104 protein-coding genes and 4 pseudogenes (1 of these 108 running past the window's edge) are annotated in these 113,244 nt (G+C 70.4%); 42 read left to right on the top strand and 66 right to left on the bottom strand.

Annotation, left to right across the window (positions count from 1 at the left end; genetic code table 11):
* On the top strand, positions 1–888 hold the 3' portion of the coding sequence (gene thpD, locus QFZ67_RS30405) for an ectoine hydroxylase (protein WP_307664256.1). 9 nt of this gene lie to the left of the window's left edge; the window shows 888 of its 897 coding nt (coding positions 10–897); the start codon falls outside the window, past its left edge; the stop codon is at positions 886–888.
* Positions 889–957: 69 nt separating this feature from the next.
* Here the strand turns inward: thpD and QFZ67_RS30400 are convergent, their stop codons facing one another.
* A complete protein-coding gene (locus tag QFZ67_RS30400) occupies positions 958–2,025 on the bottom strand; it encodes an alkene reductase (protein ID WP_307664255.1) in 1,068 nt (355 codons plus the stop codon).
* 136 nt (positions 2,026–2,161) lie between these two features.
* On the opposite strand from QFZ67_RS30400, the gene QFZ67_RS30395 reads away from it, so the two are divergent.
* Entirely contained in the window at positions 2,162–2,665 is a 504-nt protein-coding gene (locus tag QFZ67_RS30395; RefSeq protein ID WP_307664254.1) for a MarR family winged helix-turn-helix transcriptional regulator, read from the top strand.
* A 73-nt stretch (positions 2,666–2,738) separates the two neighbouring features.
* Here the strand turns inward: QFZ67_RS30395 and QFZ67_RS30390 are convergent, their stop codons facing one another.
* The 4 genes from QFZ67_RS30390 to QFZ67_RS30375 form a co-directional block, all read right to left on the bottom strand.
* Complete coding sequence (locus tag QFZ67_RS30390; RefSeq protein WP_307664253.1) at positions 2,739–3,215, bottom strand: GNAT family N-acetyltransferase; 477 nt, start codon at positions 3,213–3,215, stop codon at positions 2,739–2,741.
* Positions 3,216–3,224: 9 nt separating this feature from the next.
* Positions 3,225–4,307, bottom strand: coding sequence for an aminotransferase class V-fold PLP-dependent enzyme (locus QFZ67_RS30385; RefSeq protein WP_307664252.1), 1,083 nt, complete (start codon positions 4,305–4,307; stop codon positions 3,225–3,227).
* 59 nt (positions 4,308–4,366) lie between these two features.
* On the bottom strand, positions 4,367–5,107 hold the full coding sequence (locus tag QFZ67_RS30380) for a DsbA family oxidoreductase (RefSeq protein ID WP_307666020.1): 741 nt from the start codon (positions 5,105–5,107) through the stop codon (positions 4,367–4,369).
* A gap of 74 nt (positions 5,108–5,181) precedes the next feature.
* Complete coding sequence (locus QFZ67_RS30375) at positions 5,182–5,658, bottom strand: GNAT family N-acetyltransferase (protein ID WP_307666019.1); 477 nt, start codon at positions 5,656–5,658, stop codon at positions 5,182–5,184.
* Between the two features lie 271 nt (positions 5,659–5,929).
* Here QFZ67_RS30375 and QFZ67_RS30370 point away from each other — a divergent pair, with 271 nt between their 5' ends.
* Entirely contained in the window at positions 5,930–6,520 is a 591-nt protein-coding gene (locus QFZ67_RS30370; RefSeq protein ID WP_307664251.1) for a hypothetical protein, read from the top strand.
* A 64-nt stretch (positions 6,521–6,584) separates the two neighbouring features.
* Here QFZ67_RS30370 and QFZ67_RS30365 read toward each other — a convergent pair whose 3' ends face one another.
* Positions 6,585–7,517 carry an AraC family transcriptional regulator gene (locus QFZ67_RS30365; protein WP_307666018.1) on the bottom strand — a complete coding sequence of 311 codons (933 nt, stop codon included), beginning with the start codon at positions 7,515–7,517 and terminating at the stop codon, positions 6,585–6,587.
* Positions 7,518–7,612: 95 nt separating this feature from the next.
* Here QFZ67_RS30365 and QFZ67_RS30360 point away from each other — a divergent pair, with 95 nt between their 5' ends.
* Positions 7,613–8,611: a zinc-dependent alcohol dehydrogenase family protein gene (locus tag QFZ67_RS30360; RefSeq protein WP_307664250.1), complete on the top strand. Its 999-nt coding sequence runs from the start codon at positions 7,613–7,615 to the stop codon at positions 8,609–8,611.
* Between the two features lie 51 nt (positions 8,612–8,662).
* Here QFZ67_RS30360 and QFZ67_RS30355 read toward each other — a convergent pair whose 3' ends face one another.
* The gene (locus QFZ67_RS30355) at positions 8,663–9,277 is read right to left on the bottom strand and encodes a DUF1349 domain-containing protein (protein WP_373430145.1); all 615 of its coding nucleotides are present in this window, start codon (positions 9,275–9,277) and stop codon (positions 8,663–8,665) included.
* Between the two features lie 5 nt (positions 9,278–9,282).
* Entirely contained in the window at positions 9,283–10,821 is a 1,539-nt protein-coding gene (locus QFZ67_RS30350) for an aldehyde dehydrogenase (NADP(+)) (protein ID WP_307664249.1), read from the bottom strand.
* Between the two features lie 131 nt (positions 10,822–10,952).
* Here QFZ67_RS30350 and QFZ67_RS30345 point away from each other — a divergent pair, with 131 nt between their 5' ends.
* The 6 genes and pseudogenes from QFZ67_RS30345 to QFZ67_RS30320 form a co-directional block, all read left to right on the top strand.
* Positions 10,953–11,723: an IclR family transcriptional regulator gene (locus tag QFZ67_RS30345; protein WP_307664248.1), complete on the top strand. Its 771-nt coding sequence runs from the start codon at positions 10,953–10,955 to the stop codon at positions 11,721–11,723.
* Positions 11,724–12,200 (top strand): GNAT family N-acetyltransferase, encoded by a 477-nt coding sequence (locus QFZ67_RS30340; RefSeq protein ID WP_307664247.1) that lies wholly within the window; start codon positions 11,724–11,726, stop codon positions 12,198–12,200. It abuts the gene before it with no gap.
* 79 nt (positions 12,201–12,279) lie between these two features.
* Positions 12,280–13,278, top strand: coding sequence for a hypothetical protein (locus QFZ67_RS30335; RefSeq protein WP_307664246.1), 999 nt, complete (start codon positions 12,280–12,282; stop codon positions 13,276–13,278).
* The gene (locus QFZ67_RS30330) at positions 13,275–14,516 is read left to right on the top strand and encodes a sensor histidine kinase (protein ID WP_307664245.1); all 1,242 of its coding nucleotides are present in this window, start codon (positions 13,275–13,277) and stop codon (positions 14,514–14,516) included. The genes QFZ67_RS30335 and QFZ67_RS30330 overlap by 4 nt, the downstream gene beginning before the upstream one ends.
* Entirely contained in the window at positions 14,513–15,169 is a 657-nt protein-coding gene (locus QFZ67_RS30325; RefSeq protein ID WP_307664244.1) for a response regulator transcription factor, read from the top strand. Before QFZ67_RS30330 ends, QFZ67_RS30325 begins: the two co-directional genes overlap by 4 nt.
* Positions 15,170–15,228: 59 nt before the next feature.
* Positions 15,229–15,642 (top strand): annotated as a pseudogene (locus QFZ67_RS30320) (penicillin-binding transpeptidase domain-containing protein); the annotation flags it as partial.
* 10 nt (positions 15,643–15,652) lie between these two features.
* On the opposite strand, the gene QFZ67_RS30315 reads toward QFZ67_RS30320, so the two are convergent.
* The 6 genes from QFZ67_RS30315 to QFZ67_RS30290 all read right to left on the bottom strand — a co-directional run bounded on the left by QFZ67_RS30315 (position 15,653) and on the right by QFZ67_RS30290 (position 22,951).
* On the bottom strand, positions 15,653–17,059 hold the full coding sequence (locus tag QFZ67_RS30315; RefSeq protein ID WP_307664243.1) for an NCS2 family permease: 1,407 nt from the start codon (positions 17,057–17,059) through the stop codon (positions 15,653–15,655).
* Between the two features lie 168 nt (positions 17,060–17,227).
* Complete coding sequence (gene araD / locus QFZ67_RS30310) at positions 17,228–18,952, bottom strand: L-arabinonate dehydratase (protein ID WP_307664242.1); 1,725 nt, start codon at positions 18,950–18,952, stop codon at positions 17,228–17,230.
* The gene (locus QFZ67_RS30305) at positions 18,949–19,860 is read right to left on the bottom strand and encodes a dihydrodipicolinate synthase family protein (RefSeq protein ID WP_307664241.1); all 912 of its coding nucleotides are present in this window, start codon (positions 19,858–19,860) and stop codon (positions 18,949–18,951) included. The genes araD and QFZ67_RS30305 overlap by 4 nt, the downstream gene beginning before the upstream one ends.
* Positions 19,857–20,501, bottom strand: coding sequence for a GntR family transcriptional regulator (locus QFZ67_RS30300; RefSeq protein ID WP_307664240.1), 645 nt, complete (start codon positions 20,499–20,501; stop codon positions 19,857–19,859). The genes QFZ67_RS30305 and QFZ67_RS30300 overlap by 4 nt, the downstream gene beginning before the upstream one ends.
* 345 nt (positions 20,502–20,846) lie before the next feature.
* The gene (locus tag QFZ67_RS30295; protein WP_307664239.1) at positions 20,847–22,010 is read right to left on the bottom strand and encodes a hypothetical protein; all 1,164 of its coding nucleotides are present in this window, start codon (positions 22,008–22,010) and stop codon (positions 20,847–20,849) included.
* Entirely contained in the window at positions 22,007–22,951 is a 945-nt protein-coding gene (locus QFZ67_RS30290) for a 5-dehydro-4-deoxyglucarate dehydratase (RefSeq protein WP_307664238.1), read from the bottom strand. The genes QFZ67_RS30295 and QFZ67_RS30290 overlap by 4 nt, the downstream gene beginning before the upstream one ends.
* Before the next feature lie 239 nt (positions 22,952–23,190).
* On the opposite strand from QFZ67_RS30290, the gene QFZ67_RS30285 reads away from it, so the two are divergent.
* From QFZ67_RS30285 to QFZ67_RS30275, 3 genes are all read left to right on the top strand, one after another.
* Positions 23,191–24,015 (top strand): NAD(P)-dependent oxidoreductase, encoded by an 825-nt coding sequence (locus tag QFZ67_RS30285; RefSeq protein WP_307664237.1) that lies wholly within the window; start codon positions 23,191–23,193, stop codon positions 24,013–24,015.
* Positions 24,016–24,286: 271 nt separating this feature from the next.
* Positions 24,287–24,505 carry a hypothetical protein gene (locus tag QFZ67_RS30280; protein WP_307664236.1) on the top strand — a complete coding sequence of 73 codons (219 nt, stop codon included), beginning with the start codon at positions 24,287–24,289 and terminating at the stop codon, positions 24,503–24,505.
* Between the two features lie 45 nt (positions 24,506–24,550).
* Complete coding sequence (locus QFZ67_RS30275) at positions 24,551–25,780, top strand: TerD family protein (protein WP_307664235.1); 1,230 nt, start codon at positions 24,551–24,553, stop codon at positions 25,778–25,780.
* A gap of 57 nt (positions 25,781–25,837) precedes the next feature.
* Here QFZ67_RS30275 and QFZ67_RS30270 read toward each other — a convergent pair whose 3' ends face one another.
* The 4 genes from QFZ67_RS30270 to QFZ67_RS30255 form a co-directional block, all read right to left on the bottom strand.
* Positions 25,838–26,068 carry a hypothetical protein gene (locus tag QFZ67_RS30270; RefSeq protein WP_266542984.1) on the bottom strand — a complete coding sequence of 77 codons (231 nt, stop codon included), beginning with the start codon at positions 26,066–26,068 and terminating at the stop codon, positions 25,838–25,840.
* Between the two features lie 39 nt (positions 26,069–26,107).
* The gene (locus tag QFZ67_RS30265; RefSeq protein WP_307664234.1) at positions 26,108–27,124 is read right to left on the bottom strand and encodes a 1-aminocyclopropane-1-carboxylate deaminase; all 1,017 of its coding nucleotides are present in this window, start codon (positions 27,122–27,124) and stop codon (positions 26,108–26,110) included.
* A gap of 15 nt (positions 27,125–27,139) precedes the next feature.
* Complete coding sequence (locus tag QFZ67_RS30260) at positions 27,140–27,823, bottom strand: GntR family transcriptional regulator (RefSeq protein WP_307664233.1); 684 nt, start codon at positions 27,821–27,823, stop codon at positions 27,140–27,142.
* A 75-nt stretch (positions 27,824–27,898) separates the two neighbouring features.
* Positions 27,899–29,368 carry an alkaline phosphatase PhoX gene (locus QFZ67_RS30255; protein ID WP_307664232.1) on the bottom strand — a complete coding sequence of 490 codons (1,470 nt, stop codon included), beginning with the start codon at positions 29,366–29,368 and terminating at the stop codon, positions 27,899–27,901.
* Positions 29,369–29,684: 316 nt separating this feature from the next.
* Here QFZ67_RS30255 and QFZ67_RS30250 point away from each other — a divergent pair, with 316 nt between their 5' ends.
* From QFZ67_RS30250 to QFZ67_RS30240, 3 genes are read left to right on the top strand one after another with little or no spacing between them, the layout of a single operon-like run.
* Positions 29,685–29,924, top strand: a complete 240-nt coding sequence (locus QFZ67_RS30250) for a hypothetical protein (RefSeq protein ID WP_307664231.1) — start codon at positions 29,685–29,687, stop codon at positions 29,922–29,924.
* Positions 29,925–29,961: 37 nt separating this feature from the next.
* Complete coding sequence (locus tag QFZ67_RS30245) at positions 29,962–31,122, top strand: hypothetical protein (protein WP_307664230.1); 1,161 nt, start codon at positions 29,962–29,964, stop codon at positions 31,120–31,122.
* Between the two features lie 14 nt (positions 31,123–31,136).
* Positions 31,137–31,592: a hypothetical protein gene (locus tag QFZ67_RS30240; protein ID WP_307664229.1), complete on the top strand. Its 456-nt coding sequence runs from the start codon at positions 31,137–31,139 to the stop codon at positions 31,590–31,592.
* 153 nt (positions 31,593–31,745) lie between these two features.
* Here the strand turns inward: QFZ67_RS30240 and QFZ67_RS30235 are convergent, their stop codons facing one another.
* Entirely contained in the window at positions 31,746–33,194 is a 1,449-nt protein-coding gene (locus QFZ67_RS30235; protein WP_307664228.1) for a hypothetical protein, read from the bottom strand.
* Positions 33,195–33,455: 261 nt separating this feature from the next.
* Here QFZ67_RS30235 and QFZ67_RS30230 point away from each other — a divergent pair, with 261 nt between their 5' ends.
* Positions 33,456–35,300, top strand: coding sequence for an endonuclease/exonuclease/phosphatase family protein (locus QFZ67_RS30230; protein ID WP_307664227.1), 1,845 nt, complete (start codon positions 33,456–33,458; stop codon positions 35,298–35,300).
* Between the two features lie 12 nt (positions 35,301–35,312).
* On the opposite strand, the gene QFZ67_RS30225 is transcribed toward QFZ67_RS30230, so the two are convergent.
* Positions 35,313–36,026 (bottom strand): antibiotic biosynthesis monooxygenase, encoded by a 714-nt coding sequence (locus QFZ67_RS30225; protein WP_307664226.1) that lies wholly within the window; start codon positions 36,024–36,026, stop codon positions 35,313–35,315.
* A gap of 189 nt (positions 36,027–36,215) precedes the next feature.
* Here QFZ67_RS30225 and dapA point away from each other — a divergent pair, with 189 nt between their 5' ends.
* Complete coding sequence (gene dapA / locus QFZ67_RS30220; RefSeq protein ID WP_307664225.1) at positions 36,216–37,109, top strand: 4-hydroxy-tetrahydrodipicolinate synthase; 894 nt, start codon at positions 36,216–36,218, stop codon at positions 37,107–37,109.
* Positions 37,110–37,142: 33 nt separating this feature from the next.
* Here dapA and dapD read toward each other — a convergent pair whose 3' ends face one another.
* The 14 genes and pseudogenes from dapD to QFZ67_RS30150 all read right to left on the bottom strand — a co-directional run bounded on the left by dapD (position 37,143) and on the right by QFZ67_RS30150 (position 51,349).
* Positions 37,143–38,144, bottom strand: coding sequence for a 2,3,4,5-tetrahydropyridine-2,6-dicarboxylate N-succinyltransferase (gene dapD, locus QFZ67_RS30215; RefSeq protein WP_307664224.1), 1,002 nt, complete (start codon positions 38,142–38,144; stop codon positions 37,143–37,145).
* 9 nt (positions 38,145–38,153) lie between these two features.
* A complete protein-coding gene (locus QFZ67_RS30210) occupies positions 38,154–39,365 on the bottom strand; it encodes an MFS transporter (RefSeq protein WP_307664223.1) in 1,212 nt (403 codons plus the stop codon).
* Between the two features lie 298 nt (positions 39,366–39,663).
* Positions 39,664–40,206 carry a TetR/AcrR family transcriptional regulator gene (locus tag QFZ67_RS30205; protein WP_307664222.1) on the bottom strand — a complete coding sequence of 181 codons (543 nt, stop codon included), beginning with the start codon at positions 40,204–40,206 and terminating at the stop codon, positions 39,664–39,666.
* Positions 40,206–40,526, bottom strand: a complete 321-nt coding sequence (locus QFZ67_RS30200; RefSeq protein ID WP_307664221.1) for a multidrug efflux SMR transporter — start codon at positions 40,524–40,526, stop codon at positions 40,206–40,208. Before QFZ67_RS30200 ends, QFZ67_RS30205 begins: the two co-directional genes overlap by 1 nt.
* Before the next feature lie 56 nt (positions 40,527–40,582).
* Positions 40,583–40,983: pseudogene (locus QFZ67_RS30195) on the bottom strand (VOC family protein).
* Between the two features lie 93 nt (positions 40,984–41,076).
* Positions 41,077–41,415, bottom strand: coding sequence for a metal-sulfur cluster assembly factor (locus tag QFZ67_RS30190; RefSeq protein WP_307664220.1), 339 nt, complete (start codon positions 41,413–41,415; stop codon positions 41,077–41,079).
* Positions 41,412–41,876: a Fe-S cluster assembly sulfur transfer protein SufU gene (gene sufU, locus QFZ67_RS30185; protein WP_307664219.1), complete on the bottom strand. Its 465-nt coding sequence runs from the start codon at positions 41,874–41,876 to the stop codon at positions 41,412–41,414. Before sufU ends, QFZ67_RS30190 begins: the two co-directional genes overlap by 4 nt.
* 11 nt (positions 41,877–41,887) lie before the next feature.
* A complete protein-coding gene (locus QFZ67_RS30180) occupies positions 41,888–43,144 on the bottom strand; it encodes a cysteine desulfurase (RefSeq protein WP_307664218.1) in 1,257 nt (418 codons plus the stop codon).
* Complete coding sequence (gene sufC / locus QFZ67_RS30175) at positions 43,141–43,905, bottom strand: Fe-S cluster assembly ATPase SufC (RefSeq protein WP_307664217.1); 765 nt, start codon at positions 43,903–43,905, stop codon at positions 43,141–43,143. Before sufC ends, QFZ67_RS30180 begins: the two co-directional genes overlap by 4 nt.
* Before the next feature lie 7 nt (positions 43,906–43,912).
* A complete protein-coding gene (locus QFZ67_RS30170; protein ID WP_307664216.1) occupies positions 43,913–44,230 on the bottom strand; it encodes a bifunctional 3-phenylpropionate/cinnamic acid dioxygenase ferredoxin subunit in 318 nt (105 codons plus the stop codon).
* On the bottom strand, positions 44,230–45,411 hold the full coding sequence (gene sufD / locus QFZ67_RS30165; RefSeq protein WP_307664215.1) for a Fe-S cluster assembly protein SufD: 1,182 nt from the start codon (positions 45,409–45,411) through the stop codon (positions 44,230–44,232). The genes QFZ67_RS30170 and sufD overlap by 1 nt, the downstream gene beginning before the upstream one ends.
* A 75-nt stretch (positions 45,412–45,486) precedes the next feature.
* Positions 45,487–46,908 (bottom strand): Fe-S cluster assembly protein SufB, encoded by a 1,422-nt coding sequence (sufB, locus tag QFZ67_RS30160; protein WP_307664214.1) that lies wholly within the window; start codon positions 46,906–46,908, stop codon positions 45,487–45,489.
* Complete coding sequence (locus tag QFZ67_RS30155) at positions 46,905–47,633, bottom strand: metalloregulator ArsR/SmtB family transcription factor (RefSeq protein ID WP_307664213.1); 729 nt, start codon at positions 47,631–47,633, stop codon at positions 46,905–46,907. Before QFZ67_RS30155 ends, sufB begins: the two co-directional genes overlap by 4 nt.
* A gap of 143 nt (positions 47,634–47,776) precedes the next feature.
* On the bottom strand, positions 47,777–51,349 hold the full coding sequence (locus tag QFZ67_RS30150) for a S8 family serine peptidase (protein WP_307664212.1): 3,573 nt from the start codon (positions 51,347–51,349) through the stop codon (positions 47,777–47,779).
* Between the two features lie 180 nt (positions 51,350–51,529).
* Between QFZ67_RS30150 and QFZ67_RS30145 the strand changes: the two genes are divergently transcribed.
* From QFZ67_RS30145 to QFZ67_RS30130, 4 genes are all read left to right on the top strand, one after another.
* Positions 51,530–52,456, top strand: a complete 927-nt coding sequence (locus QFZ67_RS30145) for an ABC transporter ATP-binding protein (RefSeq protein ID WP_307664211.1) — start codon at positions 51,530–51,532, stop codon at positions 52,454–52,456.
* A complete protein-coding gene (locus QFZ67_RS30140; protein WP_307664210.1) occupies positions 52,453–53,220 on the top strand; it encodes an ABC transporter permease in 768 nt (255 codons plus the stop codon). The genes QFZ67_RS30145 and QFZ67_RS30140 overlap by 4 nt, the downstream gene beginning before the upstream one ends.
* A gap of 49 nt (positions 53,221–53,269) precedes the next feature.
* Positions 53,270–54,406 carry a hypothetical protein gene (locus QFZ67_RS30135; protein ID WP_307664209.1) on the top strand — a complete coding sequence of 379 codons (1,137 nt, stop codon included), beginning with the start codon at positions 53,270–53,272 and terminating at the stop codon, positions 54,404–54,406.
* Positions 54,407–54,496: 90 nt separating this feature from the next.
* Positions 54,497–55,456, top strand: coding sequence for a heme A synthase (locus tag QFZ67_RS30130; protein ID WP_307664208.1), 960 nt, complete (start codon positions 54,497–54,499; stop codon positions 55,454–55,456).
* Here the strand turns inward: QFZ67_RS30130 and QFZ67_RS30125 are convergent.
* The 3 genes from QFZ67_RS30125 to QFZ67_RS30115 all read right to left on the bottom strand — a co-directional run bounded on the left by QFZ67_RS30125 (position 55,442) and on the right by QFZ67_RS30115 (position 57,906).
* A complete protein-coding gene (locus QFZ67_RS30125; RefSeq protein ID WP_307664206.1) occupies positions 55,442–56,530 on the bottom strand; it encodes an amidohydrolase family protein in 1,089 nt (362 codons plus the stop codon). The two genes, QFZ67_RS30130 and QFZ67_RS30125, sit on opposite strands and share 15 nt — an antisense overlap.
* A 65-nt stretch (positions 56,531–56,595) precedes the next feature.
* The gene (locus tag QFZ67_RS30120) at positions 56,596–56,934 is read right to left on the bottom strand and encodes a hypothetical protein (RefSeq protein ID WP_307664205.1); all 339 of its coding nucleotides are present in this window, start codon (positions 56,932–56,934) and stop codon (positions 56,596–56,598) included.
* Between the two features lie 24 nt (positions 56,935–56,958).
* Entirely contained in the window at positions 56,959–57,906 is a 948-nt protein-coding gene (locus QFZ67_RS30115; protein WP_307664204.1) for a heme o synthase, read from the bottom strand.
* 317 nt (positions 57,907–58,223) lie between these two features.
* Here QFZ67_RS30115 and tkt point away from each other — a divergent pair, with 317 nt between their 5' ends.
* From tkt to pgl, 5 genes are read left to right on the top strand one after another with little or no spacing between them, the layout of a single operon-like run.
* Positions 58,224–60,329 carry a transketolase gene (gene tkt / locus QFZ67_RS30110; RefSeq protein WP_307664203.1) on the top strand — a complete coding sequence of 702 codons (2,106 nt, stop codon included), beginning with the start codon at positions 58,224–58,226 and terminating at the stop codon, positions 60,327–60,329.
* A 34-nt stretch (positions 60,330–60,363) separates the two neighbouring features.
* Positions 60,364–61,482 (top strand): transaldolase, encoded by a 1,119-nt coding sequence (gene tal / locus QFZ67_RS30105; RefSeq protein WP_307664202.1) that lies wholly within the window; start codon positions 60,364–60,366, stop codon positions 61,480–61,482.
* Between the two features lie 5 nt (positions 61,483–61,487).
* Entirely contained in the window at positions 61,488–63,020 is a 1,533-nt protein-coding gene (zwf, locus tag QFZ67_RS30100) for a glucose-6-phosphate dehydrogenase (protein WP_307664201.1), read from the top strand.
* Positions 63,017–64,090 (top strand): glucose-6-phosphate dehydrogenase assembly protein OpcA, encoded by a 1,074-nt coding sequence (gene opcA / locus QFZ67_RS30095; RefSeq protein WP_307664200.1) that lies wholly within the window; start codon positions 63,017–63,019, stop codon positions 64,088–64,090. The genes zwf and opcA overlap by 4 nt, the downstream gene beginning before the upstream one ends.
* A complete protein-coding gene (pgl, locus tag QFZ67_RS30090) occupies positions 64,087–64,869 on the top strand; it encodes a 6-phosphogluconolactonase (protein ID WP_307664199.1) in 783 nt (260 codons plus the stop codon). The genes opcA and pgl overlap by 4 nt, the downstream gene beginning before the upstream one ends.
* A 90-nt stretch (positions 64,870–64,959) precedes the next feature.
* Here the strand turns inward: pgl and QFZ67_RS30085 are convergent, their stop codons facing one another.
* From QFZ67_RS30085 to QFZ67_RS30010, 16 genes and pseudogenes are all read right to left on the bottom strand, one after another.
* Positions 64,960–66,546: a PH domain-containing protein gene (locus QFZ67_RS30085; RefSeq protein ID WP_307664198.1), complete on the bottom strand. Its 1,587-nt coding sequence runs from the start codon at positions 66,544–66,546 to the stop codon at positions 64,960–64,962.
* Positions 66,543–67,040: a PH domain-containing protein gene (locus QFZ67_RS30080; RefSeq protein WP_307664197.1), complete on the bottom strand. Its 498-nt coding sequence runs from the start codon at positions 67,038–67,040 to the stop codon at positions 66,543–66,545. Before QFZ67_RS30080 ends, QFZ67_RS30085 begins: the two co-directional genes overlap by 4 nt.
* 4 nt (positions 67,041–67,044) lie before the next feature.
* The gene (gene pgi / locus QFZ67_RS30075) at positions 67,045–68,697 is read right to left on the bottom strand and encodes a glucose-6-phosphate isomerase (protein WP_307664196.1); all 1,653 of its coding nucleotides are present in this window, start codon (positions 68,695–68,697) and stop codon (positions 67,045–67,047) included.
* A 150-nt stretch (positions 68,698–68,847) separates the two neighbouring features.
* On the bottom strand, positions 68,848–70,059 hold the full coding sequence (locus QFZ67_RS30070) for an MFS transporter (protein ID WP_307664195.1): 1,212 nt from the start codon (positions 70,057–70,059) through the stop codon (positions 68,848–68,850).
* A gap of 109 nt (positions 70,060–70,168) precedes the next feature.
* A complete protein-coding gene (locus QFZ67_RS30065) occupies positions 70,169–70,504 on the bottom strand; it encodes an RNA polymerase-binding protein RbpA (RefSeq protein ID WP_003957010.1) in 336 nt (111 codons plus the stop codon).
* A gap of 112 nt (positions 70,505–70,616) precedes the next feature.
* Positions 70,617–70,847 carry a preprotein translocase subunit SecG gene (gene secG, locus QFZ67_RS30060; RefSeq protein ID WP_307664194.1) on the bottom strand — a complete coding sequence of 77 codons (231 nt, stop codon included), beginning with the start codon at positions 70,845–70,847 and terminating at the stop codon, positions 70,617–70,619.
* Between the two features lie 106 nt (positions 70,848–70,953).
* Positions 70,954–71,742, bottom strand: coding sequence for a triose-phosphate isomerase (tpiA, locus tag QFZ67_RS30055; RefSeq protein ID WP_307664193.1), 789 nt, complete (start codon positions 71,740–71,742; stop codon positions 70,954–70,956).
* 6 nt (positions 71,743–71,748) lie between these two features.
* A pseudogene (gene pgk / locus QFZ67_RS30050) lies at positions 71,749–72,961 on the bottom strand (phosphoglycerate kinase).
* Positions 72,962–73,063: 102 nt separating this feature from the next.
* Complete coding sequence (gap, locus tag QFZ67_RS30045) at positions 73,064–74,068, bottom strand: type I glyceraldehyde-3-phosphate dehydrogenase (protein WP_307664192.1); 1,005 nt, start codon at positions 74,066–74,068, stop codon at positions 73,064–73,066.
* A 180-nt stretch (positions 74,069–74,248) separates the two neighbouring features.
* Positions 74,249–77,194 carry a M14 family metallopeptidase gene (locus QFZ67_RS30040; protein ID WP_307664191.1) on the bottom strand — a complete coding sequence of 982 codons (2,946 nt, stop codon included), beginning with the start codon at positions 77,192–77,194 and terminating at the stop codon, positions 74,249–74,251.
* 218 nt (positions 77,195–77,412) lie between these two features.
* Positions 77,413–78,402 carry a DNA-binding protein WhiA gene (gene whiA, locus QFZ67_RS30035; RefSeq protein WP_215093490.1) on the bottom strand — a complete coding sequence of 330 codons (990 nt, stop codon included), beginning with the start codon at positions 78,400–78,402 and terminating at the stop codon, positions 77,413–77,415.
* Positions 78,393–79,427 carry a uridine diphosphate-N-acetylglucosamine-binding protein YvcK gene (gene yvcK / locus QFZ67_RS30030; RefSeq protein ID WP_307664190.1) on the bottom strand — a complete coding sequence of 345 codons (1,035 nt, stop codon included), beginning with the start codon at positions 79,425–79,427 and terminating at the stop codon, positions 78,393–78,395. The genes whiA and yvcK overlap by 10 nt, the downstream gene beginning before the upstream one ends.
* Complete coding sequence (gene rapZ, locus QFZ67_RS30025; protein ID WP_307664189.1) at positions 79,424–80,362, bottom strand: RNase adapter RapZ; 939 nt, start codon at positions 80,360–80,362, stop codon at positions 79,424–79,426. Before rapZ ends, yvcK begins: the two co-directional genes overlap by 4 nt.
* Complete coding sequence (gene uvrC / locus QFZ67_RS30020) at positions 80,359–82,329, bottom strand: excinuclease ABC subunit UvrC (RefSeq protein ID WP_307664188.1); 1,971 nt, start codon at positions 82,327–82,329, stop codon at positions 80,359–80,361. Before uvrC ends, rapZ begins: the two co-directional genes overlap by 4 nt.
* Before the next feature lie 208 nt (positions 82,330–82,537).
* Positions 82,538–83,362 (bottom strand): hypothetical protein, encoded by an 825-nt coding sequence (locus QFZ67_RS30015; protein WP_307666016.1) that lies wholly within the window; start codon positions 83,360–83,362, stop codon positions 82,538–82,540.
* Positions 83,363–83,367: 5 nt separating this feature from the next.
* The gene (locus QFZ67_RS30010) at positions 83,368–83,988 is read right to left on the bottom strand and encodes a papain-like cysteine protease family protein (protein WP_307664187.1); all 621 of its coding nucleotides are present in this window, start codon (positions 83,986–83,988) and stop codon (positions 83,368–83,370) included.
* Positions 83,989–84,228: 240 nt separating this feature from the next.
* Here QFZ67_RS30010 and QFZ67_RS30005 point away from each other — a divergent pair, with 240 nt between their 5' ends.
* Entirely contained in the window at positions 84,229–85,161 is a 933-nt protein-coding gene (locus QFZ67_RS30005) for a hypothetical protein (protein WP_307664186.1), read from the top strand.
* Between the two features lie 16 nt (positions 85,162–85,177).
* On the opposite strand, the gene QFZ67_RS30000 is transcribed toward QFZ67_RS30005, so the two are convergent.
* Entirely contained in the window at positions 85,178–85,606 is a 429-nt protein-coding gene (locus QFZ67_RS30000; protein WP_307664185.1) for a Rieske (2Fe-2S) protein, read from the bottom strand.
* Positions 85,607–85,720: 114 nt separating this feature from the next.
* On the opposite strand from QFZ67_RS30000, the gene QFZ67_RS29995 reads away from it, so the two are divergent.
* Positions 85,721–86,617 (top strand): carbohydrate kinase, encoded by an 897-nt coding sequence (locus tag QFZ67_RS29995; protein WP_307664184.1) that lies wholly within the window; start codon positions 85,721–85,723, stop codon positions 86,615–86,617.
* A gap of 108 nt (positions 86,618–86,725) precedes the next feature.
* Here QFZ67_RS29995 and uvrA read toward each other — a convergent pair whose 3' ends face one another.
* Positions 86,726–89,722: an excinuclease ABC subunit UvrA gene (gene uvrA / locus QFZ67_RS29990; protein WP_307664183.1), complete on the bottom strand. Its 2,997-nt coding sequence runs from the start codon at positions 89,720–89,722 to the stop codon at positions 86,726–86,728.
* Between the two features lie 201 nt (positions 89,723–89,923).
* Between uvrA and QFZ67_RS29985 the strand changes: the two genes are divergently transcribed.
* Both QFZ67_RS29985 and QFZ67_RS29980 read left to right on the top strand, forming a co-directional pair.
* Positions 89,924–90,616, top strand: coding sequence for a maleylpyruvate isomerase family mycothiol-dependent enzyme (locus tag QFZ67_RS29985; RefSeq protein WP_307664182.1), 693 nt, complete (start codon positions 89,924–89,926; stop codon positions 90,614–90,616).
* Positions 90,617–90,625: 9 nt separating this feature from the next.
* Positions 90,626–91,282 (top strand): MBL fold metallo-hydrolase, encoded by a 657-nt coding sequence (locus QFZ67_RS29980; RefSeq protein WP_307664181.1) that lies wholly within the window; start codon positions 90,626–90,628, stop codon positions 91,280–91,282.
* A 59-nt stretch (positions 91,283–91,341) separates the two neighbouring features.
* Here QFZ67_RS29980 and QFZ67_RS29975 read toward each other — a convergent pair whose 3' ends face one another.
* Positions 91,342–92,079, bottom strand: a complete 738-nt coding sequence (locus QFZ67_RS29975; RefSeq protein ID WP_307664180.1) for an alpha/beta hydrolase — start codon at positions 92,077–92,079, stop codon at positions 91,342–91,344.
* A gap of 124 nt (positions 92,080–92,203) precedes the next feature.
* Between QFZ67_RS29975 and QFZ67_RS29970 the strand changes: the two are divergent.
* A pseudogene (locus QFZ67_RS29970) lies at positions 92,204–93,160 on the top strand (ABC transporter permease); the annotation flags it as partial.
* 91 nt (positions 93,161–93,251) lie between these two features.
* Here the strand turns inward: QFZ67_RS29970 and QFZ67_RS29965 are convergent.
* The 5 genes from QFZ67_RS29965 to QFZ67_RS29945 all read right to left on the bottom strand — a co-directional run bounded on the left by QFZ67_RS29965 (position 93,252) and on the right by QFZ67_RS29945 (position 100,352).
* Positions 93,252–94,259: a TerC/Alx family metal homeostasis membrane protein gene (locus tag QFZ67_RS29965; protein WP_307664178.1), complete on the bottom strand. Its 1,008-nt coding sequence runs from the start codon at positions 94,257–94,259 to the stop codon at positions 93,252–93,254.
* A 223-nt stretch (positions 94,260–94,482) separates the two neighbouring features.
* Positions 94,483–96,489 carry a TerD family protein gene (locus QFZ67_RS29960; RefSeq protein ID WP_307664177.1) on the bottom strand — a complete coding sequence of 669 codons (2,007 nt, stop codon included), beginning with the start codon at positions 96,487–96,489 and terminating at the stop codon, positions 94,483–94,485.
* 97 nt (positions 96,490–96,586) lie between these two features.
* On the bottom strand, positions 96,587–97,165 hold the full coding sequence (locus QFZ67_RS29955) for a TerD family protein (protein ID WP_307664176.1): 579 nt from the start codon (positions 97,163–97,165) through the stop codon (positions 96,587–96,589).
* 137 nt (positions 97,166–97,302) lie between these two features.
* Positions 97,303–99,423: an excinuclease ABC subunit UvrB gene (gene uvrB, locus QFZ67_RS29950; RefSeq protein ID WP_307664175.1), complete on the bottom strand. Its 2,121-nt coding sequence runs from the start codon at positions 99,421–99,423 to the stop codon at positions 97,303–97,305.
* A 59-nt stretch (positions 99,424–99,482) separates the two neighbouring features.
* Positions 99,483–100,352 carry an MHYT domain-containing protein gene (locus QFZ67_RS29945; RefSeq protein WP_307664174.1) on the bottom strand — a complete coding sequence of 290 codons (870 nt, stop codon included), beginning with the start codon at positions 100,350–100,352 and terminating at the stop codon, positions 99,483–99,485.
* Between the two features lie 243 nt (positions 100,353–100,595).
* Between QFZ67_RS29945 and QFZ67_RS29940 the strand changes: the two genes are divergently transcribed.
* The 8 genes from QFZ67_RS29940 (at position 100,596) to QFZ67_RS29905 (ending at position 107,875) form a co-directional block, all read left to right on the top strand.
* Positions 100,596–101,486, top strand: a complete 891-nt coding sequence (locus tag QFZ67_RS29940; protein ID WP_307664172.1) for a glycerophosphodiester phosphodiesterase family protein — start codon at positions 100,596–100,598, stop codon at positions 101,484–101,486.
* 37 nt (positions 101,487–101,523) lie between these two features.
* A complete protein-coding gene (locus QFZ67_RS29935; RefSeq protein WP_307664171.1) occupies positions 101,524–102,054 on the top strand; it encodes a methylated-DNA--[protein]-cysteine S-methyltransferase in 531 nt (176 codons plus the stop codon).
* An 81-nt stretch (positions 102,055–102,135) separates the two neighbouring features.
* Positions 102,136–102,375, top strand: coding sequence for a hypothetical protein (locus QFZ67_RS29930; protein WP_307664170.1), 240 nt, complete (start codon positions 102,136–102,138; stop codon positions 102,373–102,375).
* The gene (locus tag QFZ67_RS29925) at positions 102,372–103,631 is read left to right on the top strand and encodes an MFS transporter (RefSeq protein ID WP_307664169.1); all 1,260 of its coding nucleotides are present in this window, start codon (positions 102,372–102,374) and stop codon (positions 103,629–103,631) included. Before QFZ67_RS29930 ends, QFZ67_RS29925 begins: the two co-directional genes overlap by 4 nt.
* A 196-nt stretch (positions 103,632–103,827) precedes the next feature.
* On the top strand, positions 103,828–104,724 hold the full coding sequence (locus QFZ67_RS29920; protein ID WP_307664168.1) for a hypothetical protein: 897 nt from the start codon (positions 103,828–103,830) through the stop codon (positions 104,722–104,724).
* The gene (locus QFZ67_RS29915; protein ID WP_307664167.1) at positions 104,708–105,937 is read left to right on the top strand and encodes a hypothetical protein; all 1,230 of its coding nucleotides are present in this window, start codon (positions 104,708–104,710) and stop codon (positions 105,935–105,937) included. The genes QFZ67_RS29920 and QFZ67_RS29915 overlap by 17 nt, the downstream gene beginning before the upstream one ends.
* Before the next feature lie 49 nt (positions 105,938–105,986).
* Positions 105,987–106,901 carry a pseudouridine-5'-phosphate glycosidase gene (locus tag QFZ67_RS29910; RefSeq protein ID WP_307664166.1) on the top strand — a complete coding sequence of 305 codons (915 nt, stop codon included), beginning with the start codon at positions 105,987–105,989 and terminating at the stop codon, positions 106,899–106,901.
* Positions 106,898–107,875 carry a carbohydrate kinase family protein gene (locus QFZ67_RS29905; RefSeq protein WP_307664165.1) on the top strand — a complete coding sequence of 326 codons (978 nt, stop codon included), beginning with the start codon at positions 106,898–106,900 and terminating at the stop codon, positions 107,873–107,875. The genes QFZ67_RS29910 and QFZ67_RS29905 overlap by 4 nt, the downstream gene beginning before the upstream one ends.
* Before the next feature lie 3 nt (positions 107,876–107,878).
* Here the strand turns inward: QFZ67_RS29905 and QFZ67_RS29900 are convergent, their stop codons facing one another.
* The 3 genes from QFZ67_RS29900 to QFZ67_RS29890 all read right to left on the bottom strand — a co-directional run bounded on the left by QFZ67_RS29900 (position 107,879) and on the right by QFZ67_RS29890 (position 110,201).
* On the bottom strand, positions 107,879–108,517 hold the full coding sequence (locus QFZ67_RS29900) for a uridine kinase (RefSeq protein ID WP_307664164.1): 639 nt from the start codon (positions 108,515–108,517) through the stop codon (positions 107,879–107,881).
* Between the two features lie 7 nt (positions 108,518–108,524).
* Positions 108,525–108,989 (bottom strand): cupin domain-containing protein, encoded by a 465-nt coding sequence (locus tag QFZ67_RS29895; RefSeq protein ID WP_307664163.1) that lies wholly within the window; start codon positions 108,987–108,989, stop codon positions 108,525–108,527.
* A gap of 480 nt (positions 108,990–109,469) precedes the next feature.
* Positions 109,470–110,201, bottom strand: a complete 732-nt coding sequence (locus tag QFZ67_RS29890; protein WP_307664162.1) for a hypothetical protein — start codon at positions 110,199–110,201, stop codon at positions 109,470–109,472.
* Between the two features lie 134 nt (positions 110,202–110,335).
* Here QFZ67_RS29890 and QFZ67_RS29885 point away from each other — a divergent pair, with 134 nt between their 5' ends.
* Positions 110,336–110,794, top strand: a complete 459-nt coding sequence (locus QFZ67_RS29885) for a hypothetical protein (RefSeq protein ID WP_307664161.1) — start codon at positions 110,336–110,338, stop codon at positions 110,792–110,794.
* Here QFZ67_RS29885 and QFZ67_RS29880 read toward each other — a convergent pair.
* A complete protein-coding gene (locus QFZ67_RS29880; protein ID WP_307664160.1) occupies positions 110,763–111,749 on the bottom strand; it encodes a D-2-hydroxyacid dehydrogenase family protein in 987 nt (328 codons plus the stop codon). The genes QFZ67_RS29885 and QFZ67_RS29880 overlap by 32 nt on opposite strands.
* A 35-nt stretch (positions 111,750–111,784) precedes the next feature.
* Between QFZ67_RS29880 and QFZ67_RS29875 the strand changes: the two genes are divergently transcribed.
* On the top strand, positions 111,785–112,453 hold the full coding sequence (locus QFZ67_RS29875) for a DUF2293 domain-containing protein (RefSeq protein ID WP_307664159.1): 669 nt from the start codon (positions 111,785–111,787) through the stop codon (positions 112,451–112,453).
* Positions 112,454–112,485: 32 nt separating this feature from the next.
* Here the strand turns inward: QFZ67_RS29875 and QFZ67_RS29870 are convergent, their stop codons facing one another.
* On the bottom strand, positions 112,486–113,133 hold the full coding sequence (locus QFZ67_RS29870) for a chaplin (RefSeq protein ID WP_307664158.1): 648 nt from the start codon (positions 113,131–113,133) through the stop codon (positions 112,486–112,488).
* Positions 113,134–113,244: the final 111 nt, after the last annotated feature.

Here is a 113,244-nt window from a genome sequence, read left to right as displayed (position 1 = left end):
GCCGCTGTACGCACCGACCTGTACCCGACTCGTGGCGTGAACGAGGTGACGACCCCGCGCCAGGACCCGGTGGTCTGGTCGGCGCCCGGCGCGCCGGGGCCGATCGCCACCTCCGGGCTGATGGAGTTCGAGCGCGACGGCTTCCTCACCGTCGACGAGCTGATCTCGCAGGACGAAGTCGCGCTCTACCGCGCCGAGCTGGACCGGCTGATCGCCGATCCCGCCGTACGGGCCGACGAGCGCTCGATCATCGAGCCTGAGTCTCAGGACGTGCGCTCGGTCTTCGAGGTGCACAGGCTCAGCGAGATCTTCGCCTCTCTGGTGCGCGACGAGCGGGTGGTGGGCAGGGCCCGGCAGATCCTCGGCTCGGACGTGTACGTCCACCAGTCCCGTATCAATGTGAAGCCGGGCTTCGGCGCCTCGGGCTTCTACTGGCACTCGGACTTCGAGACCTGGCACGCCGAGGACGGTCTGCCGAACATGCGCACCGTCTCGGTCTCGATCGCGCTGACCGAGAACCTCGACACCAACGGCGGGCTGATGATCATGCCCGGGTCGCACAAGACGTTCCTGGGGTGCGCGGGCGAGACGCCGCAGGACAACTACAAGAAGTCGCTGCAGATGCAGGACGCGGGCACGCCCTCGGACGCGGCGCTGACGCGGTTCGCCGACCGGCACGGCATCCGGTTGTTCACCGGCAGGGCGGGGTCCGCGACCTGGTTCGACTGCAACTGTATGCACGGCTCCGGGGACAACATCACCCCGTACCCGCGCAGCAATGTCTTCATCGTCTTCAACAGCGTGGAGAACGCGGCGGTCAAGCCCTTCGCGGCGCCGGTGCCCAGGCCGTCGTTCATCGGGGCGCGGGACTTCACGCCGGTGCGCTAGCCAGTCCTGTTACGAATGGGCCGGGCGCCCCTCACGGAGAGGGGCGCCCGGCCCATTCGTACAACCGCCTTACAGGGTCGGGTAGTCGATGTAGCCCTTGTCGTCACCGCCGAAGAACGTGGCCGTGTCCGGGGTGTTGTACGGGCCTTCGGCCTTGAGCCTGACGGGCAGGTCCGGGTTGGCCAGGAACAGCGAGCCGAAGGCGAGGATGTCGGCGATACCGTCCTCGATCAGCTCCAGCGCCCTGTGGTCGGTCGGCCCCTCGGTCGCCGGGTTGAGGATGAACGTGCCGCTGAACTGCTTGCGCAGCGCGAGCGTCACGTCCCTGAGCCCCGGGACCATCTCGACGATGTGCAGATAGCCGAGGCCCAGCGGCTCCAGCTCCCCGACCAGTGCGGGGTAGACCGTCTCCGGGTCGGTCTCGGCGATGTCGTTGTACGGGTTGCCGGGAGAGATCCGCAGTCCGGTCCGCTCGGCACCGATCGCCGCGGCCACGGCCTGCGTCACCTCGACGGCGAAGCGGATGCGGTTCTCGACGGAGCCGCCCCACTCGTCGGTGCGCAGGTTGGTGTTGGGGGCGAGGAACTGGTGGATGAGGTAGCCGTTGGCGCCGTGCAGCTCGACGCCGTCGAATCCGGCCTCGATGGCGTTGCGGGACGCCTCGACGAACTCGCCGACAACGGCGCGTACTTCGTCACCGGACAGCTCGCGCGGGGCGATGAAGTCCTTGGGACCCTCGTGCGTGAAGAGCTGACCCGCGGCGGCGACGGCGGACGGGGCCACGCTCACCTGGCCGTCCGGGAACAGCACCGGGTGGCCGATGCGTCCGGCGTGCATGATCTGGGCGAAGATCTTCCCGCCCTTGGCGTGCACGGCGTCGGTGACCTTGCGCCAGGCCGCCACCTGCTCGGCGCTGTGCAGGCCCGGGGTGTCCGGGTAGCCCTGGCCGACGACCGAGGGCTGGATGCCCTCGGTGATGATCAGGCCTGCCGAGGCGCGCTGGCCGTAGTACTCGACGGTGGAGTCGGTGACTGTGAGGCCCGCGCCGTGCGCCCTGCTACGGGTCATCGGCGCCATGGCGATCCGGTTGCCGAGCTGTGTGCCGGACAGGTCGATCGGGTCGAATGCGGTGGTCATGAAAGCTCCCCAGAATTTATGTGGTCGGCCAAGTAATCGCGCCGAGTGCCACTGTAGACCATTAATTGGCCGACCAAGGTAAAGTTTTTGGGGACACTGTCCACCAGACAGTCGCCACCCCTCCTGAGGAGGCCCGATGAAGCCCGAGACCGCGGCCGACCCGGTCTGTACCGAGCCGCTGCCGAGCTCCGCGCTGGCCGGGCCCGTCAGCCATGCCGTCTCCCGGGTCGCCCGGCTGCACCGTATGGCGGCGGGCAAGCTGCTCAGGGGAGCCGGCCTCTACCCGGGGCAGGAGTTCGTGATGATGCACCTGTGGGACGCGGGCCCGGTGCGCCAGTCTGAGCTGATCAAGGCCGTCGAGCTCGACCCCTCCACGGTGACGAAGATGCTCCAGCGTCTGGAGCAGGCCGGACACGTCCGCCGCTGCCCCGACCCGGGCGACCGGCGCGCGGTGCTGGTCGAGGCCACGGAGGACAGCTGCGCACTGCACTCCGCGGTGGAGGAGGCGTGGGCGAATCTGGAGGAGCACACGCTCACGGGGCTCGACCCGGACGAGCGAAGGGAGCTGACCCGGCTGCTCGGGAAGGTCGAGGAGAACCTCTGCGTCCAGACGGCGGACTGCCCCGGCCTTCGGGCGTAGGTCATCGATGACTGCCGGGGACTATGCGGCGAGGCTTTCGAGGGCCGCGCCCCTGGCATCCGGTCCGGTGCTCTCAGACCCCGTTCAGGTCCAGCTCGCCGACGACCTGCTCGCCGCTCTTCTCTCCGGTCAGGCGGAACCCGAGCCCCAGATAGAACCGCTCGGGTCCGTGCTCCCCCAGCCTCCAGGTCGTCGTCACACGCGTCTGCCCACGCCTCCGGACTTCCTCGCACACAGACTCCACAGCGAAGCGGCCGTACCCCCGGCCCTGTTGACCGGCAGCGATGTTCAGCCGCCAGAGGCCACTACGGGGCGTGTCGTCCGGGTCGTCCGGGTCGAAACGGACCATGAAGAAGGCCATCACGAAACCGACGAGCAGCTCGCCGTCGAAGATCAATCGGGGCCAGGCGATCTCGGGTTGCACATACGCCTCGGCGAGTGACCGCGCGACCGGGGCCACGAACTCCTCCTGCTCAGGCCGCACTTTCAACCCGCACGCGTCGAGAACGTTGTCCGGTGTGACCTTGTCCAGGCGAAGTGACGAAGACACCCCGACACCCTATCGACCGCCTCCGGGACGGGCGGTTCCGCTCTCGTCGGCGAGGCGGTCCAGCACCCGTTCAACATCGGCTGCGGAGTTGTACAGATGGAACGCGGCACGCAGGTTGCCCGCGCGATCGGACACGACGATCCCCACGCGGGCCAGTTCCGGTACGCGGTCCCCGAGCCCGGGTACCGCGACGATCGCCGAGTCGCCCGGGAGCGGCTCGTACCCCAGATCCGTAAGCCCCGCCCTGAACTGCCGGGCGAGCGCGGTGTCATGGGCGTGCACCGCCTCGATCCCGATCTCCTCCAACAGCGCCAGGGACTGTTCGGCCGCGTGGTAGGCGAGGAAGGACGGGGGCTCGTCGTAGCGGCGGGCCGAGCGTGCGAGCTCCTCGATCGGGCCGTACATCTTCTCGGTCTCGGCGGCGAAGGGGCCGGCATGCAGGGGCGGCACCGACTCCTGCGCCTCCTCCGTCACGGTGAGGAAGGAGACACCGCGCGGGCAGAGCAGAAACTTGAATCCGCCGGTGACCGTGAAGTCCCAGGCGCCCGCTTCCAGCGGCAGCCAGCCCGCGGACTGGCTGGTGTCGAGAAGCGTACGGGCCCCGTGCGCGGCCGCCGCCGCCCGCACCGCCGCCAGATCGGCGACCCGGCCGTCGGCGGACTGCACCGCGGAGAAGGCCACCAGCGCGGTGCCCGGCCGTACCGCGTCGGCGAGCGCGTCCAGCGGCGCGTAGCGCAGCTTGAGGTCGCCGCGCACGGTGAAAGGCGTGATGACGGAGGAGAACTCACCCTCGGGGAACAGGATCTCCGCGCCGGACGGCAGCGAGGCCGCGATCAGCCCCACATGCACCGAGACCGAGCCTCCGGCGGCCACCCGGTCCTCGTCCACGCCGCTGAGCCGGGCGAAAGACCGGCGGGCGGCGTTCATCGCGGAGTAGTCCCCGGCGCCACCGGGTCGCCCGGCGGCCAGCTCGTCGGCGAGCGTCTTCACCGCCTGGACCGCCCGGCGCGGCAGCCGCCCGCAGCTCGCAGTGTTCAGATACGTCGTGCCGGGCACGAACTCGGCGCCGGCCAGCGTGCGAAGGGTCTCCATGGGATCACCCTCCGACGCCCCGCAGCTGTGGTCAATCACGAATTGCCGCGGGGCACCGTTCAGCTGTGCTCAACGGTCGGTGTGCCGTCAGGACGGGTCTGCGGGACCTCGCAGGAACCGTCGGCGTCACAGGCGGCGGCGTCGGTGCCGATCGGGGTGATCGCCCGGCCCTGCCAGGCCTGCTCCAGCGCCTGCGTGAAGACTTCGGCGGGCTGGCCGCCGGAGACCCCGTAGCGGCGGTCGAGTACGAAGAATGGCACCCCGGTCGCGCCGAGCTCGGCGGCCTCGCGCTCGTCGGCCCGCACGTCGTCGGCGTACGCCGTCTCGTCGGCGAGGACCGCCCGGGCCTCGTCCGCGTCCAGACCGGCCTCGACCGCGAGCGTGATCAGCACGTCACGGTCGAAGACGGACCGCTCGTCGGCGAAGTTCGCCCGGTAGGCGAGGTCCAGCAGCTGGTCCTGGCGGCCACGGGCCTTGGCCAGATGCAGCAGCCGGTGGATGTCGAAGGTGTTCCCGTGATCACGGCCCTCCGTCCGGTACTCGAGCCCCTCGGAGCGGGCGTTGGAGGCGACGTGCTCCTCCATGGCCCGGGCCTCGTCGATGGTGCGGCCGTACTTCTTCGCCAGCATCTCGACCACGGGAGCGGTGTCGTGCTTGGCCCGGCTCGGGTCGAGCTCGAAGGAGCGGTGGACCACCTCGATGTCGTCGCGGTGGGCGAAGGCCGCGAGTCCCTTCTCGAAGCGTGCCTTGCCGATGTAGCACCAGGGGCAGGCGATGTCGCTCCAGATCTCGACGCGCATCTTCTTCATCACTCCAGGGTCGTACGGTGCGGAGGCCACCTCCGCCAAGAGGTGAACACGCACCGCGACCGGCTTCATTCCGACGTCGGCGGCACTGTGAGCCGCAGCACCAGGTGGTCCCCCGAGCGCGGCTCGTCAGGGTCCGGGAGCCAGCCCTGGCGGGCGTAGAAGGCCTGGGCGCGGGTGTTGTGTTGGAAGACCTCCAAGCGGGCCGTGTCCACGCCCGCGCGCTGCCAGGCCTCGATGCACGCGGCGTGCAGAGCGGTGCCGATGCCGTCGCGCCAGCGCTTCGGGGCGACGTGGAGCTGGGTGAGGGTCATGACGCCGTCCACCTCGCGGGAGACTGCGACCCCCGCGACCACCCCGTCCCGTACGGCGCACAGCACCGCTCCCCGCTCGATCGCCGTGACCCAGCCTGCGCGGGTGCGGGCGTGCTCGGCGGGGCTGTCGAAGGCCTCGTCGGGGATGTGGCCGCGGTAGTAGCTGGCGCGCGCCTCGGCGTGCAGGGCGGCGATGGCGTCGAGTTCGTCGGGAGTGGCGATTCTGATCATGATCACCGGGACGCGGTGGGGCCGGATCGCGGTTCCAGCCGGTGCGCTGTCCGGGTCCGGGGTTCCGCCCGGGCGCCTGCCCCACCTGCCACCGCGGTGTAACCACCTCGATACCGGCCTGATCGAGTAGCACAGGGCCTGACCGACAGCCACCCAGGTCTGCGGAGGCCCCGCCAACCGGGCGGGGCTTTCCGTCCCGGTCCGGCATGGTGCGGGTCCGACGCCGAGATGTGCCCGGACACTGGTGGCCCCGGAACCAGCAGGAGAGACCGTGGACGACCCCAGCCCTCAAGGACTCAGGAAACCGGCACCCGCCGGCGCGGGCCCTGGCACCGCCGGTCAGCCGGGGGTCATCGGCATCGCGCTCGCCGCCGTGCTGACGGCCTCCCTCGCAAACGGTTCCTGGCAGTGGTTTGCCACATACATCGGAGTGACACTTCTCGCGGTGATCTTCTGCTTTTACCGCCCGCCGGTGTCGACGCCCCGCGGATCTGAAGATGTGCGCAATCTGGCGGCGTATTCGATGGTCGTGGGTCTGTGCGTCGCGATCGCGCTGGCCCCGGCGATGCAGCGCTGGGCGTGGCTGTTTCCGATGCCGGGCACTCGCAGTGAGTGTCGTGATCTTGGCAGGTACGAGGGCCTCCGAGTGGAGGCCACGCTGGCGAACCTGGCTGGTCGCGACAGCGCTGCCTTGGCCCGCGCGCAGGACGTCCAGAGCCATGACGTCGTTGCCGACTGCCTGGCAGCCACGACGACCCTGTGGCTTCCGGTATACGGAGCCGGGGCGGCCGTGCTGGTAGGCCTGGGCGTGTGGTCCTTTGAGCGAGCCCGCGGCAGGAGGAAGCCCGCCGTGGCCACCTGAAGTCCTCGTCGTCAGGGCTGAAGGGGCCGGGCGGGCATCCCGCCCGCTGAGGCTCCGCTCACGGTCAGCCGGACAGAACCTGGTCGGCCCGCCTTCGGTACTGGCCCGGTGCCATCCCGTACTCCCGCTTGAACGCCTTGGCGAAGGCGAACTCCGATGCGTAGCCCGCCCGGTGGGCCACCGTGCGCAGCGGGGCGTCGTCCTCTCGCAGCAGGCGGCCCGCCGTCGTCATGCGCCACCAGGTCATATACGCGAGCGGGGGCTGGCCGACCAGCATGGTGAAGCGGCGGGCGAAGGCGGCCCGCGAGAGTCCGGCGCGGCGGCCCAGTTCCTCGACCGTCCAGGGGCGGGCCGGGTCGCCGTGGATGGCCTGCAGTGCGGCGGTGATGCCCCGGTCGCGCAGCGCCGCCGCCCAGCCGCCCGGGGCGTCGGGGCGCTCCGCCAGCCACCAGGTGCGCAGCAGGTAGAGCAGGAGTGTGTCGAGCAACGCGGGTACGACCGCGTCGGAGCCGGGCTGCGGGTTCTCCAGTTCCGCGCCGAGGAGTTCGACCGCCGCGCGCACCGAGGCGTACTTGCCGATTCGGGCCGGCAGATGAATCACGTCCGGCAGCTCGGTGAGCAGCGGATGGGCTCGCGCCCTGCTCAACTGGTAGGCGCCGCACAGGAGAAGGTTCTCGGGCCGCCCGTCGGCGGGTCCGGGGTGCGGGACGGGCGGCCAGGTGCCGTCCGGTTCGATCGCGACGTCGCGCAGCGGGGTTGCGGGGTCGTCGGCGAGGCCGTGGCCGTAGCCGTGGGCCATGAAGGCCACGTCCCCGGGGCCGAGCAGCACCGGCGGGGCGTCGTCCGGCAGCAGCCAGGCCGAGCCCTGGAGCACCACATGGAATCCTGCGCCCTCACTGGCCGGGAAGCGCACGCCCCAGGGGGCATATCTGACGGAGCGCGCCGAGTGGGGGCGTCCCGTGCGCATGGCGGCGATCGCGTCGCTCAGCACGTCCATGACCGCACCGTACCCGACATCGGCAAGACGATCAGACATGATCGGGAGGCTTTGGGACATGGATCGTCTCGCGGAGCCTGCTTAGCGTCGTACTCATGACAACTACCGTATTGACCAAGGCAGTTCTTTTTCATGAGCTCGGCGGCCCGGACGTCCTGAGCATCGAGGACGTGGAGCTCCACGAGCCCGGCCCGGGCGAACTCCGCTTCCGTATCGAGGCGATCGGCCTCAACCGCGCCGAGGCCCTGTTCCGTTCGGGGACGTACTACTACCAGGCAACCCTCCCCGGCTCCCGGCTCGGCTACGAGGCGGCCGGTGTCGTGGAGGCGGTCGGCGAGGGCGTGAGCGAGTTCGCGCCCGGCGACCCGGTGATGGCCGCGGCCAACTTCGACTTCGGGGTGCACGGCGTGTACGCGGAACGAGCCGTGCTGCCCGTGGAGTCGGTGGTCCACCGCCCCGAGGGCGTGGACGCGGTGACAGCGGCGGCGGTCTGGCTGACGTACTCGACCGCGTACGGCGGCCTGCTGGAGACCGGCGGCCTCCATGCCGGCGACCATGTGGTGATCACCGGCGCGTCCAGCGGTGTGGGGACGGCTGCGATCCAGATCGCCGCCCGGACCGGCGCGATCCCGATCGCCACCACACGCACTGCGGCCAAGCGCAAGCAGCTGCTCGATCTCGGGGCGGCCCATGTGATCGTCACGGACGAGCAGGACCCTGCGGCCGAGGTCAAGCGGATCACCGGTGGGCGCGGCGCGGACCTGGCCTTCGACGCGATCGGCGGGCCCGGCTTCCGGGCCCTTGGTGACGCCGTCGTGCCGGGCGGAGCGATGGTGCTGTACGGATGGCTGGACCCGCGCCCGATCGAGCTGTCGATGAACTGGCCTCTGACCGTGCACACCTACGCCAACGGCGTCCGCGTCCGCACCGCGACCGGCCGCCGCCGCGCCGCGCACTTCATCGGCTCAGGTCTGCGCGACGGGTCGCTGAGCCCGGTGATCGCGGACGTCTTCGACGGGCTGGAGCACGTCGTCGACGGCCACCGGTTGATGGAGTCCAACAGCCACACCGGGAAGATCGTCGTGACGGTCTGAAATCACGGTCTGAACAGTCTGAGCGGTCTGAGCGGTCTGAGCGGTCTGAAATCAGGAGCCGTCGCGCAGACCCGCCGGCCAGTTCGGGCGGTACTCGATCCGGTCGAAGGTGACCACGCACCCCTCTCCCACCGGCGACTGGGCCATGAACCCGACCAGTGCCGCGCCCGCCTTCTCCTCGTCGCCCAGGGCGAAGATCCGTACGAAGGTCCAGTGTTCGCCGTCCGTCGAGGCATGGAAGGCGAATGCCTTGCCGGTGCGGCTGATCCGCAGCCAGGCGCTGTCGCCGTCCACCACGAAGGAGTTGGCGTCGTCTGAGTGGCCGCGGGTGACGACCGTGCAGATGGTGGGCTTGTCCGGGGAGAGCTCCAGGCAGAGCTTGGCCCACTCCCGCTCGCCGACGTGCAGATAGAGCACGCCGGCGTCGAAGGCCGCGGTGAAGCCGACGGTGACCCGCGCGATGAGCTGGAAGTCACCCTCCGGCGCGCCGAGCAGGCGCGGCGCGTCGGAGACGGGGTCCAGGGCTTCGCCCGCGGGCGGCACGAAGAGGTCCTGCCGGGCTCCCGCCCAGCCGGTGAGCGCGCCCTTGTCGTACGACCAGTTGGCCTCGGGGCCGTACGGACGCAGTGGGAAGGGCAGTTCGGTCAGGTCGATCGGGTCGGTCACGTCGCTCAGCTTCCCGGAGTTTCCCGGTGGCCGTCCACCCGGCGCGGCAGACCGAGCGGGTTGTCGTCGCGCAGCTCGGGCGGCAGCAGCGCCTCGGGCGTCGTCTGATACGTGACCGGGCGCAGCCAGCGCTCGATCGCGGTGGCGCCGACCGAGGTGGAGGTGGAGGTGGTGGCCGGGTAGGGGCCGCCGTGGTGCTGGGCGGGGGCGACGGCGACGCCGGTCGGCCAGCCGCCGACGAGTACGCGGCCCGCGAGCGGGGTGAGTTCGGCGAGCAGTTCGGCGCCCCGGCCATCGCCTTCGGCCTCGCCGGAGGAAAGGTGCAGGGTGGCGGTGAGGTTGCCGGGGAGTCGGCCGAGCACCGCGGTGATCTCGGCGTCCGACTCGTAGCGGGCGACGACGGTGACCGGGCCGAAGCACTCTTCGAGCAGCAGGTCGTGCGGCCCTTCGGCGGCCAGCAGCCGTGCCGGTACGGACAGGAAGCCGGCGCTCACGGTGTGCTCGCCGCCCGCGCCGGGGGTGATCGGGGCCTCCACGTCGGGCAGTTCGGCCCGTTCCCGTACGCCCTCGACAAAGGCCGAACGCATCCGGTGGTCGAGCATCACGCCGGGCTCGGTCTCGCTGACCGCCGCCGTCAGGGACTTGAGCAGCCTGTCGCCCGCGTCACCCGCGGGAGCCAGCACGAAGCCGGGCTTGGTGCAGAACTGCCCCTCCCCCAGGGTCATCGAGCCCGCGAGCCCGGCCCCGAGTTGCTCGGCCCCCTCCCCGGCAGCAGCCTCGGTGACGACGACGGGGTTGAGCGAGCCGAGTTCGCCGTGGAAGGGGATGGGGGCGGGCCGGGCGGCCGCGGCGTCGAAGAGCGCGCGCCCGCCGCGTACCGAACCGGTGAAGCCGGCGGCCGCCACCAGCGGGTGCCTGACCAGCTCGATGCCCGCCTCGAAGCCGTGCACGAGAATCACGACATCCTCGGGCAGACCGACTCGCTGGGCGGCCCTGCGCAGGACGGACGCGCAGAGTTCCGAGGTGCCGGGGTGGTCGGGGTGCGCCTTGACGACGACCGGGCAGCCGGCGGCGAGGGCGCTCGCGGTGTCGCCGCCGGGCACGGAGAAGGCGAGCGGGAAGTTGCTCGCGGCGTAGACGGCGACGACGCCTAGGGGGATCTTGAAGCGGCGCAGATCCGGCCAGGGCGGGGTCCTGGAGCCGTCCTCGTGGTCGATGCGGATGTCGAGGAAGGCACCCTCGTCGACGACCTCGGCGAAGGCGCGCAACTGGGCGGTGGTGCGGGCGAGTTCACCGGTGAGGCGGGTGGGGCCGAGCGCAGTCTCGGCGTCGGCGGCCTCGATGACGTACTCGCTCGCCTCGTCGAGCAGGTCGGCGGCGGTACGGAGCAGGAGCGCGCGTACACTCCGGTCGGCGAGAGCGGGGCGGGCGGCGTGTGCGGCGCGGACCGCGTTGTCGATCTCCTCAACCGTGGACTCGACCGCAACCTGCTCACGTGGGTTCCCGGTTCGGGGGTCGACACTCCAGACTGGTGCTGCTGCCACCGCGGCTTCCTTCCCGGTCTACTGCCACCCATCAGGGGTTTTGTTCGGTATTCTGAACAGCGTTCCTGATGGTGAATGTGTGGGGACTCTATTTCCGGGCGTTCTGCGCGGTCAAGAAGGGGCGAAGAGCAATGTCAACTGCGGATTCCGGTGGAGCACAGGTCAAGTCCGCGGTGCGGACGGTGGAATTGCTCGAATACTTCGCCGGGCGCCCCGGCATGCACTCTCTCGCCGCGGTCCAGGAGGCCGTCGGCTACCCCAAGTCCAGCCTCTACATGCTGCTGCGCACCCTGGTCGAGCTCGGCTGGGTGGAGACGGACGCGACGGGCACGCGGTACGGCATCGGCGTAAGGGCCCTGCTGGTGGGCACCTCGTACATCGACGGCGACGAGGTCGTGGCGGCCGCCCGGCCCACTCTGGACCGGCTCTCCGACGACACCACGGAAACCATCCACCTCGCGCGCCTCGACGGCACCAATGTCGTCTATCTCGCCACCCGCCAGTCGCAGCACTATCTGCGCCCCTTCACCCGCGTCGGCCGCCGGCTGCCCGCGCATTCCACCTCACTGGGCAAGGCGCTGCTCGCTACCCACAGCGACGAGCAGGTACGCAAGATGCTGCCGGAGACCCTGGCGTCGCTGACCGAGCACACCATCACCGACCGCGAGAAGCTCATCGAGGAACTGCATCTGATCCGCGAGCAGGGCTATGCCGTGGACCGCGAGGAGAACACCCTCGGGCTGCGCTGCTTCGGCATCGCGATTCCGTACCGCACGCCGGCGCGGGACGCGATCAGCTGCTCGGTGCCGGTGGCTCGGCTCACCCCCGCCCATGAGCAGATGATCAAGGACGCGCTCTTCGACGCGCGTGACCGGCTGACGCTGGCGACCCGGAGGCTCTGAATGTCCCCGCACATCACGCTGCGTGAGGTGATCGACAGCGATCTGCCGGACTTCTTCCGGCACACGAGCGACCCCGAGTCGAGCCGGATGGCCGCCTTCACCTCCAAGGACCCCACCGACCGGGCCTCTTTCGACGCGCACTGGGCGCGGATCCGCGCCTCGGACGCCGTCATACGGACCGTCCTCGCCGACGACGTGGTCGTGGGCCACGCCGCGGTGTACGGACCGCCCGAGGAGCGCGAGGTCACCTACTTCATCGACCGCGCGTACTGGGGCCGCGGCATCGCCACCGCCGCTCTGCGCGCGCTGCTCGCAGTCGTGCCGGAGCGTCCGCTCTTCGCCCATGCCGCAGCAGACAACGCGGGCTCCGTCCGGGTCCTGGAGAAGTGCGGCTTCACCGCCACCGGCAAGGACCGGGGCTTCGCCAACGCCCGCGGTGCGGAGATCGACGAGCTGGTCCTCACCCTCACCGGCTGACCGGTCTCCGCCGTGCGGCGGAGGAGGATCGTCGCCGCGCGTGATTTGGTCACGGCGCCCGCCCGGGAGCGTAGGGGACATGACACGGACACCGCTCGTTCCCGCTCCCCAGCCGCTGGATCCCGTAGGCCCGGGGCGTGCCCGCACGGTGCTGCGCGCCGTCGCGATCGCCTCCTGCGTCCCGTATCTGTCGCTCAAGACCGCCTGGATCGCCGGCAGCCGGATCGGCATCCCGGAGGGCAGTGCGCTGCTCGACGACCGGGCCCTGATGGCCGTCGCGAACAGCGTCACGGTCCTGATGGACGGCGCCGTCATCGTCCTGGCGCTGCTGCTCACCCAGGGCTGGGGCAGGCGGGTGCCCGGCTGGCTGCTGGCCGCCCCCATGTGGATCGCGGGCGGGCTGCTGCTCCCGATCATGGTCGGCTTCCCGGTCCAGCTGCTGGTCGCGGCCTTCACCGGGGCCGAGGCCGACCGCTCCGGGAGCTCCGGGAGTGAGCCCTTCCTCGACGAGTGGGTCTTCGGCGTCGTCTACACCGGCTTCATCGTCCAGGGTCTGGCCCTCGGCACACTCTTCGTGCTGTACGCGAAAGAGCGCTGGGGCCATGTGTGGCGGGGCCGGATCTGGGACCTGCCCACGGCCGCCACCGGGCGGACGCTGAAGGTGACCGCCGTGGCCGCCGCCGTGCTCGCGTTGTTCCCCGCCACGATGCGGCTGATGTGGGCGTGCGGCGCGACGACCGGTCTCTCCGGCCCGCGGATCGAGCAGCGTACGGCCGACTTCTACGTGCTCGAAGGGATCAGCGCCCTTTTCGTGGTCGTCGCGGTGGCCGGACCGCTGCTGCTCGCCTTCCGCCGGGGCCGCGCTCTGTCGCTGAAGACGCCGCTGGCCATGGCCTGGCTGGGCTCGGGCGCGGTGGGCTGCTGGGGCATCTGGCTGCTGATCGCCGCGCTGCTGCCCGGGGCCGAAGAGGGCGAGCGGGCAACGGGGTTGATGGCCCTGACCTACGCTGTGGGCATGATCGTCGGTCTGCTCGTCGTCACCGGCACCGCCTCCTTCCTGCGGCGGCGCGGCGCGTGAAACGAGTGCTCGGGGCGCTGTTCGGGGAGCGGGCGCGGCTTCGCTGGGTCCATCTGATCCTGGGCGGCGCCCTGTTGATGCCGTACTGGCTTCTCGCCACCGTCTTCGTCGGCCCGATCTCCGGCGCCAACAGCATGTTCTCCGACTCGCTGAGGGTGCAGTTCGGCTCGTATGCCCTCGCACTGCCGCTCGCCGCGGTGACCGCGCTCTTCCCGCTGACCCGGCCGATGTCGGTGGCGGCCGCGCGTGCGCTGTGCGGGGTGCCCGCGGACCGGTTCGCGGATGGACCGGCGCGGACGCGGGCGGCGCGGCTGCGGAGCTCGGGCTGGTTCACGCTGCATTTGGGTCTGGGTGGGCTGGTCAGCGGGGCCACCCTGGCGCTTCCGCCGTTCGCGGTGACCGTGATGCTGCTGCCGCTGTCCGCGGGGATACGGGACTGGGTGAGGCTGCCCGGGCATCTCGACCGGGCGTGGTTCCTGGCCCTCGCCCCGTTCGCCGGGGCCGCCATGCTGCTGGGGCTCGCGGTGTGCGCGGCGGGGGCCGGGGCGCTGCTGGCCCGCCAGGCCCCGGTGCTCCTCGGGCCGACGCCCGCGGACCGGCTGGCCGCCGCCGAGCGGCGGGCCACCGAGCTGGCCGAGCGCAACCGCCTCGCCCGCGAGCTGCACGACTCGGTCGGCCATGCGCTGAGCGCCGTCACCCTCCAGGCGGGCGCGGCCCGCAAGGTGCTGGACAGCGATGTGGAGTTCGTACGGGAGGCGCTGGCCGCGATCGAGGAGACCACGCGGCGCACAGTGGGCGAACTCGACTCCGTACTGGGCCTGTTGCGGCAGGACGACGACGCCGCGCCGCTCACTTCCGGGCCCGCCCTGGACGGCCTGGACGGCCTTCTGGCCCGCAGTGGGGTGCCCGTGTCGCTCACCGCCGGCGGCGATCTGGCCGCCGTCCCCGCGGCCGTCTCCCGCGAGGCGTACCGCATCGTCCAGGAGGGGCTGAGCAACGCCCTGCGTCACGCCGGGGCGTCCCCCGTGTCCCTGTGGATCGCCCTGCGCGGCGAGGAGTTGGAGATCACAATGGAGAATCCGCTGCCCGACAGGGCCCCGGCAGTCCGCCCGGGAGGCGGCCGCGGAGTACGGGGCATCGCCGAGCGGGCCGCGCTGCTCGGCGGGCACGCGCAGGCCGGTCCGGAAGGCGCGGTGTGGCGGCTGTCCGCCCGGCTCCCGCTGGCGGGCCGCCGATGAGCGCGATCCGGGTCGTCCTCGCCGACGACGAGCGGATGGTGCGTACGGCGCTGCGCGTCATCCTGGACGCCGAGCCCGACCTGGAGGTCGTCGGCGAGGCGGCGACCGGCGCGGAGGCGGTGTCGGTGGTGCGCGAGCTGCGCCCCGACGTGGTCCTGATGGATGTACGGATGCCGGAGATCGACGGCATCAGGGCCACCGAGCAGATCCTGGGCACGCTCGCCGAGCCCCCGCGCGTCGTGGTGGTGACGACGTTCGAGAACGACTCCTATGTGTACGAGGCGCTGCGCGCCGGAGCCGCCGGCTTTCTGCTCAAGCGGGCAGCGGCGGAGGATCTCGTCCAGGCGGTCCGGCTGGTGGCCCGCAGCGACTCGCTGCTGTTCCCGTCGGCCGTGCGTTCGCTGGCCGCCGAGTACTGCCGCCGGGAGCCGGCCGCTCCCCCGCCGTGGGCGGCGCGGCTGACCGAGCGCGAGAGAGAGGTGCTGCGTCTTATGGCGACGGGGCTGACGAACGCGGAGATCGCCGGGCGGATGGGCGTGGGGCCCGCGACGACGAAGACGCATGTGGCGTCGGTCCTCGCGAAGACGGGCGCCCGGGACCGTACCCAGGCGGTGATCGCGGCGTACGAGTCGGGGTTCATCTCGCCGGGCTGACGCACGGATCGCGGATGAAGATTCCCTGAGAAGCCCCGGCCGGCCGGAACGGCACGACCGTCGCCAACGACGGCGTCATGCGGTCGCCGCACATGGTCTCCAAGGTCGTGGACGCGGACGGCGACACGCTCCAGTCCTACGAGGACGCCGCATCGAAGCGGATCGTCTCCTCCTCGACCGCCGAGCAGTTGCGCAGCGCGATGGTGACCGTCGTCGACGAGGGCACCGGCACCAATGCCAAGGTCGACGGCGCGGAGGTGGGCGGCAAGACGGGCACCGCCCAGCACGGCGAGAACAACAGCAAGACGCCGTACGCCTGGTTCACCTCCTACGCCAAGGACTCGTCCACCGGCAAGGAGGTGGCGGTCGCCGTGCTGATCGAGGACTCGGGAGCGGCCCGCTCGGAGGTCAGCGGCAACGGCCTGGCCGCGCCCATCGCGAAGAAGATGATGGCCGCGGCCCTGAAGTCCTGACGCCTGACGGCTACTTGACGCCGAGGAGCTGCTCGACCGGGTCGATCGCGAAGTAGACCACGAACAGCGCGGCCGTGCCCCACAGCAGCCAGTGCACGTCGCGCGCCTTGCCCAGCACCGTCTTGATGACGACATAGGCGATGAAACCGGCGCCGATGCCGTTGGTGATGGAGTACGTGAACGGCATGACCGCGATCGTCAGGAAGGCCGGGATGGCGATCTCGTACCGCTCCCAGTCGATGTGCCGCACCTGCGCCATCAGCAGGAAGCCGACGGCGACGAGCGCGGGGGCAGCGGCCTGCGCGGGCACGACGGTGGCCAGCGGGGTCAGGAAGAGGGCGAGACCGAAGAGCGCGCCGGTGACCACGGAGGCGAGTCCGGTGCGGGCGCCCTCGCCGACGCCGGCCGCCGATTCGATGTACGAGGTGTTGGAGGAGGCGGATGCCGCGCCGCCCGCCACGGCGGCGGCGCCGTCGACCAGCAGCACCCGGCCGAGGTTGGGGACCTTGCCGTTCTCGTCGAGCAGACCGGCCTCGCTGGAGATGCCGACGACCGTGCCCATGGTGTCGAAGAAGTCGCTCAGGATGAGGGTGAAGACCAGCAGGACGAGCGTGATGACGCCGATCTGCTCGAAGGCGCCGAAGAGGCTGAAGGAGCCGACGAGCCCGAAGTCGGGGGCGGCCACGATGTCGTCGGGCACGGACGGGACGGTCAGGCCCCAGGCGAGCGGGTCGATGTCGGCGATCTCGTTGATGACGATCGCGACGACGGTCATCGTGACGATGGAGATGAGGATCGCGCCCTTCACCTTGCGGGCCATCAGCGCGACGGTGAGCAGTACGCCGAGACAGAAGACCAGGACGGGCCAGCCGGAGAGCTGACCGCTCGCGCCGAGCTGGACGGGCACGGTGCCGGTGTCCCCGGGGATGCGGGTGGCGAAGCCCGCGTCGATGAAGCCGATGAACGCGATGAACAGGCCGATGCCGACGCTGATGGCCACCTTGAGCGAGCCCGGTATGGCGTGCATGACGGCCTCGCGCAGTCCGGTGACGACCAGGACGCAGATGAGGATCCCCTCGAGCACCACCAGGCCCATCGCGTCGGGCCAGCTCATCAGGGGCGCGATCTGGAAGGCGACGACGGCGTTGAGGCCGAGTCCGGCGGCGATGGCGAGCGGCAGATTGCCGCCGAGCCCCATGATCGCGGTCATCACGGCGGCCACCAGGGCGGTCACGGTGACCAGTTGGGGCCCGGAAAGGTGGGCGCCGAACTTGTCCTCGGCGCTGCCGAGGATGATCGGGTTGAGTACGAGAATGTAGGCCATCGTGAAGAACGTGGCGAAGCCGCCACGGATCTCCCGCGCGAAGGTCGAGCCTCGTGCGCTGATGTGGAAGTACCGGTCGACCTGTGCGGACATGGCTCTCCTCGGGGGACGATCCTGCTGGCGGGTAGCTGGATTGTTCTCCCGGGAACAGCGTTCCAGGTTATGGGCGTGTTACGTCACGTCCACCCAGCGCTTGATCGTCAAGGCCGCCTGGGCCCGACGGTCCGGACCGCCTGGGACTGACGGTCCGGACCGGCCCGCTCAACCCGCGTACGGATCGGGGCTGTTGCCCCGGCGGGCGAGAAAGGCGAAGTCGCAACCGGTGTCGGCTTGGGTGATCTGCTCGCTGTACAGGGCGCCGTAGCCCCGTTCGTACCGCTCGGGCGGCGGCGTCCAGGCCGCCCTGCGCCGCGCCAGCTCGTCTTCGGAGATCTCCAGCCGCAGTGTGCGCGCCGCGACGTCCAGCGTGATCAGGTCTCCGCTGCGGACCAGCGCCAGCGGCCCGCCGACGTACGACTCGGGGGCGATGTGCAGCACACAGGTGCCGTAACTCGTACCGCTCATCCGGGCGTCCGAGATCCGCACCATGTCCCGTACGCCCTGCTTGAGGAGGTGGTCGGGCAGCGGCAGCATCCCGTACTCGGGCATGCCGGGGCCGCCCTTGGGGCCCGCGCCCTGGAGCACCAGCACATGGTCGGCGGTGATGCCGAGCTCCGGGTCGTTGATGGTCCGCTGCATCGTCCGGTAGTCGGGGAAGACCACGGCGGGCCCGGTGTGCTTCAGGAGGCGCGGCTCGGCGGCGATGTGCTTGATGACCGCGCCGTCGGGGCAGAGGTTGCCGCGCAGCACCGCCACGCCGCCCTCCTCGGCGAGGGGGTTGTCGCGCGGGCGGATGACATCGGGGTTGTGGACGCGCGCGTCCGCGAGCTGTTCGCGCAAGGTGGGGTGCGCGACGGTGGGCCGGTCCAGATGCAGTACGTCGGTCAACCGGGCCAGAAACGCGGGGAGTCCGCCCGCGAAGTGGAAGTCCTCCATCAGGTAGCGGCCGCCGGGGCGGAGGTTGGCCAGCACCGGGACCCTGCGGGCGATGCGGTCGAAGTCGTCGAGCGTGAGGGGCACGCCCGAGCGGCCCGCCATCGCGATCAGATGGATCACGGCGTTGGTGGAGCCGCCGAGCGCGAGAACGGTGGCGACGGCGTCCTCGTACGCCTCCCGGGTGAGGATCCTCGACACCCTGAGGTCCTGGTGCACCAGGTCGACGATCAGCCTGCCGGACGCCGCGGCCATCCGCTCGTGCCCGGAGTCGACGGCCGGGATGGACGACGCCCCGGGGACCGTGACGCCGAGCGCCTCGGCCGCGGCGGTCAGGGTCGATGCGGTGCCCATGGTCATACAGGTGCCGGGCGAACGGGCCAGGCCGTTCTCCAGCTCGGCCAGTTCCGCGTCGCCGATCAGGCCGGCGCGCTTGTCGTCCCAGTACTTCCACATGTCGGTGCCGGAGCCGAGCACTTCGGCGCGCCAGTGGCCCGGCAGCATCGGGCCCGCCGGTACGAAGACGGCAGGCAGGTCGGCGCTGGCCGCGCCCATCAGCAGCGCGGGCGTGGACTTGTCGCATCCGCCCATCAGCACCGCGCCGTCCACCGGATAGGAGCGCAGCAGCTCCTCCGTCTCCATCGCCAGCATGTTGCGGTAGAGCATGGGGGTCGGCTTCTGGAAGGTCTCGGAGAGTGTGGAGACCGGGAATTCGAGGGGGAAGCCGCCGGCCTGCCAGACCCCGCGCTTGACGGCCTGGGCGCGGTCGCGCAGATGGACATGGCAGGGGTTGATGTCGGACCAGGTGTTGAGGATCGCGACGACCGGCTTGCCGAGGTGTTCCTCGGGGAGGTAGCCGAGCTGCCGGGTGCGGGCGCGGTGGCTGAACGAACGCAGCCCGTCCGTGCCGTACCACTGGTGGCTGCGGAGCTCCTCGGGGCGCTTGGTGGTCATGCGTCCCATCCCGCGACCAGGGCGGCGACCTCGGCGCGCTGTTCGGCGGGCAGGGTTCGGCTGGGCGGTCGTACATCGCGGCGGCACAGGCCGAGCGAGGCCAGCGCCTCCTTGACGACGGTCACGTTGTTGGCGGACTGGTGGGCCGCGCGCAGTTCCTCGAAGGGCCTGATCTGCTCCCAGGTGCGCATGGCGTCCGCGTACCGTCCCGCGCGCAGTGCGTCCCGCATGGTGAGGGAGACGGCCGGGGCGACATTGACGAGGCCGGAGGTGAAGCCGGTGGCGCCGCCCGCCCAGTAGGAGGGCGCGTACAGCTCGGCGAGGCCCGCGATCCAGACGAAGCGGTCCAGGCCCGCGTCGCGCGCGAAGGCCGCGAACCTGGCCGCGTCGGGGACTGCGTACTTCACGCCGATGACATTGGGGCAGAGCGCGCCCAGTTGGGCCAGCGTGCCGCCGCCGAGCAGCGGGTTGCGGATGTACGGGACGACGCCGAGCCCGGGGACCGCGTCGGCGATCGCCCGGTGGTAGTCGATCCAGCCGTCCTGCGAGACGTAGGGATGCACGGGCTGGTGGACCATCACCAGCTGCGCGCCCGCGTCGCGCGCGTGCTGTGCGGCGGCGACGGCGGTGGGCACTTCGTGGCCGACGCCGGCGACGACCGTCGCGGCGCCCGCCGCCTCCTCGGCACTCAGCTCGACGGCGCGGCGGCGCTCCTCGGGCGTGAGGGCGTAGAACTCGCCGGTGTTGCCGTTGGGCGTGAGGGTGACGATGCCGCCGTCGATGAGGCGGCGCAGCAGGGCGCGCTGGGCCTTCTCGTCGACCGTGCCGTCGGCGCCGAACGGCGTCACCGGGATCGCCACGACGTCGGCGAGCGCGGCACGCAGGTCGGGGAGTTGGGGCTCGGTCATGCTTCGTCCTCCTCGGGGAAGGCCCGCCGTACGAATGCAGCGATGTGCTCGTGCAGGGCGCGGGCGGCACCCTGTGCGTCGCCGGTGAGCGCGAGCCGCAGGATCTCCCGGTGCTCGGCCGCCTCGCGCTCCCAGGACGGGTCGGCGGCCCAGGCGACGGTCGAGACGAGGGCGGCCTGGTCGCGTACGTCGTCGAGCATCCGGGTCAGCAGCGGATTGCCGCAGGACAGGTAGAGGGCGCGGTGGAACTCCCGGTTGGCCAGTGAGCGTTCGGCCCGGTCGGCGGAGTCGTCAGCCTTGAGCAGCGCCTCCCGCGCGGCCTCCAGGTCCGCCGCACGCTCGACGGACCTGCGTAGCGCCTCCGGTTCGAGCAGCAGCCGTACGTCGTAGACCTCGCGGGCCATCGCGGCGTCCACGGTGCGGACGGTGGCGCCCTTGTACTGACTCATGACGACGAGGCCGGTGCCCGCGAGGGTCTTCAGGGCTTCCCGCACGGGGGTTTTGGACACCCCGAACTGCGCGGCGAGTTCGGTCTCGACCAGAGCCTGTCCCGGCCGCAGCCGCCCGGTGAGGATGGCGTGCTTGACCGCTTCCAGGACGTACTGGGTGCGGGAGGGGATGGGGGCGGGAGCGAAGGTCATGGCGCTGTCACGCTCTCATGTCTCGCGTCTCATATATGACGTACGAAGTATGACGCGCCTGAAGCTAGGGCGCGGCCGGGTCCGCGTCAAGGGCGGGGGCGTTTCGTAACTGGGGCTCCGCCCCAGACCCCGCGCCTCAATCGCCGACGAGGCTGAATTTCCCGCCGGTCGGCCTGAATCTTCAGGCCGACCGGCGGAAACTCAAGCCCGTTGGGGGTCCCCCCGGACGAAGTCTGGGGGAGATTGAGGACCGGGGGTCTGGGGGCTTGCCCCCAGTTCGGGAAGTGGGGGTCCCCCCACGCCCGCCAGGGCGTAGGGGGAGGGTAGGGGAACAGGCCCCGGCCCTCACCCCACGCGGGACACCGCGTCCGACACCAGCGCCAGGTCCCCGTCCGACGCCAGCCCCGCGTGGTAGAGCCGCAGTTGAGTCGCCCCGAGACCCGCCGCCCGCGCCGCGTCGTCCGCGAGCGTGCCGGGGCTGCCGCCCATCCCGCTGACCACGGTGAAGTTCGCGGCCAGCACAGCCCCGTCCACGCGCTGCTCCGCGAACGGTTCGAGCAGCCGCGGGCCGCCCGTGCACGGCACGACCACGCCGTCCGCGACGGACAGGATGTGCGCCGGGTCGACGCCCGCGTTCGCCCCGCAGTGGTGCGCGACGGGGTCGGCGTGCAGCAGCACCTGGAAGCCCTGCGGCGCGGCGGCCCGCACCGCGGCCACGGCGGCCTCCTGGAGCGTACGGGCGGTCCGCGTCCGGAAGTCCTCAGTCGCGGCGGCGAGTTCGGCACCGAGCAGCTTCTCGATCCCGGCATCGGGGGGCGCGGCGCCCGCCCAGACCGGCTCCAGGGCGCCCCGTACGGCAGCGGCGAGCAGATTCGGCTCCAGCCCCTGTTGTGCGTAGCCGTCGTGGCAGGCGGGGCAGAAGCACAGCGACATCAGATACTGCGCCGCGTCGCCCAGGCCCATGCCGGCGATCTTGTCGTGGGCGTGCAGATGCGCGAGGCCGTACCAGCCGCAGGACTCCAGCTCGGTGCCGCGCGCGCCCGGCCTCGTCGCCGCCTCGGCCGCGAGATCCGTCACCAGGGCGCGTACGGCGGGCTGCGCGATGCAGGGCGCCCAGGGGTAGCGGTCGCCGTAGGCGTTGACGACGGAGGTGTCCGGATGCTCGGCGCCGAGGCGGGAGTTGTGGGCGAGGACCACCCAGCTGTGGACCTCGATGCCGGCGTCGGTCAGGGCGGCGGCGGCCTCGCCGTACGCGTCGCCCACGGCCCAGTCCCCCGCGGTGTACGGGCGCAGCTCGCGGCCCGCCCAGCGCTCCTCGTCGACTTCGTAGAGCACGGCCGCGTGCTGCGCGGTGACGATCCGGTGCCGGGGATGGCGCGGGGTCAGGGCGCGCGTGGAGTGGTAGGCGGCGGCGAGGGTGACCTGCTGGACGCCGAGGTCCGCGATGCGGGCGGCGGCGTCCGGGTCGCCGACGACGTCCCAGGGGTAGAGGAAGGCGGAGGTCTTCACGCGCCGTCCTCCAGCAGGGAGCGGCCGCGCTCGATGAGCGCCGCCAGGGCCTTGATGTGGGCGTCGAGGGGTTCACTCAGCGGTGGCCGCACTTCGCCGACGTCGAGGCCGCCGAGGCGTACGCCCGCCTTGACGAGCGAGACGGCGTAGCCGCGGCCGAGATTGCGCAGTTCGACCAGCGGGACGTAGAAGCCGTCGAGCAGCCGGTTGACGGTCTTGTCGTCGCCGGTCATCAGCGCGCGGTAGAAGGCGAGCGCGATGTCGGGGGCGAAGGCGAACACGGCGGAGGAGTACAGGGTGATACCGATGCCGCGGTAGGCGAGGCCGGTGAGTTCGGCTGTGGGCAGTCCGTTGAAGTAGAGGAAGTCCTGGTCGGGCAGGTCGCGGCGGACGGCGCCGACGATGCGCTGCATCAGGTCGAGGTCGCCGTAGCCGTCCTTGAGGCCGATGATGCCGTCCACCTGGGCGAGTTCGACGACGGTCTCGGGGGTGAAGACGGCGTTGTCGCGCTGGTAGACGATGACGTCGAGGGAGGTCGCCGCGGCGAGCACGGTGTAGTGGCGCAGCAGCCCGGCCTGGTCGGCGACGACGAGGTAGGGCGGCATGGCGAGCAGTCCGTCCGCGCCCGCCGCCTCGGCGATCTTCGCGTACTGGGCGGCGAGCGCGGTGCCGTAGCCCGCGCCGGCCACGACGGGCACCTCGCCGGCTGTCTCCGCGACGGCGGCGGCGATGCAGTCGCCGAACTCCTCGGAGGTCAGGGCGTGGAACTCGCCCGTGCCGCAGCACGCGAAGACCGCGGCCGCGCCGGAGTCGATGCCGCTCCTCACATGGGCGCGGAAGACATTGAGGTCGAGAGCGCCGTCCGGTCCGTATGCGGTGACGGGGAAGAACAGCGGTCCTTGGACCCGGGTGAGCCGGGCGGCGAGCGGGGCTGAGGTCACGGGCGCTCCCTGGGCCGTGCACCGAGCCTGCGGACCCGTGCACAATTCTGATCGATGTCCATATCTCTGAACGCAGCCACGCTATGGCAGCCCCATCGCCCGGGTCAAGACGGAAAACCGCAACTCAGAGGCGGAGTCGGCCCCTCCGCGCGACACTTGACGCTGTCCGGACCACTCCCTAGCGTGTCCATGAATGTGAATGCCGTCTACGGACCTGAGCATTTCAAGGAGATCCCCCCATGCCCGCTCCCCGCACAGTCCTGCTCACCGGCGCCGCCGGCGGCGTCGGCACGCTGATGCGGGGGCTACTGCCCGCGTACGGCTACGAGCTCCGCCTCTTCGACGCCACCCCCATAGAGGGAGTGCCGGACGCGGTCACCGCGGACCTCGCCGACAAGGGGGCGCTGCGCGAGGCGGTACGCGGCGTCGACGCGATCATCCACCTCGCGGGCATCTCCCTGGAAGCCCCATTCGAGAAGATCCTCCGCGCGAACATCGAGGGGACCTACAACCTCTACGAGGCGGCCCGCGAAGAGGGCATCGGCCGGATCGTCTTCGCCTCCAGCAACCACACGGTCGGGTTCACTCCGCGCCCGCAGGGCGAGGCGCCCTTTCCGCCCGGTGCGCTGATCCCCATCGACACCCCGCGCCGCCCCGACACCTACTACGGCCTGTCCAAGTGCTTCGGCGAGGACCTGGCGCAGCTCTACTGGGACCTGCATGGCCTGGAAACCGTCTCCGTGCGCATCGGCTCCTGCTTCATGGAGCCGACGTCGGTGCGGATGCTGTCGGTGTGGATGAGCCCCGGCGACGGCGCCCGCCTCTTCCACGCCGCGCTCACCGCCGAGGGTGTCGGCCACACCGTCGTCTACGGCTCTTCCGCCAACACCCGCCTGTGGTGGGACCTTTCGACGGCGCGGGCACTGGGCTACGAGCCGCAGGACGACTCCGAGCAGTACGCCGAGAAGCTCGTCGCGGAACAGGGCGAACTCGACCCGGACAACCCCGACCACGCGCATCTGGGCGGCCACTTCACCACCAACCCGCCCCGGTGGCCGTACTGATCGGCCGGGGCCCGGCCAAGCACTGTGCGGGGGAGCCGGCCGGGCCCGTCGCGGTGCCGGTGCCCGGCCGCCAGCAACACCCGTTCAGCAGCGTCTCCTGGAGCGGCTTGGACACCAGCGGGTGCCGTACGAGACTGTCGGCCCCGGCCACCCCTTCTCGCCGAGCTCCGCCCGCGCCTCGTCCACATCTCCCGTAGGGAAGGACATCCCAGCCACGCGGTGAAGGATATTCGCGTGCCCTGCGTGTCGTGCACCGGTCAGGATGTCGGCCATGGCCAAGCCCTTCGGATTCAGTTACGCGCAGCACGCCGACGGCAGCGTCGTCATCACCCACCGTGGCCACGCGGCCACGACCCTGCGCGGCTCCCGCGCCGGGAAGTTCCTGACCGAGGTGGAGTCGTCGGACGCCCAGCTGGTGATGGCCCGCTGGACCGGTGCGTACAAGTTCGGCAATGAGCGCACGGCCCGGAACCACCCGCGCAACCGATGAAAAGGGTAAGGGAACGGTAAAGCGGCTCCGCTCGTTACCCCTGGCATGACAGCTATGACCCCCGGCTCGAACATCCCTCTCGCCGTCACCCGCGTGGCGGTGGACGTCACCGCTCCGGTGCGGCTCGACGTATCGGGCCTGCTGCTCACCGCCGACGGCAAGGTGCGCTCCGACGACGACTTCATCTTCTACAACCAGCCGGCGGGCCCCGGCGTCAGCTATCGCTCCGGCGGGGGCAGCGCCCCCGACGCGATCGTGGTGGACACCTCCGCCGTCCCGCCCGGTATCGAGAAGATCGTCGTCACGGCGAGCCCGGACGCCGCAGGGCAGACCTTCCAGGGCATCGAGCCGACCGCCACCATCCGCAGCGCCGACGACGGCAGCGCGCTCGCCACCTTCACCCCGCCGCAGCTCGGCACCGAGACCGCGCTGGTCGTCGTGGAGATCTATCTGCGCAATGGCGCCTGGAAGGCCCGTGCGGTCGGCCAGGGCTATGCGAACGGGCTGGCGGGCATTGCCACGGACTTCGGCGTCTCGGTCGACGAGGAGCCCGCCGCGGCCCCCGCTCCGGTCGCGCCGCCCGCCCCGGTCACGCCGTCGGCGCCGGTCGCGCCGCCCGCACCGGTCGACCCGCGTCTCGCCGCGCCCGTGCCGCCCGCGCCCCCCGCACCGCCGGCCGCTCCCGCCCCCGGCTCAGGGAAGATCAACCTGGACAAGGGCCGGGTCAGCCTGCAGAAGAATCAGACGGTCTCGCTGGTCAAGGGCGGCCGCCCGCTGCTCTCCCAGGTCAAGATGGGCCTCGGCTGGGAGCCCGCCTTCCGCGGCAAGGACATCGACCTCGACGCCTCCGTGATCGCGTACGGCCCCAACCGCAACCACCTGGACAGCTGCTACTTCGGCAAGCTGTCGATTCTGAACGGCGCGATCAAGCACTCCGGCGACAATCTGACGGGCGAGGGCGCGGGCGACGACGAAGTGATCGTCGTGGATCTCGGCCGGCTGCCGGCGGAGGCGACGGGCCTGGTCTTCACCGTCAACTCGTTCTCGGGACAGAAGTTCACCGAGGTCGCGAAGGCCTACTGCCGGCTGATCGACGCGGCGACGGGCGAGGAGCTGGTCCGCTTCGATCTGACCGGTGCCGAGCCGCAGACCGGCGTGATGATGGCCAAGCTGATCAAGCAGTTCTCGGGCGAATGGGACATGACCGCCATGGGCGATTTCGTGAAGTCCCGCACCGTACGCGGCATGGTCAAGCCCGCCGCACAGGCGCTGTGACCGACGCCGCCAGGCCCGCCATCCGTTGAGTGGTGGCGGGCCCGGGGGCCACGGTCCTCAGAGTTTGGCCAGTTTGGAGTATGGGCTCAGGATTCTTCCCTGACGTCCGGAGAAGTCGACGAGCACAGCGGCATTGTCGCCCTCGACTGCGATGACTCTTCCGAGTCCGAATTGGTCGTGCGAGACCCGGTCGCCCACTTCGTACTGCTCAATCGGCGGGGCAGCCGCGGCCGGTTTGTTGAAGGGACTGGAGGGCAGGTGGCGCCGGGATCCGGCTGACTTTGTCATTACCTGGAGTATGCGCCCTCGGGCACCCGCCACGCCACGTCAGAGGAGGGCGCTGTAGGCATTGAGTGCGGGCTGACCGCCGAGATGGGCATAAAGCACCGTCGCCGACGAGCCGATCTCACCGCGTGTGACCAGGTCGATCAGTCCTGCCATCGACTTCCCCTCGTACACCGGATCCGTCACCATCCCCTCCGTACGGGCGGCGAGCCGCATCGCCTCCAGCGTCGTTTCGTCCGGAATGCCATATGTACCCGCGTGGTACCGCGCGTCCAGCTCGATGTCCGCGTCCCGCAGCTCACCCTCCACCCCGATGAGTGAGGCGGTGTTCCGCGCGATCCGCCCGATCTGCTCCCTCGTGCGCTCCGGCGCCGCGGAGGCGTCGATGCCGATCACCCGCCGGGGCCGGGCGCCCGCCTCTTCGAGCGCAGCGAAGCCCGCGACCATCCCGGCCTGCGTGCTTCCGGTCACCGAGCACACCACGACCGTGTCGAAGAACACGCCCAAAGCCTGCTCCTGCGCGGCCACTTCGTACGCCCAGTTCGCGAAGCCCAGCCCGCCCAGCGGATGGTCGGAGGCGCCGGCCGGGATGGCGTAGGGCCGGCCGCCACTCTCCTCGACCTCGCGCAGCGCCTGCTCCCAGCTCTCCTTGACACCGATCCCGAACCCGGCGCGCACCAGCCGGACGTCGGCGCCCGCGAGCCTGCTGATCAGGATGTTGCCGACCTTGTCGTAGACCGCGTCGGGCCACTCGACCCAGCTCTCCTGCACCAGCACACAGCGGAGCCCGGCGCGGGCGGCGACCGCCGCGACCTGGCGGGTGTGGTTCGACTGCACCCCACCGATGGACACCAGGGTGTCGCTGCCCTTGGCGAGGGCGTCGGCGACGAGGTACTCCAGCTTCCGCGTCTTGTTGCCGCCGTAGGCGATGCCGGAGTTGCAGTCCTCGCGCTTGGCCCACAGCTCCGCGCCGCCGAGACGGTGGGTCAGCCGGTCGAGCCGGTGCACCGGGGAGGGGCCGAAAAGCAGCGGGTAGCGTTCGTACGACGTGATCGACATGCGGGCTCCTTCGGGTCAGACCATGCCGGATTCATCCGTTTCATCTGCTTCATTGGTTTCGTCCGCCAGTTCTTCGAGTGCGCGCCAGATCTGTGCGGTGGTACGGGCCGCCTCGTCGGCGTCCTTGGCCGCGCAGGCGTCGATGAGCCGCTCGTGCAGCGCGGCCGACTCCAGCGCGCTCGCCTCGGCAAACTGCCGCCACTCCAGCCGGCGGATCAGCGGGGTGTACCGCGCGATCGTCGCCGCGACGGCGCGGTTGCCACAGGCCCGTACGAGCACGTCGTGCAGTTCGTCGTCGGCCCGCAGGGCCTCGCCGACGGCGCCGCTGCGGGTCGCGCTCTCGAAGCGGGCGTTCGCCTCGCGCATCGAGCCGATGTCCTCGGTCGTGAGCAGCGGCACGGCGGCGCGGGCGGCCAGCTCGTGCATGGCGCGGACGACGACGGCGGCCTCGCGCACGGCACGTGGTTCGAGGCTGGTGACCCGCGTATAGCTCTGCGGCTTGGTCTCGACGAGCCCTTCCTCACCGAGCCGCGCGAGCGCCTCGCGCACCGGGGCACGGGAGAGCCCGAGCCGCTCGGCGAGGTCGGCGTCGCGCACAGGGTCCCCGGGCGGGAGTTCGCCGCGCACGATGGCGTCGCGGATGGCCGCGTACGCCGTGTCGCGCAGCAGGGTCCGCTGGATCGGCCGCAGTGCTCCCATGAACTGAAATGTTAGATGTCAGCTCATGGGAGCGCAACGGCCGCGGTACGGGCGTTCAGCCCGTCAATGCGTGTGTCAGTGGTGGTGCGACTGGCGCTTCCAGGGGCCGGTGATCGCGAACATGATGCCCGGGGTCTGGATGCTCGCGTAGAGGGTCCGGCCGTCGGGCGAGAAGACGACGCCGGCGAACTCGCTGAAGTCCGGGTCCTCCGCGGTGCCCAGGTTCAGTTCGTTGCGTGCGATCGGGTAGGTGCGCCCGCGCTCGGTCGCGCCGAAGAGGTGCTGGACGCCCTCGCCGTCCTCGGCGATGATCAGCCCGCCGTACGGCGACACGGTGATGTTGTCGGGGCCGTCGAACGCGCCGTCCTTGGACGGGTCGGGGTTGACGCCGAGCAGCACCTTCAGGGTGAGGGTGCGGCGCTTGGGGTCGTAGAACCAGACCTGGCCGTCGTGGTGGACCGGGCTCTCGTCACGGGCGTACGAGGAGACGATGTACACGCCGCCGTCGCCCCACCACATACCTTCGAGCTTGCGGGCGCGGGTGACGTCCGTGTCGGCGAACTGCTTGCGCACCGGGACGGTGCGGGCGTCGCGGTCCGGCACGTCGGCCCAGTCCACGCCGTAGACCGTGCCGATCTTCGTGGCGCGGGACAGGTCGTCGACGAAGCGGCCGCCGGAGTCGAAGCACTTGGCGGCCTGGAGGACGCCCGCGTCGTCGGCGAGGTGCCTCAGGTGGCCGCGGCCGTGCTTGAAGCCGTGCGGCGGGACCCAGCGGTAGAGCAGGCCGTTGGGGGTACTGGCGTCCTCGGTGAGATAGAGGTGGGCGCGCTTGGGGTCGACCACGACGGCCTCGTGGGCATACCGGCCGAGCGCCTTGATGGGCTTGGGGGCGCGGTTTGCGCGCCGATCATAGGGGTCGACCTCGAAGACATAGCCGTGGTCCTTGGTCATGCCGTTCTGGCCTGCGCGGTTCTCGGTCTCCTCACAGGTGAGCCAGGTGCCCCAAGGAGTGCGCCCGCCGGCGCAGTTCTGCGCGGTTCCGGCGATGCCGACCCACTGGGCGACCTCGCCGCTGCGGTGGGCCTCGACGACCGTGCAGCCGCCGGGCGCGGCGGGGTCGTAGACGAGGCTCTCGGCGAGCGGAACCGGGTGATCGATCTTGGAGCGGGGGCCATTGAGCTCGTGGTTGACGACCAGGAGGGTCACGCCGCGCGGGCCTTCGAAGGTGGCGGTGCCGTCGTGCTTGGAGGGGGTGAACTCGCCCGACTCCAGCTTGGTGACACCGGCGCGGGTGATGACGCGGTACGAGAATCCGGCGGGCAGCGCCAGGAGCCCGTTGGGGTCGGGGATCAGGGGGCCGTAGCCGGGCCCGTGGCTGCCGTGGGCGTGCTCGCCGTCCTCGTGCCCCTGTCCGGCGATGTCGGCGCCGTCCTCGGCGGCGAGCGCGCCGGGTGCGGTGGCGAGCGAACCGACGGCGCCGGTGAGGGCGACTCCCGCTCCGGCGAGCGCGGACTGTCTGGTGAATTCCCTGCGGGTGAGCGGCATCGAGTACTCCTGAAGGCCTGAAGAGACGCATCCGGCTTGGCTGATGACGGCCTCACACTTCCGCCCGCGCATAAACGGCACTTGAACGCCTGCCGACATCGAAAGGCCCCGCGGTCCATGAATATCCCCGCCGTCGGCCACCGCGTCCCGCTCGCCGCCTACCTGACGGACCATCCGAAGAATCTTCATAAAGAAGGTCAACCGGAATAGATCACCACCAATAGCAAGATTTCACGCGTAACTCCTTGACCCCTGAGGGGAAGGGCAATAGACATGCCGTACCTGCATCACCCGCAGGGGGAGGCGAGCCGAGCGGATGGACGTGACACGGGCTCGCGAACTCCATGAGAGCCGGCTCATGCAGCTGGCCAATGTGACCGGTGTCGGCACCGGGAGGGACGAGCACTCGGGCGTGGACGTGATCGTCGTCTTCGTCACCCGCAAAGTGCCCCGTGACCGGCTCCGTGAAGAAGACGTGGTTCCCGCACAGCTCGAGGGCGTACCGGTGCGCGTGCTCGCCGTCGGTGCAGTCACCGCCCATGACCAGGAGCAGTGAGGGAGCCCCTTCGAATCAGGGGAAGAGGTGGTCTGGCGTGACGCGCCAGCCCGAGATGATGCGAGGACCGACCGGCGGGCAGCTGAGTGACAGCTCCCGGCAACAGGCGATGAGCGATTTCCTGCGGCCACAGGCGCCGCTCGCCAATGTCGTCGGCTTCGGCCACGGCGTGAAGTGGAGCGACGGCCGCCCCACCGGGGAAGAGGCCGTACTCGTCTTCGTGACCCAGAAGGTCCCGGAGTCGATGCTGCCGGAGCGGGATGTGATCCCGCAGCAGATGGACGACGGAACACCGACCGATGTCATCGCGGTCGGCCATGTCTCCGCACAGCGCCGGCAGCGGCAACAGCCGCGCCGGGCGATGGATGCGGAGGCGGCCTACCGGCCCGACGGCAGTGTCGCGGGCCAGCTCTCACAGCTGTCGCAGCCGCTGCTCGAAGAGCTGCGGGAGATGGGCACCCTGGAGCCGCAGCTTCTGCGGCGCCGGCTGCGGCCCGCGCCCTCCGGGATCTCGGTGGGCAATGTACGGGTGACGGCCGGGACGCTCGGCAGCGTGGTGTACGACTTCCTGCCCGGGGCCACGACGGACCCGCCGGGGCCGGGGCTCGGCGTACCGGGGAAGTTCTACATCCTGTCCAACAACCATGTGCTCGCGGACTCCAACCGCGCGCAGCTGGGCAGTTCGATCCTTCAGCCCGGCGTGTTCGACGGCGGACAGGACCCGGCGGACCGGATCGCGACGCTGGACCGGTTCATCACCATCCAGTTCGCGCCGCAGATCCCGCCGGCCCAGCACAACAATGTCGTCGATGCGGCGCTCGGCAAGGTCGAGTTCGAGGACGCGACGCGCGAGCAGTACTTCGGCGCGGCGCCGCGGGCCTGGCGGCGCAAGGCGAATGTGGCGGTCGGCGACCTGGTGAAGAAGACCGGGCGGACGACGAACGTCAGCTTCGGCCGGATCATCGCGGTGGACGCGACGATCGACGTCAACTACGGCACGGCGGGAACGGCCCGCTTCAAGGACCAGATCCTGACGACGAACATCTCGGCGGGCGGTGACTCCGGTTCGCTGGTGACCTCGTTCGACAACGTCGCTGTCGGGCTGCTGTTCGCGGGCTCGTCCGTGGTGACCGTGGCGAACCACATCGAGAACGTCCGCGCGCTGCTGCGCGTCGAGATCGCCGAGCAGCTGGCCTGACGAGGGGAGGCACCATGACCACGCAAGCACGGAAACAGCAGAAGAGCGGCGGCCAGGCGAGCGCCGAGCACCGCTATCTGAATGCTCAGGGCGCGGAGGTCAAGACGCGTGACGAGGCGTTCGCCAGGCCGACGGAGGTCTCCGCGGAGGCGATCCAGACGACGGCGAAGCTGGAACTGCACAACGGTCAGGTCACCTTCGCCATCGAGGTGAAGTACAACCCGAACACCTACCCGCATGTGGTGACGGGTGGTCAGATCACGTCCGGCATCTGCGGCGCGCCGTGGAACATCACCGGCGGCACCATCGGCGACCAGTTGCGGCTGGACGCGAAGCGCGCGGGCCAGGGTTCATGCGCGAACACGATCACGATCGTCGGCGAATACCAGAATCCGCCGGCGTACCGGGGAACGTACGGCTTCGAGGGCGCGACGTCCTCGTTCAAGCACACGACACGGTACGAGTGCTGACGTTCCCTCACGGTCGGGCGGCGGACACCTCAGGGTGCCCGCCGCCCCTCATACGACCGAGGATCGGTTGACCGGAGATCAGTTGACCGAGGATCGGTTGACCGGAGATCAGTTGACCGAGGATCGGTTGACCGGGATCAGTTGACCGGGGGCTCAGCCGCCCGACCGCGACCGTGCCTTGAAGGCCGCCTTGCGGGCCTCCTTCGCCGCAGCCTTGTCCCGGTGCAGCCTGCCCATCGCCTCCAGCACCTCCGCCGTCGCCGGGTGGTCCACCCGCCACGACGCCTCGAAGAAGCCGCTGTGCTGACCGACCAGGTCCTCCACCAAGCCCTGGAGTTCCTCCAGTTCGCCCTCCGCGTCCAGCTGCGCCGCAATCGTGTCGATCGCCAGCCAGAAGATCATCGACTCCGGCGGCGCCGGTACGTCCGTCGCGCCGCGCTCCGCCAGCCAGACCCGCGCCAGGCCGCCCAGTTCCGCGTCGTCGAGGACCGCGCGGACCGCCGGTTCGGCCTGCGGGCCCACCAGGGCCAGCGCCTGCTGGCAGTGGAGACGGCGCAGCGGAGCGCCCGCGTCCGTGCCCCGGGCCGCGGCCAGCAGGTCGCGCGCGGCGTCGACCGGGCCACGCCGGGCGAGCCACTGTTCGGTCTCGGCCCGGGCCGCCGGCTCCGGGAACTGCGCGAGCCCGTCGAGGAGTACGTCCGCGCCCTTGTCCGCGAGATCCCCCACCGTCGGCGCGTCGATCCCCGCCTCCAGCATCCGGGCCCTGATGCCGTACAGACCGAGCGGGGTGAGCCTGACCATTCCGTACCGGGAGACATCCTCGTCGTCCACCGGCGCCACGGACTCCTCGCCCTCCTCCGCCATCAACGCCTCGTCCACCGGCCGGTATTCGACCAGGCCGATCGGCTCGAACAGCCGGAACTGGTCGTCCAGCCGCATCATCGCCACCGACACCTGCTCCAGTACGTCGTCGGTGGGCTCGCCCATATCGTCGGGCACGATCATCGACGCGGCGAGCGCGGGCAGCGGCACCGGCCCTTCGCCCGCGCCGCCCTCCGCGACGGTGAGCAGATAGAGATTCCCGAGGACCCCGTCGAGGAATTCCGCCTCGGCGTCCGGGTCCCAGTCCAGCGCCTCGTAGTCGATCTCCCCGTCCTCGCCGATCACCTCGGCCAGGTCGTCGAGCAGCGGCGCGATGGCGTCTGCGTACACGGCCTCCAGGGCCTCCAGCCAGATGGCGAGGATGTCCTGCGGCCCGCCCGAGGTGATCAGCGCGAGATTCTCGCCCGCGGTGACCGTGCCGTGCTCGGCGGCGTCGTCGCCCGGCTCCTGGACCTCCACGAGGCCGGTGTCGACGGCCGCGCGCCACGCCTCGCTCGCGTACGCAGGTCCGTCGCCGTCGCTCCCGAGGCCCAGCTCTTCGGCGGCCGCGGGCAGCTGCTCGTCCACGAGTTCGCCGCCTGCGCCGACCCGGGTGTCCGGACCCGCCCAGCGGGCGAGCCGGATGGCCCTGGTCAGCAGCGGCGTGGCGAGCGCGTCCCGCGCCAGCTCCGCGTCCGGGTGCAGCCGTACCGGCGGCAGGGTGGGGCGGTCCTCGGGCATCTGGTGGTTCTCCTCGGGCGTACGGGGTCCGGGCGGCCCCCAGCGTAGACGCATTTCACCGGGTTTCGCCGCGCCCGGGCAGTACGCACGGGAGCGCGACCGCGCGCCGTGTGCTTCCCGTGCGCAGGTTCACCGATCCGTCGGCCTCCGTACACCCGTCAACTCTTGACAACTCCCCTGCCCAACCAAGAGATTGACGCGCGTAGAACCATTCGGGGAATCCAATCCCCGCCTCTCATCCCTCACCTCCGGAGTTCCTTGATGCCTTCCTCCGTCGCACCGAGAACGGCCGCTGTCGCGGCCGTCGTCGCCGCCGCGCTGGCCGCCGGCCTGCTCGCCGGCTCCTCCGCCGCCTCCGCCGACGCCGCCTCCGCCGCCGCGGTCCGGATCCATGACATCCAGGGCACCACCCGCACATCCCCGCTGGCCGGACAGCAGGTGACCGAGGTTCCCGGAGTCGTCACGGGCGTACGGACCTACGGCTCCAGGGGCTTCTGGCTCCAGGACCCGGAGGCGGACTCCAACCCCGCCACCAGCGAGGGTGTCTTCGTCTTCACCGGCTCCGCCCCGACTGTCGCAGTCGGCGACAAGGTGCTGGTCTCCGGCACGGTCACCGAGTACGTCCCGGGCGGCACGTCCTCCGGCAACCAGTCCCTGACGGAGATCACCAAGCCGGCCGTCACCGTCGTCTCCTCCGGCAACGAACTGCCCGCGCCGGTCACGATCTCCGCGTGGTCGGTGCCTTCGGCGTACGCCCCGGCCGGCGACGCGGCGGCGGGCAGCAGCATCAACGCCCTCCCCCTCGAACCCCGTAAGTACGCCCTGGACTACTACGAGTCGCTGGAGGGCGCGAACGTACGCATCGGCACCTCCCGCGTCGTCGGCGCCACCGACCCGTTCGCGGAGCTGTGGGTGACGGTGAAGCCGTTCGAGCACGCGAACCGCCGCGGCGGCGCGGTCTACGGCTCGTACACCTCGCAGAACACCGGCCGGCTGCAGATCCAGTCGCTGACGCCGCTCGCCCAGCAGCCCTTCCCCAAGGCGAATGTCGGGGATGTGCTGGCCGGGACGACCGAAGGGCCCCTGGACTTCAACCAGTTCGGCGGCTACACCATCACGGCCCGCACGCTCGGCACGGTCGCCGACCTTGGCCTGGAGCGTGAGACGACGCGCAAGCAGAGCCGCGGTGAGCTGGCGGTCGCCACGTACAACGTGGAGAACCTCGACCCCTCCGACCCGCAGGAGAAGTTCGACGCGCTCGCGGCCGCCGTGGTGAACAACCTTGCCTCGCCCGACATCCTGGCCCTGGAGGAGATCCAGGACGACAACGGCGCCAAGAACGACGGCACGGTCGCGGCGGGCGAAACGCTGAAGAAGTTCACCGCGGCGATCGCGGCGGCGGGCGGCCCGGCGTACGAGTGGCGGACCATCGACCCCGAGAACAACAAGGACGGCGGCGAGCCCGGCGGCAACATCCGCCAGGTCTTCCTCTTCAACCCGGAGCGGGTCTCCTTCACGGACCGGCCGGGCGGCGACGCGAAGACGGCGACCGGTGTCGTGGAGGAGAAGGGCCGGGCGGCGCTGACGCTCTCCCCGGGCCGGATCGACCCGGCGAACGCCGCCTGGGGGAGCAGCCGCAAGCCGCTGGCGGGCGAGTTCACCTTCCGCGGCCGCACGGTCTTCGTGATCGCCAACCACTTCGGCTCGAAGGGCGGCGACGAGGGCCTGACCTCGCACCACCAGCCGCCGGTCCGCTCCTCCGAGACCAAGCGCCTCGAGCAGGCGCAGGCGGTCAACGCCTTCGTCAAGGACATCCTGAAGGCCGACCGCCGCGCCGACGTGCTTGTCCTCGGTGACATCAACGACTTCGAGTTCTCGGCGACGACTAAGGCCCTCACCGACGGCGGCGCGCTCTACCCGGCGGTCAAGTCGCTGCCGCGCTCGGAGCGTTACTCGTACGTCTACCAGGGCAACAGCCAGGTCCTCGACCAGATCCTGACCAGCCCGTCGATCGACGACTTCGCGTACGACAGCGTGCACATCAACGCGGAGTTCGCGGACCAGAACAGCGACCACGACCCGCAGGTGCTGCGCTTCCGCCCGTAAGGCCCGTCCCGGCTACACGCCCGCGCTGAGGCTCAGCGCGGGTGTGTACCGGTTCACGCCGCCGCCGGTCACGCCGGGGAAGTTCTGCACCTTGGCCCACCGCTCGGTCCTCGACCCCACCCCGTCGCCGGGCGCGGCCAGGGCCTCGCGATGGGCCTCGGCGCTCTCCCACTCGGCGTAGTTGAGTACGCGTGTCCCGTCGACGCTGATGTGGAAATGCCCGGAGATCCCGCCCGGGTGCGGGTGCGGCTCGGATACCAGCGCCTCGAAGACCCCGTCCACCCAGGCCCGCTGACGGGCGGGGTCGGGTCCTTCGAACTCCACGTCCACGATCACGACGCAGCCCGGGACGCGCCGGTCGTCGGCGCCCAGGGCGCCGCTGCGGTAGAGCTCGTACGAATGGAGCCCGAGCCGCTCGACGCCGGGCACGGTGGCGTCGATCTCCGCGTTCCGCTCGTCCCGCAAGGTGCGGAAGAACTCCTGGTAGGCATCCCCGCCCGTCCACTGCGAGTAGTGGAGGAGGGTCCTGCCGTCCTCACCGATGTGGACGCTGTACGAGAGCAGTCCGGCATCGGGCCAGTCCCGGCTCTGCCATGCCTTGGCGATGGCGTCGACGACGGCCCGCTGCCGCTCGGGCGTGCCGACGTCCCAGGTGGACACCTTGATGACGCCGACCCCGGTGCGGGTGAGGTCGGGCCGGGAGTCGGGCTGCACGGTCACGCTCATGGCGATGCCTCCTCGATCGGCGCGCCCCTGCGGTGCGCCGCTGATCACCATCGTGAAACATGAACCATGGTTGAGGTCAACAGCCGGAGTGTGCGCGCCGCAGTCGGTCCACTGTTCAGCACTGCTTACCCTTGACTCCAAGAAGATCTAAGTGGACCTTCACTGTCCAGCGGGTCGACACTGCGGAGCATGACCACACCACGACCGTTCGGCCGCGCCCTCTGCGCGATGATCACGCCCTTCACCGCCGCCGGTGAGCTGGACCTGGACGCGGCCGCGCGCCTCGCCGTGCGTCTGGTGGCCGAAGGCTGCGACGGGCTGGTCCTGAACGGCACCACAGGCGAGTCCCCTACCACCACCGACGCCGAGAAGACCGCGCTGGTACGAGCCGTACGCCAAGCGGTCGGCGACAGCGCCGCCGTCGTCGCGGGCGTGGGCAGCGCATCCACGCGGCACACCGTCGAGCTGGCGCGCGCGGCCGAACACGCGGGCGCGGACGGCCTGTTGGTGGTCACGCCCTACTACAGCCGCCCGCCGCAGGACGCGGTCGAGGCCCACTTCCGTACGGTCGCCGATGCCACCGCACTCCCCGTGATGCTCTACGACATCCCCGGCCGCACCGGCACCCGCATCGAGCCCGACACGGTCCTGCGCCTCGCCGGGCACCCCCGCATCGTCGCGGTCAAGGACTGCGCGTACGACCTGCTCGGCTCGGCCAAGGTGATCGCGCGCACCTCGCTCGCCTACTACTCGGGCTGCGAGGAGCTGAATCTGCCGCTGTACGCGGTGGGCGGCGCGGGCTTCGTCAGCACGGTCGCGAATGTCGCGCCGCGACAGCTGCGCGCGGTGCTCGACGCGTACGACAAGGGCGCCACCGCCGAGGCCGCCCGCCTCAACGGGCTCACGCTCCCCCTGGCCGAGCTGATGATGGCGTCGGGCCTGCCCGGCACGGTGACGGCGAAGGCGCTGCTGGACGCGGGCCCGGTCCGGGAACCGCTACAGCCCGCGGGCCGCGAGGCGACCTGCGGGCTGCGCGTGGCGTACGAGGAGCTGCTTGCGGAATCGAGCCTGTCCGGCTGTTGAGAACGAACCGGCTGCCCGGGCGGCCCCGGGCAACTAGTTGTGGCTGTGCAGGATGTCGTTGAGGCCGCCCCAGACCGCGTTGTTCGGGCGGGCCTCGACGGAGCCGGTGACCGAGTTGCGGCGGAAGAGGATGTTGCTCGCGCCGGAGAGCTCACGGGCCTTGACGATCTGCCCGTCGGGCATGGTGACCCGGGTGCCCGCGGTGACGTAAAGACCGGCCTCGACGACGCACTCGTCGCCGAGCGCGATGCCGACGCCCGCCTCCGCGCCGATCAGGCAGCGCTCGCCGATGACGATGCGGACGTTGCCGCCGCCGGAGAGGGTGCCCATGGTGGAGGCGCCGCCGCCGATGTCCGAGCCGTCGCCGACGACGACGCCCGCGGAGATGCGGCCCTCGACCATCGACGTGCCGAGCGTGCCGGCGTTGAAGTTGACGAAGCCCTCGTGCATCACGGTGGTGCCCTCGGCGAGGTGCGCGCCGAGCCGGACGCGGTCGGCGTCGGCGATGCGTACGCCCTTGGGCGCGACGTAGTCCGTCATCCGCGGGAACTTGTCGATGCTCGTCACGGCGAGGTGCAGACCCTCGGCGCGGGCGTTCAGCCGCACGGTCTCCACCTGGTCGACGGCGACGGGGCCGAGCGAGGTCCAGGCGACGTTCGCGAGCAGCCCGAAGAGGCCGTCCAGGTTCTGGCCGTGCGGCTTGACCAGCCGGTGGCTCAGCAGGTGCAGGCGCAGATACGCGTCGTGCGCGTCCAGCGGCTTGTCGTCGAGCGAGGCGATGACCGTACGGACGGCGACGACCTCGACGCCGCGGCGGGCATCCGGGCCGATGGCCTTGGCGGCCCCTTCACCGAGCAGCTCGACGGCACGCTCGGCGGTCAGCCGCTCGGTCCCGGCGGGCCCGGGCTCGGCGACGAGCTCGGGGGCGGGGAACCAGGTGTCCAGGACGGTGCCATCGCCGGTCAGGGTGGCGAGTCCGGCGGCGACGGCGCCGGTGGTGCGAGTAGCAGTGGTGCTGTCGGGCGAGTCAGTCATGGTGGAACGCTAACCGGCAAGGGCCCGCGGGAGCGAACCGGTCTCAGTTGACGGGCGCGTACGGAGCCTCCCGGCCGCCAGAACCGCGGCTCCGGCGGCCCCCGCGAGGACCGCGCAGGCGGGCCACAGCAAGCCGGGCGCGGTGGAGTAGAGGGCTCCGCCCAGCGGCGGGGCAAGCACCTGGCCGCTGACGGAGGCTCCCGCGTACAGGCTCTGGAAGCGGCCCTGCGCATGGGCGGGGGCCTCGTCGGCGACGTAGGCGGTGGCGGTGGTCTTGTAGAGGATCTCGCCCGCTGTCAGCGACAGCATCATGGTGATCGCGAACAGCAGCCCGGCGCCCGGTATCAGCACGGCGTAGCCGAGTCCGACGAGCAGCAGTCCGGTACCGACGATGGAGAGCGGGGCGCGTTTGCGCAGGGCGTGCGCTGCGGGGAGTTCGAGGCAGAGGATGACGCCGCCGTTGATGGCCAGCAGCCAGCCGTAGACCTGGGTGCCAAGACCGTGGTCGGCGAGGAAGACGGGCAGTGTGGAGTACTGCTGCCGGTAGACGAGGTCCACGCAGAGGATCGCGGCGAGCAGCACCAGCACCGTGGGCCTGGCGCGCAGCTCGCGCCAGACGGACGGAGCGTCCGGGTCGTGGGCGGGTTTGGCGTGCACCGAGGCGCGGGCCGGGAGCACGCGCGATGCGTACGCGGCGAAGGCGAGCGTGCCGAGGCCGTCGACAGCGAAGAGCCAGTCGTACGAGGTGTGGGCGGCGAGCAGCGCGCCGAGCGGGGGTCCGACGGTGAAGCCGGCGTTGCCCGCGAAGCGCATCACGGCGAAGCCCTGGCGGCGTGCGCCCTCGGGGACGGAGACGGCGACTAGCGCGGAGTTGGCGGCGCGTACGACGCCGGAGGCGTACTCGGCGAGCGGCAGCGCCGCGTACAGCGCGGCGACGGGGAGCAGCGGGAGGGTGACCAGGACCGCGCCGCTCACGGTCGCCCCGGCGAGGAGGGCGCGGCGGTGGCCGTAACGGTCGCCGTACCAGCCGCCGGTGAAGTTCCCGGCGACCAGTCCCGCACCGCCGATGCCGCTGATCAGCCCGGCCTGGGTGACGGTCAGCCCACGCGGTCCCGTCAGGTACACGAAGAGGTAGACGAAGGTGAGGCTGACGGCGGAGTTGAAGAACCCGCCGAAGGCCAGTAGCCGTACCGCCCGCGGCACGTCCCGCAGCATCCTCATGTACCCCGCCCCAGTGAGTTCCTTTTAGGAACTGACTATCGCAGCGCGGTCACCCGTGGGTCAACAGCGGCAGGGACGCATCACCCTCGGGCGCATCCCCTCGGACGCGTCACCCTCGGGCGCATCCCCTCGGACGCGTCACCCTCGGGCGCATCCCCTCGGACGCGTCACCCTCGGACGCGTCACCCCCGGACGCATCACCCTCGGGCGCATCCCCTCGGGCGCATCCCCTCGGACGCGTCACCCCCGGACGCATCAGCCCGGACGCATCACCCTCGGGCACATCCCCCCGGACGCATCACCCTCGGGCGATGATCCGCGCCAGCATCTCCCGCGCGAACTCCACCTCGTACTGAGCGTCCGTCAGCAGCACCTGCAGACAGATCCCGTCCATCAGCGCCACCAGCGCCCGCGCCGTGACCGGATCGGTCCGCCGGGCCAGGATCACGGCGAGCTCCTGGCACCACTCCGCGGCGACCGGCCGCAGCGCGGGCCGCCGCAGAGCCGCCAGATAGAGCTCGTACTCCAGCTCCACGCCCGTACGCTCCCCGGCGAGCCACTCCCCCATCACCCGGGCGAGCCCCTCGGCGAGGTCGGCGCCCGGGTCGACGAGCGCGCCGCTCTTCCGGACCATCGCCGCGAACCCCTCGTTGGCCTGGCGCAACGCGGCGACCAACAGCTCGTCGAGGGAGGCGAAGTGATACGTCGTCGAGCCGAGCGGCACATCGGCCTCGGCCGCCACAGTGCGGTGGCTGAGCCCGGCGATCCCGCTTTTGCCGACCACCCGGATCGCCGCGTCGATGATGCGCTGACGCCGCCCGGGGTCGTACCGCCGCGCCATCAGTGGACACCGCCCATGTTGAGGACCACCACGCCGACGATCACCAGCGCGATGCCCGTGATCTTGACCAGACTGGTCGACTCGCCCAGGAAGATCATGCCGATGGCGGCGATCGCGGCCGTGCCCACACCGGCCCAGATCGCGTATGCGGTGCCCACCGACATGGTCTTCAGCGTCTGGGCGAGCAGCGAGAAGGCGAGCACATAGCCCGCGACGGTGAGCAGCGAGGGCCACAGCCGGGTGAAGCCCTCGCTGTACTTCATGGCCGTCGTGCCGGCCACCTCCGCCGCGATCGCCGCGGCCAGCAGTCCGTATCCCATGTGTACGAGAGTACACAACGTTGCGTACGCTCGTACATAACACGGCCCACCGGCCCCTAGTCGAGCAGCGTCTTCTTCGGCCGCAGCACACAGAACTCGTTGCCCTCGGGGTCGGCGAGCACCACCCAGGTCGCTTGGGGCCGCTGCCCGACATCGGCCCGCACCGCCCCGAGCCCGATGATCCTCCCCCAGCCTTCGGCCGGGGGACCCCATCTCGCTTCGCTCACCTCGGCGGCCTGTGCGTCGGGTGTGAGGTCGATCTGCAGCCGGTTCTTGACGGTCTTGCGCTCGGCCACGGGCACGAAGGTGAGCCCCGGCAGGGCGGACTCGTCGGCCCCGATGACGATTTCGTCATCGGCCTCGAAGACCACCTTCCAGTCAGGACCTGGCTCCAGAAGCGGGCGAGCGCCAGCAGATCGTGGGCGTCGACGACGACGGTGTACGGCGAAACGGCCATGCTCGCCAGCGTGCCTGGCGGGCATGGCCGTTTCGTGGAACCCGGCGGAGCCGGGTTCCAGACCGCTGGACTCAGGCGGCTGGTCTCAAACGCTCAGACGTTGAAGCCCAGCGCGCGCAGCTGCTCGCGTCCGTCGTCCGTGATCTTGTCCGGGCCCCACGGCGGCATCCAGACCCAGTTGATCTTCAGCTCGTTGACGAGGCCTTCCGTCGCCGACTTCGCCTGGTCCTCGATCACATCGGTCAGCGGACAGGCCGCGGACGTCAGCGTCATGTCCAGGGTCGCGACATTGGAGTCGTCGATGTGGATGCCGTAGATCAGGCCGAGGTTGACGACGTCGATGCCCAGCTCGGGGTCGACGACGTCATACAGCGCCTCGCGGACCTCCTCCTCGGAGGCCGGCTTCAGTGCGGTCCCTGCGTTCTCAGTCATGCCGTCTTCCTCTCGGGGGCCTCACCCAGCGCCTGGGCGGTCGCGTCCTTCCACGCCATCCAGCTCAGCAGCGCGCACTTCACGCGGGCCGGGTACTTGGAGACGCCGGCGAACGCGACCGCGTCCTCCAGCACCTCCTCCATCGCGTCGTCCGGCTCCACCTGACCCTTGGACTGCATCAGCTCCAGGAAGGTCGCCTGGATCTTCTGCGCCTCGGCGAGCTCCTTGCCGACCAGCAGCTCGTTCAGCACGGACGCGCTGGCCTGGCTGATGGAGCAGCCCTGGCCCTCGTACGAGATGTCCGCGATCAGCGAGCCTTCGTACCGCACACGCAGAGTGATCTCGTCGCCGCAGGTCGGGTTGACGTGGTGCACCTCGGCATCGCCATCCCGCAAGCCCCGCCCGTGCGGGTGCTTGTAGTGGTCCAGGATGACGTCCTGGTACATCGAATCAAGCTTCACGTCCCAGCCCTTCAGCCGAAGAAGTTCCGTACGTGCTCCAGCCCGTCGATCAGCGCGTCGACCTCCGCGGGCGTGGAGTACAGATAGAACGACGCCCGCGTGGTCGCAGGAATTCCGTACCGCAGGCAGACCGGCCGCGCGCAGTGGTGGCCGACCCGGACCGCGATGCCCTGCTCGTCGAGGACCTGGCCCACGTCGTGCGGGTGGATATCCCCAAGCGTGAACGAGATCGCGGCGCCGCGCTCCTCGGCCGTGGTGGGGCCGATGATCCGCAGGTCCGGGACCTCGAGCAGCCGCTTCACCGCGTACTCGGTGAGGACGTGCTCATGCTGGGCGATCTTGTCCATGCCGATCGCGGAGAGGTAGTCCACGGCCGCGCCGAGGCCGACGGCCTGGGCGATCGGGGGCGTACCTGCCTCGAACTTGTGCGGCGCGGGGGCGTACGTCGACGAGTGCATCGACACGGTCTCGATCATCTCGCCGCCGCCGAGGAACGGCGGCAGGTCCTCGAGCAGCTCCTGCCGGCCCCACAGCACGCCGATGCCGGTCGGGCCGCACATCTTGTGGCCGGTGAAGGCCACGAAGTCGGCCTGCAGCGCCTGCACGTCCAGCACCATGTGCGGGGCGGCCTGCGAGGCGTCGATCAGGACCAGCGCGCCGACCTCCTGGGCGCGGCGGACGATCGCCTCGACCGGGTTGATCGTGCCCATGATGTTGGAGACCAGCACAAAGGAGACGATCTTAGTCTTCTCGGTGATGATCTCTTCGATGTTGGACAGGTCGAGCCGGCCGTCGTCGGTGAGGCCGAACCACTTCAGCTTCGCACCGGTGCGCTGCGAGAGCAGCTGCCACGGCACGATGTTGGAGTGGTGCTCCATCTCCGTGATGACGATCTCGGTCTCGTGGTCCACGCGGTAGGGCTCGTCGGCCCAGCCGAGCATGTTGGCCACGAGGTTGAGCGACTCGGAGGCGTTCTTGGTAAAGATCACCTCGTCGCGGCTCGGCGCGTTGATGAAGGCGGCGACCTTGTCGCGGGCGCCTTCGTACAGCGCCGTGGCCTCCTCCGCTAGCACATGAATGCCGCGGTGGACGTTGGCATTGTGCTGTTCGTAGTACTCGCTCAGCACATCGAGCACCTGGCGCGGCGTCTGTGACGTCGCCGCGTTGTCCAGGTACACGAGCTTCTTCCCGTCATGGATCAAGCGGTCCAGGATCGGGAAGTCCTTGCGGATCGCCTCGGTGTCGAGGAGGCCCGGCAGCTGTGTCACGCGGATACGCCACCCTTCGTGTATGCCTCGTAGCCCTCGGCCTCGAGCTTGTCGGCGAGCTCGGCGCCGCCGGACTCGGCGATACGGCCGTTCGCGAAAACGTGCACGAAGTCGGGCTTGATGTAGCGCAGGATGCGCGTGTAGTGCGTGATCAGCAGGGTGCCGACCTCGCCGGTCTCGTGGACGCGGTTGACGCCCTCGGAGACCTGGCGCAGGGCGTCGACGTCCAGGCCGGAGTCGGTCTCGTCGAGGATCGCGATCTTCGGCTTGAGGAGCTCCAGCTGAAGGATCTCGTGGCGCTTCTTCTCACCGCCGGAGAAGCCCTCGTTGACATTGCGCTCGGCGAAGGCCGGGTCCATCTGGAGCTGCTCCATGGCGGACTTGACCTCCTTCACCCAGGTACGCAGCTTGGGGGCCTCGCCGCGGATCGCGGTGGCGGAGGTGCGCAGGAAGTTGGAGACCGAGACGCCGGGGACCTCGACCGGGTACTGCATGGCGAGGAACATGCCGGCGCGGGCGCGCTCGTCGACGGTCATCTCCAGGACGTCCTCGCCGTCCAGGGTCACGGTGCCGCTGGTGATCGTGTACTTGGGGTGACCCGCGATGGAGTACGCGAGCGTCGACTTGCCGGAGCCGTTGGGGCCCATGATGGCGTGGGTCTCGCCCTGCTTCACGGTCAGGTCGACGCCCTTGAGGATCTCCCGGGGGCCGTTCTCGGCCTCGACGGAGACGTGCAGGTCGCGGATTTCAAGCGTTGCCATGGGTGACTCAGGACTCCTGGGTGACGGAGACGAGCACATCGTCCCCTTCGATCTTTACGGGGTATACGGGGACGGGGCGCGTCGCGGGAAGGCCGGACGGCTTGCCGGTGCGGAGGTCGAAGCTGGAGCCGTGCAGCCAGCACTCGATCTGGCAGTCCTCCACCTCGCCCTCGGACAGCGAGACGTTCGCGTGCGAGCAGATGTCGTTGATCGCGAACACCTCGCCCTCGGTTCGGACGACCGAGACGGGCGTGCCGTCGAGTTCCACCCTCTTCGGGGTGCCCTCCTCCAGCTCGCTCAGCGCACAGGCTCGTACAAAGGACATCAGACCGACGCCTCCAGCTCCGCGTCGATCTTGGCGAGCAGGCGCTCCTCGACATCGGGCAGGCCGATCTTCTGCACCAGCTCGGCGAAGAAGCCGCGGACCACCAGACGGCGGGCCTCGTCGGCCGGGATGCCGCGGGACTGCAGGTAGAAGAGCTGCTCGTCGTCGAAGCGGCCGGTGGCGGAGGCGTGACCCGCACCGACGATCTCGCCGGTCTCGATCTCCAGGTTCGGCACGGAGTCGACCCGCGCGCCGTCCGTGAGGACGAGGTTGCGGTTCATCTCGTACGTGTCGGTGCCCTCGGCCTTGGCCTCGATCAGGACATCGCCGATCCAGACGGCGTGTGCGTCCTGGCCCTGGAGGGCGCCCTTGTAGGCGGCGTTGGAGCGACAGTGCGGGGCGTTGTGGTCGACCAGCAGACGGTGCTCCTGGTGCTGGCCGGCGTCGGTGAAGTAAAGGCCGAAGAGCTCGGCCTCGCCGCCGGTACCGGCGTACTGGACGCGCGGGTGGAGGCGTACGACGTCGCCGCCGAAGGTGACCACGATCGACTTGAAGGATGCGTCCCGGCCGACCAGCGCATTGTGCTGGGCGACGTGGACGGCCTTGTCGTCCCAGTCCTGGACGGAGACGACGGTGAGCTTCGCGCCGTCGCCCAGCAGAAAGTCGACATTGGCGGCGACGACCGCGTCACCGGTGTGGTCGATGACCACCACGGCCTCGGCGAACGCGCCGAGCTCGATGACCTGGTGGGCGAAGGCGGTGCCGCCCTCGCCGTGCACGGCGATCCGGACCGGCTCGGTGAGCACGGTCTCCTTGGGCACGGTGACGACCGAGGCCTTCTCGAAGGAGGAGTACGCCTGGGCGGCCACCCGGTCCACAGGGGTGCCGGCCCGGCCGATCCGCGCGTCCTCACGGCCGACGGTCTCGACGACGACGCCCTCGGGGGCGTCGATGTCGACCTTGATGCCGGTGCCGTTGGCGACGGCCGTGCCGTCGTGCAGACCGCGCAGCCGCTCCAGCGGAGTGAAGCGCCACTCCTCCTCGCGGCCGTGCGGGACCGGGAAGTCCGCCACGTCGAAGGACGGGGGCGCACTCATGCGGGTGGCGACGGTCGACTCGGCGGCCACCGCGATCGAACCGGCAGTGGTGGACCCCGCCGGAATGTTCTGAGCCTCAGCCATGGCTGTCGTCTTGCTCTCTTCCTACGTCAGACAGAAAAACAGTCGCTGCTCGGGACGGCGGGCCGTCAGGCTGTGCTAGCCCACCGAGCCCTCCATCTGCAGCTCGATCAGCCGGTTGAGCTCCAGCGCGTACTCCATGGGCAGTTCCTTGGCGATCGGCTCGACGAAGCCGCGCACGATCATCGCCATCGCCTCGAACTCGGTCATGCCGCGGCTCATCAGGTAGAAGAGCTGGTCGTCGGAGACCTTGGAGACGGTCGCCTCGTGGCCCATGGACACGTCGTCCTCGCGGACGTCGACGTACGGGTAGGTGTCGGACCGCGAGATCGTGTCGACCAGCAGCGCGTCACAGAGCACATTGGACTTCGCGCCCGGCGCGCCCTCGCCGATCTCGATCAGACCGCGGTAGGACGTGCGGCCACCGCCTCGCGCCACCGACTTGGAGACGATGTTGGACGAGGTGTTCGGGGCCATGTGGACCATCTTGGCGCCGGCGTCCTGGTGCTGGCCCTCGCCCGCGAAGGCGATGGACAGGGTCTCGCCCTTGGCGTGCTCGCCCATCAGGTAGACGGCCGGGTACTTCATGGTCACCTTGGAGCCGATGTTGCCGTCGACCCACTCCATGGTCGCGCCCTCGTACGCCACGGCGCGCTTGGTGACCAGGTTGTAGACGTTGTTCGACCAGTTCTGGATCGTCGTGTAGCGGCAGCGGCCGCCCTTCTTGACGATGATCTCGACGACAGCGCTGTGCAGCGAGTCCGAGGAGTAGATCGGGGCGGTACAGCCCTCGACGTAGTGGACGTAGGCGTCCTCGTCGACGATGATCAGCGTCCGCTCGAACTGGCCCATGTTCTCCGTGTTGATACGGAAGTAGGCCTGCAGCGGGATGTCGACCTGCACGCCCTTGGGCACGTAGATGAACGAGCCACCGGACCACACGGCGGAGTTCAGCGAGGCGAACTTGTTGTCGCCGACCGGGATGACCGTGCCGAAGTACTCCTGGAAGAGCTCCGGGTGCTCCTTCAGCGCGGTGTCCGTGTCCAGGAAGATGACGCCCTGTTCCTCCAGGTCCTCACGGATCTGGTGGTAGACGACCTCGGACTCGTACTGGGCGGCGACGCCGGCGACCAGGCGCTGCTTCTCCGCCTCCGGGATACCGAGCTTGTCGTACGTGTTCTTGATGTCCTCGGGCAGGTCCTCCCAGGACTCCGCCTGCTTCTCGGTGGACCGCACGAAGTACTTGATGTTGTCGAAGTCGATCCCCGACAGGTCCGAGCCCCAGCTGGGCATGGGCTTCTTGTCGAACAGCCGCAGACCCTTGAGTCGCAGCTTCAGCATCCACTCCGGCTCGTTCTTCTTCGTCGAGATGTCGCGGACGACTTCCTCGGACAGGCCGCGCTTGGCCGCGGCACCGGCCGCGTCGGAGTCGGCCCAGCCGAATTCGTATGTACCCAGACCCTCGAGTTCGGGGTGGGCAGTCTCCGTGGGGAGAGTCATGCGGGGTTCCTCCCGGCCGTGCTTGCAGATGCTGATGGTGTCGTGGTCTTGGGGATGAACGTCGTGCAGACCCCGTCGCCGTGCGCGATGGTGGCCAGTCTCTGTACATGCGTACCGAGCAGGCGCGAGAAGGTCTCGGTCTCCGCCTCGCACAGCTGCGGGTACTGCTCGGCCACATGGGCCACCGGGCAGTGGTGCTGGCAGAGCTGCTCGCCGACCGGTGCGTTACGCGCCGTAGCAGCGTACCCGTCGGCACTCAGAGCCTTGGCCAGCGCTTCGGTGCGCTGCTCGGGTGGTGCGGCCTCTATCGCCTCGCGGTAAGCCTCCGCCTGTGTCTCGAGGCGGTTGCGGGCGAAGGCGGCGACGGCCGCCTCTCCGGCTGCCCCTCCCCCTGCGGTCCGCTCGATCCAGCGGAGCGCGTCCACGGCCAGTGCGTCGTACGCCTGGTCGAAGGCGTCCCGGCCGCAGTCGGTCAGCGCGAACACCTTGGCGGGTCGCCCACGGGTGCGTGCGCCGTAGACCCGCTGCTCACGGGGCTCGATGACGTTCTCGGTGACGAGCGAGTCGAGGTGGCGGCGGACGGCGGCCTGGGTGAGGCCGAGGCGACCTGCGAGATCGGCCACGGTGGACGGGCCGTGGTCCAGGATGGAGCGCGCGACCCGGTTGCGCGTGGAGTGCTCACCGGTCGCGAGTTCCTCGTGCGGAGCCTCGCCGACGTTTTTCACAACGCCATTGTTGCGTAATTCCTCTGACAGTGACAACCGCCGTCCGAGGCGTGAACCGGTGCGCTTCATCACTAAGGGTCACCTAACCGCAGGGCCCGTCCGGCAGCTGCCGGACGGGCCCTGACCAGGGAATCACCGGGGAATTACCCGGCAAGATCCGGGCGGTCCGTGACCCTGATCGAATTCACCAGAGTCTTGCCGGAATTCGCCACGAAACGCAGGTTGAGCCGGCCGTCGGTGACCTTCACCGTGAAGCCCCGCTCGTGCGCGGTACGGACGCCCGCCTCCAGCGCCAGGTCAAGGTTGGGCACGTACTGCGTCCCCTCGGCCATCACGTCGAAGACCCGGTCCGTCGGATCCTTGGAGCTCAGCTCCGCGAAGCCCAGCTCGATCCGGTAGGTGCCGGCCGGCAGGCCGTCGAAGCGGTACTCGTACATGCCCTGGCGGGCGGTCCGGAACAGCTTCGGGTCGGCCGCGCCCGTGATCGAACGAGTGGTGGAGAGCTCACTGGCGCTGCCCAGATATCCGTACGCGCCCGCGGCGTGCTTACGGTCCGGCCCCCAGGTGTCGCCGAGGGCATCCACCGAGGACTTGGCTGTGCCGGTGTCGATCGCCGTCTGATAGGCGGGCACGACCACGGTGACGGGGATGTCGATCACCGGTCTGCGGCCACTGTCGGACTTCACCTGCAAGGTCCCGGTCAGGACCGTGCCCGGGGCGGCCCCGGTGGTGTCGACGCTGAGCGCGACCTGCCGCGATGCGCCGGCCGCCAGCTGTCCGGTGCCGGGCGCCGCCTTGATCCAGCTCTTGCCGTCCTTCTCGGCGACCGTGAAGGGGGTGGCGGAGCCGGTGTTGGCGAGGGTGAGCGTACGGGCGCGCTGCTGCGCCGCCGGTACGACGACGGTCAGAGCCGTGCTGTCGGCGGCGACCCGGCCGGTCTTGAGGGCCGTGTCGGACACCGCGATCTCACCCGGCTTCGGGGTCTGCTGGGCGCTCGCCCCGGTGTAGGCGGGGGCGGAGACGGCGATGTCGTACGGAGCACCGGCGGGCACCTGGAGGAGATAGCCGCCGTCGGCGCCGGTGGTGTCGCTGCCGGTGGCCGTGCCGGCGCTGCTCACCGCGACGGACGCGCCCGTCACCGGCTTGCTGTCGTTGGCGTCGGTGACCCGGCCCGCGACGACCGCGGTCTTGGTCGTACGGAAGGCGATGACCGTCCCGTCGCGGACGGTGCCCTCATTGAAGGAGTAGAGAAGCGCGTCGGTGCCGGTCGCGTTCTCGGCACCGATGGTCGCGCCGGAGCCGTTCTCGAATCCGGTTCCGGAGATGTCCTTGTACTGGAAGGACGCGGAGCCGTCCTCGCCGAGGACCGCGGCGAAGGAGACCCGCTCGGCCGTGGTCGCCGCGATCAGCGCGTTGCGCCACTCGACGACGATCTTCCGGTGCGGGGCGGTGCCGGTCGCGGACCAGTACACGCCCGCGTCGGCGTCGACCGTGAGGTTGTCCCAGAACGGATAGAGCGAGCCGTTGGGGGCGAAGGTGGTGGGCAGAGTGGTGTTGCTGCTGGAGGTGGAGGCGGTCCCGAAGGAGAGCACCCCGTCGATGGACGCGCTCGCCGACCGGTAGGTGCGTCCGTAGAACGCCACCGGGAACGGCAGCTCGAAGGAGGCCGTGCCAAAGGTGGTGCTGGTGTACGCCAGCTTGGTGGCACCCGCCGGGAAGTCGCCGGCGCCCACCGTGCAGGCGGTGCCGAAAGCGTCGGTCCGGTCGGGCAGGACGATGTCCTTGACCGTGTTCCCGGTGACCTCGACGCGGACGCTGGTCGCGGATGCGCAGCGGTGGCCGGGGGTGACGGCCAGGTCGTACGTGCCGACCGGGAGCCGCAGCGTGTACGCGCCGTCGGCGCCGGACTTGGTGGTGACCGGGGTGCCCTGGGCGGTGACGACGGCGCTCGCCTCGGCCCCGCCATGGCTGGTGACCTTGCCGGTGACATCGGCGGACGCGGCCTCGTCGAGCGCGAAGTCCTTGACCGTGCTGCCGTTCTCGACGACGGTGACGGCGCCCTGGGCCGCGACGTATCCGAACTTGGCGACCCTGACCGTGTAGTCGCCGACCATCAGCTTCGGCAGGGCGTAGCCGCCGTCGGCGCCGGTGGTGACGGTCGTCTTCATCGGGCCCTCGAAGCGCAGGGTGGCGTCGGCGAGCGGGCCGGTGGCCGTGCTGACCTTGCCGCTGACCGCGCCGAGCGCGCCACGCGGGGCGGCGGTGACGGCGGCGTACGCGTCGAGGCGGCCCTCACCGAAGACGTTGTTGTCGGCGGCCGTGCCGCCGCAGCTGGTGTTGTCCACGTCGACGGAGGTGGAGTCGAGGAGCTTCTCGGTCTCGGCGACATTGCCGCGGATCGCGGGCGACGCCGACCACATCAGCGCCACGGTGGCGGCGGTGTGCGGTGAGGCCATCGACGTACCGGAGATGGAGTTGTAGCCGCCGCCCGTCCAGGAGGAGCGGACGTTGACGCCGGGTGCGGCGAGGTTGGGCTTGAGGCCGCCGGCCTCACCGGTGCCGCGCGAGGAGAAGGACGCGATGGCGTTGTTGATGTCGAAGGCGCCGGAGGAGTACGAGTTGGTGTACGTGCCGGGCGAGCCCGAGGTGTTGCAGCCGGGGCCGCTGTTGCCGTTGGAGAACGCCGGGAAGATGCCCGCGTCCCGCCACGACTGCACGACCTCCTTGTACCAGGGGTCCAGGACAGTGCTGCCCCAGGAGTTGTTCACCACGTCCGGTGCGAGGTCGGGGCGAGGGTTGGCGCCTGCCGGGTCGGTGGGGGCGACGATCCACTGGCCGGAGCGGAGCAGCGAGTCGCGGCTGCAGGAGCTGGACTCGCAGCCCTTGGCGGCGATCCACTTGGCGTCGGGGGCGACGCCGACCTGATTGCCCGCGCCGTCGTCGCCGACCATGGTGCCCATGGTGTGGGTGCCGTGGCCGTTGTTGTCGCAGGGGGCGGTGCCGGTGCAGACCTTGGCCGGATCGAACCAGTTGTAGGCGTTGTCGTAGCTGCCGTCGGACTTCAGCCCGCGGTACTTCGCCTTGACGGCCGGGTGGTCGAACTGCACGCCGGAGTCGATGCTGGCGACGACCACTCCCTCGCCTCGTACGCCGAGCTCGGACCAGACCTTGGGGGCGTTGATCCGGTCGATGTTCCACTCGACGGCGTCCAGGCGCGGTTCGTTCTTCCCCGGCAGCGGGTCGGGGATGGTGATCGGGTCGTCGGCCTCGAGCGCGGCGACGTCGGTGCGCGCCGCGATTTTCTCGGCGAGCGCCTTGTCGGCGGTGACCTTGAGGGTGTTGGCGATCCAGAAGGACTCGTAGCGGACGCCCGCGCTGTCCAGCAGAGCCCTGAGCGGGGCCTGGGACTTTTTGGCGTACGCCAGCTTCGTCTCGTAGAGCGTGCGTGCCTTGGCAGTCTTGCCCTTGGCCCGGCGGGCGGCCGAGGTGTCCGCCTCATGCGTCAGGGCGACCCAGAAGGTCGCCCTGTCTTTGGCGTCGAGCTGCGCGAGGACGCCGGCCTCGGTCTTGATCCGATACGCGGAGGGACCGGAGCGTAAGGCGGCGTCGGGGTCCTGTGCGTGCGCGGGGGCGGCGCCGAGGGCGAGGGGCAGGGCTACGGATATGGCGGTCAGGGCGGCGAGTGCTGCCCGCCGCCCCGGTCTGCGTCTAGCCACGAACGCTCCTTCGTGAGTGGGTTCGTACCGACACTCGATCGTGAAGGAGTTGGCAGGTTCATGTGAAGAACGCCTCAATAGTCAGTTCAGGCCATTCCTGTCCCGGGTGTCCCTGCCCTTCTGCGGGAGGACCCGGCCCCGCCCCCCGGCGGCCTTGCCACCCCGCCTAGACTTCCCGGCATGCGAAGCGAGCCCGTCGTCCAGATCCGGGGACTGGTCAAGCGGTACGGATCCAAGACGGCCGTGGACGGCCTCGACCTCGAGGTCCCCCAGGGCTCCGTGACCGCCGTCCTCGGCCCCAATGGAGCGGGCAAGACCACCACGGTCGAAACCTGCGAGGGCTACCGCCGCCCCGACGCCGGAACGGTTCGGGTCCTCGGCCTCGATCCGGTCGCCGACGCCGCGAAGCTGCGACCCAGGATCGGCGTGATGCTCCAGTCCGGCGGCGTCTACTCCGGCGCCCGCGCCGACGAGATGCTCCGCCACATGGCGAAACTGCACGCCAATCCACTGGACGTGGACGCGCTGATCGAGCGGCTCGGCCTCGGCGGCTGCGGCCGTACGACCTACCGGCGGCTCTCCGGAGGCCAGCAGCAGCGGCTCGCCCTGGCGATGGCCGTCGTCGGCCGCCCCGAACTGGTCTTCCTGGACGAGCCGACCGCCGGCCTGGACCCGCAGGCCCGCCGGTCCACCTGGGAGCTCGTACGCGAACTGCGCGCGGACGGCGTCTCCACCGTCCTCACCACCCACTTCATGGACGAGGCCGAAGAGCTGGCGGACCATGTCGCGATCATCGATGCGGGCAAGGTCGTCGCCGAAGGCAGCCCGGAACAGCTCTGCCGCGGCGGCGCCGAGAACACGCTGCGCTTCACGGGGCGGCCCGGCCTGGACGTCGGCTCGCTGCTGAAGGCGCTGCCGGACGGCACGGAGGCGGCGGAGCTCACGCCCGGCGCGTACCGGATCACCGGCCAGGTGGACCCGCAGCTGCTGGCGACCGTGACGTCCTGGTGCGCACAGCACGGCGTGATGCCCGGCGGCATCTCGGTCGAGCGCCACACCCTGGAGGATGTCTTTCTTGAGCTGACCGGCAAGGAGCTGCGCTCATGAGCGTCGGTACGTACACCCCGGCGCCCGGCGCCGCGCCGCTGCCCCGCATGATCGCGGCGCAGACCGCGTTCGAGACGAAGATGCTGCTGCGCAACGGCGAGCAGCTGCTGCTCACCGTCATCATCCCCTCGCTCCTGCTGGTGCTGTTCTCGGCCGTCGACATCATCGACACGGGAGAAGGCAGGGCGGTCGACTTCCTGGCCCCCGGTGTCCTCGCCCTCGCCGTGATGTCCACCGCCTTCACCGGGCAGGCCATCGCGACCGGCTTCGAGCGGCGGTACGGAGTCCTCAAGCGGCTCGGCGCCTCGCCGCTCCCCCGCTGGGCGCTGATGACCGCCAAGACGCTCTCGGTCCTGGCCACCGAGATACTCCAGATCGTGCTGCTGACCGTGATCGCGTTCGCGCTCGGCTGGTCCCCGGACGGCAACCCTCTTTCCGTACTGCTGCTGCTCGTCCTCGGCACCGCCGCCTTCTCCGGCCTCGGTCTGCTGATGGCCGGGACGCTCAGGGCCGAGGCGACGCTGGCAGCCGCCAACCTGGTCTTTCTGCTGCTCCTGGTGGGCGGCGGCGTGATCGTGCCGCTGGACAGGTTCCCGGACGGCGTCCAGTCGGTGCTCGCGCTGCTGCCGATCTCAGCGCTCTCGGACGGTCTGCGCGATGTGCTCCAGCACGGTGCCGCGATGCCGTGGGGCGATCTCGGCATCCTCGCCGTCTGGGCAGTGCTCGCACTGGGCGCGGCCGCCCGGCTCTTCCGCTGGGAGTGACGCACGCGCCAGGATGAGCCCGCTGAGATTCGCACGGTGGGAGGCCTCGATGGACCGGACTGCCGCGCTGCGACTGGACGCGGAATGGGCCAAGGTGAGGTCCGGCAGAGCCGGCGTCTCACCCGGCGAGCGCGAGCGCATGCTGACGGATCTGATCGCCGCGCTCGCCCCGCACGCCGATGACGATCTCTCGCTCGCCGCGAGGCTGAGCCTGCGGTACGGCGATCTGGCACGGCACCATTTCGACACCGGCCGACGCGAGGACGCGCTGAGTGCCGTCGGCGAGGCGGTCCAGCGCTGCGAGGAGCCCGCCAGGCACGACGAGGAGCACGCCCGCTGGTACGCCAGAGCGCTGATCAACCAGTCCGTGTATCTCGCCGACCCGCTCAGCGACGAGCTCGGCATGCCGCGGTACGCCTTTCACCCGAACGGGGAGCAGCCCCCGCCCGTTGACCGCGAGGACGGGCTCGCGGCGCTGGCTGCCACCCGCCGGGCCATCGAGGTCTGGGAGAGCCTGGACGGGTCGGAGCCGCGCAACCGGGAGGGCCTCGCTCAGGCCCATGTCTTCCTGGGCGACCGGCTGGAGGAGCTGGGAGAGCCGGTGGACGCGGCGGCCTGGGCGGTACGGGCGGAGCGCGAGTTCCACACCTTGTGGCCGGCGGCTCTCGATGCGCCCGATGCTCCCGGAGCACCCGATGCGCGCGAGACCGCCCATGCCGCGGCCCTCGAGCACCTCGGTGACCAGCTGGAGCGCAGGCTGCGGCGCTGCCCCTTCGACGGCGGTCTGACCCGGCTGCGGGAGCAGGACCTGCTCCCGGAGCGGCTGCTGCCGCTGGCGGTGGTGGCGGCGCGTATCGAAGGTGTGCAAGCGGAAGCGATCGCCGAGGGGCTGCGGCTGGACGGCACGGAGGTCCGCCGGATCCTGCGGGCGCGCTCCTGGCGTGCGGTGTGGCGGTTCGACGTCCAGGAGGCCGACGGGACCTGGACCCCGATGACATACCCCTGGCGCGGCAGGGACGCGGTGGCCGACCGCAGCGCCGAGGCGGTCGCCGCCGAGCTGACCGACGCGTTCGTGCACTCGCCCGACCGTCCGCCGCCGTCGGTGCACTGGCGGATCGCCGTGTGGTGGGAGGAGGAGGACCACCTCGACGGCGCGCGCTTCCGGCTGACGTACGCACCGCCCTGACCTGGACCGCGCGACCGGGCCGTACCCGGACCATCCCCGGACCGGACCCCTCGTGAAAACGTGCACAATCGCCCGTTTACGATAGGGCCCGTGCTGACCCCCCTCGCCTATATCGCCCAGCGCTGGACGCCGACTCCCAAAACGCTCCGGCGCGCCGCGCTCTCCGCCGTCGTGATGAGCGTGGTCATCATCGTCACCGGCGGCGCGGTCCGGCTGACCGGCTCCGGCCTCGGCTGCGACGCCTGGCCCAAGTGCACGGACGACAGCCTCTTCGCCACGCCCGAGCAGGGCATCCACGGCGCGATCGAGTTCGGCAACCGGATGCTGACGTACGTCCTGTCGGCCGCGGTCGGCTGGACGATCATCGCGGCACGCGCGGTCAAGCCGCTGCGGCGCGGACTGACCCGGCTCGCCTGGTCGCAGTTCTGGATCGTGATGGGCAACGCGGTGCTCGGCGGCATCACCGTGTGGGCGGGCCTCAACCCGTGGACTGTGGCCGGGCACTTCATGCTCGCCACCGGGCTGCTCACGGTCGCCACCGTCACCTGGCAGCGGTCCCGCGAGGGCGACGGCGCACCGCGCCCGCGCGTCCCGCGCCCGGTCCGCAAGCTGTCGTGGGCAATCGTCGTCACCTCCATACTGCTGATCGCGCTGGGCACCTCGGTGACCGGTTCCGGCAAGCACGCCGGCGACAGCAGCGATGTGCCGCGCATGCCCTGGGACTGGGTGGACGCCGCACACGTCCACGCGATCGCCGCCTGGGTGGTCTGCGCGCTGGCCGTCGCGATGTGGCTGGTGCTGCGGGTGGTCGACGCCCCCGACGACACCCGGGCGCGCGCCCGCGACCTGCTGATCGTGCTGCTCCTGCAGGGGGGAGTGGGCTACCTGCAGTACTTCACCGGGGTTCCCGAGGCCCTGGTCGCCGCCCATATGCTCGGCTCCGCGCTGATGTGGATCGCGGTGGTGCGGCTCGCGCTGAGCCTGCGCGAGCGGCCGCTGACGGATGCCGGGATCCCGGACCGGACCGACTCGGCGCTATCGAGCGTCTGACAGTCCGTAGACGCGGGCGGCATTGCCGGCCGCGATCATCCCGGCGACCCGTTCCGCGTCCGTACGGGCCCAGGCGCCGTCGCCGACCCAGCCGCCGAGCACCCGGGCGAGCGCCTCACGGAAGATGCGGGCGCCCACCACATGCAGCTCGGGCAGCCCGCGCGCGCCGCTGGAGAAGAGCAGCTTCCCGAACGGCGCCAGCTCCAGGATCTCCGCGAGCACGGCCGCGGCGCGCGCCCCCGTGTGCACCAGGGCGGGCCCCAGATCGGCGTACACATGCGGGTACACGCTCGCCAGATGCGCGGCATGGCGGTGGTACGGATAGCCGTGCAGCAGCACCAGATCGGTGCCGAGACCAGCGGTGGCGGCCGCGAAGCCGGTCATCAGCATCGGGTCCTCCACGCCGACATGGAGCTGGAGCGGCAGTCCCGATGCGACCGCGATCCACAGCAGATGCCGCACCAGTACGGGATCGGTGAGCTTGCCGCCGACATGCCGTGCGGCCAGCCAGCGGCCGGCCGCCCCGCGCACCTCCCCGGGGCCCGGTGGCTCGGGCGCGAGGGCGAGCCCGTGGCCCACGGCGCCGACGGAGGTGAAGGCGACGGCGGACGCGGCGGCTCCGTGCACGGCCTCGGCGAGGTTCGCGAGGAAGCTCTCGACGGTGCCCGAGGTGTCGGCGACCTGTTCGGCGAGGAGTTCGAGGCGGACGATCTCACGGGCCTCGGCCGCGCCCGCGGCGGCGATCTCGGGCGGCCCGGTGAGATCCCCCGGCAGCCCGGTGTCCACTAGATAGGTGGAGATTCCGCTGCCCCTCAGCAGCCGCCTGCCCGCCTCCAGCACACCCAGTTCACGCCGGCGGGCGAGATAGCGGGCGGGCGGGCAGTGCGGCTCAAGACCCAGCAGCGGCGGGCACCAGCGCCGTACCGCGAAGCCGGTCTGCGTGTCGAAGAAGGTGGTGCCGGGGGCCGGCGGCCCGGCGGTCCGGCCCAGATGCGCCTCGAAGGTGCCGAGGCCGAGCTCCGTACGGAGCACGCCGTGGCAGTACTGGTCCACGAGGGTCGGGGTGTCGATCATCCGGGCTCCCAGTCATGGACTGTGCTTGCACAGTCCTAACGGGTGACACCCGCACGAGGTGTTGGTCAGCTATTGGACGGGCCTCCGACCTGGATGCCCGCCATCCGGGTCCACTCGTACGGACCAGTGCGGACCTTCGCCGCGAACTCGCCGTCGAACGACTCGTGGAGCGTGATCCCGGCCTTCTCGGCGGCGGCCTGCGCGATGTCGTGGCTCGGCGCCACGAGGTCGCCCCAGGTGCCGTCCTCGCCGACGAGCACGATGCGGGTGCCCATCTGACCGAGGTACGCGAGCTGCCCCTCGGCGCCGCCGTGCGCCTTGGCGAAGGCGCCGATCTGCTTGGCGAGCTTGGCCGCCTTGCGCTCTGCCTGCTTGACCTGCTTGGCCTGCTTCGTGTCTGCCATGAACAGGATGCTACCCACTGGTAGCTAGCGCAGGAAGGGGTCCACCGCGACGGCCACGAAGAGCAGCGAGACGTAGGTGATGGACCAGTGGAAGAGCCGCATCTCCTTGAGCTTGGCGCCGGTGGCGCCGCCCTTCGCGCGGTTCTGCAGCGAGTGCGCCTCCCAGAGCCACCAGCCGCCCGTCGCCAGCGCCACCACGGTGTAGAACCAGCCGGTGTAGCCGAGCGGCGTCAGCATCAGCGAGACCGCGACCATCACCCAGCTGTAGAGGACGATCTGGCGGGCGACGACCTTGTTGGAGGCGACGACGGGGAGCATCGGGACGCCCACGCGCGCGTAGTCCTCCTTCACCTTCATCGACAGCGGCCAGTAGTGCGGCGGCGTCCAGAAGAAGATGACGAGGAAGAGGATGAGCGCGGCCCACGACAGCGAGTTGGTGACGGCGGACCAGCCGATCAGGACCGGCATACAGCCGGCGATGCCGCCCCAGACGATGTTCTGCGAGGTTCGGCGCTTGAGGATCATCGTGTAGACGACGACGTAGAAGAGCAGCGCGCCGAGTGACAGTGCCGCGGACAGCCAGTTGACGAGCAGCCCGAACCAGAGGGTGGAGACGGCGGCGAGTACCAGGCCGAAGACCAGGCCCTCGCGGGGCGACACCATTCCGGTGACCAGCGGGCGCTGCGACGTACGGTCCATCAGGGCGTCGATGTCGCGGTCGAGGTACATGTTCAGCGCGTTGGCGCCGCCGGCCGAGAGGTAACCGCCGATGCACGTCGTGAGCACGAGCCAAAGGTCGGGCACATCCTGCGCGGCCAGGAACATCACCGGGACGGTGGTGATCAGCAGCAGCTCGATGATCCGCGGCTTGGTCAGCGCCACGAATGCCTTGACGCGGGCCCCGAACGGCCGATGGCCCCCCGGGCTGGGAGTCAAGACGACCCCTGCGGGTCGGGACTCGACGGCCGTCACGTACACCCCTGACAGAGAATTCCCAGCAAGCTCCCGGAGTGAAGACCGGGTAAAGACTTGCGCGTACCACGCCACTCTAGACGTTGCCGATACGCCGATCTTCGCGGGGGTGGGCACGTGTTGAGCGGCTGCCCCGGCCCATGCGTATACCTCGCCAGGAGGCGAAGAAGACCCAGCGATTGCACCCTGGCTTTACGCGATTCTTTCAAAGACCTGCACTCGAAAAGTTGCGCGTTGTTCCGGGGGTAGGCTCGACAACGCCCGGTGCTTCCGTCGTCACCGGGATACGAACATGTGGAGAGGAGCCCTGACCCAGGGTGAGCACCAAGCCGACCACCACAGACCTCGAGTGGACCGATCTGGACCAGCGGGCCGTTGATACCGTCCGCGTCCTGGCCATGGATTCCGTACAGAAGGTCGGCAACGGCCACCCCGGTACGGCCATGAGCCTCGCGCCCGCCGCGTACGTGCTGTTCCAGAAGCTGATGCGGCACGACCCCGCCGATCCGGACTGGACCGGGCGCGACCGGTTCGTGCTCTCCGCGGGCCACTCGTCGCTGACCCTCTACATCCAGCTCTACCTGGCCGGGTACGGCCTGGAGCTCGATGATCTGAAGGCGTTCAGGACCTGGGGCTCGAAGACCCCGGGCCACCCGGAGTACGGGCACACCCCGGGCGTCGAGACGACGACCGGGCCGCTCGGCCAGGGTGTCGCCAACGCTGTGGGCATGGCCATGGCCTCCCGCTACGAGCGCGGTCTGTTCGACCCGGATGCCCCTGCGGGTACCTCCCCGTTCGACCACACCATCTGGGCCGTCGCCGGTGACGGCTGCCTCCAGGAGGGCATCTCCCACGAGGCGTCCTCGCTGGCCGGCCACCAGAAGCTGGGCAACCTCGTCCTCCTCTGGGACGACAACCACATCTCGATCGAGGGCGACACGGAGACGGCCGTCTCCGAGGACACCCTCAAGCGGTACGAGGCGTACGGCTGGCACGTCCAGCGCGTCGAGCAGCTGGCGAACGGCGACTTGGACCCCGTCGGCCTGTACAACGCCCTGAAGGCGGCGCAGGCCGAGACCGAGCGCCCCTCCTTCATCGCGATGCGCTCGATCATCGCCTGGCCCGCGCCGCACGCGCAGAACACCGAGGCCGCGCACGGCTCGGCCCTCGGCGAGGAAGAGGTCGCGGCCACCAAGCGCGTCCTGGGCTTCGACCCGGAGAAGTCCTTCGAGGTCTCCGACGAGGTCCTCGCGCACACCCGTGAGGCGCTCGACCGCGGCCGCGAGGCCCGCGGCGAGTGGGAGAAGACCTTCGCCGCATGGCGCACCGCCACCCCGGAGCGGGCCGCCGAGTTCGACCGGATCCGCGCGGGCGAGCTCCCCGCGGGCTGGGAGGACCGGCTCCCGGAGTTCGAGACCGGCAAGGGCGTCGCCACCCGCGCGGCCTCCGGCAAGATCCTCCAGGCGCTGGGCGCGGTCATCCCCGAGCTGTGGGGCGGCTCCGCCGACCTGGCCGGCTCGAACAACACGACGATCGACAAGACCTCGTCGTTCCTGCCCAAGGGCAACCCGCTGCCGGGAGCCGAGCCGTACGGCCGCACGATCCACTTCGGCATCCGCGAGCACGCCATGGCCGCGACCATGAACGGCATCGCCCTGCACGGCAACACCCGTATCTACGGCGGCACCTTCCTGGTGTTCTCCGACTACATGCGCAACGCGGTACGGCTTTCGGCGCTGATGCACCTGCCGGTGACGTACGTCTGGACGCACGACTCGATCGGTCTCGGCGAGGACGGCCCGACCCACCAGCCGGTGGAGCACCTGGCCTCGCTGCGCGCCATCCCGGGTCTGAACATCGTCCGCCCGGCCGACGCCAACGAGACCGCGATCGCCTGGCGCGAGATCCTCAAGCGCTACACCAAGGAGTTCGGGGTCGGCGCCCCGCATGGTCTGGCGCTGACCCGCCAGGGTGTGCCCACCTACGAGCGCAACGACGATGCGGCGAAGGGCGGTTACGTCCTGTTCGACGCCGAGGGCGGCGACGCGCAGGTCGTGCTGATCGGCACCGGCTCCGAGGTGCAGCTCGCCGTCGAGGCGCGCGAGCGGCTGCAGGCCGAAGGCGTGCCGACCCGGGTCGTCTCGATGCCGTCCGTCGAGTGGTTCGAGGAGCAGGACCAGGAGTACAAGGACAGCGTTCTGCCGCCGGCCGTCAAGGCGCGGGTGGCGGTCGAGGCCGGTATCGGTCTTACCTGGCACCGCTTCGTGGGCGACGCCGGTCGCATCGTTTCGCTGGAGCACTTCGGGGCTTCGGCCGACGGCAAGGTCCTCTTCCGCGAGTTCGGCTTCACTGCCGAGAACGTGGCCGCCGCCGCCCGGGACTCGCTTGAATTTGTTAGTGGGCTGGCCGCCGCCGCGCGCTGACGCCGGTAAACGACAAGTAGGAGATGCAACTCTCATGACAGACGCACTCAAGCGCCTCTCCGACGAAGGCGTCGCGATCTGGCTCGACGACCTGTCGCGTAAGCGGATCACGTCCGGCAATCTCGCCGAACTGATCGACCAGCAGCACGTCGTGGGCGTCACCACCAACCCCTCGATCTTCCAGAAGGCCATCAGCAGCGGTGACGGCTACGAGCAGCAGCTCGCCGACCTCGCCGTACGCAAGGTGACCGTCGAGGAAGCCGTACGCATGATCACGACGGCGGACGTCCGGGACGCCGCCGACATCCTGCGGCCGGTCTTCGACGCCACCGGCGGCCAGGACGGCCGGGTCTCCATCGAGGTCGACCCGCGCCTGGCCCACAACACCCCGGCGACCATCGCCGAGGCCAAGCAGCTGGCCTGGCTGGTGGACCGGCCGAACACCCTCATCAAGATCCCGGCGACGAAGGCCGGCCTGCCGGCGATCACCGAGGTCATCGGCAAGGGCATCAGCGTCAATGTCACGCTGATCTTCTCGCTGGAGCGCTACCGCGAGGTCATGGACGCCTACCTGGCCGGTCTGGAGAAGGCGAAGGCCGCGGGCCTGGACCTTTCCAAGATCCAGTCGGTGGCGTCCTTCTTCGTGTCGCGCGTGGACACCGAGATCGACAAGCGTCTGGACGCGCTGGGCACGCCGGAGGCCAAGGAGGCCCGCGGCAAGGCGGCGCTGGCCAACGCGCGGCTCGCCTACGAGGCGTACGAGGAGGTCTTCTCCTCCGACCGCTGGGCCGCGCTCGACAAGGCGCAGGCCAACAGGCAGCGTCCGCTGTGGGCCTCGACGGGCGTCAAGGACCCGGCGTACAAGGACACGCTGTATGTCGACGAGCTCGTCGCGCCGGGCACGGTGAACACCATGCCGGAGGCCACCCTCGAAGCCACCGCCGACCACGGCGAGATCAGGGGTGACGCGGTGCGCGGCACGTACGAGCAGTCCCGCGCCGAACTCGACGCCGTCGAGAAGCTCGGGATCTCCTACGACGACGTCGTGCAGCTGCTCGAGGACGAGGGCGTCGAGAAGTTCGCCTCGGCCTGGAACGACCTGCTCAAGTCGACCGAGGCCGAGCTTCAGCGCCTCGCTCCTTCGGAGGGCTGACCACCTTGTCAGGTATTGGCGGAGCCAATCCGCTCCGTGACCCAGCAGACCGACGGCTCCCGCGTATCGCGGGGCCGTCGGGCCTGGTCATCTTTGGTGTCACGGGCGATTTGTCACGTAAAAAGTTGATGCCTGCGGTCTATGACCTGGCCAACCGCGGGCTGCTGCCACCGGGCTTCTCGCTCATCGGCTTCGCCCGCCGTGAATGGCAGGACGAGGACTTCGCGCAGGAGGTCCACGACGCCGTCAAGGCCCACGCGCGTACGCCGTTCCGCGAGGAGGTGTGGCAGCAGCTCATCCAGGGGATGCGCTTCGTCCAGGGCACCTTCGACGACGATGACGCCTTCGAGAAGCTGAAGGCCACCATCGAGGACCTCGACAAGAAGCAGGGCACCGGCGGCAACTTCGCCTTCTATCTGTCCGTGCCGCCGAAGTTCTTCCCCAGGGTCGTCCAGCAGCTGAAGAAGCACGGGCTGGCCGACCAGAAGGAGGGCTCCTGGCGCCGCGCGGTCATCGAGAAGCCGTTCGGCCACGACCTGGTCTCCGCCAAGGAGCTCAACCAGGTGGTGCACGAGGTCTTCCCGGCCAACGAGGTCTTCAGGATCGACCACTACCTGGGCAAGGAGACCGTCCAGAACATTCTGGCGCTGCGCTTCGCCAACACCCTGTTCGAGCCGATCTGGAACCGGTCGTACGTCGACCATGTCCAGGTCACCATGGCCGAGGACATCGGCATCGGCGGCCGCGCCGGCTACTACGACGGCATCGGCGCCGCCCGTGACGTCATCCAGAACCACCTTCTCCAGCTGCTCGCGCTGACCGCGATGGAGGAGCCCGCCTCCTTCGACGCGGACGCGCTCGCGGCCGAGAAGACCAAGGTCCTCGGCGCGGTGAAGCTGCCCCAGGACCTGTCCAGGAGCACGGTGCGCGCGCAGTACACGGCGGGCTGGCAGGGCGGCGAGAAGGCCGTCGGCTATCTCCAGGAAGACGGCATCGACCCCAAGTCGAAGACCGACACCTACGCCGCGGTCAAGCTGGAGATCGACAACCGCCGCTGGGCGGGCGTCCCCTTCTATCTCCGTACGGGCAAGCGGCTTGGGCGCCGGGTCACCGAGATCGCGGTGGTCTTCCAGCGCGCCCCGCACTCCCCCTTCGACCACACGGCCACCGAGGAACTGGGCCAGAACGCCCTGGTCATCCGCGTCCAGCCGGACGAGGGCGTGACCTTGCGGTTCGGCTCGAAGGTGCCTGGCACCTCGATGGAGGTGCGGGACGTCTCGATGGACTTCGCGTACGGCGAGTCCTTCACGGAGTCCAGCCCGGAGGCGTACGAACGGCTCATCCTCGACGTCCTGCTCGGCGACTCCAACCTCTTCCCGAGACTTGAGGAGGTCGAGCTGTCCTGGAAGATCCTCGACCCGATCGAGCAGTTCTGGGACAAGCACGGCAAGCCCGCGCAGTACCCGGCTGGTACGTGGGGGCCGGTCGAGGCGGACGAAATGCTCGCACGAGACGGACGGAGCTGGCGTCGGCCATGAAGATCGACCTTACGGACACCACGGCCAGCAAGATCAACAAGGCGCTGGTGCAGGGGCGCCGGGCGATCGGCACCCCGGCCGTCGGCATGGTGCTCACCCTTGTCATCGTCACCGACGAGGAGAACGCCTACGACGCGCTGAAGGCGGCCAACGAGGCGTCGCGCGAGCACCCTTCTCGCACGCTGGTCGTCATCAAGCGGATCTCGCGCTCGCCGCGCGACCGGGCGAAGGCACGCCTGGACGCCGAGGTGCGGGTGGGCGCGGACGCGGGCACCGGCGAGACGGTCGTGCTTCGGCTGTACGGCGAGGTCATCGATCACGCCCAGTCGGTGGTTCTGCCGCTGCTGCTGCCGGACGCGCCAGTCGTGGTCTGGTGGCCGGTGAACGGGCCGACCGACCCGGCCAGTGACCCGCTGGGCGTGCTGGCGCAGCGCCGGGTGACGGACTCGTACGCCTCCGAACAGCCGGTGCGTGACCTGATGGCGCGCGCCGAGGCGTACACCCCCGGCGACACCGATCTGGCGTGGACCCGGATCACGCCGTGGCGCTCCATGCTCGCGGCCGCTCTGGACCAGGTGATGTGCGAGGTCACCTCGGTGGAGGTAGAGGGCGAGGAGTTCAACCCGAGCTGCGAACTGCTCGGGATGTGGCTCGCCGACCGGCTGAAGGTGCCGGTGACGCGCTCGGCTTCGTCGGGGCCTGGTCTCACGGCCGTACGGATGGAGACGAACTGCGGTCCGATCGTGCTGGACCGGGCGGACGGCTCCCTGGCGACGCTGTCCATCCAGGGACAGCCGGACCGGGCGGTGGCGCTGAAGCGGCGTGACACGGCCGAGCTGATGGCGGAGGAACTGCGGCGCCTCGACCCGGACGACACGTATGCGTCGGCGCTGCGGCTCGGCGTGGAGCGGCTCAGTTACGGCGACGAGGCGTCGGGCGCCGGGGCGTCCGCTTCGCAGGCCACGTCCGGAGGGAAGTCGGAGACCAAGTCCGAGGCCAAGTCCGCCCCCGCGAAGAAGGCCGCTCCGGCCAAGAAGGCGGCTCCGGCCAAGAAGGCGGCGGCGAAGTGAGTGCCCCGCAGCTCGTCGTCCATCACGACAAGGAGCTGATGGCGCAGGCCGCGGCGGCCCGGCTGATCACGAAGATCGTGGACGCCCAGGCCGCGCGCGGCTCCGCGTCGGTGGTGCTGACGGGCGGCCGCAACGGCAATGCCCTGCTCGCCGCCCTCGGGACCTCGCCGGCCCGGGACGCGATCGACTGGCCGCGTCTCGATCTGTGGTGGGGCGACGAGCGGTTCCTCCCGGAGGGCGACCCGGAGCGCAATATCACGCAGGCCCGCGGGGCCCTGCTGGACAGCGTGCCGGTGGACCCGAAGCGGGTGCACGCGATGCCCGCGTCGGACGGTGTGTACGACAGTGACGTGGACGCGGCAGCGGCAGCGTACGCGGCCGAACTCGCCGCGGCGGCGGGCCCGGAGGACCACGGTCCGGTGCCGAGCTTCGATGTGCTGATGCTGGGGGTGGGGCCCGACACCCATGTGGCGTCGCTCTTCCCCGAGCTGCCCGCGGTCCGCGAGACGGACCGCACGGTGGTCGGCGTGCACGGCGCGCCCAAGCCGCCTCCGACACGTATCTCGCTCACGCTCCCGGCGATCCGGTCGGCGCGCGAGGTATGGCTGCTGGCGGCGGGCGAGGACAAGGCGAAGGCGGTGGCGATAGCGCTGTCGGGCGCGGGCGAGGTCCAGGCCCCGGCAGCGGGCGCGAGGGGCCGCAGCCGGACGCTGTGGCTGCTCGACGCGGCGGCGGCGTCACAGCTGCCGCGGGCCCTGTATCCGCCGGCGTCGCCCTGACTGGGGCTCCGCCCCAGACCCCGCGCCTCAAACTCCCCCAGACTTCGTCCGGCGGGACCCCCACGAGGCTGCCCGGGTGGCCGGATGCGGTCATACGGGGATTGTCGCGCCGGCCTCGGCCGAACCGCACCCCGCCGTCCCGTCGCCCCGTACGAGGAACGGCTCCAGCAGCCCCGGTACCGCGTCCGACGCGAACGCCAGGCCCTCGCTCTCCCCCGCGTCGTACACCGAATACGCTCCCGCCCCCGCGGCCGTCGTCGCGGTCAGCGTCAGCACCCCGGCCCGGCGCTGGAAGACCGACTGCTTCACCGTCCAGCCGATGACCCCGCCCCGCTGCAGCGCGACCGTCGCGCGGCGGACCGTGCCGGAGCGGGCCACCAGATACGCACCGCTGATGCCGTGCCCGAGACTGCGGTACGCATCCAAGGCGAGGATCACCGCGGCCGGCAGCGCCACGACCGCGCACGCCGCCGCGATGTACAGCAGTACGGAATTGAGCCAGGCGCCCAGAACCGTCAGCACCAGCAGCGGCAGCAGCGCCGATGCCAGCGCCCAGCGCAGCCGCCGGGTGCGCGCCGCCCTGGGGTGGGCGGTCAGGTGAGCGCTCGTCGGGGCCACGGGCTCGCGCAGCACCTGCGCGGCCACCTCGTCCGCCATGGCCCGCGGCGCCGGCGGCAGCAGCACCTTCAGATCGGCGTGCTTGTCCTCCTCGTCGTCGGTGAGACCGGTGGCGACCGCGTCGACCCGGGCCGCGCCGAACAGTCTGACGCCGAGCGGCTCGACGAGTTCGACACCGCGCAGGCGGCGCTCCTCTATGGAGATCGAGCGCGCGGTGAACAGGCCACGCCGCACTCGCAGGGTGCCGCCAGGCTCCCGCTCCAGTCGGTAGTTCCACCACATCTCGATCCACAGGCCGAGCGCTCCGACGACTCCGGCGGTCACGGCCACGGTGACGAGCACCACGACCATCATGGCGATGGAGGTGTCCTGGAACCGGTCCCCCACCCAGTCGATGACCTTGCCCTGCGCCCCGAACCACTCGCTGACCTGCATCACACCGCCGACCGCGGCGCCGCCGAGCAGCGGGGCGACAAAGCTGACCGGTGCGTACCGGATCCAGGACGGATCGAGGGCAGCGAGCTCGCCCTCCCGGTGGGTGCCGAGATCGGTCGTCGCCGTCCGGGCCAGCAGCTGCGTAAGCAGCCGCTCGCCCTCCGCCTTGCTGACCGGGTCGAGCTCCAGCGTGGACTCGCCGCCTGTGTGCTCGCCCGTGCCGATACGCACCTTGACCAGGCCGAGGACGCGCAGCAGTGGGTTGGCGGACAGGTCGACGCTACGGATGCGCTCGCGGGCCAGCGAACGGCGTTTGACCAGCAGCAGTCCGGTGTGGAGTTCGGCGCGTTCGAGGCCGATGCGGTAGCGCGTCCGGCGCCACCGTACGTAGTCCGCGCCCGCGCCCACGGCGATCAGCAGCACGGCACCGGCCAGCACCCAGCCGAACGCCTGCCCGAGCGGCATTCCGCCGGCGAGGCCGAGGGTGGTGGGCAGCCCTGCGCCCGCGGCCACCCCCGCCATGACGGAGGCGGTGACGAGCACGGTGCGCTTGTCGAGCCGCCGCCACTCCTCCTCGGCCACCGGCTGCGGCTCGGCCACCGGCTGCGGCTCGGCCGCGCTCATGTCGCGTCCCCGGGCGTGGCCTGGGTTATCCGGGTCAGCTGCTCCGCGAGCTCCGCGGCGACCTCATGGTCGAGCCCCTCGATCTTGATCGCGCCCTTGGAGGACGCGGTGGTGACGATGACCGTGGCGAGCCGGAACACCTGCTCCAGCGGCCCGCGCATCGTATCCACAGTCTGGATCCTGGACATGGGCGCGATCCGCCATTCCTGCCACAGCGCCCCCGTACGGACGTAGACCGCCTCGTCCGTGACCTCCCAGCGGTGCACCCGGAACCACCAGTTGGGGAGGAAGAGGGTGCAGGCCAGGCCCAGCACCGCCAGTACGACGGCGGGCGTCAGCAGCCACAGCCGGGCCGGTTCGATGAGCAGCCCCAGTACGGCGAGCACGGCCACCGGAATCGCGGTCGTCAGCAGCAACTGAACCCGCCACCAGCCGACCACCCGCTCGTTCAGTGTGCTGTTCGGCGGCCTCAGCCTCACCCCCTCCTCCTCCATCGGCTCAACGACCCCGCAGCGTGCGGTACTTGGCGGCCAGTGTCGAGGTCGAGCTGTCCAGCTGCTCCCCGCCTGTCCCCTCGGTGAGCACCGGCTCGATCTTCTTGGCGAGCACCTTGCCGAGCTCGACGCCCCACTGGTCGAAGGAGTCGATGTTCCAGATGGCGCCCTGGACGAACACCTTGTGCTCGTAGAGCGCGATCAACTGGCCGAGCACGGAAGGCGTGAGCTCGTTGGCGAGGATCGTGGTCGTCGGGTGGTTGCCCTGGAACGTCTTGTGCGCCACCAGTTCCTCGGGCACACCCTCCGCCCGTACCTCCTGAGGCGTCTTGCCGAAGGCGAGCGCCTGCGTCTGTGCGAGGAAGTTGGCCATCAGCAGGTCGTGCTGGGCGACCAGACCGGGCCGCAGATCCCCGACCGGCTTGGCGAAGCCGATGAAGTCCGCCGGGATGACCTTGGTGCCCTGGTGGATCAGCTGGTAGTACGCGTGCTGTCCATTGGTGCCGGGCGTGCCCCAGACCACCGGTCCGGTCTGCCACTCGACGCGGTTGCCCTCGCGGTCCACGGACTTGCCGTTGGACTCCATGTCGAGCTGCTGGAGATAGGCGGTGAACTTGCTCAGATAGTGGGAGTACGGCAGCACCGCGTGCGACTGCGCGTCGAAGAACTCGCCGTACCAGACGCCCAGCAGGCCGAGCAGCAGCGGCGCGTTGGCCTCCGCCGGAGCCGTACGGAAGTGCTCGTCGACCAGATGGAAGCCGGCGAGCATGTCCCGGAAGTGGTCCGGCCCGATCGCGATCACCAGCGAGAGGCCGATCGCGGAGTCGAAGGAGTAGCGCCCGCCGACCCAGTCCCAGAACTCGAACATGTTCGCCGTGTCGATGCCGAAGTCGGAGACCTTCTCGGCGTTCGTGGACAGCGCCACGAAGTGCTTGGCGACGGCCTCCTGACCGGCCTTCAGCTCGGTGAGTAGCCAGTCGCGGGCGGAGGTGGCGTTGGTGATGGTCTCGATGGTGGTGAATGTCTTGGAGGCGATGATGAAGAGCGTCTCGGCCGGGTCCAAGTCCCTTACGGCCTCGTGCAGATCGGCCCCGTCGACGTTCGACACGAAACGGAATGTCAGATCGCGCGCGGTGTAGGAGCGTAGCGCCTCGTACGCCATGGCCGGGCCCAGGTCGGAGCCGCCGATGCCGATGTTCACCACGTTCTTGATGGGCTTGCCGGTGTGGCCGGTCCACTCGCCCGACCTGACGCGGTCGGAGAAGGCGGCCATCTTGTCGAGTACGGCGTGCACCGCGGGCACCACGTTCTCGCCGTCCACCTCGATCACGGCGTCCCGCGGGGCGCGCAGCGCCGTGTGCAGGACGGCGCGGTCCTCGGTGGTGTTGATCTTCTCGCCGCGGAACATCGCGTCCCGCAGCTCGGCGACGTTGGTGGCCTCGGCCAGCTCACGCAGCAGCGCCAGCGTCTCGTCGGTCACCAGATGCTTGGAGTAGTCGAGGTAGAGATCGCCGACCTGGAGGGTGTACCGGCTGCCGCGCGCCTGGTCGGCTGCGAACAGCTCGCGCAGATGCGTCTGTCCGAGTTGCTCGCGGTACTTGCCGAGAGCAGTCCATTCGGGCGTCTGATTGAGCCTGGTACGGCCTTCTGCGTTCACAGAGATTCACCTCGCGTGGACGGTCGGTTCAGCCCCGCTGACCTGCTTTTCGGCCGGGGGTCCGGGGGTTGTCCCCCGGGAAGACACAGCATCCTGGACATCAGCCCACTTCTTCTCGTACCTGCCTGCGTGCCCCGCTGCGTCTCCAACCTAATTGATCAGCGGGGCGAGCGATGCGACTGCCGGAATGAACAGTCCTGCCGCCAGCAAGGCGGGGGTGTTTGGTCCCCAGGCGGCCGCCGCCGCTCCGCCGAGCAGCGCGCCGAGCGGAGCGCCGGCGACCGCGAGCGTACGGAAGGCGGAGCTGATCCGGCCCAGCAGCTGCGCCGGGCTGCGCTCCTGGATCAGCGTCGTCTGGTTGACGTTCCACACCATGCCCATGACCGCGAACACCGCCATCGCGGCGATCGTGACCCACAGCGCGCGCACGGACCCCATGGCGGCCAGGCATCCGGTCTGCACAAGCCCGGCGACGAACACGCTCCGTATTCGCCCGATCCGGTCGGCCAGCCTGCGGGCAAGCAGGCCGCCCGCCGCGCTGCCGGCCCCGAAGGCCGTGATCACCGCCGCGTATCCGCCGGCCCCCGCGCCGAGCCAGCCGGTGACATGGACGACGAGGGTGGCGATGAGCGCGCCCATGCCGATGTTGCAGAGTGTGGTGGCGATGCAGAGCCCGCGCTGTGCCCGGTCCAGCCACAGGGTGCGCAGCCCCTCCGCGATCTCCCCGCGCAGGGTGCTCCCGGCCGGTCTGGGGTCCCGCTCCGGCGCAGCGACCCGCAGGGATGCCACCAGCGCCGCCGCCACGGCATAGGTGGCCGCATCCGCTGCGTACGGCATGGCGGCGCCCACCACGAGCAGCACCGGAACCAGGGGCGCGGCCACAAAGCCCCCGACGATCTGCTGTGCGGTCATCAGCCGGGCATTGGCGCTGCTCAGCGCCTCGGCCGGCACCAGCGAGGGCAGCAGGGCCGTCGCAGCGTTGTCGAAGAGTGTCTGGAGCGTGGTGAGGGCGAAGGCCAGCGCGAGCAGCAGCGCTATGGATCCAAGGTCCAGCCATACCGCGCCCGCGAAGCCCGCCATCAGCAGGCCGCGCAGCAGATCAACGGCCCACATCGCCCGCCGCTGGTCCACCCGGTCGGCGACCGCGCCGCCGAGCAGGCCGAACAGCAGCCAGGGCAGATAACCGCACGCTGTCACCGAGGCGATGAGGAGGGGGTCGTCGGTCAGCGAGGCGGCAAACAGCGGCATCGCGGCGATCCGCAGCGAGTCGCCGAGTTTCGAGACGACGGCGGCCGTCCACAGTCGTCCGAACCCTCCGCGCCACGCGGGTGTTCGCGTCTGCACCGCTTCGGTCGCCGTCACAACATCCCCCGTCCGGTCCGTTGATTCAAAACGGTAGGGGGTGCCACTGACAATCAGCCGCGAACGCACTCCGGCCGGACGCCCACAGGCATCCGGCCGGTAACAACTTCTAGATTTCGCCCCGCAGTTTCGCGAGCGCCTCGGCGAGGATCGCCTCGCCGTCCGCGTCGCTGCGCCGCTCGCGTACATAGGCGAGGTGCGTCTTGTACGGCTCGGTGCGCGGCGGGTCCGGCGGATTGTCCCGGTCCTGTCCGGCCGGGAACCCGCAGCGAGGACAGTCCCAAGTATCCGGAACCTGTGCGTCGCTGGCGAAGCTCGGCTGCGTCTCGTGCCCGTTCGAGCACCAGAAGGAGATGCGCAGGCGCGGCGCGGACTCGCCCCGCTCGGCCTCACCCATCGGCCCCGCTCCGACCCGGCTTCCCCGGATCGCGTTGCCACTTGCCACGGTCGTAACTCCCTGCGTGATGGTGCTCGAAGATGCCCCAGTCTACGTAAGGCCCAACGTGCGTCCAGTGATTGGAGTTACACCCCGCACCGAGACGCTGACGGCGACGTGGTCAGCTGTCCAGCTTCATCAGCAGCCCAAGTACGACAATGCACGCAAACCACAGCAGACCGACGACCACCGTAATGCGGTCGAGGTTGCGCTCGGCGACCGAGGAGCCGCCTACTGAGGACTGCATACCGCCACCGAACATGTCGGAGAGGCCGCCGCCCTTCCCCTTGTGCATCAGCACCAGCAGCAGCATCAGCAGGCTGAAGACGATCAGGGCGATCGAAAACCCCATAATCACGGCTGGACCAACTTCCTCGGACTGAAATAGACGACGGGGGCCCGGGCTCGGAAAGCCTCAGGCCCCCGCAAGGGTACGACGGATCCGCGCTACCGCATACTTACTGGTCGCGGAACCGGACGATCTTGACGAACTCGTCCGCGTCCAGCGCCGCACCGCCCACCAGAGCACCGTCCACATCGGGCTGCGCCATGATCGCGGCGACGTTCCCGGACTTCACCGAGCCGCCGTACTGGATGCGGACCTTGTCGGCCAGCTCCTGGGAGTACAGCTCGGCAAGACGCCCGCGGATCGCCCCGCAGACCTCCTGCGCGTCCTCGGGGGTGGCGACCTCGCCGGTGCCGATGGCCCACACCGGCTCGTACGCGATCACGATGGACTCGGCCTGCTCGGCCGGGATGTCCTTCAGTCCGCCGTCGAGCTGCGTGATCGTGTACTCGACCTGCTGGCCGGCCTTGCGGACGTCCAGGCCCTCACCGACGCAGAGGATCGGGGTCAGGCCATGCCTGAAGGCGGCCTTCACCTTGGCGTTGCAGAGCTCGTCCGTCTCGGCGTGGTACTGCCGGCGCTCGGAGTGGCCCACGGCGACGTAGGTGCACTTCAGCTTGGACAGCATCGAGCCCGAGATCTCGCCGGTGTACGCGCCGGAGTCGTGCGCGGAGAGGTCCTGCGCGCCGTACTTGATCCTGAGCTTGTCGCCGTCAACCAGGGTCTGCACGGACCGCAGGTCGGTGAAGGGCGGCAGTACCGCGACCTCTACGGCGTCGTAGTCCTTGTCCGCCAGGGCGAAAGCGAGCTTCTGGACATGGGCGATGGCCTCGAGGTGGTTGAGGTTCATCTTCCAGTTGCCCGCCATCAGCGGCGTGCGGCCGTTTTCAAGAGCAGTCATTGAGGGTCAGTCCTCCAGTGCGGCGATGCCGGGAAGCGTCTTGCCCTCGAGGTACTCGAGGCTCGCGCCGCCACCGGTCGAAATGTGGCCGAATACCTTCTCGTCGAAGCCCAGGATCCGGACGGCCGCGGCGGAGTCGCCACCGCCGACGACCGAGAACGCCGGGGAGTCGACGAGCGCCTGGGCAACGGCCTTGGTGCCCTCGGCGTAGTCGGGGTGCTCGAAGACGCCCATCGGACCGTTCCAGAAGACGGTGGCCGCGTCGGCGAGCTTCGATGCGTACAGCTTGCGGGTCTCGGGACCGATGTCCAGACCCTCCTGGTCGGCCGGGATCGCGTCCGCGGCGACGACGGGACGGGTTGGCCGGAGCCTTGGTCTTCAGGTCCGGGAACTCGGTCGAGACCAGGACATCGACGGGGAGCACGAACTCCACGCCCTTCGCCTTGGCCCGCTCCAGGTACTCCAGGACCGCCGGGATCTGGTCCGCCTGCAGCAGCGAGATGCCGACCTCGTGCCCCTGGGCCTTGAGGAAGGTGTACGCCATGCCGCCGCCGATCAGGATGCGGTCGGCCTTCTCCAGGAGGTGGTCGATGACCCCGAGCTTGTCGGAGACCTTGGCGCCGCCGAGGACGACGACGTACGGGCGCTTGACGTCCTCGGTGAGCTTCTTCAGGACGCCGACCTCGGTGGCGATGAGGTAGCCGGCGGCGTGCGGCAGGCGGGCCGGGAGGTCGTACACCGAGGCGTGCTTGCGGTGTACGGCGCCGAAGCCGTCGCCCACGTACAGATCGGCAAGAGTGGCGAGCTGATCGGCGAAGGCGCCGCGCTCGGCGGCGTCCTTGCTGGTCTCGCCGGCGTTGAAGCGGAGGTTCTCGATGACGGCGACCCGGCCGTCGGCGAGGCCCGCTACGACGACCTTGGCCGACTCGCCGACGGTGTCGGTGGCGAAGGCGACATCGGCGCCGAGCAGTTCACCGAGCCGCGCGGCCGCGGGGGCGAGCGAGAAGGCCGGGTCCGGGGCGCCCTTGGGACGGCCCAGGTGGGAGGCGACGACGACGCGCGCGCCCGCCTCGGCGAGCTTGGCGACGGTCGGTACTACGGCGCGGATGCGGCCGTCGTCGGTGATCGTGGTGCCGTCGAGCGGCACATTGAGGTCGGCGCGGACGAATACCCGCTTGCCGGCGACCCCTTCGGCGAGAAGTTGGTCGATCGTCTTCATGTGTAGGGCTCCTCAGAGGGCTGGGACGTGCGAAGGGCTCGAACCGCGCTGCGTTGCGCTGCCCGAGCCCTGTCGCTCACATCGTGGTGCTCTCGTTGCAGATCAGAGCTGGCCGCCGACGAAGACCGTGAGGTCCACGAGACGGTTGGAGTAGCCCCACTCGTTGTCGTACCAGCCGATGACCTTGACGTTCTTGCCCTGGACCATGGTCAGGGAGGAGTCGAAGGTGCAGGAGGCGGGCCAGTTGACGATGTCCGAGGAGACGATCGGGTCCTCGGTGTAGTCCACGATGCCGTTGAGCTGACCCTCGGCCGCCTTCTGGAACGCGGTGTTGACCTCGTCCTTGGTGACCTCGCGCTCGAGCTCGACCACCAGGTCGGTCACGGAGCCGGTGGGGACCGGGACGCGCATCGCGATGCCGTCGAGCTTGCCCGCCAGCTCCGGGATGACCAGCGCGGTGGCCTTCGCGGCACCGGTGGTGGTCGGGATGATGTTCTCGGCGGCGGCGCGGGCGCGGCGCAGGTCCGAGTGCGGGAAGTCCAGGATGCGCTGGTCGTTCGTGTACGCGTGGACCGTGGTCATCAGGCCCTTGACGATGCCGAAGTTCTCCAGGAGAACCTTGGCCATCGGCGCCACACAGTTGGTGGTGCAGGAGGCGTTGGAGATGACGTGGTGGTTGGCCGCGTCGTACTTGTCCTGGTTGACGCCCATCACGATGGTGATGTCCTCGTTCTTGGCCGGAGCCGAGATGAGGACCTTCTTGGCACCGCCGGCGATGTGCTTCTCGGCGTCGGCCTTCTTAGTGAAGATGCCGGTCGACTCGATGACGATGTCGACGCCCAGCTCGCCCCACGGAATGTCGGCGGGGTTGCGCTCGGAGAGCACCTTGATGGTGTGGCCGTCGACCGTGATCGTGTCGGCGGTGTGGGTCACCTCGGCCTTGAGGCGGCCGAGGATGGTGTCGTACTTCAGCAAGTGGGCCGTGGTCGCAGTGTCACCCAGGTCGTTGACAGCCACGATCTCGATGTCTGCACCCTGCTCCAGCAGCGCGCGGAAGTAGTTACGACCGATGCGGCCAAAGCCGTTGATGCCTACGCGGATCGTCACGAACCGATCTCCTCGTTGGTACGCCGGTTTTAGACGCCGGCGAGTTGTATGGGATGTCCCCGACCGCCTACGACCCTACCTCCATGAGGGCCCCGGAGTGACATCGAGTGGCTCCGTGCGTGGCACGGCGGTCCGTACCCCCCAGTAGGGTCCACGGACCGCCGTTCCGGCTACGCAGCGTCAGCGCCGGAGCGCGCTGAGAGCCTTTCCGATGAGCTGCTTGCGGTCGGCCGCGCCGGGCACATGCTCCAGGCCGAAGCCGATGAGCACTGTGTCCCGGGTGGTGACGGCCGAATGGGCGTGGAACAGCGCCTGGGCGCGTGCCCAGTCGCCGGTATTGCCGGGGCTGCCGGCCGGCGGTCCCGCGACGGTCCACGGGCCGAGCGCGGTCTCGAAGCCCTCGGGACCCTGCGGGGTGCCGCCGACGACGAGCTTGGTGTCGTCGACGAAGGCGCCGATTCCGCCGGTGCCCGGGTCCGTGATGTACGAGATGGAGAGCTCGACCTGCTTGCCCGGGTAGGCGCTGAGGTCGACGGAGACGGGCTGCCAGCCGTTGGAGGAGCCGGTGAAGCGGTTCCAGGCGCCCGTGGTGCCGGTCGGCGTGCAGCCGCTCTCGGCGACGGTCAGGTAGTGGGCGAGGAACGGGTGGCCCTCTACGTAGAAGCCCTCCTCGCACTGGACGGGCACCTCGGTCGTGGTGCCGCCGTTGGCGTCCGGCAGGGTCGTCCAGTCGTCCTGGCCGACCGTGTGCGCCTCGACGACGACGTTGTCGTAGCCGCGCTCGGTGTCATGGCTGAGCTGGAACTGCAGGCTCGGCTTGGCACCGGCCGCGGTGCCGGTCAGATCCACGGTGCGCGACAGCCGCATGTACGCGTCGTCCTCGTGCTTCGCCGCCGCGAACCAGGATCCGTCGGCCGGCTCGAACGGGGTGCGGATGCCCGGGTAGCCGCCCGCGGCAGCGCTCTTGAACTGCGGGAACTGGTCCGGCTTCAGGGTGTCCGAGGTGATCGTGTACGCCCCGGCCAGGTCGAGCGGGTTCCCGGCCGCGGCGGCGAGTGAGGCATTCGCGCCCGCGAGCCTTCCGGTGCCCGCGAAGGAGAACGGGGACTTCAGCCCGACGCGGTTGTACGCGCCGAGGTAGTACTGCGCGAAGTCGTTGGAGTCGGCTCCGCCGAGGTCGACGTCGCCGCCGGCCAGCTCACCGGCGTTGATCAGCCTCCCGCCCTCGTTGAGGTAGTCCCGTACGGCGCCCGTGGTCGCTGCGGAGGGCTGTCCCGCGCCGGTGTACCAGAGGACCGTCTTGAAGTGGCCGAGCACGCCGAGGGCGTCCGGGACGCCCTGCGTGGCGACGTCCCAGACCGAGGCCCTGTGGCCGTTGTCCGCGAGGGCCCTGGTGTACGCGGCGGTGTGCTGCGCCGGGGTGGTGCCGCCCTCTTCGGCGATCACCAGCGTGTTGCCGCGCGGCCGTTCGGCGACCGTGTAGGTGAAGTGCTCGCTGGAGGTGGGTTGTCCGGCCTTGGTCTCACCGGTGAACCAGACCTCGACCTTGTCGCCGACATCGCCATCCTGGACCTTGGCGCGGTACTCGTCGAAGCGGATGTTGTCGTCGCCGCCGTAGACCTCGCCGCCCTTCCAGGCCCTGAGCGCCTGATCGTGCGTACGGCCGCCGTTGACGCGGTACTTGAGCTCCTTGTCGCGTACGGACTTGCGCGCGATGACGGAGACTTCCTGGTCGCCGCCGCGGGCGTAGGAGGTGGTGAAGGCGTCGGGGGTGAAGTCCGCGGCCTTCAGGCCGATCGAGGAGGACGGCTGGTCGGGGTGGGCCGCGGTTTCGGCGACGGAGAGCGCGAACGGGATGTTCTTGGCGAACTCCTGCTGGATCAGCTTCTCGTCGTCCGGGAAGGTGAAGATGGACGCGCAGTCGGCAGCGTTCCAGGGGTCGTTGGGGTCGATCCTGGAGGCGGTGGCGCAGGTCGACATCTCCGGGGTGTACATCATCATCCCGTTGACGTTTGCCGCGTGGCCGTCGGCTTCGCCGTTGGTGGTGTAGAGCTCGGAGGACACCTGGGGGCGGTAGCCGGGGACGGCGGAGTTCTGGGGCGTACCGGCGAGGGACTCGTACAGGACGTCGTCGGGCGTCGGGGTGGCGACCTGCCAGCCGACTCCGTACAGGAGCAGCTGGGCCGCGGAGTGGTAGTTGATGCCGTACTCGAAGCCGATGCGCTTCTGGAAGGCGTCGAGCGCCTTCGTCTCGGGCTCGGAGGCCGGACCGGTGCCGCGGTAGGTCTCGGATGCCGGGTCGGGGGACGAACCCTCGTTGTCGTAGCCCCACTTGTAGGCGAAGTTGCGGTTGAGGTCGACACCGTCGCCGGGGGCGATCTTGCCGTCGCCGTTGTTGTCGCGGAGGTTCTTGCGCCACTGGCGCTCGGCGGTGCCCTTGAACGTGTAGTCGTAGCCGTCGGGGTTGGCGGAGATGACGAACCACAGTTCGGTGGAGTCGACGATCTTCGTGATCCGCGGGTCCTTGCCGTAGCCCGCGAGGTAGTGGTGCATCAGCCGGCGGGTCATTTCCGGGGTGATCCACTCGCGGGCGTGCTGGTTGGACATATACAGCGCGGCGGGCTTGGAGCCGTCCTTGTACTTCTTGGCGCCCTTGCTGAGCTTGAGGGCGAGGATGTCCTGGCCCCCCACGGTCTTGCCGATGCTGACGACCTTGGTGAGGGCGGGATTGGCCTGCGCGGTGGCGAGGATCTCGCGCTTCAGGCCCGTCTCGCCGCCGTACGGGCGGAAGACGCCGTCGCCCGCGGCGGCAGCGCGCTTCTCGGCCGTGGCCGAGACGGTGTGCTCGGTGATGCCGATGCCCTGCTCGCGCAGTTCGCCGGCCTGCTGTTCGGTGAGGTAGAGCTCGACGGTGGCGGTGCCCTTGTCGGGCACCTGCTCGCTGAGTTCATGTCCGTCGGCGCCCGCCGCGAGGATCAGCGGGACCTGGGCCTTGGTGACCTTCGCGTGCCATACGGCAAGTCCGTCGTCGTCACCCCCCTGTTCCGCCTGGGCGACCGGCGCGGCCGCCAGTCCGGCCATCAGCAGTGAAGCCGCGGCGAGGATCGATCTCGCTCTGCGTCTCATGAGCCCCCCTTTTCTTTTGTGTGCCACGAAAGTGGACAGACGACAGGCTCATGACACTTCATGATCATGTCAAGAGCATACAAATAGACATAACACCGCTGTCGGCGCCGGGAAGGCGCCGACAGCGGTGGGTCGATCATGGCGGTGGACATTCAGCCGGAACTCCGTCGGGAATCAGGCGGGACTCAGCCGCGGCTCAGGCAGGACTCAGCAGGGACTCAGCCGACGAGACCGTCGGCCATTTCCTCGGTCAGATTGGACTCCGTACCCGGAATGCCCAAGTCCTGGGCCCGCTTGTCGGCCATCGCAAGCAGCCGGCGGATACGGCCCGCGACCGCGTCCTTGGTCAGCGGTGGGTCGGCCAGCGCACCCAGCTCCTCGAGCGAAGCCTGCTTGTGCTCCATCCGCAGCCGGCCGGCCGCGGCGAGGTGCTCGGGCACCTCCTCGCCGAGGATCTCCAGCGCGCGCTGCACCCGGGCGCCCGCGGCGACCGCGGCGCGCGCCGAGCGGCGCAGGTTGGCGTCGTCGAAGTTGGCGAGGCGGTTGGCAGTGGCGCGCACCTCGCGGCGCATCCGCCGCTCCTCCCAGGCCAGCACCGACTCGTGCGCCCCAAGGCGGGTCAGCAGCGCGCCGATCGCGTCCCCGTCGCGCACGACGACGCGGTCCACGCCGCGAACCTCGCGCGCCTTGGCGGCGATGGAGAGCCGGCGGGCCGCGCCGACGAGAGCCAGAGCCGCCTCCGGGCCGGGGCAGGTGACCTCCAGCGAGGAGGAGCGGCCCGGCTCGGTGAGCGAGCCGTGTGCCAGGAACGCGCCACGCCAGGCGGCCTCCGCGTCACAGGTTGCACCGGAGACGACCTGCGGGGGCAGCCCGCGGATCGGGCGGCCCCGGCCGTCGACGAGACCGGTCTGGCGGGCCAGTTGGTCACCGCCGGCCACCACTCGTACGACGTAGCGCGAGCCGCGGCGCAGTCCGCCGGGCGCCATCACCATCAGCTCGGAGCTGTGCCCGAAGATCTCCAGGATGTCCCGCTTCAGCCGGCGCGCCGCGATGCCGGTGTCCAGCTCCGCCTCGATCACGATGCGGCCGCTCACCAGGTGCAGCCCGCCCGCGAACCGAAGGATCGCCGAGACCTCCGCTTTTCTGCAGCAGGTCCGGGTGACGGGAAGCCGGGAGATTTCGTCCTTCACCGCTGCCGTCATCGCCATGGGCCGATCCTTCCATGCATCCGAAAAATACGGTCGTACGCGGCGGCCAACAGCTCCGGATCATGCTTCGGAACGCCGTCGGGCGAGGCCACGGGGGCCAGCTCGACCGCGGCGCCGAGCCGCGTGGCGGCTTCGGCGAGGGACTCACGGTCGGGCACGGCGGCCTCGTCGGCCAGCACCACGTCCAGGGCGAGTTTAGGCGCGTGTCGTCCCAAAACCTCCAAATGACGCTGCGGTGAGAAGCCATCTGTTTCGCCGGGCTGCGGCGCGAGGTTGAGCGAGAGGACCCGGCGGGCCTTCGTCTCGATCAGCGCGTCCAGCAGTTCGGGCACGAGCAGATGCGGGATCACCGATGAGAACCAGGAACCCGGGCCGAGCACCACCCAGTCGGCGTCCAGGACGGCGGCAACGGCCTCCGGGACGGCGGGCGGGTCGTGCGGGACGAGGTGCACCGACTGCACCTCACCGGGCGTGAGCGCGACGGTCGCCTGGCCGCGCACGGTCTCCACGTCGTTCGGGCGAGCCGGGTCGTGGCCCCGGACCAGCGCCTGCAACTCCAGCGGGACGGCGGACATCGGCAGCACCCTGCCGTGCGCGCCGAGCAGCTTGCCGACCAGGTCCAGGGCCAGGACATGGTCGCCGAGCTGCTCCCACAGCGCCACTATCAGCAGATTGCCGACCGCGTGTTCATGCAGGTCGCCCTGGGACTGGAAGCGGTGCTGGATCACCCGGGCCCAGGTCTGGCCCCAGTCGTCGTCGCCGCACAGCGCCGCCAGGGCCTTGCGCAGGTCACCGGGCGGCAGCACGCCGAGCTCGTCGCGGAGCCGGCCGCTGGAGCCGCCGTCGTCGGCGACGGTGACGACCGCGGTGAGGTCGCCCGTGATACGGCGCAGGGCCGTGAGCGACGCGGACAGGCCCATGCCGCCGCCGAGCGCGACGACCTTGGGCTGTGCGCCGCGCTTCCGCCCGGTCGGCGCATGCGTGGACCTGCGCAGTCGCCGCAGACGGAGGTTGCGTCCGGTCACTCGCGCCCCATGTCCCGGTGGACAACGACGGTCTCGATCCCCGCGGACGAGAGCCTGGCGGCGAGCTTCTCGGACGTGGCGACGGAGCGGTGCTTACCGCCGGTGCAGCCGACCGCGATGGTCACATACCGCTTGCCCTCGCGGCGGTAGCCCGCGGCGATCAGCTGAAGCAGCTCGGTGTAGCGGTCGATGAACTCCTTGGCGCCGGGCTGGTTGAAGACGTAGTTCGACACCTCTTCGTTGAGGCCGGTGAACGGACGCAGCTCCGGAACCCAGTGCGGGTTCGGCAGGAAGCGCATGTCGACGACGAGGTCCGCGTCGACCGGCAGTCCGTACTTGAATCCGAACGACATCACCGTGGCCCGCAGCTCCGGCTCCTCGTCGCCCGCGAACTGGGCGTCCATCTTGGCGCGCAGCTCATGGACGTTGAGGCTGGAGGTGTCGATCACCAGGTCGGCGTCGCCGCGCAGCTCGCGCAGCAGGTCGCGCTCGGCAGCGATGCCGTCGACGATCCGGCCGTCGCCCTGGAGGGGGTGCGGCCTGCGGACCGACTCGAAGCGGCGGACCAGGGCGTCGTCGGAGGACTCGAGGAAGACGATCCGCCGGGTGACCTGCTTGGTGTCCAGGTCGGCGAGGGACTGGCGGAGGTTGTCGAAGAACCGCCGGCCGCGTACGTCGACGACGACGGCGATCCGGGCGACATTGCCCTGCGAGCGTGCGCCGAGCTCCACCATGGTGGGGATCAGCGCAGGCGGCAGGTTGTCGACGACGAACCAGCCGAGGTCCTCCAGACACTTCGCGGCCGTGCTGCGCCCGGCGCCCGACATTCCGGAGATGATCACCAGCTCGGGGATTGCCGCGTCCGCGGCCCCGCCGGGCTCGATCGTGGTGCCCGTACTCACGTCTGCTGCTCCGTCTCCATCGTGCTCATTCATGTCCTGCTGCCCCCGTCGTTCTCTTCAATGATCTCTCCTGTTGCCGTATTCACGGCAGGAGCGGCCGGAGCCGCCTGGGCGAGGGCCACCACGACGGACTCCGCCGTCTTGCGGCCCATGCCTGGAACCTCGCAGATCTGCTCGATTGTCGCCTGCTTCAGCCGCTTCACCGAGCCGAAATGCTTGATCAGCGCCTGTTTCCGGGTTTCGCCGAGACCCGGGACCGCGTCCAGCGGGCTGGTCCTGATGCGCTTGGTCCGCTTGGAGCGCTGGTAGCGGATGGCGAAGTCGTGAGCTGTGTCACGGACCCGCTGAAGGAGATACAGCCCCTCGCTGGAGCGCGGCAGGACCACCGGGTCGTCGTCGTGCGGCAGCCAGACCTCTTCGAGGCGCTTGGCCAGTCCGCACACGGCGACATCGTCGATGCCGAGTTCGTCGAGGGCGCGCTGGGCGGCTGCCACCTGCGGCTGTCCGCCGTCCACGACGACGAGCTGCGGCGGATACGCGAAGCGCTTGGGCTTGCTTTCGTCCTCCGGGGTGTCGTCGCCGATCCACTCCCCCGTCCTGTCCTTCTCCGCCAGATAGCGCTTGAAGCGGCGGCTGATCACCTCGTGCATCGAGCGGACGTCGTCCTGGCCCTCGAAGCCCTTGATCTGGAACCGGCGGTACTCGCTCTTGCGCGCCAGGCCGTCCTCGAAGACGACCATGGACGCCACCACGTCCTCGCCCTGGAGGTGCGAGATGTCGAAGCACTCGATCCGCAGCGGCGCCGAGTCCAGGCCGAGGGCCTCGGCGATCTCCTCCAGGGCGCGCGAGCGGGTGGTGAGATCGCTGGCGCGTTTGGTCTTGTGCAGGGCCAGGGCCTGCTGGGCATTGCGCTGGACCGTCTCCATCAGGTCCTTCTTGTCGCCACGCTGAGGGATACGGAGTGAGACGTTCGAGCCGCGCCGGCCGCTCAGCCACAGACTGACCGCGTCGCTGTCCTCGTGGAGGGCCGGCACGAGGACCTCCTTGGGGACCGCGTCGCCCCGCTCCTCGCCGTACAGCTGCTGGAGCGCGTGCTCGACGAGGCCGGCGGTGTCGACGGCCTCGACCTTGTCGGTGACCCAGCCGCGCTGGCCGCGCACCCTGCCGCCGCGGACGTGGAAGATCTGCACCGCGGCTTCGAGCTCGTCCTCGGCGACGGCGATCAGGTCGGCGTCGGTGGCGTCCGCGAGCACGACGGCGTTCTTCTCCAGGGCCCGCTTGAGGGCCTCTATGTCGTCACGCAGCCGGGCCGCCCTCTCGTACTCCATCTCCTCGGCGGCCGCCATCATCTGCTTCTCCAGACGGCGGATGTACGTGCCGGTGCGGCCGGCCATGAAGTCGCAGAACTCCTCGGCCAGTTCGCGGTGCTCCTCGGGGGTGACCCGGCCCACGCAGGGCGCGGAGCACTTGCCGATGTAGCCGAGCAGACAGGGGCGGCCCTTCTGCTGGTGATTCCTCAAGACCCCGGCCGAGCAGGTGCGTACGGGAAAGACCCGCAGCATCAGGTCGACGGTCTCGCGGATCGCCCAGGCGTGGCCGTACGGACCGAAGTAGCGCACGCCCTTCCTCTTGGCGCCGCGCAGCACCTGGACCCGCGGGAAGTCCTCATTGAGGGTGACCGCGAGATACGGATAGCTCTTGTCGTCCCGGTACTTGACGTTGAACCGCGGGTCGAATTCCTTGATCCAGGAGTACTCCAGCTGGAGCGCCTCGACCTCGGTGGAGACCACCGTCCACTCCACGGAGGCCGCCGTGGTGACCATGGTGGCGGTGCGCGGGTGGAGATTCGCCACGTCCTGGAAGTAGTTGGCGAGGCGCTGACGCAGGCTTTTGGCCTTCCCGACGTAGATCACCCGGCGGTGCTCGTCGCGGAATTTGTAGACCCCCGGCGAGTCGGGGATCTGTCCCGGCTTGGGGCGGTAGCTGGAGGGGTCTGCCATGTCGACCAGCCTACTGGCGCGCAGTGACAGTGCGGGCCGGGACCGGGCGCCCGGCACCGTGGGGAAGCGCCGGGCGCCCGGGGCTCGTCGGGGCTCCGCCCCGAACCCCCTCCCCCCACCTCAAGCGCCGGAGGGGCTGAAATTCAGCCGCCCGGCGTTGAGGGCACGACCGAAGGCCGTACGCGGTCCGGGGCGGAGCCGCGGCCGATCAGGCGCGGCGGCGCAGACGGACTGCCGCCGGCCCGCACAGGACGAGGGCCGCGAGGGCGCCTGCTCCGGCGGCCGCCGAGGCGAAAGTGACGCCGCCGTTCCTGTCTTTCTCCTCATGCACGGCGTAGCCGCCCGCGCCGCCCTTCTTCGCGTACGCCGACCCCGGGAGCTTGTCGGCGTACGCGGCCCGGACCCGGTCCTGGTAGGCGGTGAGCGTCGTGCCGCGGCTGCCCACCGCGCGTATCGCGTCCTCGTCCAACGGGAGCACCTTCGTGCCCTTGTTGACGTACCAGGCGTCGATCTGCGGTTCGCGGAAGACGGTGCCGCCGGGGAGCTTTTGGTCGCCGAGCCGCGCGTAGCGGAACTCGTCGTCGCCGGTGGCGATGTTCACCACCTGCCACTGACCGCCCTGTCGGGCCGTCCACAGCGAGGCCTGCTGCCCGTCCGACGAGACCGCCCGACTGGCGAGGAACTCCTCCTTCGCCACGGGAGCTCCCGCCTTTCCGGCCACGAACTCCGGGGCGAGCGTGTGGACGGGGACGGTCGCGCCTTCGACGCGGGGAGCCGCCGCCGCCTTGCTGACGGCACCGTCGCGGGCGAAGAAACGGGACAGGGTCTCCAGGGTTGCGGGGGCCGTGGCGACGCGGCGGGCCGCGGCCCGGTCCGCCGCCGAGGGGCCGGTGGAGGTGGCGACGCCGGTGGCGGTGCCTACGCCGGTGGCCGTGCCTGCGCCGGTGGCCGTACCGATGGCGCCGAGGGAGAGGCAGGCCGCGACGGCGGTGGTGACGGCGGCTCGCGCGGTCGCTCGTGAGGTCCTCTTCATCGCGCTCACGCCCCGATCCGGTAGAGCGAGTGGGTCCAGGAGAAGGAGCTGTTGTTGACGTACCAGGCGTGGGAGGCCCAGTTGTAGCGGTCGCTGGAGGGCCATGGATCGCCCCAGTAGACCCAGCTGTTCGCGGTGTCGTAGCCGTAGATCACATGCATATGGCCCCCGCCGCTCGACCACTGGATACGGGTCTCGATGGGGCGGTCCGCGTCGATCTCCGTCTGCACGGTCGGGTAGCCCAGCCAGCCGGTGACGTACGAACCGGAGTTGATGCCCGCCCAGCGCAGACCGTTCTGCACATTGCCCAGCGTGGCCTGCGAGTTGGGGCACTCGCTGCCCTGCTGGCGGTTGAAGGCGGCGTTGCAGAACTGGTTCTGCGAGTAGTTCCTGCCGAAGTACGCGGCGATGGTGTTGCCGCCCGCTGCCCAGCACCAGTTGGTCTTCTGCTGGGCCTGCATGGCTATGTTCAGGCGCCTCCAGGCGAGGGCGGACGAGTCGGACTGGTCGTCGGTCGGCGCGGCGGTCGCCGTCGACAGGGGCAGAGTGAACAGTGCGGCGAGAACGACGGCTGCGGCGGACAGCCGTCTGATTGCTGTGCTCTTTGGCTTGCTCTCTGTGCGCATCGCGTTCCTCCCGGTGGGGGTGGGGATGGAGGATCGCGTCCGGACGCTGCGGATGAGCATCAGTCCTTGTCGGAGGCGGGTCAACACGCTTCAATGCGGGGTGACACGGCGCTGTGAACGCTACGGCCGGGATGTGAACACCTCCGTCCCGCTCCACCTGGACGCCGGTCGCCGCCCACCCACAGCGGCTCGCCCCTGTCGTGAACGTTCACTCAATTCCCGCAAGTCGCTGGAGGAACCATGGGCCACACCGAGGCCGATCTGGCGCAGGTGCTGCACACCGGCCCGTTCCATCTGGCGCTACGCGCTGCCCTCGCGGTGCGCGGGCTGCCGCTCCAGCGCGTCCAGCACCATCTCGCGCACCGCGGGATAAAGGTGGGCGTGACCAGCCTCAGCTACTGGCAGCAGGGCGCGCGCCGCCCGCAGCGCCCCGAGTCGCTGCGCGCCGTGCGTGCTCTGGAGGACGTACTCGAACTGCCGGGGAACTCGCTGATCCGGCTGCTCGGCGTCGGAGAAGGCGGCGCGCGAACCGATTTCGAGCGCCCCGCCACGCGCTCCTACCGCTCACTGGTGGAGGCCTCCGGCGCGGTGGAGCAGCTGCTTGCCGACCTGGAGTCGCCTGCGGACGGCGGGCTGCACACGGTGGGCCACCACGAGCGGGTACGGATCGGGGCGGGGCGCGAGCTGCTGGGGCGCGATTCGGCGCATGTCGTACGCGCCCACCGCGACGGCATCGACCGCTATCTGGCCATCCACCACGGCGATCCGGGCTGCGATCCCGCGCGGGTGGAGGTCAGCGCGCTGGAGAACTGCCGCACGGGGCGGGTGCGGTGGAACCGGGAGACCGGGGTGCTGATCGCGGAGCTGCTCTTCGACGCCCGGCTGCGCGCGGGTGAGACGTACCTCTTCGGCTACGGCTTCGAGGACGGGACCGGCGGGCCGAGCGAGGAGTACGTCCGCGGCTTCAGCTTCGCGGGCGGGCAGTACGTCCTGCAGGTGCGCTTCGACGAGGGTGCGCTGCCGGTGCGGTGCCGGCGGTTCGCGCAGGCCACGACGGGAGCGCCGCGCGGCGCCAGGACGGATCTGACGCTGAGCGGCCGGCACCGCACGGTCCATCTGGTGGAGCAGGGCGTACGGCCGGGGATCCTGGGGATCGACTGGGACTGGGACTGACGCTCGCTGTCGTGCTTTACGCCTCGGGGCCGACGACGAGCTTGCCGCCCTCGGCCTTGATCGGGACCTCGGGGAGCGGCACGGTCGCCGGGCCCTGGAGCGCCTTGCCGGTCGTGACGTCGAAGCGGCTGCCGTGGCAGGGGCAGTTGCCTTCGGTGCCCTCGACCTTCTCGAGGACACAGCCCGCGTGCGTGCACTGCGCGCTGAATGCCTTGTACTGGCCCTTGGCCGGGCAGCTCACGACCAGGCGCTGCTCGCGGTAGAGCTTGGCGCCGCCGACCGGGACGGCGTCGGCCGCGCCGAGATCGACGGGTGCGGTGGGGGTGGGGTTCTCGGCGTGGCCGAGCTTCGATTCGGTGGAGCAGGCCGCGACCCCCAGCCCGGCTGCCCCGGCGAGGGCGGCGCCTTTCAGCACGGTACGGCGGGCGGCTGGCTGGCCGGACATGGAAACTCCACTGATCAGGGCGTCGGTGACAGACCCGACGATACCGGCGGAGATCGGCGGCCCTCCTGGCGGGCTCCCTGGTCGCCCCCGCAAGGGATGGGTTACGTTCTCGCCGTGATCGTCGTCGCCGGAGAGTCCTTGATCGACCTGGTCCCGCAGGGGGTCGGCGACCCGCTGCCCATGCTGCTGCCGCGGTTCGGCGGCGGTCCGTACAACACGGCTGTCGCGCTCGGCTGGCTCGGCGCGACGGTCGGCTTCTGCTCCCGGGTTTCGACGGACGGCTTCGGCGAGGCACTGCTGGCCGGGCTGCGTACGGCGGGGGTCGGGACGTCCCTCGTCCAGCGCGGGCCCGAGCCGACGACGCTGGCGGTCGCGAGCATAGGCGCGGACGGCTCCGCCGGGTACCGCTTCTATGTGCAGGGCAGCGCGGACCGGCTCTTCGAGCTGCCGCCCCAACTGCCGGATTCCGTACGGGCACTGGCCCTCGGGACCTGCTCGCTGGTGCTGGAGCCGGGCGCGAGTGCGTACGAAGCGCTGCTGCGACGGGAAGCGGGGCGCGGGATCTTCACGCTGCTCGACCCGAACATCAGGGCCGGTCTGATCCCGGACGCGGACGCCTACCGGGCGCGCTTCGCCGGCTGGCTGCCGTATGTGTCGCTGCTGAAGCTGTCGGAGGACGACGCCCGGTGGCTCGGCGGTATGCCGGAGGGGCCCGCGGCGGTGGTGCTGACGCGGGGTGCGGCGGGGCTGTCGGTACGGACGCGGGGCGGGCTTGAGGTCTCGGTCCCGGCCACGGCGGTGACCGTAGCGGACACGATCGGCGCGGGCGACACGGTGAACGCGGCCCTGCTGCACGGCCTCGCGGCCCGGGACGCCCTGTCGGCGAACGCCCTGGCCGGTCTGGGCGCGGAGGGGTGGCACGAGGTGCTGCACTTCGCGTCCCGGGCGGCCGCGGTGACCTGCTCCCGCACGGGCGCGGAGCCGCCGTACGCGTGGGAGCTGAACGGCTGACGGCTGTGGGAGAAGCCGGGGCCGTCCGGCAGCCGGTTCGTCCTCAAGCGCCGGACGGGCCGGATTTTCCAGCCCGTCCGGCGCTTGAGGACACGACGGTGACCGGCGTCAGGCCTTGCGGGCCGGGGCGGTCCTGGCCGTGGCCGTCTTCTTCACCGGCGCCGCCTTCGCGGCGACCGCGTTCTTCGCCGCGGCGGTCTTCTTGGCCGCCGCCTTCTTCGGCGCCTTGCGCGCCGCCGGCACCACCGCGTCACTGATCCGCTCGGCGTCCAGGATGTCCCGCAGGAACTTGCCGGTGTGGCTGGTCGGCACTCCCGCGACCTGCTCCGGGCTGCCCTCGGCGATGACCAGGCCGCCGCCGTTGCCACCCTCCGGGCCCATGTCGACGACCCAGTCCGCGGTCTTGATGACGTCCAGGTTGTGCTCGATCACGATGACCGTGTTGCCCTTGTCGACCAGGCCGGAGAGCACATTGATCAGCTTGCTGATGTCCTCGAAGTGCAGACCGGTCGTCGGCTCGTCCAGGACGTAGACCGTGCGGCCGGTGGAGCGCTTCTGGAGCTCCGAGGCCAGCTTCACACGCTGGGCCTCGCCGCCCGAGAGCGTCGGCGCGGACTGGCCGAGCCGCACATAGCCGAGGCCCACCTCGTGGAGGGTCTTCAGATGACGGGCGATCGTCGGGACGGCCTCGAAGAAGTCCAGCGCCTCCTCGATCGGCATGTCCAGCACCTCGGCGATGGACTTGCCCTTGTAGTGGACCTCCAGGGTCTCCCGGTTGTAGCGCGCTCCATGGCAGACCTCGCACGGGACGTACACATCCGGCAGGAAGTTCATCTCGATCTTGATGGTGCCGTCGCCCGAGCAGTTCTCGCAGCGGCCGCCCTTGACGTTGAAGGAGAACCGGCCGGGGAGATAGCCCCGGACCTTGGCCTCCATCGTCTCCGCGAAGAGCCTGCGGACATGGTCGAAGACGCCGGTGTACGTCGCCGGGTTGGACCGCGGCGTACGGCCGATGGGCGACTGGTCGACATGCACCACCTTGTCGACAAGGTCGTCGCCGTCGACCCGGGTGTGGCGGCCCGGCACCGACTTGGCGCCGTTCAGCTCGCGGGCCAGGTGGGTGTAGAGGATGTCGTTGACCAGGGTCGACTTGCCGGAGCCCGAGACACCGGTGACCGCGGTGAGCACGCCGAGCGGGAACGAGACGTCGATGTCGCGCAGGTTGTTCTCACGGGCGCCGTGGACCGTGAGCTGACGGGTCGGGTCCATGGGCCGGCGGATGTCGGGCGTCGGAATGGACCGCTTCCCCGCGAGGTACTGCCCGGTCACCGAGTCCTTGTTGGCGAGGAGATCCTTCAGCGAGCCGCTGTGCACGACCTTGCCACCGTGCTCGCCGGCGCCCGGGCCGATGTCGACGACCCAGTCGGCCACCTTGATGGTGTCTTCGTCGTGCTCGACGACGATGAGGGTGTTGCCCATGTCGCGCAGCCGGACAAGGGTCTCGATGAGCCGGTGGTTGTCGCGCTGGTGCAGGCCGATGGACGGCTCGTCCAGTACGTACAACACTCCGACCAGGCCGGAGCCGATCTGGGTGGCGAGCCGGATCCGCTGGGCCTCGCCGCCGGAGAGCGTGCCGGCCGCGCGGTTCAGCGAGAGGTAGTCGAGGCCCACGTCGACCAGGAACTTCAGCCGTTCGTTGACCTCCTTGAGCACCCGCTCGGCGATCTTCTTGTCGCGGGCGTTCAGCTTCAGCTCGCCGAGGAAGTCCGCGCACTCGCTGATCGACATCGCGGCGACGTCGGCGATGGACTTCTCCATCACCGTGACCGCGAGGACGATCGGCTTCAGCCGGGTGCCCTGACACGTCGGGCAGGGCACCTGGCGCATATAGCCCTCGAAGCGCTCCCTGCTGGAGTCGCTCTCGGCCTCGCTGTGCCGCCGCTTGACGAACTGGACTGCCCCCTCGAAGGCGGGCGAGATGTACGCCCGCTCCCGTCCGTATCTGTTGCGGTAGCGGACCTCGACCTGGGTCTTGTGTCCGTACAGCAGGGCCTTCCTGGCGCGCTGCGGCAGCCCGGCCCAGGGCATGTCGGTGGAGAAGCCGATGGCCTGGGCAAGACCGCCGATCAACCGCCCGAAGTACTCCTTGGTGTGGCCGTGCGACCAGGGGTGGATCGCTCCGTCGTCGAGGGACCTCTCCTCGTCCGGGACGATCAGCTCGGGGTCCACCTCCATGCGCGTGCCGATGCCGGTGCAGTCGGGGCAGGCGCCGAAGGGTGAGTTGAAGGAGAAGGAGCGGGGCTCCAGCTCCTCGAAGGACAGGTCGTCGTACGGGCAGTAGAGATGCTCCGAGAACATCCGCTCGCGCTCGGGGTCGTCCTCGGCGAGATCGACGAAGTCGAGGATGACCATGCCGCCGGATAGCCCGAGCGCGGTCTCCACCGAGTCGGTCAGCCGGCGCTTGGCGCTGTCCTTGACGGTGAGGCGGTCGACGACCACCTCGATGGTGTGCTTCTCCTGCTTCTTCAGCGTGGGCGGCTCGGCCAGCTGGATCGTCTGTCCGTCGACCCGCGCCCGGCTGTATCCCTTGGTCTGGAGATCGGCGAAGAGGTCGACGAACTCGCCCTTGCGCTCGCGCACGAGGGGAGAGAGGACCTGGAAGCGGCTGCCCTCGGGCAGCTCCAGCACCCTGTCGACGATGGCCTGCGGCGACTGGCGCGAGATGGGCCGGCCGCACTCGGGGCAGTGCGGCTTGCCGATACGGGCGAAGAGCAGCCGGAGGTAGTCGTAGACCTCGGTGATGGTGCCGACCGTCGAGCGCGGGTTGCGCGAGGTCGACTTCTGGTCGATGGAGACGGCCGGGGAGAGGCCCTCGATGAAGTCGACGTCCGGCTTGTCCATCTGGCCGAGGAACTGCCGGGCGTACGAGGAGAGCGATTCGACGTACCGGCGCTGCCCCTCGGCGAAGATCGTGTCGAACGCGAGGGACGACTTGCCCGACCCCGAGAGCCCGGTGAACACGATGAGGGAGTCACGCGGGAGGTCGAGCGAGACGTTCTTGAGGTTGTGCTCGCGAGCGCCACGAACGATGAGACGGTCGGCCACGCCGGTCCGCACCTTTCTTGAGAGAAGCGGGGGCACAGCCCCCGTCCCAGACTATGGGGGCCGCCGGATCGTTTGGATTCCAAGCTGTGAAATGCCTGCTGCAACCAGGATGCCTCCACTGAGCCTATAGCACGCGCATTCGAATTACGGCCACGCGCTACCACCTTCACCCGATCGAGTCACGGGGCTATCGTCGGCCCCATGATCGATCCCTTGCGTGACCTGGCCTCTGTACGTGAAGCCACCGACCGGCTCCTCACCGCAGCCGCCGGTCTTGACGACTCCGGGGCCGCCGCACCGTCCCGGCTCCCGGGCTGGAGCCGCGGCCATGTGCTGGCCCACCTCTCCCGTAACGCTGACGCGCTCGTAAATGTTCTCGAGGGCCGCCCGATGTATGTGAGCGCCGAGGCGCGCGAAACGGACATCGGGCGGGACGCACACCGCCCGCTCGCCGCCCAGCTCGCCGACGTACGCGAGAGTGCCGTCCGCTTCCAGTCCGCGTGCGAGGTCCCCGCCGACTGGAGGCGCACGGTCGAGCTGCGCAACGGCATCACGGACGCCGCGGCCCGCGTCCCCTTCCGCCGGCTCGTCGAGGTCGAGCTGCACCACGTCGACCTGGACATCGGCTACGAGCTGGAGGACCTGCCCGAGGAGTTCACCGATCGGGAGATCGCCTTCCTCGCCCATCGCTTCTCCGGGCGCGCGGACGTCCCGCCGACCCGGATCGTCGCGGCCGGCAAGGGCTCCGGCGAGTGGCACACGGGCGGCACGGAGGGCGCCCCGGTGACGGTCACCGGCCCCGCCCCCGCACTTCTCGGGTGGCTCGCCGGCCGCCGCGACGGGGCGGATCTGGACACTGCGGGAGGCCTGCTTCCGGCACTGCCCCCGCTATAGGCTGACCCCATGACGTACAGCGGAGTGGTGAAGGTCGGCGGCGCTGCGGATGTGCACGAACTCCCAGACCTGATGATCTCCAAGGTCGCGGTCGGCCCGATGGACAACAACGCCTATCTGCTGCGCTGCCGGGCCACCGACGAGCAGTTGCTGATCGACGCGGCCAATGAACCCGAGACGCTGCTGACGCTGATCGGTGACGACTCCATCGCGTCCGTCGTCACCACCCACCGCCACGGCGATCACTGGCAGGCGCTGGCCGACGTCGTCCGCGCGACCGGTGCCCGCACCTACGCCGGCCGGTACGACGCCGAGGGCATCCCCGTCCCGACCGACGTGCTCGTCGAGGACGGGGACACGATCCGGGTGGGCCGCGTCGAGCTGACCGCCCGTCATCTCGTGGGGCACACTCCCGGCTCGATCGCCCTGGTCTACGACGACCCGCACGGCCACGCGCACGTCTTCACGGGCGACTGCCTCTTCCCCGGCGGGGTGGGCAACACGCGCAAGGACCCCGAGGCCTTCGCGAGCCTGATCAACGACGTCGAGACGAAGCTCTTCGCCGTGCTTCCGGACGAGACCTGGGTCTACCCGGGGCACGGCAAGGACACGACGCTGGGCGACGAGCGGCCGCATCTGCCGGAGTGGCGCAAGCGCGGCTGGTAGCGCTCTCGTTTCGCGCTCTCATTCCGCCCTCTCGTTCCGCGCTCTCGTACGCCGCCGTCTCAACTGCCGTCCGCCGACGGGACGTCGTTCGGCCCGAAGTCGCCGAACCTGTCGAAGTCGTCGAAGCTGTCCGCCACCGCCGACGGCAGCGGTCCCAGCCGCAGGAGTCCGGTGACCAGGCGGGCAGTGAGCGCGTGCCAGACGCCGGCGCGGCGGAGCATGGCGTGGTCGCCGCCGGGCATCCGCAGCGCGCAGGACTCGGCGCCGGCTACGCGTGCCGCGGCCGCGAGCTCCCAGGAGCCGCGCGGGTCCGTCACCCGGTCGCGGTCGCCGTGCACCAGGACGACGCGCTTGCCCTCCAGATGCGCCACCGGCTCTCCGGCCGGGCACCACGGGGCGAGGCCGACGACGGCCTCCACGAGGGGGTGGCTCGCGGCTCGCAGGGCGGCCCGGCCGCCCATCGAGTGGCCGACCAGGACGACCGGAACCGGCCCGGTGAGAAAGGCCAGTTCGTCCAGGGCGCGCAGCGCGTCACGCGCCGCGTCGGCGCGCACGCCGTTCCAGCCGCGGTGGCGGTAGCTGACTCTGCCCAGCACCACATCGTGGTCGACCGTGGCGCGCGCGATCGCCCGGGCGAAGGGGCGCATCCGGACGCCGGGCAGGTTCCACTGCGTCGGCGGCTCCAGGGCGTCGGCCGTACCCCCGTGCAGCAGCAGAACGGCGCCCTGCGGCGGCTCCGCGGCCCGGTCGAGCCGCAGAGCGGGGGCGGGCGGCCGCCCCTCTTCCTGTACGCGCATGGGTGTCACGTCCTTGCCGTTCGGGCCCGGCACCATTCGATGTCCTCGCTGACACTGCCCGGCTGCGCTCCCGATCATGACGGAGCGCAGCCATCCGCCCAAACCCGGCCCCGGCGACCGGGTTGGGAGGACTGCTCCTTTGACGACGGCCTTGGTCTCCCGGATCGGCCCGGTCCGGTCGGTGTCGGCCATCGGCGCGCTCGACGACGCGAAGGTCTACCGCACCGGCAAGATCCCCCTGGCGGAGACCAACGGGCTCGGCGCCTATGCCGCCCGCACCGACCTGCCCGCCACCACCGGTGCCGAGCTGCGCAGCGGCACCTGGCTGAACGCGGCCACCAGCAAGTATCCGGCTACGGTGCTCGGTGCCTCGGCAGCGGAGCGGCTGGGTATCGGGCGCCTCGGTCCTGACACCCAAGTGCTCATCGGCCAGCGGTGGTTCACCGTCGTCGGCGTCCTGCGGCCGACGCCACTCGCGCCGGAGCTGGACACCGCGGCGCTCGTCGGCTGGTCGGCGGCCAGGACGTATCTGGGCTTCGACGGGCACCCCACAACCATCTACACCCGCTCCGACGACGCGGCCGTGCCCTCGGTCCAGTCGGTCCTGGGTGGCACGGCCAACCCCCAGGCGCCGGGCGAGGTGGAGGTGTCCCGCCCCTCCGACGCGCTCGCCGCCCAGCAGGCCGCGGGCAAGGCCTTCACCGGGCTGCTGCTGGGACTTGGCGCGGTGGCGCTTCTCGTCGGCGGGGTGGGGGTCGCCAACACCATGGTGATCTCGGTGCTGGAGAGGCGGGCGGAGATCGGGCTGCGCCGCTCGCTGGGGGCGACCCGGGGCCAGATCCGTACGCAGTTCCTCGCCGAGTCGCTGCTGCTCTCCGCCCTGGGTGGAGTGGGCGGGGCCGTGCTGGGCGTCGGCGTCACCGCGGGCTATGCCGTCTACCAGGGCTGGCCCGCGGTGGTCCCGCCGTGGGCGATGCTCGGCGGCGTCGGCGCCACCCTCGCCATCGGCGCGCTGGCCGGCCTCTATCCGGCCGTCCGCGCCTCACGTCTGTCTCCCACCGAGGCACTGGCCACGCCGTAGCAGGCCGCCGCGCGTCGACGGGGGCGCCCGGAAGGGGAGGCACCGGCGGGGTGCGACGGCAACGCCGTCCGCACCCCGCCGGTGAGGTGCGTCAGGCCTCGACGCTGTCCTTCTGAGACCCTTCATCCGACTCCGCCGCCTCCGCCACTTCCCGCTCCGCCTTCTTCTTCGAGGCGATCAGGCTGGTGATCGTGGTGACGATCAGCACGCCACAGATGACCGCCAGCGAGAACGGAATCGAGATCTCGGGGACATGCACCCCGCTCTCGTGCAGTGCGTGCAGCACCAGCTTGACGCCGATGAAGCCGAGGATCACCGACAGGCCGTAGCTGAGGTGGACCAGCTTCCTCAGCAGTCCGCCGATGAGGAAGTACAGCTGGCGCAGGCCCATCAGCGCGAAGGCGTTCGCGGTGAAGACGATGTACGGATCCTGGGTCAGGCCGAAGATCGCGGGGATGGAATCCAGCGCGAAGAGCACATCGGTGGTACCGATGGCGAGCATGACCACCATCAGCGGGGTCAGGACGCGCTTGCCGTTGTTGCGTATGAAGAGCTTGGTGCCGTGGTACTTGTCGGCGACGCCGAAGCGGTTCTCGATGGACTTGAGGAGGCGGTTCTCCTCGAACTCCTCTTCCTCCTCGTCGGAGCGCGCCTCCTGGATGAGCTTCCAGGCGGTGTAGATCAGGAACGCGCCGAAGATGTAGAAGACCCACGAGAAGCTGGCGATGATCGCGGCGCCGGCGGCGATGAAGATGGCGCGCAGGACGAGAGCGATCAGTACGCCGACGAGCAGCACCCGCTGCTGGAGGTGGGACGGCACCGCGAACTTCGCCATGATCAGGACGAAGACGAAGAGATTGTCGACGCTCAGCGACTTCTCGGTGATGAAGCCCGCGAAGAACTCTCCCGATGCCTGACTCTCGCCGAATATCAGCAGGCCGAGGCCGAAGAGAGCGGCCAGAACGATCCAGACGACGGTCCAGATTCCGGCTTCCTTGATCGACACGTCATGGGGCTTGCGCCCGATGAAGAAGTCGACTGCGATCAGGGCACACAGACCAAGGATGGTCAGCACCCACAGGGTCCATGAAACGTCCACTGCGCCTCCGGCGTCGTACGGCTACTGATCAGCGTCGTCGCTGCCGGAGGTCTCCTCCACCCGCCGAGCGGCTATGCCGCCACGGGCCGGCGCCCCGGGACCGGTATCGGTCCGTATTGACGGGAACGCCGCAGCCGGGAGTACTCCCCTCCGCTCAAAGGAGCGTACAGGAATCCCCAAGGGAAGGTAAAGAGCTTGGTAAAGCGGGCTTCAAGTGTGCAGGTCAGCGACGCCAGGAGCGACGGGCCTCGGCCACCTGGTCCAGCACTTGGCGCAGCACGGCGCTGCCTTGCGGCACGGTGAGCGGCTCGTACGTCCAGGCGTGCCGGACCCACGGGTCGGCCAGATGGTCGTCCGGGACCGGGGTGATGCGCAGCAGCGAGCGCCAGAGCGGGTCGAGTACCGGTCCGTACGCGCTCGCGTCCTCGCGGTCCGCCACCATCAGCAGATGGACGCCGACCGCCGGGCCCTCGTCGGCGAGGTAGCGCAGCTGGGTAACCGCGCGGTCGTCGAAGCCGTGTGGGAAGTCGTTGACTATCAGCAGCTGCTCGGCGGTGTCCAGGTCGGGCGGGAGCGAGTCGGCCGCGCCGCCGCGGACCGCCATCGTCACCAGGTCCACCCGCTGGGTGAGCTTGGCGAGCGTGTCGCTCACGCCCTGCGCGCCCGCCGCCGGCGGACCGGCGAGGACCCCGGAGCCGACCAGCGGGGCGAGCGAGGGGGCCGCGGTGCCCGCCGGGTCGATGACATGGACCGTGAACTCGCCCGGTGGATAGACCGCGAGCAGCCGGGCCGCGAGCGCGATCGCGCAGTCCAGGGCGAGCTTGCGCAGCTGTGCCTCGTCCAGCACCATCGCCGTCTCGGAGCCGGAACGTCCGCTGTCCACCCACAGCCCCCGCTCCAGCGGCAGCCGCACCAGGAACGGAATGCGCAGCTCGGGGCTCTCGGGCAGCTGGAGATCGCCCAGGCGCAGCGCCATCGGGATCTCCATCGGGACGCGGTACGCATGCCAGGCCGGATTGTCCCAGCGGGCGAAGGCGGGCGGCAGCGCGGGCTCGACGACCTCGGACTCGGCAGTGAGCTGGGCCAGATCTCGGTCGAGGACCTCGCGGGCCCGGTCGGTCAGCAGCTCGCACTTGGTGCGGGCCGCCTCGCGGGCGGCGTCCCCGGCGCCGCCGATGCGGCTGCGCGGGTCGGAGAGCACCTGGTCGAGCTCCTGGTCCAGCCGGGTCTCGGCGAAGTCGACGGCGCTGCGGTACGCGGCGACGCTACGGGCCAGGTCCTCGAACATGCCCCAGATCTGGTTGTAGAGCCGCTCCTCCATGGACCAGCCGGTGGCGTCGCCCGCGACGGGCGGGGCCGGCTGCCCTGGCTGGGCGGGATGGGCGGCCGGGGGCGGCGGCGGGGGCGCGACGGACTGGCGCCGCGGGTGCGCGTAGTTGATCGGCCCGCCCGCCGGCTGCGGGGCGTCGGGCGTGGGCGTCTGCTGGGAGCCCGCGGCGCCGGGCTGGGTGCCGGCGGCCGAAAGGCCGTCCGGAAGGGTCACGTCCGGCCCCGGCGCAAGCGTCGCGTCCGGCCCGGGCGTCTGACTCGGCCCCGGCGTCTGACTCGGCCGCGGCATGGCCGGCCTGGTGTACCCGCCGTCGGCGCCGCTCGTACGCAGCTGCGCCGGCTCCGCCCGGGGTGTGCGCATGGCCGCCGTCTCCTGGATGCCGGCGGCTGTCTCGCGGGCCGTGTGCAACCCCTGGTCGGCCAGCAGCTCCGCGAGCCCGCCCGCGTACCCCTGACCCACCGCGCGCACCTTCCAGGCACCCTGGCGGCGGTACAGCTCGACCGCGACGAGCGCGGTCTCGGCGTCAAGGCCGGTGATGGTGAAGCTCGCCAGCTCGGCGTCCTGCTGGCCGATGACGGCGACGAAGGGAGCCGCGGTGGCGCCGAAGTGGGCCGGGCCGGCGGTGCCTTCGGGGAGGGCGAGCAGCACATTGACCTGATGCACCGCCTCGGGCACCGCGTCCAGGTCGACGGTGAACCGGGGCGCTTCGGTGGCCCGCCGGGGCACCTCGATGCCGGGCAGCGTGGGTGAGCCGGGGTGCGCGATCCACTCGTCCCGCACGGCTCCCTGCGGGTCGGAGCAGGTGACGCAGGCCATGACCGGATGGCCTGCCGACACCCGAATCTCCAGGCGGGTGTGGGGCAAGGGGTGGTTCTGCCCCCGGACCAGCTCGGCCGTCATCGCTCTGTCCCCTCAGTGCTGTGCGGTGGTGGTAAGCGGTGCAGCTCCCGGCGGCCTGGTGCCTCCGGGAGCTGCGTGTCTTCCGTACGCTCCGCGCCTACAGGTGCGGCAGGATCGCCGGCATCAGGTCCTGGAAGGTACGGCCGTTGGCCGGGGTGCCGACGGCGGTCATCTGCCAGCCGCCGCCCACGCGGTGCACCTTCGCCATGATCTGAGCGGTGTACTGGCCACCGCCGGTGAGCGTGTAGCGGGCGAGCTCCTGGCTGTTGGTCTCGTCGACGATGCGACAGAACGCGTTCTGCACCTCTGCGAAGGTCTGCCCGGTGAAGGAGTTCACCGTGAAGACGATCTGGTCGATGTGGACCGGCACCCGCTGGAGGTCGACGAGGATGGCCTCGTCGTCGCCGCCCGAGCCCGCGCCGCCGACCAGGTTGTCTCCGGTGTGCCGGACCGAGCCGTCGTCGCTGACGAGGTGGCGGAAGAAGACCACGTCCACCGGCTGCTTGTCGGCGAACAGCACGGCCGACGCGTCGAGGTCGACCTCCCTCGTGCGCGACCCGAACAGTCCACGGCGAGGGGCCGCCTGCCAGCCCAGGCCCATCCGCACCGCACTCAGTTCGCCCCCGTCGGACTTCTGCAGGCTGATGCCCTGTCCCTTGGACAAGTTGACGCTCACGCGCTGTCCCCTCTCAGAACGTTCCCCTCGGCCGCCTGTCTGGGCGGTTGGACTGAAACCCTACGCAGTAGCGCCAAGGGCGCAGCAGAATTGGCTCGTTTTTGTGTCGGTCTTGAAACACACCAGGTGTGTGGGGCTCAGGCGAGGCCCGCCTCCTTCATCTGGCGCAGCTCCTTCTTCAACTCGCTCACCTCGTCGCGCAGCCGTGCGGCGATCTCGAACTGCAGGTCGGCGGCAGCGGCCCGCATCCGGTCGGTCATCTCCTCGATGATCCCGGCCAGTTCGGCCGCGGGCCGGTCGGTGAGCACCGCGCCCGTCTTTCCGCCCCGGCCGCCGAGCACCGGGACCGGCGCCTTGGCGCCCTTGCCCGGCTTGTCCGCCTTCGCCTGGCGGTAGCCGCTGCCGAGCAGCTCCTCGGTGTCGACCTCCTCGCGCGCGATGGTCGCGACGATGTCGTTGATCTTCTTGCGGAGCGGCTGCGGGTCGAGGCCGCGCTCGGTGTTGTAAGCGACCTGCTTCTCCCGGCGGCGGTTGGTCTCCTCGATGGCCTGTGCCATCGCCGGGGTGATGGTGTCCGCGTACATATGGACCTGGCCGGAGACATTCCGCGCCGCGCGGCCGATGGTCTGGATCAGCGAAGTGCCGGAGCGCAGGAAGCCCTGCTTGTCGGCGTCGAGGATGGCCACCAGTGACACCTCGGGGAGGTCGAGGCCCTCACGCAGCAGGTTGATGCCGACCAGCACGTCGTACTCACCGGCGCGCAGTTCGCGCAGCAGCTCGACCCGGCGCAGGGTGTCGACGTCACTGTGCAGGTACCGGACCTGGATGCCCAGTTCGAGGAAGTAGTCGGTGAGGTCCTCGGCCATCTTCTTGGTGAGGGTGGTGACCAGGACTCGCTCGTCCTTCTCGGTGCGCAGGCGGATCTCGTGCACCAGGTCGTCGATCTGGCCCTCGGTGGGCTTGACGACGACCTCCGGGTCGACCAGTCCGGTAGGGCGGATGATCTGCTCCACGAAGCCGTCGCCGCGGGAGAGTTCGTACTTTCCCGGGGTCGCCGACAGATAGACGGTCTGGCCGATCCGCTGCTGGAACTCCTCCCACTTCAGCGGCCGGTTGTCGAGGGCTGACGGCAGCCGGAAGCCGTGGTCGACCAGGGTCCGCTTGCGCGAGGCGTCGCCCTCGTACATCGCGCCGATCTGCGGCACGGTGACATGCGACTCGTCGATGACGAGGAGGAAGTCCTCGGGGAAGTAGTCGAGGAGGGTGTTGGGCGCGGAGCCGGGGCTCCGGTCGTCGAAGTGCATCGAGTAGTTCTCGATGCCGGAGCAGGAGCCGATCTGGCGCATCATCTCGATGTCGTACGACGTGCGCATGCGCAGTCGCTGGGACTCCAGCAGCTTGCCCTGCTTGTCGAGCTCGGCGAGGCGCTGCTCCAGCTCCAGCTCGATGCCATTGACCGCCTTCTCCATGCGCTCCGGGCCCGCCACATAGTGGCTCGCCGGGAAGACGTACAGCGAATCGTCCTCGCTGATGATCTCGCCGGTGAGCGGGTGGAGGGTGGAGAGCGCCTCGATCTCGTCGCCGAACATCTCGATGCGGACGGCGAGCTCCTCGTAGACCGGGAAGATCTCGATGGTGTCGCCGCGGACCCGGAAGGTGCCGCGCGCGAAGGCCACGTCGTTGCGCGTGTACTGGATGTCGACGAAGCGGCGCAGCAGCTGGTCGCGGTCGATCTCGTCGCCGACCTTGAGGGGCACCATCCGGTCGACGTACTCCTGCGGGGTGCCGAGGCCGTAGATGCACGAGACGGAGGCGACCACGATCACATCGCGGCGGGTGAGCAGGGAGTTCGTCGCGGAGTGGCGCAGCCGCTCGACCTCTTCGTTGATCGAGGAGTCCTTCTCGATGTAGGTGTCCGACTGCGGGACATACGCCTCGGGCTGGTAGTAGTCGTAGTACGAGACGAAGTACTCGACGGCGTTGTTCGGCAGGAGCTCGCGGAACTCGTTCGCCAGCTGGGCGGCCAGGGTTTTGTTCGGCGCCATCACCAGGGTGGGGCGCTGAAGCTGCTCGATCATCCAGGCGGTGGTCGCCGACTTGCCGGTGCCGGTCGCACCCAGCAGGACGACATCCTTCTCACCTGCGCGGATGCGCCGCTCCAGGTCGGCGATGGCCGTCGGCTGGTCGCCGCTGGGCTGGTAGGGACTGACGACCTCGAAGGGCGCCACCGTACGTTCGATCTTGGAAACGGGCCGCATGGATCCACCGTACGACCCACCACTGACAACCGGGGGCGATCCGCTGTGGCCTCAGGCACTCACCAGTCGCCGGACCGCGGCGCGCCCCGGCGAGGGGACCGGTCGGCGGCCCAGGCCGCGGGCTGTCCCTGCCGCTGCCCGGCGCGCTGCGCGGGCACTCCGGGGCGGGCGGGAACCCCCTGGGCGGCCCGCTGCCAGTCCGGCGCTCCCATGACGAGCAGCGGGTCGAACATCACCACCACTCCGGCGATGAGCAGGAAGACCACCGGGCCGATCAGCATGGGCGCGAGGAGGCTGGCGGCCGAGTCGCCTGTGCCGGCCGCCCCGTGCAGATGGACGCTGACCGCCGCCATCCCGGTGTAGTGCATGCCGCTCACGGCGATGCCCATCACCAGGCTGGCCCCGAGGCTCGCCAGGAAGCCGTGGACCGATACGGCCGCCCAGAGTGCCGAGGTGGCGGCCACGACGGCGATGACGACGGAGAGTACGACGGTCAGGGTGTCGTACTCGAGGCGTCCCTGCAGTCGCATTCCGGCCATGCCGAGGTAGTGCATGGAGGCCACCCCCAGGCCGGTGATCGTGCCGCCGGTGACCAGGGCCATGGGGGTCGCGCCGCGGTATCCGACGATGAAGATCCCGATGCCGACCATGACGATTGCGACCGCCAGGCTGGCGAAGGTCGTCGCTCTGTCGTAGCCGATGGGGGCCTCCGCGACGGTGAAGCCCATCATCGCGATGAAGTGCATCGTCCAGATGCCCGAGCCGATGGCAGTCGCGCCCAGGGCGAGCCAGCCCGGCTTGAAGGAGCGCCCGTTGCGGATGGATCTGGTGGTGCAGCGCAGGCCGAGGGCCCCGCCGAGGCACGCCATCATGTAGGCCGCCACGGGTGTGACGAGGCCGTAACTGAATCCGTCGACAGTCCCCTGCATGCCGGTAAGCCCTTCGCTCCTTGTGATCCCCGCGATCCCTGACGGAACGTCTGGTCCGGGGGCGAGAGTAGGGCTCTCGCCACTGTAAGCAAACAATTGAACGGAGATTTATCGACACAGAAACTGTCACGTGATTCGTTCTGGGCGGATCCGTTCACGTTCTGGCCATACTTCGCCTGTTCCACGTTGGCCGTCAACTGCCACCGTCGGCCCGTCCGTGACCCGACGCCGTGAGGAGTCCAGGTGTACGTACGACCCGCCGCAGCAACGGCCGCCGCCTTCCTGGGAGTCAGCGCGCTGCTGCTTCAGGGCCCCGCGACAGAGGCCGCCGAGGCCGCGGCCCAGACCGCGGGCCGGCACGGTGAACCCCTTGTGATCGCCCACCGCGGCGCCTCCGCGTACGCGCCCGAGAACACCTTCGCGGCTATCGATCTCGCCGCCGACATGGGCTTCGCCTGGGTCGAGAACGACGTCCAGCGCACCAAGGACGGCGAGCTGGTCGTCGTCCACGACGACTCCCTGGCGCGTACCACCGACGTGGAGCAGCGCTTCCCCGGGCGCGCGCCGTGGAAGATCAATGACTTCACGGCCGCTGAGATCGCCACGCTGGACGCGGGCAGCTGGTTCGGCCCGAAGTGGGCGGGTGCGCGAGTGCCGACGCTCAAGCAGTATCTGAACCGGGTCGACGACAACGGCCAGAAGTTGCTCCTGGAGATCAAGAAGCCCGAGACCTACCCGGGCATCGAGAAGGACACCCTGCGGGTGCTGCGCGAGGAGGGCTGGCTCGACCGCCACCACGTCAAGCACAGGCTGGTCATCCAGAGCTTCGGCGCGGGCAGCGTGAAGGCCGTGCACCAGCAGCGGCCCGACATCACGACCGGCTTCCTCGGTACGCCCGCGGTCGCCGATCTGCCGTCGTACGCGGCGTTCACCGACCAGATCAACCCGACGCACACCTCTATCTCGGCCGAGTACGTGGCCGCGGTGCACCGGCTCAAGGGCGCGCACGGCAAGCGGCTGTGGATCAGCACCTGGACCGTGAACGACGCGGCGGGGGCGGCGCGGGTGGACGGCTTCGGGGTGGACGGCATCATCACCAACAATCCGGACGTCGTACGGGACGCGGTGGACTGAACCGGCACTGTCAGTGCCCGGTCGTACGGTGGTTCGCATGAAGAGCTTCGAGTGGACCGTCGTGGGCACGGACATCGGGCCGCTGCTGCTCGCCGCGACCGATGAGGGCCTGGTGAGCGTGGTCTTCCATGCCGACGCGGCGATACGGGACAGGGCGCTCGGGCAGCTGGCGGGGCGGCTCGGCGCTGAGCCGGTTCAGGACGCGGCGGGCCTGCTGGCCGAGCCGATATGCCAGCTGGAGGCGTATTTCGCGGGCGGGCTGCGGGAGTTCGACCTGCCGCTGGACTGGTCGCTGTCCGGCGGGTTCAACCGGCAGGTGCTGCGGGAGCTGGCGGACGGCGTGCCGTACGGCACGGTCGTCGGGTACGGCGACCTGGCGGCCCGGGTGGGCCAGCCGGGCGCTGCGCAGGCCGTGGGCGCGGCGATGGGCTCCAATCCTCTGCCGGTGGTGGTGCCGTGCCACCGCGTGGTGGAGACGGACGGCGGGCTGGGCGGGTTCGGGGGCGGCCTGGAGACCAAGCGGAAGCTGCTGGCGCTGGAGGGGGTACTGCCAGAGCCGCTGTTCTGATGGGGGCCGGCGCCGACGCAAACGGTCCGGATGCAGAGGTATGCGGTTTCGTACGCGCGTACGGGCTGGCACACTGCGCCCGTGACCACCAGTCCTGACGAGCCTGACATATCCGATGCGCCTGCCGCGGTCGCTGCGGGAGCGGTCGCCCCTGCCGCGACCGCCGGGAGCCCGGCCGCCTTCACGACCGCCTCCCTGGCCGTCTCCGTGCCCGGTCGTGCGGCCGCCTTCGCGACCGGTCTCGCGCCCGCCTCCGTGGCCGGTCTCGCGAGCGCCGTGGCCGGTCTCGCGCCCGGTTGTGGAACGGCGTACGCGCGGTGACGTCTATCGACAAGGCCGCGGCTCCCGCGCCGGTGTCGGCCGACGAGCTGCCCGCGCTGCGGCGGCGGATCACCGGGGTGCTCATCGCCAGCCAGATCCTCGGCGGGCTCGGCGTCGCGACCGGCATCGCGCTCGCCACCGTGCTGGCGCAGCAGGTGAGCGGGACCGAGGCGCTGTCCGGTCTTGCGCCGACCGCCACCGTGGCCGGGACCGCGCTGCTGTCCATGCCGCTGGCCGCGCTGATGACGGCCCGCGGGCGGCGGCCCGGACTCGTACTCGCCTATCTGCTCGGCGCGTTGGGCGCGAGCGTGGTCGTGCTGGCCGCGGTCGTCGAGAACTTTCCGCTGCTGCTCCTGGGCATGGCCCTCTTCGGCGCCGGCTCGTCGGCGAATCTGCAGGCCCGCTTTGCTGCCGCCGACCTCGCCGAGCCCGAGCAGCGCGGCCGGGCCATCTCCAATGTCGTGTGGGCGACCACGATCGGCGCGGTGCTCGGCCCCAATATCGCGGCGCCCGCGGGCCGCAGCGTGTCCGGGCTCGGGATACCGGCGGCCGCGGGGCCGTTCTTCTGGGCGGCCGGGGTGTTCCTCGTCTCCGGGGTCATGGTCCTCGTCCTGCTGCGCCCCGATCCGCTGCTGACCGCCCGCGCGCTGTCCCCTGCCGACCGCTCCCCCGAGGGGCGCTCGCTACGGGCCGGGATGCGGGCCGTGCGTGAGTCGCCGATGGCCCGGCTGGCGCTGGTCACCGTCGCCGTCTCGCACACCGCGATGGTGTCGATCATGACGATGACCCCGGTCGCGCTCAGCCACCACGGCGCGGGCATCCAGCTGATCGGCCTGGTGATCAGCGGCCATATCGCGGGCATGTACGCGTTCTCGCCGGTGATGGGCTGGCTGGTGGACCGGGTCGGCCGGCTCGCGGTGATCGGCCTCGCGGTCGGGCTGCTCTGCTCGGCCGCGCTGCTCGCCGGTACGGCGGGGGCGAGCCACGGGCAGACCGCCGCCGGGCTCTTCGTCCTCGGACTCGGCTGGTCGGCGGGCCTGGTGTCCGGCTCCACGCTGCTCACCGACTCCGTGCCGCAGCCCGCCCGGGCCGCCGTGCAGGGCCTGTCCGACCTGACCTCGAACACGGCGGCGGGCGTCGGCGGCGCGGCCGCCGGACTGATCGTCGCGCAAGCGAGCTACGGCTGGCTGAACGTGGTCGGCGCCTGCCTGCTGCTGCCGATGGCCGCACTCGCCATACGCAGGGCGCTCAGCTGACCGTTCCGCTCCTGCCTGCGCCGAAATTCACCGCCCGGAAATCTTTCGCCGATCAGCGTCCTCGCTGGTCGGCGCATCCGTCTTTGGTAGGGCCAATGTTGCTCGCAGAGAGGGGGATGCATCCCCTGTCCAGCATGGCGTGCTCCCGTCAAACTCGGCCTTGCAGCACGCCCCCCACCCCGGACAGGAGAGCCCCATGCCGGCACAGCTCACCGGGCGCTGTCTCGCCCTCACCGCCGTCACAGGTCTGGCCGCGGCCCTGACCCTCGCAGCACCCGCGACAGCAGCCACCACCGCCACCCCGAACACCACTGACACCACCGCGAACACCACCGCCACCCAGAACACCAACACCGAGCCCGTCCCCGGGGCTTCGTACAAAGCCGCCCACGACACCCTCGGACCGCAGAAGCTCACCGCCGAGCAGCGCAGACTCGCCGCCAGGAAGCAGGCGGATGCGGCGAGATCGTACGAGAGCCAAGGCGTCTCCACCCGCTCGGCGCAAGCCGGATACGTACTCTCCGGCGGGCTGCACCAGTCGCAGAAGACCTCCTACTGGTGTGGCCCCGCCACCCTCGTCATCGCGCAGTCCGCCCATGACGAGGTCGCGGGCCGCTCACAGCAGAGCGCCGCGACGCTCCTCAAGACCAACTCCAGCGGCACCGCCTGGTACGGCATCAACATCAATGTGCCGAATCCGACCGGCTATCCGGTCGCCGACGCACTCAACAACCGGCTGCCCGGGGCGGGTTACGTACCCAAGGCGCTGCCCTACACCCCGACCGCCACGGACAAGACGAACTTCAAGAAGCACATCGTCCACAACACCGGCAACGACTACGCGATCGCGGGCAACGCCTGGGAGGTGCCGGGCGGGCCGCATCTCGTCGGCCATCCCAACATCGAGATCTTCCACTGGGTCGCGATCGACGGGTACAACAGCGACACGTCGGCCGGACAGGTCAACTACCTCGACCCGGTGGGCGGGGTGAGCACCAGCGTCATCTCCTGGGCGGGCAGTGTGCCCAAGTCGGCGCGGATCTCCTCCGACACCATCACCACGATCATGGGCGGCCGTGGGTACGTCTGGTAGGTCCCGGCCCCTTCGTACGGCCGCGTGTGCGGCACTGCTGGCGGGCATCGCTCTCACCGGATGCTCGCCGGCTCCCGCGCCCACCCCGACGTCCGCCTCGACGCCCGTCCCGAAGCCCGTCCCGAAGCCCGTCCCGAAGCCCGCCCCCACGAAGGCGCCGGCGCCGACCACGAAGCCAACCACCCCGCCTCCGGCCGCCGCCTGCGAAGTCCCCCTGCCCGCCGGCTGGCGTACCGCCTTCGCCGCCGGTGAGCTCCGGGCCCCGGCAGGCGAGCGGCCCGTCCTCACCGAGGTGGGGCCGGGGGCCCGCTGGACCGCCGTGCAGCTATCCGGCGACCGGCGACGACGGGCCGCCCTGATCCAGGACGGCCGCTCCCCACACACCCCGCGCACCCTGCTCGACTTCGCCGACCCCGTCGAACACCAACTCCTCAGCGCCGACTTCGACGGCCGGTGGGCCGCCTTCGCGGTGCTCGAAGGCCGTACGCTCGGCAGCCCCTGGACCCTTCACGTCTGGGACGAGCGCACCGGCCGCGCCCGTGTGCTCGCCCGCTCCGGCGGGCTGCCGGGACCGCTGCCCCAGCCCGTCGTACGCGGCGGAACCGTCTTCTGGGCGCAGGGAACGGGCGGCGGAAAGGCCGCCGTCCGCGCGGCCCCCGCAACCGGCGGCGCACCCCGGACCCTGCACACCGGCGTCCTCGACGCGCCCTTCCCCGCGGGCGGGCTGCTCGCCTGGCGCGAGGCCGACGCGTCCGGCACGGCCACCCGTCTGCGGGCGCTGTCGTTCGCGACACTGCGCGCGGTCCCGCTCCCCGCCCCGCTCGCTGAGCTGCGCGACTTCCGCTCGCCGGTCTCGGACGGCACCACCTGGGCGTGGATCGCGGGCGAGCAGCAGCCGACGCTGATGGTGTGGCGTACGGGACAGCCCGCACCCGTCGCCAGAGTGACGGGCGGCGCGGCCGCGGCGGAAGGGATCGACCAGCTGCGCATCAGCGGTGACCTGATCACCTGGCGTACGCCGGAGGCCGCATACGCCCTCGATCTCCGCTCGGCGGCGTACTCGCGTATCACTCCTCGGTACGGCTACGCCCAGGCAAGGGACGGCGCGCTCGCGATCGCGCACAGCAGGGGCGATGCGAAGTCGGCCGGATCGCGATCGGTGATCCAGGTGGTGCGGACGGACCGGCTGCCCGGGCTGCCGCGGTGTGGCTGAGCACTGTGGTTCGGGTTTGGGCGCGGCGCTCCCGTGCCAGGGATGGGACATGCTGCTGACCACGGAAGTGACGGAAGTATCCGCGGAAGTACAAGAAGCGCTCGCCGCGCACCGGCCCGTCGTGGCCCTGGAGTCGACGATCATCGCGCACGGACTGCCGCGTCCGCGCAATCTGGCCGTCGCCGAGGAGCTGGAGGCGCTCGTACGGTCCGGGGGCGCTGTCCCCGCCACCATCGCGATACTGGACGGAAAGATCCATATCGGCCTGGACAAGCGGCAGTTGGAGCGGGTCGCCGAAGATGCCGACGTACGCAAGCTCGGGCAGCGGGACCTCGCGCCCGCGCTGGCGGCCGGGGTGAGCGGGGCGGCGACCGTGTCGGCGACGGCGTTCCTGGCGGCGCGGGCCGGGATCCGGGTCTTCGCGACCGGCGGACTCGGCGGGGTGCACCGCGAGTGGACCGAGACGCAGGACGAGTCGGCGGACCTGCGGGTGCTGGCGCAGACCCGGATCGCGGTGGTGTGCGCGGGCGTGAAGTCGGTCCTCGACGTGCCGGCGACGCTCCAGCGGCTGGAGACGCTGGGCGTCGGGGTTCTCGGGTACGGCACCGACCGCTTCCCCGGCTTCTATCTGACCTCCTCCGGGCAGCCGGTCGACTGGACGGTCCGTACTCCGGAGGAGGCGGCGGAGGTGATCCGGGCGAAGGAGGCGCTGGGCGGGCCGGATTCGGCGCTGATCGTCGCGAATCCGGTCCCGGAGGCGGAGCAGCTGGATCCGGCGCTGCACGACCGGGTGCTCGGCGAGGCGCTCGACGAATGCCGGGAGCGGGGGATCAGCGGCCAGGCCGTGACGCCGTTCCTGCTCGACCATCTGATGCGGCGGACGGAGGGGGCTTCGCTGGAGGCCAATGTGGCGGCGGTGCGCGGGAATGTGCGGCTGGCGGCGCGGATCGCGTCGGCGCTGTGACGCTCGCCGCCGACGGGTTGCTGGTCATCGGCGATGTAGTCACCGATGTCGTGGCCCGGCACCGGGCTCCTCCCCCGGCCTTCGGCCGGGGGGACCCCCGTCTCACATCGTTCGCCCGGGGGACGGACACGGCGGCCCGGATCCGCATCCTGCCGGGCGGGGCGGGCGCCAATGCGGCGTGCTGGGCGGCGCGTTGGGGCTGCGCGGACGTACGACTCCTCGGCCGGGTCGGCCGAGACGAGGCGGGCTGGCACGAGGCGCGACTGCGCGCCGCGGGCGTACGGCCGCTCCTCGTCGCGGACGCCGAGGCCCCGACGGCCACGGTCATCGCGCTGGTCGACGCGACCGCCGAGCGGACGTTCCTCACCGACAGCGGTGCGGTGCTGCGTATCTCCCCTGCCGACTGGTCGCCGTCGCTGCTCGACGGCGTCGGCCATCTGCACCTCTCCGGCTACCTCCTCTTCTCCCCCGCCAGCCGTCAACTGGCCCGGCTCGCCCTGGAGTCGGCAAGGACCCGCGCCGCCACGGTGAGCGTGGACCCGGCCTCGGCGGGCTTCATCGCGGAGCTGGGCGTCGACGGCGCGCTGGCAGCGCTCGCGGGCGCGGATGTGCTGTTCCCGAACGCCGACGAGGCCCGCCTCCTCACCGGCCTGCCCGACCCGGCCGACGCGGCCGCGAAGCTGAGCCGCCTTGTCCCGCTGACCGTCGTCACGCTGGGCGCGGACGGCGCGCTGGTCGCCGAGTCCGGCACGGTCACGGCGCGTGTACCGCCGGTCCCGGCGGTCGCGGTGGACTCGACGGGCGCGGGCGACGCCTTCACCGGCGCGTTCCTCGCCGCCCGGCTGGCCGGGGCGGATGCGGCGACGGCCGCGGCGGAGGGCTGCCGGGCGGGCGCGGAGGCGGTGACGCTGATCGGCGGCCGACCGCGGAGCCCGGGGGAGCCTGAGCGGAAGCAACCGCACAGCCCGGGCTGAGGCTCAGCGGAGGCCGCCCCACGCGGGGTGACGCGGATCATCGGCCCGTACGACCACATCGGCGGCCTCCGCCGGCCCCACCTCGTCCTCGTACCGCCCGAACGCGGGCAGTGTCCAGCGCTCGCCCTCCGGCGTACGACGCCGCAGCGCCGCGGGCGACAGCCGCAGATGCACGCTCAGATCGAACGGGAACCAGTGCCCGAGCAGAAACGGCCCGTGCAGCAACAGCACGCCCCCGGGAGGGAGTTCGACATGCGGACTGCGCGTCGCCCTGTCGGTCACGGGATCCCACAGATCGGGCAGCACACGCCCGCTGCCACCGGCCTCCAGGGGCCCGAAGACCTCCCGCCACAGCGCCCCGGTGTCGAACCAGCCGCTGTAGTACGTATCGGGGTCCTCGCGCCCGTACTCGTACCGCAGCGAGGCGGGCCGCAGAAACCCACTCGTCCCGGCCACGAGCACCCTCCGCCCGCGCAGCCGCAGCGCCTCGGCGACCTGCTCGGCAAGCTCACCGGTCCGCGCGGCGGGAGCGCCGTCGACGCCGATGCGCAGCCAGGGACTGCCGTCCTCGGCCTTCGCCGCCATGGCCCGGTCGGCGAGGGCCTCGGTCAGCCGCTCCCAGGTGATCGCTTCGAGTCGCACCCGTCCATCATGCTCCGGCGCAGGCCGGCGCGTCGGCGTCGATCGACAGCGGGCTGCCCTTGGGCAGCAGATACGTCACGTACAGCACCACCGGCTCGCTGCCCAGGTTGCGCCCGATGTGCCGGTGCTTCGGGCCGGAGGGCTCGATGAACGCCGTACCGGCAGGAGTCACCTCGACGGAACAGTCATCCAGAGTCCGGGTCAGCGTCCCGGATTTGACGACGGCGAGGAGCTGCCCGGGGTGGGTGTGCCAGCCGGTGGAGCCGCCCGGCGCCACCGTGATCGTCCGTACGACCACATCCGTCTTCCCCCTCGCCTTCAGCTTGAGGGTCCCCTCCGAAACGCCCTGCGCGAGTACCGTGCCCGAAACGCCGCTGCCGGGTGTGGCGTTCGCGGCGGACGGCACCGTCGCGAGCGCTGCGAGGCATCCGACCAGGACCATCGCCGTACGCGTTCTGTCCTTGACTCCCATGGAACCCCTCCAACTCAGCGGCGCGCCGAAACCGCCTCAACGTACCGGATGAGAAGTCCGTTCCGGGCCGGAAACGGGAGCGGGCCCGGGGGCGTAGCCGGCCCCCGAGCCCTGTGATGCCGCCCATGTCGCACACCGGCACGCTTGAGAACCCGAGTCAGTCGTTATGTCGCCGCGTCCTGCCTTTGGACCACCGCACATCGAGCTGCGCGGGCCGGACTTGAACCGGCATTTCGACGCACCAGGGCCCGGGCCCGGTCGATCCGGCGATCGGCGGCGAATGCTGAGTCTGGAGCAATAGTCTGAGATTGATCGCGGTCTGCCTCTGCCGAGTTGGGCTACCGCGGCCCGTACGTACGGAAAGTGCCGCGGGGAGGACTCGAACCTCCACTGGAACCGCTCAGTCACGACAAGCTTCAGTTTCAGCTTGCGCTCCTCGCGCACCCCGTCCGCACGACGGCGGACGGGGAATCTTTGAGGCTACCCGAACAGGTAGCCAAATACGGCGTCACCCACCCGCTGGTCGGTGACCTCCGCGCCATTCGCCTCCTCGCGGGCGAACTTCACAGCCTGCTGCAGCTTCTCCACCCGCTCCAGCAGCTCGTTCACCCGCCGGGCCGGCAGCGCACCGGAGAACTTCACGGTCGTCCAGTAACCGACAGGAATGTCCTCGTAGTACACCTCGACCTGCGCCGGGTGCTTCTCGGTCGCCTCCGCCTTCACATGATTGCGGGGGACCTTCTTCGTACGGAGAGTGCGTACCGACTCGGTCTTCCACGCGTCGGTCGACGGGTCCTGCGTCCAGGACTCCGAGGCATCGAGCACCGGGAGCTTGCGCACAAAGGTGTTGATGTCCGTCAACTGCTTCTCGAGGAAGAGGAGATACGCCACCGGCACCTCGCTCACCAGGACGCGCCCGTCCACCGTCACATCGGCGCGTGCGGCGCAGTTGGCCCAGTCCTTGGTGGCGGTCACGTCGAACAGCCGGGTCAGCGTCTTCGCGGTCTCGCGCAGCACGTCCTCGGCCTTGACCTGGACCCGCGTGGACTCGGGCGGCAGCTGCTCGCCCTCCTCGTCCTTGGGCTGGTACGTACGCGAGATTCCGGCCAGCAGCGCAGGCTTCTGCAGCCCGTGATGGGCCGCCGTCAGGTCCTGGTGCGCCTTGGACTTGACGCCTTTCTCGACTGCGATGATCTGATTGAGTTTCGCCACGTCGATCAAGCTAGCAAGACCTGCGACCCCCGCTCGAACGATTATTCAGATCCCTGTTCAGATCCGTTGCTCAGACCGCTTGTTCAGACTGCCTATTCAGACCGCTTGTTGACATCCTTCGGGGAGTACGCACCATGGAGACAGCCGTCATCGCGGTCATAGGCACCCTGCTGGGCTCGATCGCCACCCACTTCTTCCAGCGCCAGGCGGCCGAACGCACCGCCGCCCTCACCCGCGCCGAACAGCTGCGCCAGGAACGGATCTCCGCGTACAGCGCCTTCGCGGGCGCGCTCGTCGACTACCGGCGCGGCCAGAACGACCGCTGGCACCGGGCGAAGGAGTCGCCGGGCAGCGCGGTCGCCGAGGAGGCGCGCATCGACTCGTACCGGCTGCGCTCAGCGGCCCATCAGGCGCTGATCCGCGTCCAGTTGGTCTGTGACGACGTCCAGGCACTGGAGCTGGCCGCGTCCGCCTTCGAGGTGACGAACTGCATGCACGAGGCGCCGGACGAGACGGACCGGTCGCAGCGTTCGGAGCAGGCCCGCGAGACGCTGTCGGAGTTCATCGGGGCGGCTGCGCCGGGCGTGCGCTGAGCGTACGCTCCGGCCGGCCGGCGAGATACGCGGCGATGTCCTCGACGGCCTGCTGGAAGTACCCCTCGTAGTTGCGCCGGGTGACATAGCCGAGGTGTGGCAGGCCGAGGAAGTTCGGCGCGGTGCGCAGCGGGTCGTCGGCGGACAGCGGCTCGGTCTCGAAGACGTCGGAGCCCGCCCCGGCGATCCAGCCGTCGTGCAGGGCCTGTACGAGCGCCGCCTGGTCGACGATCGCGGCCCGCGAGGTGTTGACGAGATATGCGGTGCGCCGCATCCGCTTGAGCTCGCTCGCCCCGATCAGACCGCGGGTGCGGTCGCTGAGCTGCAGATGTACGGAGACGAAGTCACCGGCTTCGAGCAACTCCCCGAGGGAGTGCGCCCGTACGACTCCATGCTCGGCGGCCCGCTCGTCGTCGAGGTTCTGACTCCAGGCGATCACCTCCATGCCGAAGGCCTGGCCGACGCGGGCGACTTTCGCGCCAATCTTGCCGAGGCCGACGAGCGCGAGCCTGCGGCCGTGCAGATCGGCGCCGACCGTGGACTGCCAGGGGCCGTTCTGGTGGAAGGCCGAGCCCTCCCGCACCACATGGCGGGCCAGACCGAGGATGAGCGCCCAGGTCAGCTCGACGGGCGGTTCGGAGTTGCTGGCGGTGCCGCAGACGGTGACGCCGTGCCGGGCCGCTGCTTCGAGGTCGATGGAGGCATTGCGCATGCCGGAGGTGATCAGCAGCTTGAGGCGCGGCAGGCGGGCGAACAGCGATTCGGGGAAGGGGGTCCGTTCGCGCATCGCGACGAGGATCTCGCAGTCGCCGACGGCTTCGGCCACCTCGTCCTCGGACGTGAAGTGGCTTTGCACCGACCGGACTTCGACCTCGCGCGCGAGGGCCGACCAGTCCGCCATGGCGAGCGCGACGCCCTGGTAGTCGTCGAGCACGGCACAGTGCAGCAGCGTCATGGGAGCGGAGCGTACCTGGTGGGTACCCTCCGGGCATGGACCTGGTGGTGATCGAACCACTGAAGCAGCGGCACTGCGCGGAGTGCCGTAAGGGGCCTCTTCCGCTGCATCTGCTGGAGTTCAACGCGCCGGTCTGTCTGGACTGCGCCGACCTTGGCCACCTGGTGTATCTGCCGCGGGGCAGTGCGGCGCTCACCCGCCGTGCCCGCGAGGCGAGTTCGTTGTGCGCGGTGGTGGTCCGCTTCAACCGCCGCCGCAAGCGGTACGAACGCCAGGGGCTGCTCGTCGAGGAGGCGGCACTGGCCCGGGCCGAGTCGGCGTGCCTGGCGGACGCGGATGCGCGGGCCCGCCGCCGCGAGCGGGACGCGGTGCGCAGGGCGGCCGAGGACGTACGGTTCACGGCCGACCTCACCGCCGAGATCCTGCGGCTGTTCCCCGGCTGTCCGCCCGCCCGCGCCCGGGACGTCGCGGCGCACGCCTCGGTGCGCGGCAGCGGCCGGGTGGGCCGCACCGCGGCGGGCCGCTCCATGGAGGTGGGTGCGGTGACGGCCGCGGTGCGGGCGTCCGTACGGCATCTCGACACGGAGTACGACGCCCTGCTGATGGCCGGGGTCGCCCGCCACGAGGCGCGGACGCGGGTGGCGGCGGTGATCGAGGGGGTGCTGGCGTCCTGGCGCGCCCAGGCGGGGCCCCCGGGCCCATGAGCGGAGGGCTCGGACTGGGCGCGGCGCCCGGACTAGGCGCGGCGCCCGGACTCCTGCGCGGGCCGGAAGCGGCGGTAGAGCACCATGCCGCCGAGCAGCATCGCGGCACCGGCCGGCACGGTGTACGCGACGGGTCCGGCACCGGTGCGGGCGAGCGCCACGTCCGGACCGGGTGGCTGCGGCGCGGGGGTGTGCGGCGCTGCGGCCCTCGGCGGGGTGGCGGGCCGCGGCCGGACCGGCGGCTTGCCGGGGGTGTTGGACGAGGAGTTGCCGACTGCGGCGTTCCCGATACCGACGACGTTCACGGAGTTCCCGGTGACGTTGACGGGGATATCGATGGGAACCTGGACGCTGTTGCCGGACAGGACGCCGGGCGAATCCTTTCCGCCACTGTCGGCGGTGGCGCCGGAGGACCCGGTCTGCCAACCACCGCCTCCCTGGCGGGAGTTGGCGCAGGAATTTCCGGCCGCAGGGTTGAGCAGTCCGACGACATTGACCGTGTTGCCGCACACATTTACCGGGACGTTCACGGGAAGCTGCACCGTGTTGCCGGCCAGCAGTCCCGGCGAACGGGCCGCACCGCCGTCCGCGTTCGAGTCTGCGTGCGCGTAGCCCGAAATGGCGAGCGCGCCACCCGTGAGCATCACGGTGGCCAGACCCTTTCGGTGAACCTGCCTCATGGGTTCCCTGCCTTCAGAAGACGTTCACGGGCACTCACCCGCACCGGAATAACGCCATGAGACCAATAGGGTTATGGCACATAAACCTTTCACTCTATCGAGTGTGCGGAT

It is taken from the genome of Streptomyces sp. V1I1, assembly GCF_030817355.1.
Lineage (GTDB): Bacteria > Actinomycetota > Actinomycetes > Streptomycetales > Streptomycetaceae > Streptomyces.
The sequence above is the reverse complement of the archived record's forward strand: the minus strand, read 5'-3'. Positions and strand labels throughout refer to the sequence as shown.

Excerpts from the sequence above, each read along its gene's own strand:
- QFZ67_RS29885 (WP_307664161.1), top strand. The coding sequence starts at position 110,336 with ATGGAGACAGCCGTCATCGCGGTCATAGGCACCCTGCTGGGCTCGATC.
- uvrB (WP_307664175.1), bottom strand. The coding sequence starts at position 99,423 with ATGCGGCCCGTTTCCAAGATCGAACGTACGGTGGCGCCCTTCGAGGTC.
- QFZ67_RS30300 (WP_307664240.1), bottom strand. The coding sequence starts at position 20,501 with ATGACCTTCGCTCCCGCCCCCATCCCCTCCCGCACCCAGTACGTCCTG.
- sufD (WP_307664215.1), bottom strand. The coding sequence starts at position 45,411 with ATGGCTGAGGCTCAGAACATTCCGGCGGGGTCCACCACTGCCGGTTCG.
- sufC (WP_307664217.1), bottom strand. The coding sequence starts at position 43,905 with ATGGCAACGCTTGAAATCCGCGACCTGCACGTCTCCGTCGAGGCCGAG.
- tal (WP_307664202.1), top strand. The coding sequence starts at position 60,364 with ATGACAGACGCACTCAAGCGCCTCTCCGACGAAGGCGTCGCGATCTGG.
- QFZ67_RS30360 (WP_307664250.1), top strand. The coding sequence starts at position 7,613 with ATGACAACTACCGTATTGACCAAGGCAGTTCTTTTTCATGAGCTCGGC.
- QFZ67_RS30140 (WP_307664210.1), top strand. The coding sequence starts at position 52,453 with ATGAGCGTCGGTACGTACACCCCGGCGCCCGGCGCCGCGCCGCTGCCC.
- QFZ67_RS29980 (WP_307664181.1), top strand. The coding sequence starts at position 90,626 with ATGACGTACAGCGGAGTGGTGAAGGTCGGCGGCGCTGCGGATGTGCAC.
- QFZ67_RS29960 (WP_307664177.1), bottom strand. The coding sequence starts at position 96,489 with ATGACGGCCGAGCTGGTCCGGGGGCAGAACCACCCCTTGCCCCACACC.
- QFZ67_RS30225 (WP_307664226.1), bottom strand. The coding sequence starts at position 36,026 with ATGAGCGTGACCGTGCAGCCCGACTCCCGGCCCGACCTCACCCGCACC.
- QFZ67_RS30015 (WP_307666016.1), bottom strand. The coding sequence starts at position 83,362 with ATGAAGAGGACCTCACGAGCGACCGCGCGAGCCGCCGTCACCACCGCC.
- QFZ67_RS30380 (WP_307666020.1), bottom strand. The coding sequence starts at position 5,107 with ATGCGCGTCGAGATCTGGAGCGACATCGCCTGCCCCTGGTGCTACATC.
- QFZ67_RS30270 (WP_266542984.1), bottom strand. The coding sequence starts at position 26,068 with ATGACAAAGTCAGCCGGATCCCGGCGCCACCTGCCCTCCAGTCCCTTC.
- rapZ (WP_307664189.1), bottom strand. The coding sequence starts at position 80,362 with ATGAATGAGCACGATGGAGACGGAGCAGCAGACGTGAGTACGGGCACC.
- dapD (WP_307664224.1), bottom strand. The coding sequence starts at position 38,144 with ATGACTGACTCGCCCGACAGCACCACTGCTACTCGCACCACCGGCGCC.
- QFZ67_RS30335 (WP_307664246.1), top strand. The coding sequence starts at position 12,280 with ATGACACGGACACCGCTCGTTCCCGCTCCCCAGCCGCTGGATCCCGTA.
- QFZ67_RS30125 (WP_307664206.1), bottom strand. The coding sequence starts at position 56,530 with ATGATCGACACCCCGACCCTCGTGGACCAGTACTGCCACGGCGTGCTC.
- QFZ67_RS30400 (WP_307664255.1), bottom strand. The coding sequence starts at position 2,025 with ATGACCACCGCATTCGACCCGATCGACCTGTCCGGCACACAGCTCGGC.
- QFZ67_RS30385 (WP_307664252.1), bottom strand. The coding sequence starts at position 4,307 with ATGGAGACCCTTCGCACGCTGGCCGGCGCCGAGTTCGTGCCCGGCACG.
- QFZ67_RS30145 (WP_307664211.1), top strand. The coding sequence starts at position 51,530 with ATGCGAAGCGAGCCCGTCGTCCAGATCCGGGGACTGGTCAAGCGGTAC.
- QFZ67_RS30135 (WP_307664209.1), top strand. The coding sequence starts at position 53,270 with ATGGACCGGACTGCCGCGCTGCGACTGGACGCGGAATGGGCCAAGGTG.
- QFZ67_RS30085 (WP_307664198.1), bottom strand. The coding sequence starts at position 66,546 with ATGAGCGCGGCCGAGCCGCAGCCGGTGGCCGAGCCGCAGCCGGTGGCC.
- QFZ67_RS30345 (WP_307664248.1), top strand. The coding sequence starts at position 10,953 with ATGTCAACTGCGGATTCCGGTGGAGCACAGGTCAAGTCCGCGGTGCGG.
- whiA (WP_215093490.1), bottom strand. The coding sequence starts at position 78,402 with ATGGCGATGACGGCAGCGGTGAAGGACGAAATCTCCCGGCTTCCCGTC.
- QFZ67_RS29985 (WP_307664182.1), top strand. The coding sequence starts at position 89,924 with ATGATCGATCCCTTGCGTGACCTGGCCTCTGTACGTGAAGCCACCGAC.
- QFZ67_RS30190 (WP_307664220.1), bottom strand. The coding sequence starts at position 41,415 with ATGACTGAGAACGCAGGGACCGCACTGAAGCCGGCCTCCGAGGAGGAG.
- QFZ67_RS30285 (WP_307664237.1), top strand. The coding sequence starts at position 23,191 with ATGCCCGCTCCCCGCACAGTCCTGCTCACCGGCGCCGCCGGCGGCGTC.
- QFZ67_RS29935 (WP_307664171.1), top strand. The coding sequence starts at position 101,524 with ATGAAGAGCTTCGAGTGGACCGTCGTGGGCACGGACATCGGGCCGCTG.
- QFZ67_RS29895 (WP_307664163.1), bottom strand. The coding sequence starts at position 108,989 with ATGGGAGTCAAGGACAGAACGCGTACGGCGATGGTCCTGGTCGGATGC.
- QFZ67_RS29875 (WP_307664159.1), top strand. The coding sequence starts at position 111,785 with ATGGACCTGGTGGTGATCGAACCACTGAAGCAGCGGCACTGCGCGGAG.
- QFZ67_RS30000 (WP_307664185.1), bottom strand. The coding sequence starts at position 85,606 with ATGTCCGGCCAGCCAGCCGCCCGCCGTACCGTGCTGAAAGGCGCCGCC.
- QFZ67_RS30260 (WP_307664233.1), bottom strand. The coding sequence starts at position 27,823 with ATGGGAGCACTGCGGCCGATCCAGCGGACCCTGCTGCGCGACACGGCG.
- QFZ67_RS30005 (WP_307664186.1), top strand. The coding sequence starts at position 84,229 with ATGGGCCACACCGAGGCCGATCTGGCGCAGGTGCTGCACACCGGCCCG.
- QFZ67_RS30255 (WP_307664232.1), bottom strand. The coding sequence starts at position 29,368 with ATGCCGCTCACCCGCAGGGAATTCACCAGACAGTCCGCGCTCGCCGGA.
- uvrC (WP_307664188.1), bottom strand. The coding sequence starts at position 82,329 with ATGGCAGACCCCTCCAGCTACCGCCCCAAGCCGGGACAGATCCCCGAC.
- QFZ67_RS30235 (WP_307664228.1), bottom strand. The coding sequence starts at position 33,194 with ATGCCCGAGGACCGCCCCACCCTGCCGCCGGTACGGCTGCACCCGGAC.
- QFZ67_RS30080 (WP_307664197.1), bottom strand. The coding sequence starts at position 67,040 with ATGGAGGAGGAGGGGGTGAGGCTGAGGCCGCCGAACAGCACACTGAAC.
- QFZ67_RS29945 (WP_307664174.1), bottom strand. The coding sequence starts at position 100,352 with ATGCAGGGGACTGTCGACGGATTCAGTTACGGCCTCGTCACACCCGTG.
- QFZ67_RS30010 (WP_307664187.1), bottom strand. The coding sequence starts at position 83,988 with ATGCGCACAGAGAGCAAGCCAAAGAGCACAGCAATCAGACGGCTGTCC.
- QFZ67_RS30205 (WP_307664222.1), bottom strand. The coding sequence starts at position 40,206 with ATGGCGCGGCGGTACGACCCCGGGCGGCGTCAGCGCATCATCGACGCG.
- QFZ67_RS30120 (WP_307664205.1), bottom strand. The coding sequence starts at position 56,934 with ATGGCAGACACGAAGCAGGCCAAGCAGGTCAAGCAGGCAGAGCGCAAG.
- tpiA (WP_307664193.1), bottom strand. The coding sequence starts at position 71,742 with ATGACTGCTCTTGAAAACGGCCGCACGCCGCTGATGGCGGGCAACTGG.
- QFZ67_RS30280 (WP_307664236.1), top strand. The coding sequence starts at position 24,287 with ATGGCCAAGCCCTTCGGATTCAGTTACGCGCAGCACGCCGACGGCAGC.
- QFZ67_RS30315 (WP_307664243.1), bottom strand. The coding sequence starts at position 17,059 with ATGTCCGCACAGGTCGACCGGTACTTCCACATCAGCGCACGAGGCTCG.
- QFZ67_RS30340 (WP_307664247.1), top strand. The coding sequence starts at position 11,724 with ATGTCCCCGCACATCACGCTGCGTGAGGTGATCGACAGCGATCTGCCG.
- QFZ67_RS29870 (WP_307664158.1), bottom strand. The coding sequence starts at position 113,133 with ATGAGGCAGGTTCACCGAAAGGGTCTGGCCACCGTGATGCTCACGGGT.
- QFZ67_RS30230 (WP_307664227.1), top strand. The coding sequence starts at position 33,456 with ATGCCTTCCTCCGTCGCACCGAGAACGGCCGCTGTCGCGGCCGTCGTC.
- QFZ67_RS30200 (WP_307664221.1), bottom strand. The coding sequence starts at position 40,526 with ATGGGATACGGACTGCTGGCCGCGGCGATCGCGGCGGAGGTGGCCGGC.
- QFZ67_RS30210 (WP_307664223.1), bottom strand. The coding sequence starts at position 39,365 with ATGAGGATGCTGCGGGACGTGCCGCGGGCGGTACGGCTACTGGCCTTC.
- QFZ67_RS30375 (WP_307666019.1), bottom strand. The coding sequence starts at position 5,658 with ATGATCAGAATCGCCACTCCCGACGAACTCGACGCCATCGCCGCCCTG.
- QFZ67_RS29880 (WP_307664160.1), bottom strand. The coding sequence starts at position 111,749 with ATGACGCTGCTGCACTGTGCCGTGCTCGACGACTACCAGGGCGTCGCG.
- QFZ67_RS30325 (WP_307664244.1), top strand. The coding sequence starts at position 14,513 with ATGAGCGCGATCCGGGTCGTCCTCGCCGACGACGAGCGGATGGTGCGT.
- sufB (WP_307664214.1), bottom strand. The coding sequence starts at position 46,908 with ATGACTCTCCCCACGGAGACTGCCCACCCCGAACTCGAGGGTCTGGGT.
- QFZ67_RS30040 (WP_307664191.1), bottom strand. The coding sequence starts at position 77,194 with ATGAGACGCAGAGCGAGATCGATCCTCGCCGCGGCTTCACTGCTGATG.
- QFZ67_RS30365 (WP_307666018.1), bottom strand. The coding sequence starts at position 7,517 with ATGGACGTGCTGAGCGACGCGATCGCCGCCATGCGCACGGGACGCCCC.
- QFZ67_RS30250 (WP_307664231.1), top strand. The coding sequence starts at position 29,685 with ATGGACGTGACACGGGCTCGCGAACTCCATGAGAGCCGGCTCATGCAG.
- dapA (WP_307664225.1), top strand. The coding sequence starts at position 36,216 with ATGACCACACCACGACCGTTCGGCCGCGCCCTCTGCGCGATGATCACG.
- QFZ67_RS29910 (WP_307664166.1), top strand. The coding sequence starts at position 105,987 with ATGCTGCTGACCACGGAAGTGACGGAAGTATCCGCGGAAGTACAAGAA.
- QFZ67_RS30395 (WP_307664254.1), top strand. The coding sequence starts at position 2,162 with ATGAAGCCCGAGACCGCGGCCGACCCGGTCTGTACCGAGCCGCTGCCG.
- QFZ67_RS30265 (WP_307664234.1), bottom strand. The coding sequence starts at position 27,124 with ATGTCGATCACGTCGTACGAACGCTACCCGCTGCTTTTCGGCCCCTCC.
- QFZ67_RS29975 (WP_307664180.1), bottom strand. The coding sequence starts at position 92,079 with ATGCGCGTACAGGAAGAGGGGCGGCCGCCCGCCCCCGCTCTGCGGCTC.
- QFZ67_RS30305 (WP_307664241.1), bottom strand. The coding sequence starts at position 19,860 with ATGACCGAGCCCCAACTCCCCGACCTGCGTGCCGCGCTCGCCGACGTC.
- QFZ67_RS29920 (WP_307664168.1), top strand. The coding sequence starts at position 103,828 with ATGCCGGCACAGCTCACCGGGCGCTGTCTCGCCCTCACCGCCGTCACA.
- opcA (WP_307664200.1), top strand. The coding sequence starts at position 63,017 with ATGAAGATCGACCTTACGGACACCACGGCCAGCAAGATCAACAAGGCG.
- araD (WP_307664242.1), bottom strand. The coding sequence starts at position 18,952 with ATGACCACCAAGCGCCCCGAGGAGCTCCGCAGCCACCAGTGGTACGGC.
- secG (WP_307664194.1), bottom strand. The coding sequence starts at position 70,847 with ATGGGGTTTTCGATCGCCCTGATCGTCTTCAGCCTGCTGATGCTGCTG.
- QFZ67_RS30275 (WP_307664235.1), top strand. The coding sequence starts at position 24,551 with ATGACAGCTATGACCCCCGGCTCGAACATCCCTCTCGCCGTCACCCGC.
- QFZ67_RS30240 (WP_307664229.1), top strand. The coding sequence starts at position 31,137 with ATGACCACGCAAGCACGGAAACAGCAGAAGAGCGGCGGCCAGGCGAGC.
- QFZ67_RS30170 (WP_307664216.1), bottom strand. The coding sequence starts at position 44,230 with ATGTCCTTTGTACGAGCCTGTGCGCTGAGCGAGCTGGAGGAGGGCACC.